Genomic DNA, 104,347 nt, shown 5'->3' on the forward strand with positions numbered 1-104,347 from the left:
CCAGCTGGCGGCGGTGCGTAACCGCTACGTGGGCTTTATATTCCAGAACTTCCAGCTATTACCTACCCTCACGGCGCTCGAAAATGTAATGGTACCTCTGGAGCTACGGGGCGAAAAGAACATCAGGCCCCGGGCCCTGGACCTGCTAGATAAGGTGGGTCTGGCCGACCGCAGTCATCATTATCCTACCCAGCTCAGTGGAGGAGAGCAGCAACGGGTATCTCTGGCCCGGGCTTTCTCCAACCAGCCCCAGATCCTGTTTGCCGACGAGCCTACCGGTAATCTCGACGCCGAAACCAGCGAGAAGGTAGTACACCTGCTTTTTGACCTGAACCGGGATGCCGGTACTACCCTGGTACTGGTCACGCACGACTTGGACCTGGCCGCGAAGACACAGCGTATCATAAGAATAAAAGGAGGCCGGATCAGTTCGGATGAGAGAGTCGGGATGCAAGACTCGAATTAAATCTATAAAGAAAGAATGAACTTTCCCTGGCTCTTACAAATGGCCTGGCGCGATAGTCGCCGTAACCGGGCCCGCCTGCTGCTGTTTATCTCGTCGGTGGTGCTGGGTATCGCGGCACTGGTGGCGATCTATTCCCTTGGTGATAACCTCCGGCAGAATATCGACAACCAGGCCGCTGAATTACTGGGTGCGGACCTAGAAATATCCGGGAGCCGTCCCGCCGGTACCCGTATGCAAAAGCTGATCGACTCGCTGGGTACACAGCGGTCGGAGGAGCGGAGCTTTGCCTCCATGATCTACTTCCCGAAGAATGGGGGATCACGTCTGGCGCAAGTCCGGGCGCTAAAGGGGGAATTTCCCTACTACGGCGAGCTGGAAACCCAGCCCGCTACGGCCGCTCAGGCCTTCCGTGATCAGCGGCAGGCCCTGGTGGACCAGACCCTGATGCTGCAGTACGGAGCGCAGGTAGGTGACTCCATCAGGCTCGGAGAGATTACCTTTGCCATTGCGGGAGTACTGCTCAAAGCCCCCGGTCAGACGGGTATCTCTACTACGGTGGCTCCCTCGGTGTACATTCCCCTCCGCTACCTCGAGCAGACCGGCCTCGCCCAAAAGGGGAGCCGTATCAACTACCGCTACTACTTCCAACTAGCTCCGAAGACAGACGCGGGCGGGTTGGTCAAGCTGATTAAGCCGCGCCTTGACGTGGAAGGCTTACGCTACGAAACCATCGAAAGTCAGAAGGAGGATACAGGACGCTCGTTCCGTGACCTGACCCGCTTCCTGGCATTGGTAGGCTTTATCGCGCTGCTGCTGGGTTGTATAGGAGTGGCCAGTGCTATCCACATCTATGTACGCGAAAAGCTCAATTCCATCGCGGTACTGCGTTGTCTGGGTGTCAAGGCGTCGCAGGCCTTCCTCATTTACCTGATACAGATTACGGGCATCGGCATCATCGGGTCGGTAATCGGGGCGGTGTTGGGTACAGTCATCCAGCAATTTCTGCCGCTGGTGATTGAAGATTTTCTTCCCATTGAAGTCACTACCGATATTTCGTGGTCAGCCATCGGGCAGGGACTGGTTCTGGGGGTACTGATCTCCATCCTGTTTGCCCTGTTGCCTCTGCTGTCTATCCGCAAGATATCGCCGCTCAATGTACTTCGGGCCTCCTATGAGCCTACCGGACGTGCCACAGACCCGGTGGCGTGGGTAGTGTATGCCCTGATCGTACTATTTATCTTCGGCTTTACGCTACTCCAGATGAAAGACTGGCGGGAGGCCGCAGTATTCACCGGTAGTGTACTGGGTGCTTTCTTCGTACTGATCGGGATGGCTATGCTACTGATGTGGCTCGTGCGCCGGTTCTTCCCGGCCTCGTGGAGCTATCTGTGGCGGCAGGGACTGGCTAACCTGTACCGTCCCAACAACCAGACGGCAATCCTGATGGTAGCTATTGGCCTGGGTACCGCATTTATCTGTACGCTCTACTTTGTACAAGGCATCCTGCTCAGTCGGGTCACGCTATCCAGCAGTGGCAATCAACCCAATATAGTACTCTTTGACATTCAGTCGGCGCAGCGCGATGAAGTTGTGGCGCTGGCCCGGCAGCAGGGGCTGCCCGTCAACCAGACGGTACCTATCGTAAACATGCGCCTGGAGGAAGTGAACGGAAATACAGCTCTGGAAGCGCAGAAAGACACTACCATCGAGGTCCCCCGCTGGCTCTTTGGCCGGGAGTACCGGGTTACCTTCCGCGATTCTCTTACCGCTTCCGAAAAAGTTACCGAAGGTGCATGGCAGGGTGTGGCTCCGGCTACAGGCTTGGCACCCGTTTCGCTGGAGCAGGGCTTTGCGCGGCGTAGCAATATTGAAATTGGCGACACGCTATCGTTCAATGTACAAGGTACCCTCATCCCGACCGTCGTAAGCAGCTTCCGCGAGGTGGACTGGAACCGCCTCCAGACCAACTTTGTGGTAGTATTCCCGACCGGAGTACTTGAGCAGGCCCCCCAGTTCCATGTACTGCTGACTCATGTACCTTCGCAGGAGGTATCGGCGCGTTTTCAGCAGGCGGTAGTGCGTCAGTTTCCGAATATTTCCATCATAGACCTTGGACTCATCCTGAAGGTACTTGACGACTTGTTCGAGAAGATTGGCTTTGTAATACGCTTCATGGCGGGCTTCAGTATCCTGACGGGGCTGGTGGTGCTGGTGGCTTCGGTCCTGATCAGTAAGTACCAACGTATACAGGAGAGTGTACTCCTGCGTACCCTGGGCGCTAGTCGCCGGCAGATCTTTGTCATTACGGCTCTGGAGTACTTCTTTCTGGGGGCGTTGGCGGCGGCTACGGGTATCCTGCTGGCGCTGGCCGGTAGCTGGGCTCTGGCCCGGTATAACTTCGAAACCGAGTTCCAGCCTCAGTTTCTGCCGGTACTGATCATCTTTGTCCTGGTGTCCCTGATTACAGTTATTATTGGCCTGGTCAATAGTCGCGGTATCCTGTCACGGCCTCCGCTGGAAGTACTGAGACAGGATGTATAAGAGGGACCGTAGCGGCCTTTACATTATGTGGTTGTAAATATGTACCTTGCACTTATTGAATAAAAGAGCAAAATGTCTGCTGGATTAGAACATTTTTTGATCCAGTAGTTATAAGCATACTCCGATTCGATAAGCCTTCTACATAGTATATAAATGATCAGCGACGAAACGCCATTGGAATATCAAGCCTCTGCCAAAGAGATAAGTAAAGTACTTGCTCAGGTCCCCCAGGATGCTATCTGGGACTGGGATATTGCGTCTGGTCGGATCTGGTGGAATGAAGGATTTAATAATCTGTTTGGGTATCGGACTGATGAAATGAAACCCAGCTCGGAGCAGTGGTATAGCTGCATCCATCCGGGGGACATAGAGCGGGTACGGAAGAGTATCATGGGTGCCGTGGAACAGGGCGGGGCTGAGTGGTCAGAAGAGTACCGCTTTCGCCGGGCCGATGGCTCGTATGCCTATGTATTTGACCGCGGATTTACAATCAGAATAGATGAGAAGCCGGTCAGGATGGTAGGTTCCATATCGGATATCTCCGGGAGGGTACAGTTGTGGAGGGCACAGCAGGAAAGCGAAGACTGGATGCGGATCGCGCTGGATGCGGCCGAAATGGGTACCTGGACCTACGACCCCCGGACTGGAGTAGAAGTATGGGATGATCGCTGCCGGGAAATATTTGGAGTTCCCAAAAGCAGCGGAAATATCCAGTACGGCGAAACTATGAAGCAGGTACATCCGGATGATGCTGACTCTTTGTGGAAAGCCGTACAGACTGCAATGGACCCCATCCTTGGAGGTAGTTACCACTCTGATCACCGCATTATCGATGCTACTACTGGCCAAGTCAAATGGGTACGTAGCAAGGGTAAAGCTTTTTTTACTCCCGAAGGCATACCTTATCGCTTTGCGGGTACCATTATGGATATCACCGAGGAGAAGCGTAAGGAGGTGGCTTTAATGAACATAGAGAAGCGGTTTCAGGCAGGCTTCGACAATGCATCCCTTGGGATTGTTATCTCGGACGTAGAAGGTAGATTTATCCTGGTTAATAAGGCCTTTAGTGAGATGGTGGGCTACAGCCGCGAGGAGCTATACAAAGGCTGGTTTACTGAAATTACGCATTCGGATGACCTGGCGACTAGCCATGAGCAGTTAAACAGGTTGATGACTGGTCAGGCTGACTCCTTTTCTATGGAGAAGCGCTATATGCATAAGGATGGGCGGATAATATGGGCGAATATTCATAATACACTTGTCTATAATGAGCAGGGTAATAAGGATAGCTTCTTTGCAATTGTGCAGGATATCACGGCCGAGGTAGCTATGCGGGAAGAGCAGCGGAAGCTGCTGGCTCTTGTAGAAAACAGTGTTGAGCTGATGTCTGTGCTGGAACTGGACGGGCGAAACTCCTACCTCAATAAAGCTGGTAGGGATATGCTGGGATTCGAAACCGAAGAGCAGGTCCTGCAGACTCCTATCTCAGAACTACACGCGCCGGAGCATTTTGAACTGGTCGAGCGGGAGGTACTGCCCTCTCTGATGAATAACGGTCGGTGGTCAGGTCAGATGCTGGTGCGTAACCTCAAGACGGGGGACATATTTCCGGTCTATAATAATACCGTTCGCATTGACGACCCTATAACCGGCCAGCCTCTGGCCGTGGGGGCCGTTATGCGCGATATGAGGCCGGAGCTGGCAACTCAGGAGGCCCTGATTAAGAGTGAGGAGCGCTTCCGGAATATTGTTGCCCAGGCTCCCGTGGCGATTGGGCTTCTGCGGGGTGAAGATATGGTGATCGAAACGGCCAATGAGCCCATTCTGGAACTTTGGGGCAAAGGGAGCGAAATCATAGGCCAGCCTCTGCTGCAGGCTCTGCCCGAAATCAAAGGGCAGGGATTTATGGAACTCCTGCAGGGAGTATATAAATCCGGTACAGCGTATTATGGCTATGAAACGCTGGCCCGGCTGAACCGGAATAACGAGCTGGAAGACTGCTATTTTAACTTTGTATATGCCCCCCTGCGGGAGTCCGGTGAAAGTGTGAGCGGAGTGACCGTTATCGCCTCTGACGTAACTCAGCAGGTAAAGGCCAAGCGGGAACTGGAAGAAAGCGAGCTGCGATTCCGTAGCCTGATTCTGAACGCCCCCGTAGCCACCGCCATTTATGTTGGGCCGGATATGGTAATTCAGCTGGCTAATGATGCTATGCTGAACCTGTGGGGCAAGGACGAGTCGGCTATTGGAAAAAATCTGGAAGATGCCGTACCAGAGCTGGAGGGGCAGGCTTTTATGAGGCTGCTGACGCAGGTGTATGAAACTGGTATACCCTACCACGGTACTGAAGACCGGGCCGACCTGATCATAGATGGCAAGCTGCAGACGTTTTATTTCAACTATACCTATAAACCTCTGCATGATGCCGATGGTAAGGTATATGCTATCCTGAATATGGCCGTAGATATTACCTATCAGGTAATAGCCAAAAAACAGTTGAAGGATGTGGAGGAAAGCCTGCGCGAAGCCATTGATCTGGCCGAGCTGGGTACCTGGAGTATCTATCCGCTAACAGGTAAAGTAGAGTGTTCGGATCGGGTAAAAGAATGGATCGGCATACCCCTGGATCAGCCGGTGACTTTGGAAGATATATCGCTTAGTACCCACGAACGGGACCAGCAGCGTACCAGTGAGGCTACCCAACGGGAGCTAAGTCCGACGGGTAGTGGTAAATTGGATATAGAATACACTATTGTAAACCGATTGACGGGGCAGGAACGGATCGTTCATACGCAGGCCCGGGCTTACTTAAATGAGCAGGGCGAAATATACCTGCTGCGTGGTACTACCCAGGATATTACGGTACAGCGCTCCATCCAGCAGGAGCTGGAACGACAGGTGCAGCTACGTACGGAGCAGCTTCAGAAGTCGAACGCTTACCTGCTACAGTCCAACCTGGAGCTGGAGCAATATGCTTACATAGCTTCGCATGACCTGCAGGAGCCTCTTCGCAAGATCCGTATCTTCTCGGATATGCTCAGTAATATGCAGGGGCTTCCGGACGAAGCAAAACAGATTCTGGTGAAGGTGATCAACTCGTCGGAGCGGATGTCGCTGCTGATCAAGGACCTGCTCGAGTACTCAAGACTGCTTAAGTCAGAGATAAAGGTACTTCCTACCCAGCTGAGAGAGGTGCTGGATAAAGTGGTGGTTGACTTTGAGTTGACTATCGAAGAGAAAAAGGCCCGGATTACAATCGGAGAACTCCCTACCATAGAAGCGGTGCCGTTGCAGATCAATCAGCTGTTTTATAACCTGCTTAACAACGCGCTCAAGTTTTCTAAAGAAGACGTACCACCGGCTATCACTATCCAAAGCAGAAGATTGACCACCCAGGAGGTACAGCAGTATCAGCTGCCTCATGCACAGGTAGTCTACTATGATATTACCTTCGCTGATAATGGTATTGGCTTTAATACCGAGTACGCCGACCGTATTTTTGAAGTATTTAAGCGGCTGCACACCCGTACTATTTATCCCGGCTCGGGTATTGGACTGGCGCTGTGTCGCCGGATTGTTCAGAACCACCAGGGGCACCTGTACGCCGAATCAGAAGAAAATGAGGGATCTGTATTCCATGTGATACTGCCGGTCAGGCAGGTGCAGCCCATATAATACAGTTGGTAGCCTAAGGGCTACCATCCTCCTTCCAGACCTTGTTCCAGTGCCTGCTGGTACTTCTCCAGATTGAACCGGTACAGGTAGGGCGCTTTGTGCGCTACGCCGCTGCGGCGTTCATCCAACCGCTCCAGAATATCATAAGCCAGTATCTTCCGCTGAAAATTCCGGCGATCCAGCTGTTTGCCTAGTATGGTCTCATACAGCTTCTGCAGTTCAGGCATTGTAAATTTCTCCGCCAGCAGATTATATCCAATGGGCTGGTAGGCCAGCTGCAGCCGCAGGGCTTCCAGCGCCTTTTCCAGGATCTGGCTGTGGTCCTGCATAAGAGCAGGTATCTGCTGCAGGTCCCACCATTCGCAGGCTTCGGAGTTGGAATCGGGGCGGGGGGTCACGCTGGAGTAGTCTACCAGGGCATAAAAACCAAGTGTGATAAACCGCTGCAGAAACCAGTGGTTTTCATCGTATGGAATCTGACGTTGTTTCAGAAGCTTCGCGTTGAAGCTAGTTTTGGATCGGTCGGGTTTGCCAAACAAATGAAACTGTCGCAGGAAAATATTATCCAGGCCCGTCCTTGACTTAAGTACCCGAATAGCGGCTTCCTCTACATCTTCATCCTTAAAAACAAATCCGCCCGGCAGCGCCCACAGGTCATCGCCTTTCACCTTCAGCAGGAGTACCCTGAGCTGATTAGCATGAAATCCAAATATCACACAGTCTACGGAAAAGCCAGGATGAAATGTGCCCTGTCCGTACTGGAGTATGTCTTCTTTTTCTTGATTCACGATATTCTGAGAAGTGTATAAATTAAATCCTGTCCAATTTTAACTACTTATAATTAAAATTGCTACTTTGTGTCTTGGTTACGCAATGGGGCTGCAAGTTATTCAACTTTCACGGCTACTATAATAACCAGTTCAAGACCAGTTTTTACTTTACCTTTTGTTGATCATGCAAAATAGAAGAGATTTTCTCAGAAATGCGGGAGCATTTGCTCTCGGCGGTCTGACTTTGCCTCATTTCTCCCAGGCGACTGATATTTTAGGGATTACGGCTCCCAAGCCTATCGGTATTCAGCTGTTCACGTTGTTCCGTCCCATGAACGAAGACCCTAAAGGTACGTTGGAAAAGGTAGCAGCGGTAGGTTATAAGGAAATAGAATCAGCTTTCAGTACCCGTGGAGGGTACTATGGGTATAAGCCTAAGGAATTTAAAGCATTAGTGGAAGATCTGGGAATGACCTGGCGGGCGCATCACGCGGGTGGAGCGCCCTTCCGTAGGCCTCAGGCACCACCCCCGGCAGGCAATCAGCCAGCAGGAGCAGCGGCTCCCGGAGCGGCGGCGCCCGGAGCAGCGGCGCCAGCCAATACCAACCAGCAGCGCCCTGCAAACATGCCGCCCATGCTCAACCTGCGTGACAACTACCAGCAACTTATAGATGAAGCGGCGGAAGCCGGGCTGTCGTACCTGGTATGCGCCAGTACACCGGTAGGTACCTTAGAGGAAATTAATAAATCCATTGAGGTATTTCAAAAAACGGGTGAGGCGGCCAAGAAAGCGGGTATTGGTTTTGCCTACCACAACCACGCCACAGAATTTGACGGCGTAGAAAGTGCCGGTGGCAAGACGCCTTACGAGCTGATCCTGTCGCAGACGGACAAGGATCTGGTAAAGATGGAGCTGGACCTGGCCTGGGCTACTAAGGCGGGTAAAGATCCGGTGGAGCTATTCAAGCAGCAGCCCGGCCGCTTCCCCCTTTGGCACGTCAAGGATATTAAGCAGGATCTCAAAACAATCACCGAAGTAGGTACGGGTGTGGTGGACTTCAAGCGCATATTTGCCGCCGCCGATATAGCCGGTATGAAGTACTTCTTTGTGGAGCAGGATATGGCGCCCCAGCCTGTTGAGAACATTACTACCAGCTACCAAAACTTAAGGAAAGTAGTGGCGTAGGGGGCTAGAAGCTGTTAGCTATTAGGTGTTAGCTGTTAGTTTGTGTCTGCATCATAAAGCTGTCACCCTAACCCGTGTCCGACGGGGCCTGCTAACGTTCTGTAACCCTAGCCCGTGTCTCCACAGGCCTTACTAGCAGTCCAATCCTGCAGCTACAACTGATCAGTACTTACTATTTGTGATATTTATGAAAAAAATAATTATTCCTCTAGCCCTGGGTAGTCTGCTGACGGCGGGGCAGGTACACGCCCAGAAATGGACTGAAACCAGAGCAGGTACTATTGCAACCGTCACCAATAGGGGCGGCCAGACCCTTGGCTACTCAACTACCTCCGGCGTTAAGCTCCTGACCGTAGATGGCTTTGCTTTCAAAGACCTGAACAAGAACGGCAAGCTCGACAAGTACGAAGACTGGCGCTTACCCGCCGACGTACGGGCCAAAGATCTGGCTTCGCAGCTATCCGTGGAGCAGATAGCGGGTCTGATGCTGTACAGCCGCCACCAACCTATACCGGCCGCCGCCGGTGGACCTTTCGCAGGTACCTACGGGGGAAAAGTATTTGCCCAGAGCGGCGTGCAGCCCTTCGACCTGTCGGATCAGCAAAAGGAATTTCTGACCAAGGATAACCTGCGGCACATCCTGGTAACGTCGGTACAAAGCCCTGAGATTGCCGCGCAATGGAACAACAACGTACAAGCCCTGGTGGAAAGTACCGGACTCGGGATTCCGGCCAATACCAGCTCGGACCCCCGCCACGGTACCCGCGCTGATGCCGAGTACAACGCCGGAGCGGGTGGGGCCATCTCCATGTGGCCCGGTTCACTGGGTCTGGCGGCTACATTTAATCCGGAGCTGGTACGTCAGTTTGGTCAGATTGCGGCTACCGAGTACCGGGCACTGGGTATTGCTACGGCTCTGTCACCCCAGGTAGACCTGGCTACGGATCCCCGCTGGAACCGCGCGAGTGGCACTTTTGGCGAAGATCCGCTGCTGGCTACCGATATGGCCCGCACCTACATTGACGGTTTCCAAACCTCCACCGGGGCGAAGGAAATCCGCAACGGCTGGGGCTTCAATAGTGTAAACGCGATGGTGAAGCACTGGCCGGGCGGTGGCTCCGGTGAGGGCGGACGCGATGCGCACTACGGCTACGGCAAGTATGCCGTGTACCCCGGCAAAAATTTCAAGTCGCACTTCCTGCCATTTATCAACGGAGCTTTTAAACTAAATGGTAAGACAGGCATGGCCTCGGCGGTGATGCCTTACTATACCATCTCCCAGGGACAGGATGCAAAGTACGGCGAGAACGTAGGTAACAGCTACAACAAGTACATCATCGGCGACCTGCTGCGCGGCAAGTACGGCTACGACGGCGTCGTATGTACCGACTGGCTCGTAACAGGCGACGAAACCGCCGTGGACGTATTCTTGACGGGTAAATCGTGGGGCGTGGAGAAGCTGTCGGTAGGAGAGCGGCACTACAAGGCCCTGATGGCGGGAGTAGATCAGTACGGCGGCAACAACGAAATGGGCCCGGTCCTAGAAGCCTACCAACTGGGGGTAAAGGAGCAGGGCGAGGCAAAAATCAGGGCGCGTTTTGAACAGTCGGCGGTGCGCCTTCTGAAAAATATTTTCCGGGTAGGCTTGTTTGAGAATCCTTATCTTGATCCAGCCGAGACCAAAGCCACCGTAGGTAAGGCCGAGTACATGCAGGCAGGCTACCAGGCGCAGCTGAAGTCGGTAGTGATGCTGAAAAACAAGGCGAATGTACTGCCACTGACTAAAAATAAGACGGTGTATGTACCTAAGCGCTTCACTCCGGCCGGACGTAACTTCCTGGGAATGGCTATACCTGAGAAGCTGGACTACCCAGTGAATATGGAGATCGTGAAGAAGTACTTCAAGGTAACGGACAATCCTTACGAGGCCGACTACGCACTGGTATTTATCCAGAGCCCCAACTCTAATGGTGGCTACAACAGCGAAGAGGCTAAGGCGGGTGGTACTGGCTACGTACCCATCAGCCTCCAGTACGGCGATTATACCGCCCAGGGTACCCGCGACCCCAGTATAGGAGGTGGTGACCCGCTGGAAACGTTTACCAACCGTACCTATAGGGGTAAGTCTACGAAGACGATCAACAGCAGCGACCTGACCATGGTCACCGAAACGGCCGCTAAGATGAAGGGCAAGCCGGTGATTGTGTCCATGAATATGGCCAATCCGGCGGTAGTGGGTGAATTTGAAAAGCAGACCAACGCGCTACTGGTGAACTTCGGTGTGCAGGATCAGGCTATGATGGATATCCTTACCGGAGCCAGTGAACCCTCGGCCCTGCTGCCCATGCAGATGCCGGCCGATATGCAAACGGTAGAAGCTCAGTTTGAAGATGTACCGCGCGATATGAAATCATATGTAGATTCGGAAGGCAATACCTACGACTTTGGATTTGGCCTCAACTGGAAGGGTATTATTAAAGATGCCCGTACTTCTAAGTACAAAAAACCGGCTTTAACCCTAAAATAACCTATGAAAACAAAAAGACTTCTTGCCGCTGCTGCCATGCTCCTGGGGCTGGTTGCAGTACCTTTTACCAGGGCTACCGCACAGGCGGGAGGCAAGCAACCTACTTACGTGCTGGTACACGGCGCCTGGGGTGGTAGCTGGTCGTTCAAGAAAGTGGACTCCATGCTTACGGCGCGCGGCTACAACGTGTACCGTCCTTCGCTGACGGGTCAGGGCGAGCGGGTACACCTGGCTTCGCAGGACATTAACCTCACTACCCACATCAACGACGTAGTAAATGCTATCCTGTATGAAGACCTGCACGACGTGATCCTGATGGGGCATAGCTATGGCGGCATGGTGGTAACCGGCGTAGCCGACCGTATTCCCGACCGGATCAAGCGGCTGGTGTACCTGGATGCCTTCGTACCCAACGATGGGGAGAGCGCGTTTACTGCGCAGGGTAGCCCTGCTCAGAGTGAGGGGATACGGCGTATGGAGAAAGATGGCTTTCTGGTACCGGCCTGGGTAAAGGCTGATCAGAAACCACCCAAAGATGTACCGCATCCGGTGAAGACGCTGACCGAACCCATCTCGCTGAAAAATGCGGCGGCCCGTCAGCTACCCGCCACCTACATCCTAACCGTAGATCCCGGCAAGAAGCCCGAAGAGGATGGGTTCTTTAAGTTTTCGGAGCGCGCCAAGCAGCGCGGCTGGAACTATGTCGAGATGAGCGCCGATCATAATCCTCAGTGGTCCAAGCCCCAGGAACTGGTAGAGTTACTGGATAAAGCCAAGTAAAGTGCTCTTTACCTAAAACAGAAAGCCCCGAACGTACTGATGCGTTCGGGGCTTTCTGCTTTTCTTATTTATAGGCTTTATCCTGGCTTTTCTGGGTGATGCAATCTTTCGCCCTCCTCCGCCGGGCGGGCGGCGCTCTCCCCACGCCTCTGTACCCTGCGTGCCTGCGCAAAGCCAGCCGCACATAGGCCCGCAGGCTAAGGTCGGCTTAGGGGAGAGCTGAGAAATTTGACAGAGTGCATTATAAGAAAAGAGATACATATTTAAAAAACCATAAGTACTATCTCTACTTAACATGAACTATGCAATCACTAACAGCCCTCTCATAAGCCGCCTATATTTATGGCCAGTGTGCGGCTGGCAAGCGCAGGGTCATAAATATGCTAGCGGTGTTGAGAGGGCGGGGCCCGCCCGGCCGTGAGGGCGAAAGTGGGCAGTACCCAAAGGATTTAGATTTTATCTTAAAACTCCATAAGCTTGTCTGAAAGCCATTAAGGAATAACACTACCATTCGCCTTAAGTACCTTGTGAAAGAACAGGACGTGGTAGGGGAGTGAGTTTTCCCAATAATCCCAGGTATGGCCGCCGGGGCGCTCGATGTAGTCGTGAGGCGTCTTGTTGTACACCAGTCGACGGTGCAGCTCGCGGTTGGGCTCAATCAGGAAGTCATCTACACCGCAGTCAATGATCAGCCTTACGTCGTTAGTCTTCAACTTCTCCGCCATGTATACAACTGAATGTGCGGCATACTGGTCGGGTGTGGCTCCCTTAGGACCCAGGATGCGCTCAAAGCCTGGGGAAATCCGTTTGATCGTTTCCGGATCTAATTTCCAGGTATCTACATTCAGGTCAAGGGCTCCGCTCATACTACCCGCCGCGCAGTACAGCTCCGGGTGCCGTCCCGACAGGAACAGCGCACCGTGGCCCCCCATGCTGAGGCCCGTGATGACGCGCCCCTTGCGGTCGCGGATGGTACGGTAGGTCTTATCAATCTTCTCTACGACTTCCTGAGTAATGTACGTTTCAAATTTATTGTCTTTCTGAATTGGGCTGTCCAGGTAGCCACCGAGGCGTTCGCCCTCGGGTGTCACGATAATAAGGTTGTACTGATCCGCCAGCTTGTGAAGCAGCATCTTGTCAGGCGTCTTGGATAGCCAATCGCTGAATTGTCCCCCACCTCCGTGTAGCAGGTACAGCACCGGGTAAGGCTGCTTGCTGTTAGCATAAGAGCTGGGAAGTACTACGGCGGCCTTATAGGTTTTGCCCATGGCAGCACTAGGTATATCCAGGGAATCCACCTTGGCTCCGAAGGAGAAGTTAGAAAAGCCCAGCAGGCACGCGACGAAAAGAATCTGTACGAATTTCATTTAAAAATAGTAATTGAATAATATAAGTAATTAAGAAATCCTACTTGAAGAGTACCTGAGCGTACTCATTGAGGTACTGCCGCCAGTTGATCCAGGTGTGGCCGCCTTCGGTTTCCTTGTACTGGTACTTGATCTGGTTCTTGTCCAGCAGGGCTTTGGTCTTGTTGCTGGCATCCATCAGGAAGTCGTCTTTGCCGATCTGCAGCAGGAACAGCTTCTTGTTCTTGTTGAAGTTCGGATCTTTTAGCGCCTTGGCGTACTTGTTTTCGGCTACATCAATGGTAGGACCAAAGAATCCCGAGCTCCACACACCTACATAGTTGAATAAGTCAGGATTGGAAAGGGCTACATCCAGCGTCTGCAGGCCACCCATAGAAAGGCCAGCAATGGCGCGGTTCTCACGGCCGGGCAGGACACGGTAGGTTTTTTCTACGTAAGGCATTACCGCTTTGAGCAGTTCGGCTGAGTACAGGTCTGTCATCTTGTTCATACGCTCATTCTGAGGGGTACCAGCCGGGAAAGCTGAGGCAGGCATACTTCCGTTGGGCATCACCACAATCATGGGCTTCGCCTTACCGGAAGCAATCAGATTGTCCAGAATAAAGCTGGCGCGGCCAATGGAGTTCCAGCCCGAGTCGTCGTCGCCACCACCATGCAACAGGTAGAATACGGGGTACTTCGTAGTACCTTTTTCATAGCCGGGAGGCGTGTACACGTGCATGCGCCGCATCATGTCCAGATTGTCTGACTGGTACCATACCTGCCTTACCTCGCCATGCGGTACATTTTTATTTTCCTGAAAGGCATTCTCAGCCCCCGGTACTATCATGACATTTTCCAGACTATTGATTCCCTGCTTAATGACCGGGTTCTTAGGATCAACGGTACGTACGCCGTCTACCATCAGGGTGTAGGTGTAGTAGTCGGGCCGGAGAGGACCGGTGGTCACAGTCCACACACCACTTGCGCCTTTGGTGAGGGGGAGGGGCTTACCTGGCGAGAAATCACCGGATACTGTTACTTCACTGGCTTTGGGTGCATAGATACTAATGGTCGCTTTTTTGTCAGCCGATACCCGGGGGGACTGTAGGGTATCATTAGGAGTTGGCTGGCGTTGCTGGGCCTGAGCTAAGGCTTCAGGAGCGGTTATCAAAGCCACGGCTGAAAAACCAATGGCGAAAGCTAATTTTCTTGTCAGGTTCATATGGGATAGGTTTGAAAAGGTTAGCTACTCATTCAATCATAAACTTTAAACTCATACACTACTTTGCGCTACTCCGCCACAGGTTGGGCAGGAACTGGTAGTAGAGCAGGTGACGCCAGGTACCCCAGTCGTGCGAGCCGTCACCTCCAACGTAGTACTGGTGCTTTACGCCGTGTTTTTGTAGAGCCTCGCGCAGAGCTACTGCTCGCTTACCAATAGTCTCTACTTCACCCGTACCCTGGCCCACGAACAGGTAGTCCACTTTTTTGTTCACATCGGGATCGTTCAGAAAGGCCGCACTGGTTTTCTCAGTATCCATATCACCCGCACTCAGCACACCGAATGAGCTGAATAGGTCCAGATTCTTAAAGCCTACGAACTGGGTGTGCCGACCACCCATGGAAAGTCCGGCCAGAGCCCGTCCCTTGCGGTCGGCGCGGGTACTGTACGTTTTGCCTACAAAGGGTACGATGTGCTTTTTGAGCTCTTCTTCGAACAGGTCAAACGTAAGCTCGGTATGCTTCGGATCGTTGCGGTGAAGTACCTGGTTGTTGGGCATGGCGATGATCATAGGTATCGCTTTGCCCTCGGCCAGCAGGTTGTCCATGATAAAGTTAGCCCGTCCGTCGAGGCTCCAGCCGGAGGCCAGCTCGCCGCTGCCTCCCACCAGGTACAGCACCGGATACTTCTTCTTCGGATCATAGCCGGGTGGGGTATACACGTACATTTCTCGCTCGCCTTTTAGTACATCGGAGTGGTAGATGTGGCGGGTTACGGCACCGTGGGGTACCGGTTTGGCATCGTAGTAAGCCGGACCAGTACCGTGTACCACCAGATTGCTCCAGCCGGGCTGGTCGGCGAAGCCGGTGAGGGTATTGTTAGGATCCGGTACTGTAACGCCGTCAACAATAAGTTTGTATACATAGATGTCTGGCTTGATAGGACCCACTTTTAGCGTCCAGATACCGTCATCGCCCCGCTTAAAAGGGACAGGATCTTTTACACCAAGTGCCAGTAGCATGGGACCACCCGTGAGAGCTACTTCGCGTGCGTCGGGTGCTTTCAGCCGGAAGGTTACCGTCTGGTCGTCGTGTACCTCGGGTGAAATAACACTGGCTCCGAAGGGAAGCAGGTTCCGGTCGTTCTTCTGCGGATTCCAGTCCAGATTGACGTGGGCCTGCTGGGCCTGTACCTGGTAAGTACCAGCTAGTATCAGTAGAGCAGGAAGTACTTTGCGAATAGATCTTTTCATAGGTCTGGGTATAAATCTATCTTTGTGTTAAATTTACAAAAAGATTTGGGCTGCAATAGCTGCCAGTATTATTTTATGAAAATATTTTGAATGAATATAACTTAATAGCAATTGTAGATCATTGATCTGGCTCAATCAATTAGTAATAGGGCCATCCCTGATAAAAAGAAAAGCCTGCTCACATTTTAATGAGCAGGCTCTGGTGTTGTTAGTAATAGGTACTTACTGTTGCTGGCCGTTGGCGGCTTTCTTCAGGGCCTGCGTAGTAGTATAGTACTTGGTAAGCATATTAGGTACCTCCCACGCGGGCAGCTTACCTTCTTTCAGATACTCCATGTACTTCTGTGCTACCTGTGAGAAATGGGCCTCGTGGCCGGTGTCATACTTCTGAGGTACTGTTATTTCCCAACCTGCCTGTGTTTTTTTCAGTTCTATACCGGGGTACTCCTCAGCTGCTTTTGCAAAGGCCGTTTTCAGATTCTGCTCGTAGCTGGCATCGGAGCCTACTGGCTCGATGTACAGCACCGGCTTGTAGTTCTGCTCCTTGCCCTGGCGGATGATGAGGTTGGCTTTGGAACCACGCATGATGGAGTAGTGGGTGTCGCCGGTACCTTCGGGAGCCTCAAAGTCCCACTTAACCAGTACCTTGGCGTGTACGCCTTTGAGTGTATAGTTCATTTCTCCGTTGGAGTACACTTGTAGAATACTGTCCTTCGTATCTTTATTCAGATACTCCGGATATTCGTTGAGCTTAGTGACTTTCTTGAACTGGCTGGGTGTCATGGCAGTAGGCCAGCGACGGGCAGACAGGATCTGAACGTCTTTCTGGTAGTCCAGCGGCGTTTCGGGGAAGCTCGCCCACTGTACCAGGTCTACGAGGTGAGTGGTCACGTCGACTATACCTTCGCCCTGCTGCGTTACGTCAAAGAACCAGGCCGGACGTACGATGGGATCGCCCGAAATGTACTTGAAAATATGGTGTACGCTCTCCTTCACTACGGCCGGCTCCTGAGGGGTGCCCTTCTGCAGCTCACCGAATATCTCCGGCATGTTTGCCAGCTCCCGCTGCAGCGTATTGGTAATCTCGTACCGCTCGGTCATAATATCGTAAAGCAGTACGTTGTTCTTCTCCGCGCTGGCGAAAGCCTGCTTCAGGAGTTCAAAGCCCTCGGCATTGATGGCCATGGGTTTATCAGCCAGCACATGCAGACCCGCGTCTACGGCTTGTTTGATATAGCTGGTTTTCTTCTGGTTGTTTCCGGCCAGTACTACAATATTACCCGGCTTCTGCGCCAGCATTTTTTCGAGGTAGTCGGTGCCGGTATAGGTCTTCTCCTCCCACTTGGTTGGGTCTTCGGGCCGGGCATTGTACTTTTCGATCTTATCCAGATAGGATTTTACATCGGGACCTTCGGGAGCGTATACGTGTACCACCGGACTCATGTTATCGTACATGTACTTCTGAACCAGTGCGGCGTGGAAGTGGCCGGGATCTACCACCATGAGCCCAAGCTGTTGGTCGGTACTTTCGGTTGATTTCATGGTCTGGCATCCCTGTCCTGCCACAAGAGCGGTAGCGAGGAGCGAGGGCAATAGTTTTTTGACTTTCATGAAAAGTAGCTTTTAGGAATTAGGTTGTTAGCTGCTAGCAAATGTAAGGTACTACATGCTAGTTAGCTTTACCTACATGTAGTTCTTAGTTTAAATCTGATTCTAATGAAAAAGCCGCTCCCTTAGTCAGAAGTTTGGCGCTGTCATTGTCAATGAACAGCGTAGCGTCCGGGTGCTTTCTCAGAATGGTAGACGGAAACTCGGCACTGATTCCCCCACAAAGCGTATTGAAAATAGCGTCGGCCTTGCTGGGGCCGGGTACCATGCAGTACACATGGCTGGCCGCCATCAGGGCGGGTACCGTGAGCGTCAGGGCGTAGTGAGGTACCTGATCCAGACTCTCAAAGCAGCCGTCATTCACCTGCTGTTGCCGGCAGGCCAGGTCCAGATCTACCACCTTCACCCAGTGCGGATCCTCAAAATCGGCTACGTGCGGATCGTTGAAGGCGATGTGACAGTTTTCGCCGATTCCCATGCATACGATATCGACGGGGTGCTGCTTCAGCAACTCGGTATAGCGGAGGCACTCCGCTTCGGGACTTTCGGTATTGCCGTTGAGGTAATGTACCGCCCGGAAGGGTACCTTGTCAAACAGCCGGGTACGCAGGAACTGCCCAAAACCCTGGGGAGCATCGGACGGTAAGCCTATGTACTCATCCATATGAAAGGCGGTGATCCTGCTCCAGTCGATGTCTTCTTCGGATAGAGCGGCCAGGAATTCATTCTGTGAGGGAGCCGCGGCAAAAATCATATTCACCGATGGGCGGGTCCGGAGTAGTTCCCGTATTTTTTCTCCTGTCAGTTGGGCGGCATTCTGCCCCATCTGGAGTCGGGTTTCAAAACTTTTTACATTAAGTGTATCTACTAGTGCCTGATTCATTAGGGATGTTATTTTCGGGTGGGTGCTAAGGTTTGGGGTATTCAGTTATCGGTAAGTACGTCTTTGGGTACGTCAGCCCGGTGGTAGACGACCTTACCCATAACCATAGTAGTATCTATGTTAATATTCTCATCAAAAATGACCAGGTCGGCGTCCTTACCTTTCAATAAAGATCCTTTTCGACTATCAACACCCATAATACGGGCGGGGGTAGCCGTGATCATCCGGATGGCATCCAGCAGCGGTACGTCGGCCAGCTGCACCATGGTACGCACCAGCCGGTCGGCGGTAGCTACACTGCCGGCAAAGGCGGTGCGGTCGGGAAGCTTGGCTACGCCATCTTCCACAATGACTTTAAGTCCATTCTGCAGGGAACCCAGGGTACTTTCGCCGGGAGGCATACCGGCCGCACGCATGGCATCGGTGATGAGTGCCGTACGCTCCGGGCCTTTGATCTTGTAAACCAGCTTCAGTAGAGGTGGTGGCAGGTGTACACCATCGGCTATGATCTCTACATCCATTTCCTCAATCAAAAAGGCTGCTTCTACCGCGCCCGCATACCGAAAAGCATTACGACGCGTAACCCCCAGCATCGCCGAATACAGGTGCGTAGCCAGGTTGTACCCCTGCTCAAAGGCCTCCAGTACCTCGTCGTACACCGCATCCGTATGGGCCAGTGCCGCGAGTACTCCCTGAGAGCGGAGGTACCTGCCAAACTCAATGGCACCCGGTCGCTCGGGCGCGGCACTCCAGCGCAGAATGGACGAGGAATGGCTGAGTACTTCGCGGTACTCGACCGGGTCCGGGTCGCGAATGTAGCGCGGGTCCTGCGCGCCTCGCTGGTTCATGGCGAAGTAAGGGCCTTCCAGGTGCATACCCAGTAGCTGGGCTCCGGTAGTATTCGCTTTTTTTGCCTGTTCAAAAAGATCCAGTGTACGCAGCAGGTCTTCTTTTTCGCTGGTCAGGGTGGTAGGTACCATGGCGGTCGTACCGTACTGGGCGTGCAGTTCAGCTATCTTCAGGAAGGCCTCCTGGCTACCATCCATGAAGTCATACCCGCCACCACCGTGAATATGTATATCTATGAAGCCCGGTGCCACATACTTGCCTGCCGCGTCGATCTCAATAGCATCCGGTATGTCTATGTCCCGGTCGCTTATGTCGGTGATAGTACCATCGGTAACCACTACTGTTCCTCCGCGAATGGTGCGGTAGGGGGTGAGTAGGGTACCGTTTACTATTTTTACTGGTTTCATTAAAGGTCTGTTTACTCTGCTTCGGCAGTCACGATATCAGAAAGAAGACTGGCCGAGGCTTGATCCAGAAAGAGTGAGCAATTAGGATGGGTACGCAGGATGCTGGCCGGATGCAGGTTGCTTACCGGCTGTTCGAGGCAGTTCTGTACCGCTACGGCCTTCCGGGCATCGGGTACGGAACAAATGATGTGCTTCGACTTCATGATCTGCCTGATGGACATACTGATGGCTTGGGTAGGTACATCATCCAGTGAAGCAAACCAGCCTTCGCCCAGCTGTTGCCGACGGCAGGGCTCATCCAGATCCACTACAATGTACGGCTGCTCAGTATTGAAGTCAGCCGGAGGATCATTGAAGGCCAGGTGGCCATTCTCACCGATACCTACCAGCGCTACATCAATAGGATGTTGCTCAATAAGCTCGCCCAAACGGACGCATTCGGCTGTGGCATCGGCTTCGCCATTGATCAGGTAGACCTCTTTTAGAGGAGGTACCTGTTCCAGGAAGCGCTCCCTGAGGTACTTGCGGAAGCTGGCCGGATGTGTAATGGGCAAATCCAGATATTCATCCAGATGAAACATCACTACTTTGCTCCAGTCGATATCGCTGGCGGCTACGAGCTGCTTTAGGGTTTCGAACTGGCTGGTGCCCGTAGCGAGGATAATGTTGGCTCTGCCTCTTTGAGCGATGGTAGTACGGATCAGGTCAGCAGTAAGCGAGCCGGCTGCTTCACCCAGCCCCTGTGGGGCATCGGATATATTGATCTTCATATTGTAATGCGGATTCGGAAACTACTTAGTACTTACACTAACTCCTCCCGGCGACCACCGCCTGAGCTGATGTCCCACAAAGGCATAGAATACCAGGTAGAGGTAACACGGGAAAAGTACCCAGTAAGCAGTACGTACATCATAGAGATCGGCGAAATAGCCGTAGAAAAGAGGCATGATGGCGTTGCCGCACAGTCCCATGATCAGAATGGAAGCGCCCAACTTGGTGAAACGTCCCAGTCCGTCCAGCGCCAGGGGCCAGATACCCGCCCATACCAGCGAATTGGCCAGGCCCAGCAGCACCACAAACCAGATGGAAAGGTCTGCCTCGTGGCCAAGGAAGCCAACGGTGCCGCGGGCAAAGATAATCAGCAGCGTAAATAGGGCTCCCAGCAGGGTACAGACGCGCAGTGCCGTAACCTGACTGAAAAGTTTAGGAATGGCCGAGATACCCAGCAGGTATCCGCAGATAGTTACAGCCAGCGTATAGGACGGGAACACCTTTGCCTCCAGCAGGCTAATACCCATGGAGTTGGCGTACGGAATAATAGTGTCAATGGCAATGACCTGAGTACCTACGTGCAGGAAAATAGCAAGAGCTCCCAGGATCAGGTGAGGAAACTGAAATATGCTCGTCTTGGTAGCATTAGCGGTAGCCAGCTCCGGACTTTCCTGTTCCGTATTGATCTCCGGTAGGGGAGAGTAACGTACAAACAGACCTAGTGCGACCAGTACCGTACCTACCGTAGCGTAAGGCACGATCACCCGACGTATGAGTTCGTCCAGAGCCGCGTTGCGCTCGACATCACTCATTTGCGATAGCTGGGCAAAGAGGGCGCTGTCGGTAGGACGCAGGATCACGGCCGCAAACAGGATAGGTGCCAGGATACCCGCGCCTTTGTTGCAGATACCCATGATACTGATCCGCTGGGCGGCCCGCTCCTTTGGCCCCAGAATAGTGATGTAAGGATTAGCCGCCGTCTGCAGAATAGCCAGTCCCAAACCAATCGTAAATAGTCCCAGCAGGAATATCTCGTAGGTCCGGGTCATGGCCGCCGGAACGAATATGAACGCTCCTACGGCCATTGTCCAGAATCCTACCATCATGCCCTTCTTGAAGCCCACCGCCTTCAGCAGATAGGAGGCCGGAACCGACATGACAAAGTAGGAGATATAAAAGGCAAACGCCACCAGGTATGACTGAAAGCTGGTGAGCTCGCAGGCTATCTTAAAATAGGGGATCAGGATGGCGTTGACCCAGGACACAAAGCCGAAGATAAAGAACATCAGCCCTATGATAAAGATGGATATCACGGTATCCCGCTTGCTCAGTGAGCTTACATCCACCGCTACGGGTTGCTGCCTTGCGGAGGCCGTTTTAGTGCTTATCATAGCTTAGGCTTATACAGTAGGTTCCCATCCACGCTGATACTCCCTTTTCCAGAGCTTCATGGCCTCCGGATTATTCTTGATGTGTCCGTTGGTCGGATCAGTATGCAGGGTACTGCCTGAGCGAAGGGCTATATTGCCCAACTGGCAGAGGAGTGTACTCTGGTGCCCGCCCACAATGTCGGAGGTTTGGGGGGTACCTTTGCGGATGCCGTCAAAGAAGTTCTGGATATGAATGGCATCCAGCTTCTGCGAGGGATTCATGCGGTCGCGGGCATCAATGGCTATGTCATTCTTGACGTCCTTCACCAGCTTATTGTTCAGGTCGTATACCTTGTAGGAGTTACCGCCTTCTATATATACAGATCCGGTGTCGCCGTAGAAAATCACGCCTACGCTGCCGTCTTCGATGTGCTTGCCGTTACAGCTGCGGCCTTCCCAGGTCATGCTGGTTTTATTGGCAAAATCCATCGTAATGACCTGTGTGTCAGGCGTTTGCCAATCGTCCTGGTAGCGGTAGCGGCCCCCGGCGGAGGTAACGAGGGTTGGGTACTCCACACCCAGGCCCCAGCGCATGAGGTCCACCATATGGGTACCGTTGTTGAGGGCTTCGCCGGTGCCCCAGTTCCAGAACCAGTGCCAGTTATAGTGAAGAATATTGTCCCGGTAGGCCTGGCGTGGTGCCGGTCCCTGCCACAGTTCATAGTTCAGCCAGGAGGGTACGGCTACTTCTTTGCCAATACCGATGGAAGGGCGGTTGTTGGTATACCAGCCCTTGGCAAAGTAAGGACGACCGATGATGCCGTTTTGTACTTCGGCAATGGCCTCGGCTACTTTGGGCCACGAGCGGCGCTGGTTGCCCATCTGGATCACGTTTTTGTACTTCTTCGCTGCCGCTACCAATAGCTCCCCTTCGTGGGGATTGTGGCTGCAGGGCTTTTCGAGGTATACGTGCTTGCCCGCTTTGGAGGCCAGGATAGCCGCCGGAGCATGCCAGTGGTCAGGCGCCGCCACCACCAGGGCATCCATGTTTTTATCTTCCAGCGTTTTCCGGAAGTCCGGCTGGGCCTTGGGCCGGGAGCCCTGAATCTTATCAACCGCATCGATACACTTATCGGCGGCCCGGGAGTCTACATCTGAAATATACACTACCTCACAGTTGGGCTGTAGGGCATAATTGCTGGCTAGGGCAAAGCCGCGGCTGTTGACACCCATTACCGCGACTTTGACGCGCTCATTGGCACCGAGTATGCTGGCGTAGCTCCTGGCGCTAAAACCGGGCAGAGCGCCACCTACGGATAGGGCAGCAGCTCCGGTTACCGTCTTTTTAATAAACTCCCGGCGCGATTCATTAACTTTTTTCATAAAAGAGTAAAAAGGAAAGGGTTAGGAACTAGGTATATGGTATGTAAGGGTTAGGAATAAGTCTTTAGCAAGAATATTATACTGTATATAAGGTTATTAGATCAGGCCGGACTACTACGATTTACGGGCTCTGGTCATCACACTTTCCAGACTTACGGTAGCTCCATTCTGACGCTTGCTTTCGTCGGCGGCTTCCATGAACGCGAATATCTCTATGGTCTCTTCGGGCGTTACAGGTACCACGCCTGTCTCAAAGTACTTCACGATGTCCAGGAGTAAGGGCTGGTAGCCGTTGTAAGGACCCAGGGTTACGTTGCCTTTGGTGGTATAGACAGTGCCGCCGTAGTCGTGCTTGCCGGTGCGGGTACCTCTGAAGGTACCTACGCGGCCGTCGTTCCAGATACCTACCACTATGTCGGTGTCGGGCGTGTGGATCCGTCGTAGCTCCTTACAGCCGGTGCCCATGACGGTGTAGAGCGCTTCCACCCCGTGTACTCCGTACCAGAACAGGTCGGGGTGGGTCTTCTCCAATACGGCCGGGCTGAATGTATCGGCACCTACTACCTCGCTCTTATTTACATTCTCCACCCCTTTGATGTACCGGAGTGACGAAGCTGAGAACACGGGTACTTTATATTTTTTAGAAGCTTCGTAGATAGCCACCGCATCGGACAGGGAAGCCGCTACCGGCTTGTCAATGAACATACGCTTGCCTGCCTTCAATACCGGCAGAGCCTGCTCAAGGTGCAGTCGGCCATCGTTGGTTTCCAGCAGCACTACATCTACCTTATCCAGCAGCTCTTTGACAGAACCCACTATTTCCACGCCGAGCTTCTTAATATCTTCGGTATAACCAGGTATACGCTTTACGCTGGACTCAATATCCTTGCTTCCCTGCGGATAGGCCGCTACTACCTTATAGCCTGCCAACTCCGGTCCGGCTTCGGGAGCGTTGAGCAGCTTGGTAAAGGCCATGCTGTGGGAGGTATCCAGGCCTATGATCCCCACTCGTTTGCCCTGAGCTATACCGGAAGCGTTGAGCCGGCCGGATAGACCCAGGCTGAGGCCGGTCAGGGCGGTAGCCTGTAAAAATTTTCTTCTGTTCAAAGAGGTTGACATATGATTAAAAAGCGGGTTTAGGAATAGCAATGTCTACTTGATATATTCAGCTTCGGGTACGTACCCGAAAATTCGTAAATTTTTTTGTATATCCCTAATCATGACCTGATTTTATTTACAATCTATCTATGATTAACCCAAAAGTGGTTTGTAGGCTAGTTGCGGTAGTACTCGTAGTTGCCCCGGGTCACGATATCAATGGGCATGAAATATTCCTTTTCTACGGACGCCGAAAACACCAGCGTCTGGTACAGTGCCATCACACCCCGGTACCCCTGCTCTTCGGGCTTATGACAGATCAGGAAGTCGATAGTACCTTTTTTGAGGTACTCGATGTTGTCGGGCAGGTAATCGTAGCCGATTAGCAGTGTATCATGCAGGCTCTGGCTTTCCAGAAAACGGGCGACGGAAGATACGCGGGAGTTGGTAACAAATAGTGCATCCACGTCGGGGTGCTGTTGCAGAGCTTTGGACAATTCCTCCCGTACCGATGCGTATCCCGTCTGTCTGATGTCAATCCGGACAATAGCATTAGAATCTCCCCTTTCCTGAAAAAAACTTCGGAAGCCTTCTTCGATCTGTGGGTAGTTGAAGTTATCCACCTCCTTCGAAATATTCACAATGAGCAGCTTGTGACTGTTGCCTTTGAGTCCGTAGGTCAGTAGTTGGGCACCCAGGTACCCGCTCTGAAACAGGTGAGGGCCTATGTACGACAGATTATTCTGGTGGGGAATGGTAGAGTCAATAAATACGTAGGGGATAGATTTCTGATTACAGGATTTGATAAACTCCGTGCATTCCTCTACAAAAGAAGGAGAAAGAAGTACTCCATTGACCTTTTTATCCAGAATAGCGCGCGCCTGCTTCCTGAATGACTCTTTATCATTCAGATCAAAAAAATACGTATCGATATGGACACCGTACTGCTTTATTTCGCTTTCGGCCCGGCGAATTCCCCGCAGCGGGGCCTGCCAGAACTGGGTCTCGTCCGAAGCGCTGGGAATCAGGATAGCCAGGTGGATGGTCTTCTTTGAAGCCAGTCGGCTGGCCAGTATATTGGGCTGGTAGTCCAGTTCCTGAATGATCGCATTGATCTTGTTCCGGGTTTTGACTGAAACGCCGGTCCGGTTATGGATGACTCTATCTACTGTGGCAATGGAAACGTTGGCTCTGCGGGCAATTTCTTTGACGCCGATTATCTCTTTGTCCTGATTCATAAATAGAAAGTTAGAGCGGTCCTAGTTGAGGGTTTGGATAGATTAAAGGTATAAACTTCCGATTTATATTCTATAAAAAACCATTTTTCACCCGAATCAGGCTAGATCGGTAGTATGTGCTATGTCAACAAAAAAGACTCCCGACAGCGTCGAGAGTCTTTTTATATACTTTTCTCACATATATTCTACTCATGCTACTGACGCGGACGTCCGCCGCCGGGAGCAGGGCTGGCCTGCTGTTGTGGCTGGCCTCCACCATCTCCGTCACCACCGCTCTTAACGTCATCGTTATTTACAGATTTGCGGTTACGACGGCTTGGCGCGTCAAAGCTCATTTTGCCTAACTTATACGAAAAGGTCAGGCGAACACCCCGATTGTACATCAGGTTGGTGTTGTACTGGGTAAAGGTAGGAGTAGCCAGTTCGGTTTTGGTTTTGAAAGCATCAGCCAGGAAGTTTTCAAAGGCTAAGCCAAGGCTACCTTTTTTGTCAGCAAAGTCTTTCTTGAAGCCCAGGTTATAGAAGGCAAAGCCAGTCTGATACCCCTGGAGCTGTACGTCGCGGCCCCGGATAAAGCCAAAGCCCTGAATACCCCATCCTTTGGGCAGTGTTAGGTTCGTAAAGAAACGACCGGTCATGACCAGGCCTTCGTTTTGGGCAAACAGGGTAGGATCAGGGTTATTGTTTGACAGGAACACATAGTAAGCATCCACTCCACCACCTAGCTGCCACTTCGAGAAGAGCGTCATGTTACCAAACACGTTGGTACCATAGGTCTGCTTGTGGCCGATGTTGCCATAGGTAGTCGTAATGACTCCACGCTCATCAGTAGTACGGATGCTCTCGATGGAGTTGTCGGTGTTACGGGCGTATACTGAGAAGTTGATGAATACCGACTTCTTGAACCAGCTGGTACCGGCCTCCAGCTGATCGGTCAGCTCGGGTGACAGGTTGGGATTACCCACAGTAATGTTCTGAGGGTTGGCTGCATTTATGTTAGGGTTTAGGAATTGAATACCGGGGCGCTGCAGGCGGCGGTTGTAGGCCAGTTTGATGGTCTTGCCACCTTTCAGCGTTTTGGATACGTTAAGACTAGGTACCAGGTTACCGTAGCTTGGGATGTTCAACGTGGCTTCTCCCTGATTGGCGTCGATGGTTGTATACTCGTAGCGTGTACCTACTTTGAACGAGTACTTGTTCTTGGTATTGAGGGTGTACGAGAAGTACGAAGCGGCTACATTCTGATCATAGTTCAGTTCGCTGGACGGACGTGGCATACTTCCAGGAATATTACTGTAGTAGGAAAAGTCGCTCAGTACCTGGCGCAGAATAGCCTTTCCACCTATTTCGAACATCTGATTCTTCTTGATAGGCGTCTGGTAGTCTACCTGTACGGTACTTTCCTGATTGTAGCTGCTGTTACGGTTGCCTTCCTGACCAAGTAGTTCTTTCAACGTATTGTTGTCAGAGAAAATATCTGCGTCGAAGTTGTTGGTGCGGTTGTTCCGGCTGAACTGCGTCAGTACACTTACTTCCTGCTGTGGTTTCTTAAGGGTTTTGGTATAGTCAACATTTACGTCTACGGTCCCGGACAGGTCTTTTACATCCACATCACGGTATGAAGTAGAGGTAACGGGAATCACACCCAGAGATCTGAACGTAGAAATATTCTGGCTTGAAATCTGGTTACGGGTACCGTAGCGGATACTGGCGGTCAGGAAGGAGGTCTTGCTGATGTCGTAGTCCCAGCCCAGTTGGTATGATCCAAACATACCGCCGTTACGTGAGTCGGTCGTTTGACGAATTGAGAAAGGATTCAGAGGACTAAGACCTATCTGAAGGTTTTCTGACTCGCCTTTTACGTTATAGTTGGCCCGGCCAAAACCACTCAGGTTAAAGCCCATCTTGCCGGCGCGGTAGCTACCCCGCAGACCCAGCATGGCACCGCGGTTACCGGCTCCACCGTTTATATCCAGCGTTGCTCCCTGTAAGGTATTTTTCTTGGTAATGATATTGATGATACCGGCGGTACCTTCGGCATCGTAGCGGGCCGAGGGAGAAGTAATTACTTCTACCGACTTGATCATGTCAGCCGGGATCTGCTTCAGGGCATCCCCGACGCTGCTGGCTATGATGGTAGAAGGTTTGTTGTTGATCAGTACCCGTACGTTGGAGCTACCACGGAGTGATACATTACCGTCCAGATCCACGGAGAGCATAGGTACCTTACGCATTACGTCGGCGGCATCACCACCCTTGCTGGTTACGTCCTTTTCGGCGTTGTACACCAGTCTGTCTACCTTCTCTTCGATCATAGCGGCCTGACCTACTACCTCTACCTCTTTCAGCTGAACGATATCGGGAGTAAGTACTACATTGCCCAATTCTATATCGGTACGGCGATCAATGGATATATTCTTAACCTCTTTTCCTTTATAACCTATAAAAGAGATTAATAGCTTGTAGCTGCCGGGAGCTATTTTGTTAAGTGTAAATTTACCTTTATCGTCAGTAGTAGTACCGTCAATAGGCTTATTAGTTTTAGTGTCAATGAGTGATATTGCTGCAAATTCAACAGGCTGGTTTGAAACGGAGTCTACCAGTACACCGGTAATTTTACCGTTGCCGCGTGGAGAATTGTCGTCGGCTGTTCCGGGAATAGTAGTAGTGGGTTGTTGCTGGGGGCGATTGCCGGGAAAGGACGGAGCTTCCTGCGCGTACGCAGAAAAGGCCAGACCGGTCGACAGCATCAAAGAAAAGCAAAGCTTATTCATGGCTTAAACTATTATGATTTGTGAGAATTAGTTAAGCAAAACAACAATCGGATCGCTTATAAAAAAAATACAATAGATAGGCTGTAATAATAAGACGACCAATGGCCCTATTTGGCCGACAGATGCGTAATTAGTGTCTGATGTACCGAAAAGATCCAATTGGTAGACTTTTATGACTTATTAATCGACATTCTATCTATACTGGTCGATTGGAGTAGTTGCTGTGAAAAGTCCTACGTAAGATTGTGTATATTATTCATGTTAATTAGACATTAACTAACACCCTAATACATGGCGTCCTTCTCGCTTTTTCGTAACTTCTCAGTACTGATCCATATTCTGGTATGGGGAGTACTGGGGCTATCACTGCTTCTTTTTCAGCCACTTACCTGGCGGGTAGAGTTACCGGACGAGTTCTGGTTTAAGCAGGGCGTCCTCTTCCTGCTACTGGTTACGGCGTTTTATCTCAACGCCCTTCTGTGGGTACCCAAGCTGCTGTTCCGTAATAAGTACACCTTATTTATAGCCCTTAATATTGCTACAGTATTTCTGGTAGCTTATGTGATTCAGCGATTTGAAGTATGGATCAATCTGCGTGAGTTGCTGGAGAAGGCGTATCAGGTACGTAAGGCCAGCGGCGTCGTCAGAAGTGAGAAGTGGATAGATTTCTTTTCGTTGATCCTGACCCTGATGGTACTGGGTATCAGTACCAGTGTCACGGCCGTGCAGAACTGGCACCGGGATAAGCAGCTCCGCCAGAGCCTGGAACGGGATAAGGTTAAATCAGAGCTGTCGTTCCTGAAGGCTCAGATCAACCCACACTTTTTCTTTAACACCCTCAATAACATCTATGCTCTGACCGTAGTCGATGGTGAGGCGGCCCGGGAGGCGTTGCATAAGCTCTCGCGTATGATGCGGTACGTGCTGTACGAAACCCAGCAAACGACCGTTATGCTGAGCCACGAAATAGCCTTTGTGCAGGACTACATCCAGCTGATGAAGCTTCGGCTTACCGATAAAGTATCTGTCCGGTTTGAGCAGCCGTCGCCGCTGAATGACGTACCTATTGCCCCGATGCTGCTGCTGCCCTTTATCGAAAATGCTTTTAAACACGGAGTGAGTGCGATAGAGCCTAGCTGTATTGTAATCAGCATCAAGCAGCAGGGAAGACAGCTGCACCTGGAAGTACAGAATACGATTTTTGCCGAAAAGAAGGTTGCCTTAGACGACAGTAACGGTATAGGGCTAGCTAATACCCGCCGCCGGCTGGACCTGCTCTACTCGGACCGGTACAACCTTACCGTTAATGAAAATACCTCTGACAACAAATACGAGGTTGACCTGAAACTGGAAGTTGCATGACTCTACGTTGTATAGCTGTGGATGACGAGCCACTGGCTCTGGGGCTGGTATGTGCCTTTATCGAGAAAACGCCCTTTCTTAAACTGGTGGGGCGGTACTCCAGCGCGGTCGAGGCTTTACAGGGGCTGCATCAGCACGAGATCGATCTGATCTTCCTGGATATTCAGATGCCTGATCTGACGGGTATAGAACTGGCGCGGGTACTGGATAAATCAGGGGAGCGGGGGCCGCGTATCGTATTCACAACGGCTTATAATCATTTTGCGCTGGAAGGCTTCCGGGTCGATGCGCTGGACTACCTGCTCAAGCCGTTCAATTATGAAGAGTTTCTGAGGGCGGCCAGTAAGGGGAAAGCTTATTTTGAACTACTACATCGTGCCCAGCCTGTAGCCGTAGCGCCACCAGTACCCGACATGCGGGAAGAGTACCTGTTTCTGAAAGTCGAATACCAACTGGTGCGGGTGGCGTTTGATGATATCCTGTACATTGAGGGACTCAAGGACTACGTAAAGGTACACCTCAAGAGCGACAGCAAGCCTCTGCTGTCGCTGACCAGCCTTAAAGCTCTGGAAGAAAAACTGCCCGCCAGCCGCTTCATGCGGATACATCGCTCCTTTATCGTAAATCTGGATCAAATCGGAGCCGTGACCCGCAATTCCATCCAGATCGGCGACTCTACCATCCCCGTCAGCGACCAGTACAAGGAAGTCTTCAACCAGTTTTTGAGCCGCTGGATCTGAGAGCCTGCTCCTGACTCCCGGACTGGCGTCCGGGGCAACAGGATCGGCCGAACCTACGATCCTACCAGGACGGTTGTGTCTACGGTACTGCTGCCTAGGTCTACTGCATTCGGCGTGCACTACAGAATGGTTCGTGCCGCCAGCACTGCCCTACAAGATTGGCTGTGTCTACTGTACACCTACTCCTTTCTCTTTATAGCGTTTATCTCGATACGCTGATTATCTACCATAAAATCAAACTGAATATAGATGCGCTCCAGGGGCTGGTTGATCCCGCTGAGATAATAGTACCAGTGTCTGATTTTGGCAATTTCTATCTGGTTCTCCGTGTTGATGATGCGGGCGAAGTGCTGGTACTTATTGCCGCTGGTATCAATGGGCAGCACGCGGCAACGCTCGAAGGTGCGGGTACGGCCCACATTCTCGAGGATGCGGATGGAGATCAACCCCTCCGGTGCTTCCTTAACGTGTACCCGGCCGTAACCGGGAGGGAAGTTGCCTTCCGGGTCAGGACCGGATATACCACTGCCACCCATGTAGTAGTCGTAGTGCCCAAAGTAGGGTTGGTTAGGCGATACCTTCGGGCGGGAGCAGGCCACCCAAACCAGGGCAGCTACCAGAGCCAGTAGTAGGGGTGATAGGTGTTTCATAGCTTTGGGAACAGCAGAGCAGCAGGCAAAAGTGGAATGGCTTTGTGGACCTCTTATAGGCTAAAGTAGAGAAATAGGTGGTAAAAGCAAAAGAGCCAGGCGGTAGGCCTGGCTCAGTGGTTAGTTACGGAGGTACCGTGGCGATATACTATCCGTTCAGCTCTTCCTTCAGAAACTTACCGGTAAAGCTTTCCTTAGCCTTGGCTACCTTCTCAGGGGTACCTTCGGCGACTACGCGGCCGCCCTGGGCGCCACCTTCCGGGCCAATGTCAACAATGTAGTCGGCGACCTTAATAATGTCCATGTTGTGCTCGATGATCAGTACCGTATTTCCTTTTTCGACGAGCTTGTTAAGTACATCCAGCAGGTGACGGATATCCTGGAAATGGAGTCCCGTAGTAGGCTCATCGAGGATATACAGTGTCTTACCGGTATCGCGCTTGGAAAGCTCTTCGGCCAGCTTTACCCGCTGGGCTTCTCCACCCGAAAGGGTAGTGGCGTGCTGTCCGAGGGTGATATAGCCAAGTCCAACGTCGTTCAGCGTCTGTACCTTGCGGAGGATACGCGGCTGATTCTCGAAGAATTCCAGCGACTGCTCTACGGTCATGTCCAGTACATCCGCGATGGACTTGCCCTTGAAGCGTACTTCCAGCGTTTCGCGATTAAAGCGCTTGCCTTTGCAGGTCTCGCAGGCAATGTGTACGTCGGGCAGGAAGTCCATTTCGATCTTCTTCATGCCCGCTCCTTCGCAGTCCTCGCAGCGGCCCCCCTTCACGTTGAAAGAGAAACGCCCGGGCTTGTAGCCCCGGATCTTGGCTTCGGGCAGCTCGGCAAAGAGCGTACGAATATCCGTAAAAAGATTGGTATAGGTAGCCGGATTGGAGCGTGGGGTACGTCCGATGGGCGACTGATCTACTTCTATAACTTTATCAATATGCTCCAGCCCCTCGATGCTCTTGTACGGAAGCGGCTCGCGGCGTGAGCGGTAGAAGTGCTGGTTCAGGATCGGGAACAGCGTCTCGTGGATCAGCGATGACTTGCCGCTGCCACTTACCCCCGTCACGCATATCATGGTACCCAGGGGCAGCTTGATCGTCACGTTCTTGAGGTTATGACCAGTACAGCCTTTCAGTATCAGCGTATTACCATTGCCTTTACGGCGCTCGGCGGGTACTTCTATACCCCGGCGTCCGCTCAGGTACTCAGCCGTAACAGAGCCATTTTGAAGGAATTCGTCGGGAGTACCCCGGCCGACAATCTGTCCGCCGTGGCGGCCGGCACCCGGGCCCACATCCACGATGTAGTCTGAGGCCAGCATCATATCCTTATCGTGCTCTACCACCAGTACCGTATTGCCCAGGTCGCGCAGGTTCTTGAGCGACTGGATCAGACGAACGTTGTCGCGCTGGTGCAGACCGATGCTCGGCTCATCCATAATATACAGTACGCCGGTAAGCTGGGTACCGATCTGGGTAGCCAGCCGTATCCGCTGCGCTTCACCACCCGAGAGGGTACGCAGGGCGCGGTTAAGGGTCAGGTACTCCAGTCCCACGTCCAGCAGAAAGCCGATCCGCTTGCGGATTTCTTTGAGTACCTCATGGCCTATGACCCGCTGACGATCAGTGAGGCGATCTTCCAGGCCTACCATCCAGTCGGCCAGTTCGCGGATATCTACCTGGGCCAGCTCGGCGATGTTCTTGTTATCGATCTTAAAGTGCAGCGACTCCTGGCGTAGCCGGGCGCCGTTACACTCGGGGCAGGTACGAATAACCATGAAGTCCTTGAGCCAGTCCTGTATCTTATCAGTACCGGTTTCCTGCTGGCGCTTCAGGAAGTTAATAATCCCGTCAAACTTCGTGTCCCACTCCGTACCGGGGTACTTCTTGGAAGGCAGGGGGACGGGCTCGTCGCTGCCGTACAGGATCACCTCCATCGCCTCGGGAGGCAGTTTTTCCAGAGGTGTACTCAGGCTGACTTTATGCTTCTTGAGCAGTGTTTCCAGCTGCTTGAATATCCAGGCATCACGGTACTCACCCAGGGGCGCTATTCCTCCCCGGCTGATACTGAGCGAGCGGTCCGGCATGATGGAGTCTTCGGTGATTTCTTCCACTACACCCAATCCCTGGCAGGTAGGGCACCAGCCGTAGGGGGAGTTGAAGGAAAAACTGTTAGGAGCCGGATCGTCGTAGCTGATACCCGACTCAGGGTCCATCAGGTTTTGGGAGAAGTAGTGCACCTCGCCATTGGTGTCCAGTACCATCATGGCTCCTTTGCCCTGCTTGATGGCCGTTGCTACGGACTGGCTCAGGCGGTAGCGATCTTCGGCTTTGGGGATAACGCGGTCTACTACTATCTCTATATCGTGTACCTTGTAGCGGTCCAGCTGCATCTTAGGTACTATATCCTGTACCTCGCCATCCACCCGTACCTTAGTATAACCCAGGCGGGCGATCTGTACGAACAGTTCGCGGTAGTGGCCTTTGCGGCCTTTTACTACCGGGGCCAGAAGGGTAGTCTTCTGTCCGCCAAATTGGGCCAGCAACTGATCAATAATCTGATCCTGCGACTGTTTCACCATGCGGCGTCCCGTCACGTACGAGAAAGCCTCACCCGCGCGGGCGTATAGCAGACGCAGGAAGTCGTAGATCTCGGTGACAGTACCTACGGTAGAGCGGGGGTTACGCGAAGTAGTCTTCTGCTCGATGCTGATCACCGGCGACAGACCGCTGATCTTGTCCACGTCAGGCCGCTCCATTTCGCCAATAAAGCCCCGGGCGTAGGCTGAGAAGCTTTCCATGTAGCGGCGCTGCCCTTCGGCATAGATCGTATCAAAGGCCAGTGACGATTTACCACTCCCGCTAATACCCGTTACCACTACCAGCTTATTGCGGGGAAAACTTACGTCAATGTTTTTAAGATTATGCTCACGGGCGCCCTGCACTTCTATCTGGTCGTAGCCCGTAAGGTCAATATCATTCAGCTGTTTCAAAGCGTCTAATCAGTAGGTTCAAAAAAGAGGAAGACCAGTGTCTCCATCTGAAGGTAAACGTTAAATATACTAGATGGGTTCGTATTTGCGGCTGCCGGAAAGAGAATGTTTGTCTGCCTTCCCTGCACAAGCTCAGACAAATATCCACAGGCTTTTCCACATAGCCTACTCCTGTATAGTATAACCTTCTTTTGCCTGTTCTGAGGAGGTGCTGATGAGCTTCAATTTCTCCCTTTTATCAGTAGTAGCTTTTATAGCTGTATCTGTTCAATTTGTACAAGCCCTAATCAGGCGCCGGATGATCAAGTACATCTATGTTTATTTAAGACCTGATGTAGCGATTCAGAGATAGTGTTTTGATACATAAAAACTTACCGTTGTACATAGATTTTTGTCTAGTAACCGTAGGTATCGTATCGTGTACTTAGTGTGTTACTTTTACACTATGAACATTTGGAGAAAAAATAAGATTAAAACTTTATTAATTTTTTCAAATGTATAGTTAGAATCAGGGGTTTCTGCTACTTTCACACCTCAGTTTAGTATGCTTTTCTCTTATAACCATTTACTCACTACCAATCATCATTTATGAAGAAAGATCTACGATCAGCAGTCCGATGGGCTGTACTAATGCTGCTCGTGCTAAGCAGTGTATTAGCACAGGCGCAGGAGCGCCGAGTCACTGGTAAGATCACCACCTCAGACAACCAGGGCTTGCCAGGAGCCAACGTACAAGTAAAAGGTACCACCGTTGGTACAGTCACAGATGCGGATGGACAGTTTACAGTAGCGGTGCGTGGTAACGATGCCGTTCTGGTAATTTCGTCAATCGGCTATGTTAAGAAAGAAGTACCTGTTGGCAATCAGAGTACTATCAGTGTATCGCTGGATGATGACGTAAAGAGCCTGAGCGAAGTAGTAGTAACCGGTTACGGTACACAGTCCAAGCGGGACATTACCGGAGCGGTGGCTTCTATTGACGTAAAGCAGGCGCTGGCAGTACCCGCTTCTAACCTGGCGCAGGCCATGCAGGGACGTGTAGCCGGTGTGAACGTATCCAACGACAACTCACCCGGTGGTGGTGTGATGGTACGTATACGGGGGTTCGGTACCATCAATGACAACTCTCCTCTGTACATCATTGACGGTACGCCTACCAAAGGTAACCTCAGCTCACTCAACCTGAACGATATCGAATCGATGCAGGTACTTAAGGATGCTTCGGCGGCTTCTATCTACGGTTCGCGGGCCGGTAACGGGGTAGTAATCATTACGACCAAGAAAGGAAAAGCCGGAAAGCCTACCCTTTCGTATGATACCTACTACGGTACCCAAAGCGCCTGGAAAGGCCTGGACCTGACCAACACCCAGGAGCACGCTGATATACTATGGAAGTCACGCATTAATGCGCTCAATACGCTTAATAATGGTATCGCTACTCCTAACGCGGGCCAGAGCGGACTTATTTACCCCAGCAACGCTCAGTTTGGCAAGGGAGCTACTCCGGTTATTCCTGATTATATTATACCGGGAGGCGCAATGGAAGGCGATCCCCGTACCGATCCAAGCCGCTATGTATATGATCCGTTCAACCCCAGTTCGCGCTATCTGATTACCAAAGCGAATAAGGAAGGTACCGACTGGTTCGATGAAATGTTCAATCCGGCTCCCATCCAGAACCACCAGTTGGGCGTATCGGGTGGAAACGAAAATGGTCGCTATGCCATGTCGCTGAACTACTTTGATCAGAAAGGGATCATGCAGTATACCTACTACAAGCGGTACTCCATCCGGGCTAATACCGAGTTTAATGTGACTAAGCGGATACGGGCAGGGGAGAACTTCCAGATAGCCCTGGACGAGCGCGTAGGACAGACCAACGGAAACCAGAGCGAATCGAATCCTATTTCGTTTGCGTACCGTATCCAACCTATTATACCGGTTCGTGATATCAAAGGTAACTACGCCGGTACCTCCGGACCTGACCTGGACAACTCACGTAACCCTATCGCTGAACTTTGGCGCAACAAAGACAACGTAGGCCGCAACGTACGCCTGTTTGGTAATGCCTTTGCTGAGGTTGACATCCTCAAAAACCTGACCGCCCGTACGCAGTTTGGTCTGGATTATAACCTGTTTAACCATCGTGTATACCGCGCTGTGGATCTGGAATCTTCCGAAAACGCCGGAGCTAACCAACTCGACCAGACCAATAACTACGAGTGGACCTGGACCTGGTACAACACCCTGACCTACAAGACCAGCTTCATGGATGATCGTCTGAGCTTTAACGTGGTGGCAGGTACTGAGTCAATTAAGAGCTTCTTCGAACAATTTACGGCCCGTCGTCAGCGCTTTGCTTCGGATGATCTGGAAAACCGCTACCTGGATGCCGGTAACCCTGGTACTTCGGTAAACGCAGGTTTTGCCTCTGACTGGCGCATCGCTTCGGAGTTTGCCAAAGCCAACTTCTCGCTGGATGATAAGTACCTGCTGGATGTAACCATCCGTCGTGACCGCTCCTCACGCTTCGCCGAAAAATACCGGGTTGCTTACTTCCCGGCGGTATCGGTAGGCTGGCGTTTGTCTAATGAGGAATTCATGAAAGGACTGACCTGGCTGGATGACTTCAAGCTACGTGCAGCCTGGGGACAAACCGGTAACCAGGAAATTGGTAACTACAACCGCTTCGGCATATTTGGTACTAACGCGGCTCAGAACTTCTACGACCTGAATGGAAACAGAACATCGGCAGTACAAGGCTACGACCGTACCCAGTTTGCTAACCCTAACGCCCGTTGGGAAACTACTACTTCGACGGATATAGGCTTTGATGCAGTATTCCTTAAAGGCAAGCTCGATGTTAATTTTGACTGGTACGACCGCCTCACTACCGACATGCTGTTCCGTCCGGATGTACAGCGTACGCAGGGGGTAGCTACTGTACCTTTCCAAAACATTGGTTCTATGCAGAACAAAGGGGTTGAGCTTGGACTAAACTATAACGGAACCGCTTCAAACGGAGACTTCCGTTACTCTATCGGGGCTAATATCTCTACTTATCGTAACAAAGTAATCACACTGACCGGCGATCCGGCTACGCAGTACTTCGGTTTCACGACGCGTCTTCCACCCATGAGTGTAACCCAGGCAGGCTATCCGATCGGTTCTTTCTTCGGCTACACCATTGATGGATTCATCAACACTGACGAAGAAGGCAAATCGTTGCCGGTTCAGTTTGGGGGTGGAGTAAACAACAAAGCCGGTAACTTCCGTTTCCGTGATATCAACAACGATGGTATCATCAATGCTTCTGACCGGAGCATCATCGGCAGCCCGCACCCTGACTTTACGTACGGTATCAACATCAGCACCAGCTACAAGAACTTCCGTCTTGACATATTCGGACAAGGTGTACAGGGCAACCAGATCTTTAACTACGTACGCTACTGGACCGACTTCCCCACCTTTGGCGGAAACCGCAGCAAGCGGATGGCTTATGAGTCGTGGGAGCCGGGCAAAACCGACGCCAAGCTGCCAATCCTGCGCTCGAATGACGTAATCTCAAGCCAGCCTTCAACTTACTACCTCGAAGATGGCTCGTACCTGCGTCTGAAGAACGTTCAGCTTACTTACGACATACCTGCTACACTACTGTCGAAGCTGGGACTTAGCAGAGCTTCAGTATACATACAGGGACAAAACTGGCTAACCTTCACCAAGTACACCGGCCTGGATCCTGAGATTAACCTGCGCAGCTCGAGTGGAACTGACCAGGATCGCCAGATTGGGGTGGACGAGGGCGCCTATCCGTCCTATCGTGCTACACTGCTTGGCTTAAACCTCAGTTTCTAATAGTTGAGAAAAATTTTAAAGAGAAACGACAATGAAAAAAATAACCTACCTGACAAGTTTCCTCTTGCTGGGATTAGCTACCTCCTGTAGTGATGAATTTCTAGAAACGCGCCCTAAGGCCGCGCTTTCTATCGAGACGCTGAAGAACCGGGCTGGCGTTAACTACCTTCTTACCGGAGCCTATTCTTTATTGGATGGTGTAGGGGCAGGTACCACAACCTGGCACGGATCGGCCGATAACTGGATATACGGAAGCGTAGCCGCTGACGATGCCTACAAAGGTACAATCGCAGGGGACCAACCCGAGATATCTCTGATTGAACAAAAACTTATTCAACCGGATAATACCCATTTCAGGGGCAAGTGGCAGGCTGTTTATGACGGCGTAGCAAGGGCCAATGATGTGTTGCTGCTAGTGGACCAGGTGGAAGAGCTTACTGACGCAGAGAAGACGCAGATCAAGGCGCAGGCTCATTTCCTGCGGGGCCACTACCACTTTGAGGCCAAGAAGATGTGGAACAACGTCCCGTACATTGACGAAAAGGCCTATAACCCTGATGACCTGAACAGCACCCGCCTGACAAACGATAAAGATATCTGGCCGAATATCGAAGCGGATTTCAAATTTGCTCTGGATAATCTGCCCGAGACCCAGACTCAGAAAGGACGTGCTACCAAATGGGCTGCTGCCGCTATGCTGGGTAAGGCGTATCTGTTCCAGCGTAAGTGGGCAGAGGCCAAGGCTCAGTTTGATGCTATCGTGAACAGCGGTCGTTACAAACTGGTGGATCGCTACAACGATAACTTCCGCGCTTCGACCAATAACAATGCAGAGTCTATTTTTGAAGTACAGCACTCTGTAAACGATGGAGCGCCGGGTGGTGAAAACGGAAATCAGGGAGCTACGCTCAACTACCCTTACGGGGGAGGCGGTGTTACTACCTGCTGCGGATTTTATCAGCCTACTCAGAACCTGGTGAACTCGTTCAAGACCCAGAACGGACTACCTCTGTTCGACACTTACAACAATTCTGATGTGAAGAATGATCAGAATATTGAGGTAACCCAGGCTTTTACACCTGAAGAAGGAGAATTAGATCCACGGCTTGACCATACCGTAGGTCGTCGTGGTATACCATTCCTGGATTGGGGGGTACACCCGGGCAAGGCTTATATCCGTGATCAGGCGTACGGTGGGCCTTACTCTCCCCGCAAGCACCTGATGTACCGCTCTGATGTGGGTACCAATACTTTCTCGGGTAACCCGCGTCTTAACGCCAACAACTACCGCATGATCCGCTATGCGCACGTGCTGCTGATGCTGGCCGAAGCTGAGGTAGAACTGGGTAATCTGTCACGGGCTCGCGAACTGGTAAACATGGTACGGAGTCGGGCTGCCAATCCGGATGGATTTGTAAAAACAGCTGATGGCAAGCCTGCCGCTAACTATGTTATCAAAGAGTACGCTGCTGGTGATCCGGCCTTCAGTACCGCCGCCAATGCCCGTACCGCCGTTCGTTTTGAAACACGCCTCGAGCTGGGTATGGAAGGACACCGCTTCTTTGATTTGGTTCGGTGGGGTATCGCTGATCAGGTACTGAACGCGTACTATGCTGTTGAGAAAAACAAGCGTACGTACTTCAACGGAGTTAGCTTCACCAAGGGCAAGCACGAGTACTACCCGATTCCCCTGCAGGAAATCGTAAACTCACAGATGGATGGTAAAGCTACTTTAAAGCAGAATCCCGGCTATTAATACACTATCATCCTTATAGTAACGACTCGGGCCGCTCCCAAAGGAGCGGCCCGAGTGCGTTTTTATCTAACAAAAAGTGCTAGTAAGGGTTATATAAGCCTACGTAAAACAGGATACTTATGCTGAAAAGTCCCCGCTTCGCGCTATGGTTTGTGAGTCTGTTCCTGCTGGTGTATACCGTAGGAGCGTCGGCTGGTATGTCATCTGGTATTGTTACCTGTATGTTCCTGCTGTCGCCCTTCCTGGTACTATGGCTGGTATATTCGGTGCTGCGCTACGGCGAGCCTTCAGGCCGTACCTTTGATGAGTACTTCTACGACGATGCCGACATCCGGGCTGATAAGCTGCGGGAGTAGGTACTTAGAGAGCCAGGTACTTACAAGCCACTCCTTCAATCTTTCCGGCGCGCTCCACGAAGCGTTCTACCTGCGTTTTGCGTACCTCTACCTGTAGACGACAGCTTATCTCAAATTGCTGCTCGAGTACCGTCAGGTCCATCTCCTTTACTAGCTGCATCACCCCATTCATACTTTCGTATCCAAAGGTAAGCTCGTACCGATCATAGAGGTGCCGCGTCGCTACCGTTGCCTGTTCCAAAGCAGCCAGCGTGGCCGACTTATAGGCGTTGATGAGGCCCGGTACTCCCAGCAGGGTACCTCCGAAGTACCTGACGACTACCACCAGTATATTAGTAAGGTCCTGTGAGTACAGCGTGTTCAAGATAGGGCGCCCGGCCGAGCCAGCCGGTTCACCGTCGTCGTTGGCGCGGTAGTGGTTGCGGTCCAGGCCCAGCCGGTAGGCGTAGCAGTGGTGGTTGGCTTTGGGGTGTACTTCCCGTAGTTGGGCCAGGTAGTCCTTAGCCTCCTGCTCCGACCGGATAGGGTAGGCAAAGGCCAGAAACTTGCTGCCGCGATCTTTGAATAAACCTTCGGTAGCTTCCTCAATAGTACGGTACGAATCATCGAATAACACGGGATGAAGATTTTTTCAGGTAAACAAGAACAACTGCATAGATAAGAGCCGCCCCCGCGAGTGCCGCCGATAGCAGGAAAGCGGTCGTTAGGTTTTCGTAGCGGTTGGCAAAGATTTCGGCCGAAATATAGGCTCCTATTCCAATGCCCGCTTCCATAGAAATATACATAGTACCAAAGGCCCGTCCCCGGTTTTGGTCATGGCTGAGGTCGGCCGTCCAGGCTGATAGTATAGGGGAGAGAATACCTGTAGCGATTCCGAAGAATACCGCTCCGCCCAGAAAGATAAATGAACTGCTGGCGTAGGCGGTAAGTACCAGCGCTATAATAAGATTGATACAACCCACGATGACGACAGGTACCCGTCCGTGCCGGTCAGATACCTTACCGGCTGCCAGCCGGATGAGCAGCGACGTAAGGGTATAGACCAGAAAGTAGAGGCCGTGGTTGCTCAGGCCCAGGTAGTCGCTGTAATCAGGTACCAGGGTCAGTACCGCTCCGTAGCTGAAGTAAGTCAGAAAAATAACCAATGCCGGACTGAATACCGTAGGGTCAAATATATCACGGCCTGTGATCCTGAATGCCTCAGTCGACAGCTTCTCCCGGTTCGGCAACGTTTCTTGCATGTTAAAAAGGATAGCTATGGAGAGCAACGCTACGAAGGAGGAGGTGTAGAACAGAGCATTAATGGAAAAAATCTGAGCAATATAGCTCCCCAACGCCGGCCCCAGCGCGGTGCCCATACTGGCGCACATCCCGTGTATACCCAGTGCCTCGCCCCGACGCGTAGCCGGTATAATATCCGCAATATAGGCGGCCGTACCTGTAGGCTTGAAGCCCGTGGAGAAGCCATGCACGAGCCGGAGCAGCAGGAAAGGCATCACGGAGGTGAATATCGGATATAGAAAGCCGCATATAAAGCAGACAATGGAGCCAAACGCCATGACGGGTATCCGTCCTACCCGGTCGGTGAGGCGGCCGCTGAACGGGCGTGATAGCCCGGCCGTAAGGGTAAACAGGCTGATGATAAACCCTTTGTACTCGGCTCCTCCCAGGCTGGTGAGGTAGCTGGGTAGCTCAGGAATAAGCATGTTGAAGCTGGCAAAAAACAGGAATGAACTCAGACTCAACAACCAGAACTGCAGCGTAAATATACTAGTAGGGGTAGGTGCGGTGGTTTGCATCGCACAAAGGTAAACAGTTTCGGAGGAGAAAAAGTAGTACTTTCAGGCCGGAATATCAGATTACCCTCTCTCATTTAGTAACTAGCAGTATGAAAAAATTTAGCTATCTGTTCGCTGCGCTACTCCTGTTTATTTTCATCAATTATGGCTTCTACCAATGGCTGCAATCCGGGCATACAATAGTTGATACCTGGGAGGTACTGGGGCAGGACTGGCTGCTGGCTATTACTTTCATTGATGCCTGCACGTTCAGCCTTCTCTGTATTTTCTGGTTAGTCAGAGATATGAAAAAGAGGGGCCTCCCCCTTGCAAAAAGAATCGCTGTACTGACAGCGGTGATCATTACCGGCTCGGTGGCTCTGCTGGTGTACCTGGCTTTCCGGGACTCATCCGACCTCACTGCCGTACCCCCGGCTTTACCACAAAAGTAAACTGCCGGCTACCCGCAGTACCGGACTCAGTCAGCCCCTGCACTACTACCTGGTAGGTACCCGTCTGGTCGGAGGTGAAGAAGTCAACTACCTGTTTTCCCTCAGCGTCAGTAGTAAGCATGGGTGCCCAGTGCAGCAGGTTCCGGAAGTCGGGCAGGCGGCTCTCCCGGCTGGTGGCGCTGTCGTAGCGGGGGGCGTAGAACTCTCTTCGGGACTGGGCAAAGGAATAGGAGAGTACCAACGCGCGCGGATCGAGCTGGAAACCGGCCATATCACCTTTATACGTAGTATAGCTGACAATGCCGGGGAAAGACAGCTTGCCCAGGTAGTACTGCCCGTTCATTACTTCCAGTTTTTTTATCTGCAAAGGGTCTATTGCCATCATTTTGTCTGTATCGAACACCGGCACGCCATCCAGCAGAATAAGCGGGTCTTCGTTGAAGGTACCTCCCTGCGGAAGCAATTTGTTTACAACGTAAAAGTGGAACTTCCCGCGTTGTTTCCTTACAAATACCCCCGGTACGTACTCCCGCATGACTTCTTCAAGGGTAGGAAAGCGGGTGAAGGCATCCAGAAAGTACTTCTCGTCGGGTTTACCATAAAAGGCCAGACTATCAGTTCCTTCGGCTGTGGGCCGAGCTGCCGGTGTCGGGTAGTAGGCATTCTGGGTTTGCATGTTAATGCTGCGCGTCAGCAGTTGTGGGGCTTTACTCTGCAAAAAGGAGGGCCAGCGCCGCGAAGAAACCTGGTCGGAATAGGGGCTGAATAGTTCAATGCGATAGGTACTGTCGCGGCGGGTGTTGGTCTGTACAATCACGTCGTGAGCATCGTAAAGCTTCTTTATCTCAAAACGGATGGTACCCTGCGGGTCGCTCAGGCTTACAAACAGCCGGGGGTGTGGAGAGGGCGCGGCCAGGTAGGTACTAATCAGTCTGGCGGGTTGTCCGGTAAGGGTATTGACTACTTTTCCCTCTATAAAATGACCGCCGTGTTCGGGCAGGTACCTGTACGTTGGTGGGGTATCGGCAAGTACTTCATCCCAGCTAAACCGGCTCCAGCCGTGGGTCAGCATCAGGTTGTCCAGTGCCTGGTTTACCTCCGGCCCTGATCTCTGAAAATAGTACGAGGGTGACTCTACCGTTCCTTTCAGATCTGATGTAAGTAGCAGGTAGCTGTCGAGGGTAGGCGGCTCAGGATGCGGAAGAGAGTCCAGCAAATACACCGATACCGAAAGTTGAGCAGGTTCTATCAACGATGCCTCGGTTCGGGCCGACAGGTTCAGGTACACCCGCTCACGGGTGGTAAATTCAGCCTTATTCAAACTCTCCCGGATGACCAGCGGCTGAGCCGGGCGTGTGAAGTACAGGCGTTCGCACACGGGCCGGGTAGTGTGGTCAAAAAGAGTTATATGGGTAATTCCGCCCTTCAGGGAGGCGTCACTCATCCTGTTTTTATTCAGTACGAAAACTGCCTTTCCATTCTTCAAAGTACCCGCCTGAGACTGCACAGCACCCTGTCGGGTATGCACCAGCAGGTACACATCGGGGGATGGTACTTCCCGGGCCGATACCGTAACCTGCACCAGTCCATCCGTCGAATCCCTCACCTGCATCACGTAGCCCCGTGGCTGGACCTCCGGTAGCGGGAAAATAAGGGTATTATCCTGTATATCCCGGACAATGGCGCGGTACTTATCAGTAGTACCAGGGGTAAAGGTGAACTGGCCCATGCCAAAGCGGAGCGGCTGGAAACGTACCAGCGTGTCGTTATTCTGGTTAACAATAACGCCCCGACAGGCTATGCCTTTTCCATCTTTGCCAACGGCCCGAAAAGCAACCTTACTTTCCAGTTGACTGACCAGATGCCCGCCCTCCGGGAAAAACTGTACTTCATAGGCCGGTTCTTCCCGCCCCGCCAGGGGCTCAGCTTCTGGCCGCTCAAAAGGATTCAGGATGGTGATGGCGGCTTCAAAGAACAAATCCGGACTGAAGTTTTTCATCCAGTTGGTATAGCTGCGTACGGTATAGGTACCGGCGGGTAAGGTGGCGGGTATCCGTACGGAGCCATCGCCCCGCCCCTTGTCAAGCGCTATCTTGATTTGCACCACCGGATTGGATTCTTTATCAAGTACCTCCAGGTAGGCGATTTTGCTTACATCCAGCGGGCGGTGGGTGCTTGCGTCGATGCAGTAGGTTTTGAACCAGAGGGTTTCGCCCACCACGTACAGCGGGCGGTCGAGGTGGACAAAGAGTTTTTCCTGTAAGGTAGAACCGGTATACCGCGAAAGCCGTTCCTGTACCGCCGCCTGTCCCCTTACCACCACCGGTAGCAACAGCAGGAGTACCCACAGTACATTTCCTGGCTTGTACGCAACAACTGGTTTCATTCGTCCTGAGTCTGGTTAGGGGTAAATTCTATTTAGGGAGCGGTGCCACGGTTTAAAACCGTGGCACCGCTGATTGGCTTACCGCCAGTATTCCGGTTTTGTGGTGGTACCTCCTTCCAGGCGGCAGTCTGCACAGGAGGCGGTACCTGTAATGTACAGCGGCTGGGAAGAACCGGGAACCGGGAACTCAACTAGAATCAGGTCCAACGTCTGAAGGGCTTGTGCCAGCGCTAAGGTGTCGGTAGGTTCGCAGGCACTGACGTACCTGCCCAGGTATTCGGTAATAAACAGGCGCTGCTCCTGCTGCTTTGAAGCGCTGAAAAAGCCAAAAACCAGCTCTTTGGGATCGCTGACGCAACGGATGTTGCCGGTAACCTGAGCGGGCTGCGGGTCAAAGAGGCTCCCGGTACTCTCGGTGGTCTTGGCCAAGGCGGTCCAGTATTCGTACTCTTCCTGTGAAAGTCCGTACTGCTTCACCAGAATACTATACTTCACCCGGAGCTTACCGCTGGAGGCCGGTACGTAGGTAACCGACGCATCCTGAATAATGTCTTCACTAAGCTTGATAGAGGAGCCCACCAGGATGCGCGAGGCACTTCGGTGGCTCCAGCAGGTACTTATGTCCTCGGTACGGAGCTTCATTTCGTTGTTCACTACCTCAAAAGCCGAATAGAGGGGCATCTGGTACATCCAGGTTTCATCGAAACTCCATCGGTAAAAACGGGTAGTGTTGAGTGGATCGTGGGTACTGACGTAAATCTGTACCCCCGACTGGTCCGGCTGTACCCGGTACGTAACACTGTCAATGGGCGGCGTTTGGATGGCAGGTACATAGTCCGATAGGTACTCCTTCCCATCACTCGTCCGGATATGTAGCCGGTACTTTTCCCCTTCGCGGTACGCGATGGGCTCCAGTTTATAGGTACCTGGCTGGGCTTCTGTAAAGGCAAGCTGGCTTCCCTTATCGCCTTCTACACGGATCTGAGCCCGCGGCTCCACCTGGGGAGCTGTGAGGTCGGTCACATTCTGGGTGCGGCTCAATTTGATCTGACTACTGCCCGAGGAGCTGGTGTTCAGGAAACCATCTACCACCAGGTAGCTGCTGGCCGAGGTGATTTCCGGCGGAGAGAACGATTCAATGCAGCCATGCAGCAGCAACGACATCAGCAACAAGCCTGGGACGTATAGGAGTTTGGGTAGTTTCTTCACGGCTTTTTACAATCTGAAATTGTAGGTAATGGTAGGAATGGGCTGACCAAATATTGACAGCTTATAGCCACTGACTACGCCGTTCTGGGTCTGGAAATAAACCGACGACGGGTTTTTGCGCCCCAGCAGGTTATACACAGCTAGTGTCCAGGAGCTGTGGGCCAGCTTTCTTATTTTATGATTCCCCTCAATGTTCATGGATAAGTCTACCCGGTAGTAGTCAGGAATGCGGTACTGATTGCGCGACGCGTAGTATACCCGCTGCGCTCCGTCCAGTATGTACTTGCCAATGGGCGGCGTGTAGGGGCGGCCGGTGCTATAGGTAAAGTTAAAAGAAACACTAAACCGGTGGCTGAGCTTGTAGTTGCTGATGGCGATGAAGTCGTGCGGCTTATCGTAGTTGCTGGGGTAGTAGTCGCCGGCGTTAGGTGCATCGGGCGACTCCCGGTCAACGGCCCGGAGCAGCGAGCGGGAGTAGGTGTAGCCTACCCAGCCGTTGAGCTTGCCCGCCCCCTTTTTGACCATCAATTCAACCCCGTAGGCTTTGCCGGTAGTTGTAATCACCGCCGTTTCAATCTGGTGATTCATAATGAGCGAGTCACCACCTTTGTAGTCCAGAAAATTCCGGATGTTTTTGTAATACCCTTCCACCGACAGCTCTATCTGGTTGCCACGCAGGTTTCGGTACAGCCCTAGGGCCAGTTGATCGCCCACCTGCGGCTTTATGTAGGTATCACTTAATTTCCAGATATCAGTAGGTGAAGCTACCATCGTATTAGAAAGCAGGTGAATGTACTGCCGCAGGGTATTGTAGCCCACTTTCAGCGACAGGTCGCCCGTAAGCATGTAGCGGGCCGAAAGGCGGTACTCGGGGCCACCGTAGTTTTTAATGAGTTTTTTGGGCGCGTAGGCTTCGGTACCTAGAGTATAAATACTTTCAATGGGCAGGCCTGGCACGTACGTATAAATTGTCTTGGGGCCTAAATAGTTGAATACCGAAAAGCGGAGGCCAGCCGTCACGAGCAGTTTGGGATTAACCTCAAACCGGTCTTCGATGTACAGGGCACTTTCCAGGCCCTGCTCCGGCTCCAGTGCGTCCGGGACAATAAGTGACTCGCTGCTGCGGGGGGTAAAGGTACCCGGCGAAAGGGTGTAGTAAATAGAGCTGAGGCCAAAGTCAAGGGTATGCCTGGGGTGAATCAGGTAGTTGAACTCGGCCTTGAAACTGGACTGACGTACCCCAAAACGCAGGTCGAATGAATGAATCGGTACCCGCTCGCTGGCCACCGCGTAGTTGTAGCTGCTGTGGGCGGCGGTAAAGGTACTGTATAGCCTGGTGTGGAAGGTGTGTTTCCATTTTAGCGAAGCAAACTGGTTCTGGTAGGCGTAGGTGGTGTCAGCCAGGAGCCGAAAATAGTCGTTGCTCAGGTACCCGGTCGCGTAGACACTGTTTTTCTCGTTGATTTCGTGGCTGATATGGGCGTTAAAGTCGTAAAAGGAAGCGGTACTGTTGTTGTAGGTTTCGTTTTTCAGGCTTTTCAGGAGCCAGTTGGAGTAGGTAGAGCGGCCGCCAATCAGGAACGAAGACTTGTCTTTAACAATAGGCCCTTCCAGCGTGAGGCGGCCCGTAACGAGACCGATACCACCCGAGGCCACCATTTTTTTCTTGTTCCCGTCGCGGCTGCTGATATCCAGCACCGATGACAGCCGACCGCCAAACCTGGCCGGAATGGTACTTTTGTATAGCTCCACGTCTTTCAGCATATCCGGATTGAAAGCCGAGAAAAAGCCGAAGAGGTGGGAAGGGTTGTAGATGGTGGCATCGTTAAAAAGAATCAGGTTCTGGTCGGCTGAGCCGCCGCGAACATTCAGTCCCACGCTGCTTTCTCCCACCGATTTGATACCCGGCAGAGTAAGTACCGTCCGCAGCAAATCGGTTTCACCCATGACCGTGGGTATTTGTTTCAGGGTTTTGATAGACAGCTTTATCTGTCCCATCTTGGTCTCGCTGACGTTGGCGTCCTGACCGGCCTTGATATTGATTTCTTTGAGAGCGGTCACACTTTCCAGTACTTCTATGTCCAGCTTGCCATCGGCGTACAGCATTACCTGCCGGTAGGTATCCCGCATACCGATACTCTTGATCCGGACACGCTGGCGGCCCCGTGGGATCGTGAGCGAATAGTACCCGAGGGCATCGGTAGTAGTACCTATCTGCGGAGATTCTATGTACACCGCCGCCCCAATCACCGGCTCCCCCGTTACGGCATTGCGTACATAACCCGACATGGTAGAGTTACCAGGGGTAATCCGGAGTCTTTTCGGACCTACCTCGTGTAGTTTACTCTCGGTGGTGGAGAGCAGTTGCTCCTGTTCGTCGGTACCGGGGGGAGCGTACACCACCCGCTCCTGTGTGGGGGCATCGGAGGGAAGTTCGGTAATGATGGGCGTTACTTTGGTGATATACACCCGCCTTTGCTGATCAATGGCGTAGGTGAATTCCGTGTCTTTGAATACCTGCCCCAGCACCACCCGCAGAGGTTCGTCTTTGACCTGTAAGTTTATGGGCAGGCTGTCCAGTTGGGCGGCATCGTAGTAGAAGTAGTAGTCGGACTGGGCTTCAACAAGCCGTACAAATTCCTGAAATCGAATGTCGCTGAATGAGCCGCTGATCCGTTTTTCGGCGGTTGTCTGAGCCAAGAGCCCCTGCCCCTGAAAGATAAAGAAGATGGATAATAACAGGATCCGGAAGGCGCTCATGGGTGAGTTAGTTGATCATAGTAAGCAGCCAGGGCTGTAATAGCCGCTTCCCGGTCTCCTTTAAAGCTCAGATTTTTATCCCGCAGGTACTTTTTTATTGGTCTTTTCTGATCTTCCATCAGCGACAGCACCGACCGCCTGGAATAGACCGCATGATATGTGCCATTTTTATGGAAATAAAAAAAGTCTTTGCTGGGGAATGTAACGGTTACTTTGGTCGAGTTAATCTCCTCGAGCCGCTCTTTGACCCGACGGGCCAGTACTTGTGAAGCTCCGTCATAAAGTACCTCATAAAAGCCTGTACGTATGCCTGAGCCTTTGTACTTGGGTGCCTCCACCCGGATAAAGCGGTGGCTTTCGGCAGGACTGGTGCCCAAAGTGCTGAAGTACTTTACTTTATCACTTTGCAGGCTTACATTTCCCAGCCCTTCTACGTACTTAATAACTACCTGATCTTTGACTGTATCGTACAGCAGAGGTACCTGTTGAAATAGTTGGCCATCGTAAAAGACTGAACCCGTTGCCCACTCTTTTGATCTATAAAAAGGATGCTCCTTGGACTGGCTATCGTAGAAATAGTACTGTGGTCCATTATACAGATGCTGCGATTCGGTAGTAGCCGAATCATACAGGGCGAGTGCGTACTCCGGACCTGGCGATTGAGTGATCGTAGTAAGTACCTGGGCCGACGCATGGAAGAAGCCTCCCCAAAAAATACAGATACAGAGTACAAGGGTTTTCATGCACAGGTGACAGGCTGGTATAGGAAGAGGACAATACAGAAAAAGCCCAAAGGAAGATATATTTACGCGTACTTCCGGGAATAAATTTCAGTACCGGGTGAGGAATGTGACGACTCGATTACCGGACGGCCAGCATTCCGTAATTTTCCCGAAGAAAAGTTTCTCTCTATCTTTGAAACTATGGTACGTATTTTCTACAAAGAAGGACGCATATTAAAACGGGAAACCGATGTGCGTGAGCTGGGCAACCTATCCAATGTACTTTGGGTAGATCTGCAATCGCCCTCACAGGAAGAGGAAGAGTGGGTGGAGACCAAGTGTGATGTCAGCTTTCAGACCCCGCAGGAAATTGTGGAGATTGAGAGCAGTTCGCGGTTTTTTGAGCAGAATAATACTATTAATGCCAACTCCAACTTCCTCCGGATTCACAATGATGGGTACGAAACCTATCCTGTTTCCTTCATTCTGCACAACGATGTGCTGTTTACCTACCGCCAGGGTGACTCCAAGACCTTTGCCGATACAGTAAAGAAAATGAAGGTAAGCCAGGATACCTTCCAGTCGGGGGTAGATATCATGCTGCTCATCCTGGAAACCCGTATCGAGACCGACGCGGATTCGCTGGAGAATATCTCGCGGGATATTTCGGCCATCAGTAAGGACCTGAGCCACGAGCAGAAGGCCCGGCAGGAGGTACTGATCCGGATTAGTGAGCTGCAGGAGGTAACCATGATGCTTCGTGAGACGAGTATAGATAAGCAGCGGGTACTATCGGGCATCCTGCGGAGTCAGCAATTTCCCGAGAACCGGAAGGAACACCTGCGTATTATCCTGAAAGACATCAATTCCCTGCTCGAGTATACCACCTTCAACTTTGAGCGCCTCGAGTACCTTCAGAATACATTTATGGGTCTGATCAACCTCGAGCAGAGCCAGGTGATCAAGATCTTCACCGTAGTAACGATCATCTTCATGCCGCCAACCCTGATAGCGGGTATCTTTGGTATGAACTTCGAAGAAATGCCCAGTCTGGACCAGCCCTGGGGCTTTGGCCTGTCGCTGTTTCTGATGCTGTTATCCTCTCTGGTAGTACTCTTGTTCTTCCGCCGGAAGCGCTGGATCTAATCTGGTTTATAGTTTTACATCAAGTACATGCAGCCCAATACCCTCCTTACCTACGCCCAGACAGACGAAGACCTGCAGCAGATCCTGGACTTGCAGCGGAAGAATCTGAAAGCAAATATTTCAGAACAGACCAAGCGGGAGCAGGGCTTTGTGACGGTGAGCCACGAGTGGGAACAGTTGCAACTGATGCAGTCGCTGACGCCGCAGGTGGTGGCCAAGTCGGAGGGGAAGGTAGTGGCCTATGCCCTAGCTATGCTGCCCCAGATGGGTACCCTAATTCCGGACCTGCAACCCATGTTCGAGATCATTGATGAGGTAGAGTGGGAGGGAAGGTACCTGCGCGACTGCCGCTACTACGTGATGGGGCAGATATGTGTAGACGAAGCTTACCGGGGGCAGGGACTCTTCGATGCGCTATACCGGAAGCACAGCGAGCTATATAGCGCCGATTACGAGCTACTCGTCACCGAGATATCTACCTCCAACCACCGCTCCCAGCGAGCCCACGAGCGGGTCGGCTTCCGTACTATTCATACCCATGTAGACCACGTGGATAATTGGAACATCGTAGCCTGGGACCTGAGATAGCGGCTGGTTTATTTTAGGGCCGCACTTGTTCTCCGCAGTAGATTTTTTAATTTGATCTTAGTAGGAATGGAAGGCTCGGCCAGAGGTCCATCAAAGGGTTCGCCCCGGCGCAGGTAGAATTTGGAAAGGGTACTTGACGTCATTTCCCACTTGCGGATGAAGGTATAGTACCCCTTGTTCTTCTTGACCCTTTTTACCGACACAGATCCAAAGTGATACACCCGGCTCTTGCCTAACCCCTTAAATAGCCGTACGCCAGCCTGCCAGAGCTTCATCGAAAAATCGGGATCAGAGTACATGCCGGGTGAAAATTCGGTACTGTAGCCGCCTACCAGATTCCACATGTCTTTGTGTACAACGTTGGGAGGCCAGGTAGCCCCCTGCCAGTCTTCCATAGGTAGGGTAGTATATTCTTTCAGTAGGCGATCTTCCTCAAAATCAGCAGGACTGCTACCGTAGTTGCCTTTGATGGAACATGAACTTTGCGGCTCACGCTCAATGGCTGTACCCGAAAGGAAAAATAGATTATGGCCGATGGCCTGGATTTCATTCAGTAGCGCTTCGTCCCAGCCTGGACATACATACATGTCATCATTGATGTACAGTATATAATCAGTTGTAGCCAGCGAAGCACAACCGTTCAGGGCATAGCAGACCCCAATATTGGTGTCACTATAGGTATAGCTCAGATCGGGCTGCTGAGTGACCCACTCGTAGGTACCGTCTTTGCCTTCATTGATGTGGACGATGATCTGATGCCGGTACGTAGAGTTCCGTCGGATGCTTTCAACACAAAGCTTGAGGTAGGACAAATTATTCCAGGAAGGTATTAGGATAGAGAACTTAGCCTCTGCAACTTCGCGTTGTTTTTTGGTTTCCGTAATCATTTATCATTGCTGCCAATTATACGTAAAGAAGATCACCCTCTTTGGCTATAATCTGGCTTTGTTAGGTGGATAAGCTCAGTGAGTAAGCGACACTAGCTGGCAAATTTCACGATATTTATCATATAATGAAGCATACATCAGGAAGAAGTAAAGTTTCGCTCGTAGTAGCCTACTATAAGAATATCCCGGTCCTGGATTTAATATTCAAGGCTCTGGCAGATCAGAGCTGTGGTGATTTTGAAGTAATTGTTGCGGAGGATGACTGCTCAGTTGAGACCAAAGCGTTTATTCAGGCCCGGACGAGTCAGCTACCATTTCCGGTAAAGCACATCTATCAGCAGAAGGATGACGGGTTCAGAAAGAATGAAATGCTTAACCGATCTATCTCAGTCGCCGAGGCTGATCTGATGGTATTTCTGGATGGAGACTGCATACCTCATCGGCACTTCATCAAAGAGTACCTGAAAAACGCTACTGAGGGAGTAGCTCTGTTCGGGCGCCGGGTTATGCTGAGCCAGCCCCTGACCCAAAAGCTCATTCAGACCAAAGACCTTAACCTCCTGTCGATGTCGAGCCTGCTGTTCAGCGGCACGGGCCGTCTTAGGGACGCTCTCTATCTTCCATTCGTTAATCGTAAGAAGAAGGAGGGAATCTGGGGGTGTAATTGGGGGATACTTCGTAAGCACCTGGTAGAGGTCAATGGCTTTGATGAGGATTACATCCGTGCCGGTGTAGGCGAAGATGTGGATATAGAATGGAGACTGCTAAGCAAGGGATTGAAAGTACAATCCATGAAGCACAAGGCTATAGTGTACCATACGTACCACAAGCCCAACTATTCGCAGGATGAGGTAAATATCAACTATCGGCTGATGGAAGAAAAGCAACGCGCCGGAAACCTGTACTGCCTGAATGGCCTGGAGAAGCAGCAATGATATTGGAGGTCGTTCAGGAGGGATCAGGTACCCCGACATTTGCAGTTGATTAACAGCTATCTAACTTTCTGAAGGCGAGGCTATACGCTGCTTTTCACTTTCAAAAGTTTTTGATTTTCGAAGAGGTTGAATGCTACACCGTTAGCTCTTTAGAAATAGAATTTTTCTAAATAAGCAGCTGCAGGCGGCCTCACCTCTGTTGAATTTCCCGACATTCCGATGTAGATTTGTCTTACTTGAATTGAGGGCTGACTAGTCTGTTCAGTCTTTCCAAAAGCTTTTAAATAGTCTAATAATCAAATAGTAATAGTTATGTCACAAGTAGATACCCAACAAGAGCCCCTGCTGGTGGAAGACCCGATGCGCTTTGTGCTGTTCCCTATCAAACATTCTGATATTTGGGAAATGTATAAACGGCACGAAGCCTCATTCTGGACGGCCGAAGAGATTGATTTGTCGCAGGATCAGAAAGATTGGGAGAACCTTAGTGATGGTGAGCGTCACTTTATATCGCACGTGCTGGCCTTCTTTGCGGCTTCGGATGGTATCGTGAACGAGAACCTGGCTATCAACTTCCTGAGTGAAGTGCAGTACGCAGAGGCAAAGTGTTTCTACGGATTCCAGATTGCGATGGAAAACATCCACTCTGAGACCTACTCGCTTCTGATTGACACCTACATCAAAGATTCTGTTGAGAAGGACCGTCTGCTACGCGCTATCGATACTGTACCTTGTGTACAGAAGAAAGCCGAGTGGGCACTGAAGTGGATCAACAGTCCTAACTTCACCGAGCGGATCATTGCCTTCGCGGCGGTAGAAGGTATCTTCTTCTCCGGATCGTTCTGTTCAATATACTGGCTGAAAAAGCGCGGCCTGATGCCGGGTCTGTCGTTCTCGAACGAGCTGATCTCACGTGACGAAGGTCTGCACTGTGAGTTTGCCTGTCTGCTCTACACGCAGCACATCAAGAACCAGCTTCCCGAGTCGCGTGTGAAGGAGATCATCCTGGATGCCGTTGAGATCGAGAAGGAGTTCATCACCGAAGCCCTGCCCGTATCCCTGATCGGTATGAATGCCGAGCTGATGAAGCAGTACATCGAGTACGTAGCCGACTTCTGGTTGGAGCGTCTGGGCTGCTCGAAGCACTTCAATTCATCCAATCCATTCGACTTCATGGAGCTGATCTCACTGCCCGGCAAGACCAACTTCTTCGAAAAGCGCGTAGGAGAGTATCAGAAAGCCGGTGTAATGTCCGGTATGAACGACAAAGACTCAGGCCACAAGATCGCCTTCGACGAAGACTTCTGAGCTAGTAGCTGGTAGGCGTTAGCTTTTAGACTTTCGATATACTAAATAAAGAAACCCCGCCATATAGCTGGGTTTCTTTATTTAGCCAGTAGCTTCTCAATGGTTCGCCACACCAGGTCGCTCTCGTAGCCTTTGCCTAGTGCGAAGCGTACCAGCTTCTGTTTTAGCTTCAGCGGATCGGTTTCAGTACGTCGCAGGGCGGTAAGTTTTTTGCTGAGCAGCTCGTCAAGAGCTTTGGCATACGCTTCATCATTGATCTCGGCCATGCCCTGCCGGATGTTGTAGTCGGTCAGGCCGCGTCGGCTTAGCTCCTGTTTGATCTTAAGTCGCCCCCAGTTCTTGACCCTGAACTTACCTCCGGCGTAGGTCTTGGCGAAGCGCTCTTCGCTGAGGTATTTCATGGAAATAAGCTCCGCAATGATCTCATCGGCTTCATCTCCCCATACGCCCCATTTCTGCAGGCGCTTCCGTACCTCGTCCTGCGTGCGTTCCTGATAGGCGCAGTAGCTGGCTGCTTTCTGTAAGATCAGACGGTCCATGCAGTAGTTAGGTAATAGCTGATAGTTGTGGTTACCAGCAAAGATACCCCGGTCCCTTTTACTTTAAAAAGCGGTTGCCGAAGGTATAGGATACCCCCACGTGTACCGTCGGAAACCGGGCAGAATTTTCCAGATCAAACTGGGTACTACCGGCCAGATTTTTAGGGAAGCCGATGTTATAGAGGAATTCACCCGTTAAGGCAAAATTCTCCGTTATATCGTAGCCAATACCTACTTTGGGGGCAAATCCGAAGCTGCTGTCGCCCATGGTATCGTTGAATATTCTTCGGTCATTGTAGTCAATCCGGGCATTAACCACCGTCCGGATAATTCCGACCTCCATGCCTATGTACGGGTGTAGATCCCACTCGGTGGGGTAGTATTGGACAGAAGCCATGATCGGAATGGTAGCAGCCGTAAGGGTACTACTACCCAGAGCGGCTGTTTGTCTGATGGTTTCGGAGTAGGCACGAATACGGCCTCCTACCGATAGCTTAGAAGAAAAATAATGCTTGACACCTATTCCACCCCCCCAAATTCCTTTGCTCCCCGATTCGGTAGGGAGCCCGTAGCCCGCAGTGGCATCAATACTAAGTTGGGCGTGTGCCGGTAGCTGGCTGGCCAGCACTACCAGGAGTCCCAGGAGTAAGGTATGAAGTGTTTTGGTCATGCGTGTACTAGTCCGTTTCTGTCTTTATAGTTAAAATACAAAATTGTTTGGTCTGTTATACTACTATCAGTTATTAATCCTGTACCAGCGCCTCAACTTAGGTTGCCTGGCTACGTATACAAACGAGTTTTACAGGATGATGTTATGACGGATTAGTTTACGGTATGATTAGGAATATCCTATATACGATGCAGACGCGCAGCGGGATGAAGAGGGCAGAAAGATCTTATCTTTATTTGAAAGATGGAACAGAAAGCCGTAAGATATAACTTTGGACATCGTTATACCAGTACCGTGAACCTATAATACTGCCTCTATGCCCTTTGCCCGACGTGACTTCCTGAAGGTTTTTCCTGCACTTTCTCTGTTTTCTATACCATTCGGTAAGCCTGAACCACCCCGAACAGTACTACGCTTTGCCGTAGCCTCGGACGGGCACTACGGACAGCCCGATACGGATTTTGAGAGTACACACAACGATATTATCAGGTGGCTGAATCAGGAAAAGCTGCAGAAGGGGCTTGAGTTTGTGGTATTCAACGGCGATCTTATTCATGATGAACCTACGCTGCTTTACGACCTGAAGACTACGCTGAAGCGCCTGACGTTTCCCTTCTACGTGACCAGGGGCAACCACGACCGCGTAGGCAATGACGTATGGCGTGATACCTGGGGGTACCCTACCAACCATAGCTTTGCCCGCGGCGATTACGCCTTCCTGTTGGGTGATACTTCCAACGAAAAGGGCGAGTACCTGTGTCCTGATGCGAGCTGGCTGCGTGGTGAGCTAGCGAAGTACAGTAACAAGAAAGGTATCTTTGTGTTCCTGCACATCACGCCAGCCAAGTGGACGGCCAATGGGGTAGACTGTCCGGAAGTACGCGAACTACTCGAAAAAATGCCCAATGTACTGGGGATTTTCCACGGCCATGACCACGATGAGGACGGTCAGAAAATCAGCGGCGGCAAGCCCTACCTTTTTGACGGACACTTTGGTGGTAGCTGGGGGACCGTCTACAAAGGCTACCGGATCGTGGAGGTGTATGAGGATGGTACCTGGCAGTCGTACCAGTACAACCCGTCGGCTTCACCGGTTATCAATGCCTACTCAGGAAAAGTGAAGTCCTGAAGTACCCGTGCCACGGCTCAAAGCCGTGGCACGGGTGGAGATTTTATAGGCTGAAAGATTCCTAAAAACGCTTACCAATGGATACTCCAGCCCAGGGAGTAAAGGCAGTGTTGTTAATTACGGGTCCTACACTAATCCGCCACATAAGGTTGTTTGCAGCATGGCGCCGGTAGCCAACGCTTGGTATAATGTTGAAAAAGCTTTCAGTTGAAGCTCTATCTTTTGTAGAAAGGCGCCCCTCATCAATTGCCCAGGTGGCTCCTAATCCAGCATCGACAAAAGACCGCTTATCATTTAGGGGAAAAAGGTAATTGATACCTACCGGAACCGTCAGATATAATCCCTTCTCACTGTAAAACCCTACCCCTGCCCGCACCTGCAGGCCAGGTGTAGTGGTCAGCTGCCGTTCATAATTAATAGAGGAGAATAAGCCATTTCCACCTAGTTCGAAGTAAAGGTTATTCCTGGGCTGCTCTTGTGCAATAGCTGCACTGGTACCTACTGCCAGGAGTAGCGCAGCAGGTAAAAATCTGGAAGGGTACATTAAGGAAATAGATTGATGTGGTTAGAAAACAGTTGTGGCACCGCTCAGAGCGGTGCCACAAATATAAAATTACCCGGCAATGGACTTAATTAGTGAACTAGTTATTTAGCGAAAGGTAGGTTCTAGAGTATCTGTGGCACTGTTTAAAACAGTGCCACAGGTGGAAATGATATAGGAGCAGGCAGGTTTAGCTAACCTTCACCAGGTGGTTCTTTTTTCCCTTAGATACCAGGATGAAACGGTCCTGAAGCAGATCAAACTCACTCAGAGGCTGCTCGGGACCCGATACCTTCACCTTATTTATGCTAACCGCATTCTGCTGAATAGCGCGGCGGGTTTCTCCTTTGGAGGCATATACCTCTCCGCGCGTAGCGGTGGCCAGTAGCTCCGTTATATTAGGGCAAGAGTTCCAGTCTTCGCGGCTGATCTCGGTCTGTGGTACCCCTTCAAATATAGTTTCGAACTCATCGGCGGCTATACTACGGAGCGTGTCCAGCGTGGCTTTACCGTATAGTACCTCTGAGGCCTTCACGGCCAGATCATAGTCGCGGGCCGAGTGGATGCGGGTAGTTACGTCCTGAGCCAGGGCCTTCTGCATGATGCGCAGGTGCGGGGCCTCGGCGTGCTGGCGCTCCAGGTCTTCAATCTGCTCTTTCGACAGCAGCGTAAACACGCGCAGCAGGCGGTGACAATCTTCGTCGGACTGGTTGATCCAGAACTGGTAGAACTGGTAAGGAGTCGTGCGGGTAGGATCGAGCCATATATTGCCGCCTTCGCTCTTACCAAACTTGGTACCGTCGGATTTGGTGATCAGTGGCGTCGTGAGGGCAAACGCTTTGTAGAAGTCTTCCTCATCACCCTCTTTCCGGCGGATCAGCTCCGTACCCGTTGTGATGTTACCCCACTGGTCAGAACCGCCCATCTGCAGGCGCATGTTGTGGTGCTTGTAGAGGTGGTAGAAATCATAGCCTTGCAGAAGCTGGTACGAGAATTCAGTGAAGGAGATACCCGTTTCCAGACGCTTCCGTACCGAATCTTTTGACATCATGTAGTTAACGCTGATGAACTTCCCGGCCTCGCGCAGGAACTGCAGAAAGCCTATGCCCTTAAACCAGTCGTAGTTGTTGACGATCTGGGCGGAATTGTCGCCGCAGTCAAAGTCCAGAAACTTCTCCAGCTGACCTTTGATCCCCTCCTGATTGATACGCAGGGTCTCTTCGTTCAGAAACTGTCGCTCGGCAGCTTTAAAGGAAGGGTCACCGATCATACCCGTAGCGCCACCTACCAGGGCGAATGGCTTATGGCCCGCCCGCTGGAAGTGCACCAGCAGCATGATCGTAGCCAGGTTACCTATATGGAGGGAGGAAGCCGTAGGGTCAAAGCCGATATAGCCGGCTGTCATTTCTTTATTGAGTTGTTCTTCAGTACCGGGCATCATGTCGTGCAGCATGCCACGCCAGCGCAATTCTTCTATGAAGTTCAGTTTCATTCGTTAATCGGTCTGTGTCAAAAAATGGTGCGCAAAGTTACAGTGATTTTTTGGAAGTACCTGACTCGTATGAGTACGACCCGGCAGGAGATGCAGCAGGGACGCAGCCACTTTATTCATATAATAAAAAAATAATAGAAAAAAACCATGTGAGAATAGTACTACTGTACCATGGAAGTATAGTAGGAGGGTTATGTGTAAAGTGCAAAAATAGGTATGCATACACCTGATGGCGATTGAAAGAATTGAAAATCTGAATGATCCAGGGCGGGATTTGATGCGTAAGTATTGATAATTCACCTCCCGAGGGACGGGAGTGACAAAACCTTTACTACTATGAAGAGAATGAAAGATGCATTGAAAAACTCCGAATTTTCGGAAAATCAGATGCTTACCCAAGTGGGTAGACGCTTTTTCCTCAGATCAGCCGGATTGACCGCCGTGACCGGAGCATTTATACTAGGTGCCTGTCAGGATCATGACATGGAACCTGATGCCACAGTTGATTTAGGTTCGGGAGATATCGGAATACTAAATTATGCTTATGCGCTGGAGCAACTGGAAGCGGCTTTCTATACTCAGGTAATAGATATGCCATATCAGGGCATGACTGATATGGAAAAAAGATTCCTAACAGATATCCGTGATCATGAGATTATCCACCGCGAGTTCTTTAAGGCGGCACTGGGTAGCGCTGCCATCCAGGGACTGGAAGTAAACTTCTCTTCAGTTAACTTCATGGATCGTGCTAGTGTACTGGGTACTGCCCGTGTATTAGAAGACACCGGAGTCGCTGCCTACAATGGTGCTGGAAAATATATAGAAGATGTTCAGTATCTGTTAGTAGCGGGTAAAATCGTATCGGTAGAGGCGCGTCATGCTGCCATTATCCGTAATCTTCTGCAGCCAATGACAAGATACTTCGCCGGGGATGACATAGTAGATCCAATGACTGGTCTTGATGTGGCCAAAGAGCCTGCCATGATTCTGGCTGATGCTCAACCGCTGATCGAGACACGGATCACTGCTAACAACCTGCCTAAATAAGTATCCACCTGTTAACATCCTAGAAGACTATGAACTTATTCAAAATAATAGATGATCTCCAGCAAATTGACGGTGAAGCTATTGACCGGCTGGAACACGCTTCAAGACGTAGCTTTATCAGCAACCTCGGAAGTTTAAGTAAAAAGGCGGCATTGGCTGCTGCTCCGGTGGCCGTAGCCTCTATGTTCAATAAAGCTACTGCTCAATCAGCAATGGCGGTTGAAGTATTGCAATTTGCACTTACGCTCGAGTACCTTGAGGCTGAGTTTTATACCATGGGTGTAAATAAAGCCGGACTTATACCGGCGGAAACAATGGATGTGTTTGATCAGATCAGAAAGCATGAGGTAGCTCACGTGAAGCTGCTGGAAAATGCGCTGGGCCTGACCCCTAATCAGAACAAGCCGAACTTCAACTTCAACGTAATGGGACTTGATCCATTTAATAATTACGCTGATTTTGTGTTCCTGGCGCATGCATTTGAAGATCTTGGGGTTCGTGCTTACAAAGGACAAGCCGGAAATCTGATCAACGATGATGCTATTCTGCAGGTAGCGCTTCAGATTCACTCAGTAGAGGCACGCCATGCCGCGGAAGTACGTCACATCCTGAGCATGATGAGAAACAACCCGAATATTGAGCCATGGATTACCCTGGCTCAGGGAGAGCCGGCACCTGTTTACGCAGGTGAAGATAATACTACGCATGCTGGTCTTGATGTTATGACGGTTACCAGTAAGTCAAAAGAGGCAGTAACGGAGGCTTTTGATGAGCCTTTATCGAAACAAGCAGTACTGGATATTGCTAAGCCTTTCATTGTAATGTAGAAAGTGGGGTTTTGGAATAGGTAGTGTTTAGAGCGGACTTGCAGTAGCAGGTCCGCTCTTTTCCTATGCTTGAGTTCAACACCAGACTGTAAAGCTGAGTCCATTAGTAGCGGTAGCCGTAATGTTGCTTTAGATAGCACATAACTCGTGCACCTATCAGCTTATGATTACTATGTTACGTACCACCTACTACTTCAAGTACCTACTGCTATTTCTGATCTGTATGGGGGCAGCCACCGTGGCTCAAAGCCAGTCGGCCACACAGCGCACCTACTGCAACCCCATGGACATTGACTACAAGTACAACTTTGAGCAGTTGAATGAGCGCATTTCCTACCGCTCAGCCGCTGATCCGGTCATTGTTAATCATAAAGGGGAGTACTACCTCTTCGCTACCATTTCGGGTGGGTACTGGCACTCCAAGGATATGGTCAACTGGAAGTACATTGTACCCAATCGATGGCCTTTTGAGGATATGTGTGCCCCGGCGGCACTGTCAGTGCGGGACACGCTGTTCCTGTTTCAGTCTACCTTTGAATCGCGGCCTATCCTGTATTCGGTAGCGCCTAAGGAGGGGAAGCTGGAATTCTACAACCGCTGGATGCCGCGGCTGCCCAAGGACATAGGCCCCTGGGACCCGGCCATATTTCATGATCCGGATACCGACCGCTGGTTTATGTACTGGGGCTCATCCAATGTATACCCCATTTTCGGTGCTGAGCTGGACCACAGCAAGTGGCTGGCTTACAAGGGGGAGTACAAGGCCATGTTCTGGCTGGACCAGTACCAGCACGGCTGGGAACGCTTCGGCCTTAATCACTCAGATCCCTTCAAACCTTTCATGGAAGGAGCCTGGATGACCAAGCACAACGGCAAGTACTACCTGCAGTACGGGGCACCCGGAACAGAATACAACGTCTACGCCAATGGTACCTACGTAGGAAAGGACCCGCTCGGTCCCTTTGAGTATGCACCTTACAACCCATTCTCCTACAAGCCCGGTGGCTTTGTACAGGGTGCGGGCCACGGCAATACCTTCCAGGACAACTTCGGCAACTACTGGAATACCGGCACACCCTGGATCGCCGTCAACTGGAATTTTGAGCGCCGGATAGCCCTATTCCCGGCGGGTTTTGATAAGGACGATCAGCTGTACGCCAATACACGGTTTGGGGATTTACCCCACTACCTCCCCACCAAAAAGTGGCAGGACCGCAATGAACTGTTTACAGGCTGGATGTTGCTCTCGTACCGCAAGCCAGTCACGGCCTCGTCGGTGCAGGATACTATGCAGGCTAGCCATGTAACGGACGAAAACCCGCGGACCTTTTGGGTAGCAAAGCAAAACAAGCCGGGTGAAACGCTCACCATGGACCTGCAGAGCGAGTACGAGGTAAGCGCCATCCAGATCAACTATACCGATTACAAGTCGGATATCTTCGATAATGATCCCAATAAGGTCTACACACAGTTTAAGCTGTATACTTCCCGTGACGGTAAAAAGTGGGATCTGGTTGCGGACCTGACCAAAGAACCCCGCCGCGACCGGCCCTGCGCGTATGTTGAATTGCCGCAGGCAGTGCGGGCCCGGTATATCCGCTATGAACATGTACATGTGGGAGCTCCTAAGCTGGCCATTAGTGATATGAGGGTATTTGGCAAAGGAGCAGGTAAGGTACCGGTTACACCCGCCGGAATCACGGTAATACGTCAGAAGGATGAGCGTAACGCTGACATAAGCTGGGAGCGGGTACCCGGTGCGGTGGGCTACAACATCCTATGGGGAATCGGACCGGACAAACTGTACCAGGCGTACCAGATCTGGGACGACCAGCCCAACAGGCTGGAGCTGCGCGCGCTCAACGTGGGAGTGCCCTACTACTTTGCCATTGAGGCTTTTAATGAAAATGGTGTGTCTAAAGTGAGCGAGGTAGTTGGAAAAAAGTAGTGGCTGAAAACTAGATGGCACGTTATTTTATGAGTAGTTGCATGCACCTGATAAGTGCGGCAAGGGGATGGGACAAACCATGTAAAAAAGTGATGAAATAACAGTTGACACAACCGCTATATGATTGTAACCGAAGAGCAGAGAGAACAGTCTCAAGCCTTTTACCGCGAAGCATTGACCATGCTGAATGAGTGTGGTACCCGATACATGCTGGGAGGCGCTTTTGCCATGTTTCACTACACGGGCATCTACCGTGACACCAAAGACCTGGATATATTCTGCAAACCAAGCGAGTATCCTAAGATCCTAAAGCATTTTTCTGAAAGGGGCTTTGAAACCCAGTTGACCGATGTACGGTGGCTGGCTAAGGTATTCAATGGAGAGTACTTTATTGACATCATCTTTGATACCGTCAATAATATATGTACTGTCGATGATAGCTGGTACGAACATGCATCCAGAGCCCAGTTTGCCGGAGTGGATGTACTCTTTCTACCTCCCGAAGAGCTGATCTGGTGTAAGATGTACGTTCAGAACCGCGAACGCTACGATGGAGCCGATGTCAATCATATCATACTCCGCTACGGTAAGAACATGGACTGGAAGCGTGTCCTTTTTCGTATGGACCCCCACTGGCACTTGCTGCTGATTCAGATACTGCTTTTTCAGTTTGTGTACCCATCCGACTACCACGAGATTATTCCCCGTTGGCTTTTTGAGGAGTTAATGGCACGCGCCCATGAGCAGTACGACCTGCCATCGTCCCTGGAAAAGGTGTGCCGTGGTCCTGTGATAGACCAGACCCAGTACATGGTTGACATCAAAGAATGGGACTATAAAGTATCCACCATCAAAACTACCTAACTATGGAAGAAACGCCGAAAGTAAGAATAGCTGCAGTTGGAGATATACATGTCCGGGAGACGGATAAAGGCAAGTGGGCGGAGTGTTTCAAACTGGTATCTGAGCAGGCCGATGTGCTCCTGCTCTGTGGAGACCTGACCGATACCGGTGACGAAATGGAGGCCGAAGTACTGGTCGAGGAACTTAAACATTGTAAGATACCGGTAGTGGCCGTACTGGGAAACCATGACTACGAGAAAAACCGACATAAGCTCATCCGTCAAATCGTACAAAGTGAGAATGTACACGTGCTGGATGGTGAAGCTGTGGTCATCAAAGGAGTAGGATTTGCCGGAGTAAAGGGCTTTGGCGGCGGATTTGATAATCACATGCTCTCGATGTTTGGGGAGGGAGCCATGAAAGCCTTTGTACAGGAAGCCGTAGATGAAGCCCTGCACCTGGACCGCGCTCTGGCTCGCCTTGACTCCGATCATGAGGATATCAAAAAAATAGCTGTCCTGCATTACTCCCCCATCAAGGAGACGATAGTGGGAGAGCCGGAAGTGATTTTTCCATTTATGGGTTCATCCCGTCTGGCTGAACCACTTCGTCGGCGCAATGTAATAGCGGCCTTCCATGGCCATGCCCACGTGGGTACCCTTGAAGGAGAGATCAGCGGAGGTGGCACCAAGGTATTCAACGTAGCTAAGCAAATTCTGAACAAGGCTGGTTATAATCCGCCTTTCTATCTATTCGAAGTATAGTAGCTACGCCTGTACCTGTTCAGCCCCTTTGAACAGGTACCCTACACCTTTCAGAGTAACTATTTCAACCGTCGGGTCTTCGCGGAAGTAGTCGCGGAGGCGGGTGATGTACACATCCAGATTGCGCGAATTAAAGAAGGAGTCATCGCTCCAGACCCGCATCAGGATGTCACGTCGCTGTACCTTGAAGTTGCGGTTTTCGACCAGTATACTGAGTAGTTCGGTCTCCCGGTGCGATAGTTTGCGTACCTGCCCGTCCAGATGTAGCTCGTATAGGTGTGGATAAAATGTGTATCGTCCCAAGCGAATGCAATCTAATGTAGCAGGGGTGGTAGGCTCGGCCGAATGCTGCCCGGCCAGCTGATACAGATTTTTTATCCGGATAATCAATTCTTCCATACTGAAAGGCTTCCGGATGTAGTCATTACCACCCGACTGAAATCCTTTAAGTACATCATCTGTCTGGGTTTTAGCGGTCAGAAACAGGATAGGCATCCTGGGGTTTAGACTCCGGATTTCCCGCGCCAGCTCGTAGCCATCGCGCTGCGGTAGCATCACGTCCAGTACGCACAGGTCTGGCCCAAAGACAAGGTACTGAGGCATTACTTCACCGCCATCCGTCACCATACATACCTCAAAGTCGCGGCTTTCCAGACTTTCCTTCACGATCTTGCCCAGAAAAGGCTCGTCCTCAACGTACAGTAGTTTGATGCGTGTCATTAGTACTTGTGGTAGTTAAAGTAGAGTTAGGTCGGCTCAAGCTACGGGGCAGGAGTAGGGTAAAGCGGCTGCCCTGACCCGGCTCACTTTCTACATCTATACGCCCCCCGTGCGCTTTTACCACGCTGGCTACGTAGCTAAGGCCCAGGCCATACCCTTTTACGTTATGTATATTACCGGAAGGTACCCGGAAGAACTTATCAAATATTTTATGACGGTACTCTTCCGGAATGCCTATTCCCTTATCCATTACTTCCAGCTTGATTGATTCATCCGTAGCCCCTAGTTTGACCGTAATGTTAGGGGTACCTTCGCTGTACTTCAGAGCATTGTCGAGCAGGTTGTACAGGACGTTGGTCAGGTGTACACGATCTGCGAGTAGTAGATGATTATTGCCCTGCGGCTCGTAGGTACAGCGGGCACCGTATTTTTCCAGTTGCGGCTTCATTGTACTTAGTACCTGCCGGACCAGCTCGTCGGCATCCAACTGCTCAGGCGTGAGCGCCAGGTCCTGCTGTTCAAAGAGAGCCATCTTCAGTACCTTGTCTACCAGCATGGCCAGGCGGTCCAGCTCCTTCCGGGAAATGTCGAGGTACTCTCGCGTCTGCTCAGGGTTCTGCGTTACGCCGAAGTTTTGTAAAGCCTCCAGCGCTACGCCTACGGTGGCAATGGGCGTCTTGAGCTCGTGGGTTACGTTACTTATAAAATCATTTTTTATCTGAATAAGCCGCTGCTGCCGCTGCAGGTTCAGGTGAATCACGGCAAAAGCCAACCCGGTCATGGCCAGCAGGAACACCGAGAACAGGAGCTGCGGAATAATTTTCCGGAAAAGAAAACCCTGGTGCCAGGTGAAGATCGCAGAATACCTGGAATCCATTGGCATACTACTAGGTGTCGGTAACGTACGCAGGGCCGAGGTAAAGACTGCCGAGTATCTCGAAATTAGGGACCTGCTACCGGGTGTCGGCAAAGCGGGCGGTACCCTGGGAGCCTGGTCGCCGCGAGCCTCAGGAGTACGTATGACGGTAAAGGACAGGTCAATGCCTGCCTTCTGAAGACGTTGCGCATAGGCCACCTCCAGATTTTTAATAGGTAAGGTGTCATTCCCCAGATGGACCAGAAACCGGTCATGCTGGAGCGGTGGGGGGCCGGGGACGCCACCGTTACTACCTGGACCATTTTTGCGGAGATTAATTCGACGCTGCACCGGCCTGAGTACCCGACTGATCATCTGTTTCAGGGAATCACCTTCGGCCGATGTACCCATGATTCGGATTTCTATATTGGATACCTGACCGGAGTCCCGTATTGGATTTCCTTCTGCGTCCTGACCCGGTGCGGTGTGGCGAGGCCCGGCCTGGCGAGGCCCGGCCTGGCGAGGCCCGGTGTGGCTCTGGTAGAACACCAGTGTATCGGCTTGTAAGCTGCCTTGTTTAGACTCCCTCTTCCAAACGACCTTATCTGTTTTTTGACCTTGAAACGAAACTGCTACTTTTTGCTGAATTACGGAGTCTTCCAGCGCCTGTACAGTATTGGCAAACAGCAGGTTTGTTTCTCTCAGCAGCAGGTCTCTTTGTTCAGCGTACTCCTGGCGCAGCCAGAACGCCTGGAAGGCCGCCAGCAGTAGTAAACTGGCGACCATCAGGGTGGCAGGTAGTATATTTCTGTTCAATCGCTGCATGAGCTGCCTACTGTCTGTATTTTTTGGATTATCCGGTAAAGGCCAGGTACCCATTACCCACCAATACGTATTATACCGCCTCTTTCCTTCATGAAGTCATCGCGGATTTTATTGAACTGGGCTTCCGTAACCTTCTTACCTCCCGAAGGTACCTTCAGGTCGGCGTCGGTTAGTTTTTTAAAGTCCAGCTTTGTGGCGGTATACACTAGTTCGCCGTCATTTACGTCCATTTCCAGAATCAGCCCCGGCAGGCCACCGTACCCGGCCGGACCACTGGACACAGGAATAGCTTCCGTAAACCAGGCCACCACCGGCTGGTTGCGCTCGGGCTGGGTATAGGTAGCCTGCATGCAGTCATAGCCGTTGATCTTCTTCGTTTCGCCGGTCAGCTTCCAGGGCGTCTGCTTCAGCTCATCCCGGATCAGGAACTTCTGCCCGGCCAGTTCCCGCAGCTCCACGCCCTTCTTCTCCTCAAAGTTACGATAGATTTCGTTCTGCGGTCCCCGCCTTACCATCCGCATGGCGTTGCCGTTCTGATCAGTTGTTTCCTCATCGATATCATTGACCTCCACATTCTTGTACAAAGACTCCACCCCCCGCACAGCCAGTTGCATTTTGTCCGTATGGAACTCCGGCATCATCGCTTTCATGGACTCGTCGGGCAGGCGGCGGTGCATGTTAATCTTCTGGTCGTAAAGGACGATGCCTTCGTTGGTTTGGGCGGTGGCGTTCCAGCCGTAGCACAGGGTCATTAATACTCCTAAAATACGCTTTTTCATGGATGTAATAGATTAAATAGTGAATGAATGCAATGAGTTAAGATTAGCTGACTATCCGCCGAACCCTCTCATCTGAGGCCTGGGCTTGATCCCTAGCGAGTAGGTAAAGCTCAACAGGAAGTACCGCTGCAGGGACCGGATCTGCTCGTCCTGCACAAAGTTGGCTTGGGCTACGCGGTTGATGACTACGTTGCGGTTGAGCAGGTCCACAGCCGATAGCTTCAGCTCACCCCGCTTGTTCTTGAGGAACGCATGGGCCACCGACGCATTCCAGATTGGTACCTTCTGACTAAAATCCGAGTCGGGGAAATTATAAATCGCGTAGTCGAGCGTGGTGCTCAGACGGGCGATCTTGCCTAGTTGCCAGTTGGCTTCTACGTCGTAGTTCTGATTAGTAAAGCGCTGGTTCAGCGACGTATTAAGCGAGTAGGCGGTCTGGTTGTAGGTCAGGCGGGCGCTGGCCGATATGTTAAACGACTCCTTGTAGCGGTACTCCAGGCGCAGGGTACTGCGGCTCACCAGGCGGCGCGTCTGGTTGTCAATCCCATTAACCGGTGTGATGGAGCGGTTGTACAGCAGATTGGTGCTCATATTTACACGGGTACCGAGGGACCGGATACGGAAACCCTTCGACAGGTCGCCGTTAAAGGTGTAGTCATTGCGCACATTGACGGGACGGAAGGTACGTACCAGCCGCTCGTCGATCTGCTGACTGTCGGTAATGCGGTTGGCGGTGTAGGTAAAGTTCAGGAAGCCGAACAGGTTGCTGGACTGCAGGGCGTTGAAGTTAAAGTACCGTAGCGTAAGGCGGTGGTTGTACTCAGGCCGCAGGCTAGGGGTACCCTCATAGATGTTGAGCGGGTCAGTATTATCCACCACGGGCGACAACTGCTGGATGCCCGGCTCACGTACGTCGGTGTCGTAGGTCAGGTTGAGGTTACGGGTGTCGGCAAAGTTGTACTGGAGGCGGGCGTTGGGCAGGATGTTTACAAAGCTGCGGTTGATGTCCACCCCCTGCCGGAGCAGTTCCCCCCGCAGCGACGACTGCTGTACACTCATCCCTACAGAGGCATTATACTGCTTCTGATTGGTCTGGAAGTTGACGCCCCCGCGCTGGTAGGTAAAATCGTTACGGAACTGATTGCTGAGCTGCTGGTTCAGGCGTCGGCTGAGGCCTTCGCTACCCATATCATATACCCGGCGGTCCACATCGTTCAGGGCCTTTTGCCAGGAATAGTTCAGCTCAAGGTACTTGCGTTTTGCGATAGGCTCAGTGTAGGAGAGGGTAATGCCATAGTTTTGCCGGTCGTTATTCTGCTCGTTCACCTGGCGCAGGGTATCTATTCGGGTAGGTACTGCGCTACCTCCATCAAAGAACCGATTGGTGGCATTAAGGGTACCGTTACGGTCGTTCTGGTCGAGGCCAAAGGTAAGGGTACTGCTTAGGCTACGGCCTTTCTTCCGGAAGCGGTGGCGCAGCAGCAGCTCCGAGTTGAGCCGAATGCCGTCACTCTGCGAAGAGGTAGTCCGGATACCCTGATTCTCCAGCTCTCCGTTGGCGGCAAAGGCTCGACTTTCACCAGTTATGGCAGCGTTGTTCTGGCGGTAATCGAAGCGGTTGGTCCAGCGGAAGGAGTTGGACGAATCTATTTTCTGGTCCAGTACCAGGTTGCCGCGGTGGGTGGTGTTGCCGGTATGCTGGTCGGTGTTCTGAGCACTGGTAAAAGTACGGTTGGGCAGAAATGTCTGGCGGTTAACCAACTGGTCAATATCCTGCCCGAGCTGGTTGTAGAAGTAGCTGCCGTTGACCTCAGTTTTGGGTGTAATCTGATTGTTGAAACTGACACCCCCGGCCCAGTTGGTGAGGTACCCGTTGGTGCGTCCGCCAAAGTTGAGCGGTATTTCGGTTTCCTCGTCGCCGTTGATCTGGATAAGTACCCTTTGCCCCGACATCATTCGCTGCGCAGCGCCGGTGAAGTTCATGTAGTCATCCATCGAAAAGCCCTGCTGATTCACGTTGTTTCCCATTCCCAGAAGGGACAGTTGCTTGGTCTTGGAGAAGCGGTTGAGGTTCCCGCGGACCGAGTAGCGGTTGTCGGGTCCGGCGCCAGCGGTGAGGTTGCCGAAGGTCATGTTTTTCTTCTCCTCCTTCAGCGTGAGGTTAATGGTCTTCTCGCGCTGCCCGTCATCAATGCCCGTAAACTGTGCCTGGTCCGACTTGCGGTCCAGTACCTGTACCTTATCAATGGCGTCGGCGGGCAAGTTGCGGGTGGCTATCTTGGGGTCACGGCCAAAGAACTCCTTGCCGTCTACCGTCACGCGCTGTACCTGCTGGCCCTGCGCCCGCACAGTACCATCGCGCTCCACCTCCACGCCCGGCAGGCGTTTGAGCAGGTCTTCCACCACGGCATTGGGCTGTACTTTGAAGGAACCGGCGTTGTACTCGATAGTATCCTGCTTAATCTGTACCGGCGCCCGCTCTCCCCGGATGAGTACCTCACTCAGGTCTTTCGGAACCGGCAGCAGGTGCAGGGTACCCAGGTCCAGCGTCGCCGTCGACTGTACGTCCAGCGGCTGCGTGTACTTCTGCAGACCTACGTAGGTGATCTGGAGCAGGTAAGCTTTGTTGTCTACGTTTTTGAATTCAAATCTGCCGTTGCTTTGCGAGCGACCAAAGGAGACCAGCGACGAATCCTGGCCGCTGAGGAGTAGGATGGTAGCACCGTCGAGTGGGCGGCTGGCGGAATCTACCACCGCTCCCCAGATGCTGATTTTGGCGGGTGTCTGTGCCAAGGCCGGAAGACAAAGCCAGTACAGAAGCAGGGGTAAAAGATAGGAAAGTGTTTTCATGGCTAACAGGTGCTTTTGTTGTGTCGAATGATCGATGCACCAAAAGTACCCTGGCCCTCCAAGGAACTAGGTTAATAGTCCTTGCAACAATGTTAAATAAGGTTAATGGGGGAGAGGAGGAGCAAATTCTGAGTTATGAATTCTGAATGATGAATAAGCTGTTTAACCACAGAGTGAATGGAGGGAGGCACAGAGGAGCGCAGAGTTTTTTATCTCTGTAACGTACTTCTGTACCACTACTTCTGCTTATGAGTTCAGTAACTCTTTACCAATTTGAATTGGTCGTTGGAGATCCATCGCTGTGGTCATTGATTAGTGGTCACTGGTCACTGCTCCGCCACAGTAGCGACGAGTCGCCGTAGCTTAAGAAGCGGTAGTCGTTGGTGAAGGCTTCGTTGTATATCTTCTTCCAGTCTTCACCCACGAAGGCGGCTACCAGTAAGATAAGGGTAGAGCCGGGCTGGTGGTAGTTGGTGATGAGGCCCCGACACAGCCGGAAGGGGTAACCTGGGAAAATAAATATTTCCGTTTCGCCTATGAGTTGTGCCAAGCCCTTTTGGCCCATATAATCCAGAATGGCCATTAAGGCTTCCTGCGCCGAAGGAAGGTCGGCGGGGGCGAAAGGGTAAGGGTACAGCTTCTCGACCCAGAACTCCGTCGTTTCCTGACGCAGTAGTTTTACCCCGTACCAGTACAAGCTTTCCAGCGAGCGCAGAGAGGTAGTACCTACTGCGATGATGGTATCTATTCGTTGAAGTAGTTGCTCGATCAGTTCACGGGTGTATACCACCTGCTCGGCGTGCATGTGGTGCTCCACCACGTTACTAGCCTTGATGGGCTGAAAGGTACCCGCGCCCACGTGTAGTGTCAGGAAGCTGCGCCGGATGCCTTTGGCATCCAGTTGCTCAAACACCTTGTCTGTAAAGTGCAGACCCGCTGTCGGAGCGGCCACGGCACCTTCCTGCCGGGCGTATACCGTCTGGTAAGTTTGCTTGTCGCTCTCCTCAGTGTCGCGCTTGAGGTAGGGAGGCAGGGGTATTTCACCCAGCGCCTGTACTACCTCCAGAAATGTCAGGTCTGCGTCCCACTGAAGCCGTACCCGGTTGGGTTCGTAGTCAGCGTAGGACGCTTTAAGTACTACTTCTTGTCCGGCTACGGTGAGGGTAGTGGAGAGGGTTTCTGCTGGCTTCCACCTTTTCTTATTCCCGATCATACATTCCCATACACACTCGTTACGCACCAGCATCGCGTCGTTGATGATGCGGGTAGGCTCTTCGGGGTGCAGCAACAGTACCTCTATGGTAGCACCGGTAGGCTTCTGAAAGTACGCCCGCGCGGGTATCACCCGGGTATCATTAAATACCAGGAGCGCGTCAGCGGGTAAGTGCTCGGGGAGGTTATAAAAATGGTGATGCGCTATATCGCCCTGCCGGTATACCAGTAGCCTGGAGCTATCCCGTGGGCTCAGCGGATAGCGGGCTATGGAGGCGTCGGGCAGAGTATATTCGTACTCTTCAAGCCGGATCGCTTCGGCCCGTTGCAGCCATTCACTGTTCATACTACTTACAGTTCTTCTTTGGGAACGGGAGGACGCATCAGACGTATAGGCAGTGATATCAGTATGATCAGCAGCATACCTATGCCCAGGTAAAATAGCCAGGCAAAGTCAAATACGTCATTTTTATAGTCGCTGCTGTTGACGGTAGCCAGGGAGAAAAAGCTCAGACCCAGAATGGTATTGATAGCAGCCACCAGACAGTAGACCCAGTTGGTCAGGTGCTCATTCAGCTCATCCCGTTGCAGACGCCATTCGTTTCGCTTCGGAATGGGGAGTAGCTGTGAAGGTATTTTAGGGATCTGACGGGCTATGGCCATAATCACTACATTATTAAACAGGATAAGCCCCATCGCAATATAGAAAACGGTTTCCTTTCCCAGATAATTTTTGGGCATACCCGCTTCGTTAAAATCTACTGCTACAAATTCGGGATACACGGAATAAGTCCATACCAGGGCGCCAACGACCAATAACACGGAAAGCGCACGCCAGATCTTAATTCCGAATGTTGTTACTTTCATGTATACTTACAATAGAAGGAGATAAAATGCATTAACTAATAATATTGCTGCAAAATTAGGTGGAGCGGCTTCCAAAACCTAATCCTGTGGAAGAAGTTGTCAGGTATGAAACCATATCTTCTGATTCCTTACCTTGCAGCGTCAGTTGTTCTACTAATCCTATGAAAATATATACCAAAACCGGCGATCAGGGTACTACGTCCCTTGTTGGAGGTACCCGCCTGAGCAAAGCGCACGTACGCATAGAAGCCTACGGCACCGTGGATGAATTAAATGCTTATATAGGTATGCTGCGCGACCAGCCCGTCAACGAGGCGCGTCGTGACTTACTGAAGGAAGTTCAGGACCGGCTCTTCACCATCGGGTCGCATCTGGCCTCCGAGCCTGATCAGACCCGCAAGCGCCTGCCCGACCTGCACGAGGAGGACATCCAGCTCCTGGAGCGGGAAATGGATGCCTTGGATGCGCAGCTCCCCCCCCTGTGGGCGTTCGTCCTGCCTGGTGGCCACCCCTCTGTTTCGTTCGGCCACGTAGCCCGTACCGTGTGCCGACGTGCCGAGCGGATGGTTATCAACCTGCACGAGCAGGAGCCCGTAGAGGACATTGTGATCCGCTACCTTAACCGCCTGTCAGACTACCTCTTCATGCTCTGCCGTATCATGACGCAGGAGCTGGGAGCTGAGGAGGTAAAGTGGAAGCCACGGGTGTAGAAGAATCATGTCTGTTTAGCCCATAAACTATAAAGTAGCCCCTCCACATGCCGCCTCAGCAACTACTAGCCAAGGCCGACCCGGTACTGGCTACCCTCATCGCTACCCTTCCGGAGCCCACCGTCACGAGTACCGGAGAGGTATTTCACGATCTGGTAAGCTGCGTGGTGGAGCAGCAGATTCACTACCGCAGCACAAAGGGTACCTTCTGGAAGTTGCTCCGTCTGGCAGAGGTGGATACCCTCACGCCCGACAATTTTCCGCTGTTTGAAGAGAAAGCCCTGCCAACTATCAAGCTGTCGGCCAGCAAGTACGAAACCCTCGGGCATATCCTGGACTTTTGTCACCAGAAAAACCTGGACTGGACCGCGCTAACCGATGAAGAGGCGGTGGCCCAACTGGCTTCCATCAAAGGCATCGGCCCCTGGACCATTGACATGATTCGGCTGTACACGCTGCAGCGGCCTGATGTTTTTCCCGCCGATGATTTTCACTTAAAGCAGGTTATGGTGAATCTGTATGGCCTGAACGCTGCTGCACGTCTGCGGGGCCAGATGCTGGAAGTCGCAAACAATTGGGGTGAACAAAGATCTTTAGCTGTACGGTACTTATTAACCTGGAAAGAACATACCAAGAAACTATCCCGCTCCTGAGATGTGCAACGTGCTGGATCCGCTGACTTAGCCCTTATGGGAGGACAAATCCCAAGCTGGCTGTTTGAACGAATGACCCGCCTGAGCCTGCCCCTGGTGGAGGCTATTCTGATTGAGTACGGCCAGCAGGAGTTCCTCCGGCGGCTGGCCGATCCTTTCTGGTTTCAGAGCTTTGGGGCTGTGATCGGGACGGACTGGAACTCTTCGGGCGTCACCACGGCCGTCATGGGTGCCCTGAAGAAGGCGTTGAACCCACAGGCCCGGGAGCTGGGACTCTACGTGTGCGGGGGCAAAGGCAAGCACTCCCTGCAGACGCCCGCTGAACTGGTGACGGTGGGCGAGTGCACCGGTCTGGATGGTCACTACCTGGCCCAGTGCAGTAAGCTGAGTGCCAAAGTGGATAACACGGCGGTACAGGATGGCTTCCAGCTGTACCTGCATAGCTTTGTGGTGAGCGACAAGGGCGACTGGTCGGTGGTACAGCAGGGAATGCAGCCCGGTAGCTCCACTGCCCGTCGCTATCATTGGCACTCAGGACACATTCAGTCATTCGTAAAGGAACCACATACAGCCATTTGTGGTGATAATCAGGGTGATATTCTGAACCTGGTGGACCGGGAAGCCACGCCCACGCAGCAAGGTATTCTTGCCATTACCCGGGAAGACCCGGCTAAGATCCTCATGGAAATCCCGCGGATGACGCTGCCGACGCACCACGAGGTGCGGGAGAGCGACGTGGATCTGAAGAGGCTGGGCAGCATCCTGTGGCTGGCGCAGGAGCAAGGCTCCTCTACCTTTGAAGACCTGCTGCTTCTGAAAAGCCTGGGGCCGTGGACGCTGCAGTCGCTCACGCTGGTCATTGAGGTAATTCATGGTACTCCGTCGCGCTTTACCGACCCGGCCCGCTTTGCCTTCGCGCACGGGAGCAAGGGCGGCAAGCCTTTTCTGGTACCTACCCATGTGTACGACGAAACCATCGCTACCCTGAAAACATCGGTGGAGATAGCAAAGCTGGGCCAGACGGACAAGCACGAGGCTATAAAGAAACTGACTAAAATGGCACAGGCCGCCGAAAAGAACTTTCAGCCCAGCGACAGCTTTGACGACCTGCTCCGCAAAGAGAATAGGGATGCCTGGAAGCACGGTGGCCGGACCATCCACGGGTATTCGAAGCCACCGGAAAAGGAGTAGTACAGTACCGTGACTTCCGGAGAAACTTTACTCTATCCGGTAGCAAATTTTAATTAAAGCTACTCCTTCACCGCCGCCAGTACCCGTTTAATCAGGCCGTTCTGGTCGCCGTTTTGCCAGCGCCATACTATGACTATATCGTGTTCGGGATCGATCCAGATGGTATTTGAACCGGCTCCGATGGCCGCGTAGCTGGTAGTGGGGGCGTCGGGCCAGGCTTTGCCGTCGGTGTTGAGCCACCACAGGTACCCATAGTCCGGGCCTACGGGACCGCGTTTGGTAGTAGCCTCTTGTACCCATTTATCGGATACAAGCTGCTTGTTTTTCCAGCGGCCGTTGCGGAGGAAGAGGTACCCGAAGCGGGCTTCGTCGCGGGTGTTGATCCAGAGACCGCCGCCCCATCGGGTACCTCCGCTCACCGAAGGCATTGGTTTACCGTTGATCTCGACGATGGAGTTGCGGTAGGGTACCCAGCGCCAGGTATCCGACGCACCGATCGGGTCCATGATCTCGTCCTTCAGTACCTCTGGCAGGGGCTTCTGCCACAGGCGCAGCAGCGACAGGGCCAGGCGGTTGATACGGGTATCGTTGTACTCGTAGTAGGTACCCGGCTCCTGCAGGGTGCGTGGTTTACGCTCGCCTTTACCGTAGGCTTCCTTGCCCACAAAGTCATGCTTCTTCCCCCATAACTTGCCTTCCCATTCGCTGTTCTGACGGGCGTGGTGTTCCCAGGTAATTTTGCGGTTCTGCTCCGAATCGTAGCCGCCGTCTTTGATATAAGTCGCAACCGGATCAGTGATGTCTTTAATCATCCCGCGGTCGATGGTAAGGCCGAGAATGGTGGACAGGAAGCTCTTGGCTACGCTGTACGTAGGATCTACGGCTTTGGTGTCGCTCCACTCGGCTACGATGTAGCCATCCTTGATGATAATCCCGTTGGTACTGGCCCGTGTGGGAGGCAGAGGACCGAGCGGTTCTCCGAATATCTCTTTCTGCGTCGAAAAATCTTTGGGCATCTGCTGTGTCTCCTGCGTCTGGGCCCAGGCTATTGCTTCTTGTAACAGTGCCGCGTCCATGCCTGCTTCCTCGGGCTTCCGCTGCTTCCAGTCTCCTTTACCAGGGTAGTAGTAGCTATGTGTAGTGGGCTGTGAAGTACCTGCGTGGGCGGCCTGGCGAGGTTGTGGCTGGCAGGCGAGGAGGCTGGCTGTAAAGGCTAGTGCAAAAAGAATATATCTGATCATTTCACTGGGTTGATATCTCTGGCTAAACTACGAAAAAAGGCAGAGGGAACTACTTGCTGGAAAAAATGAAAATGATGAACAGTAAGAGGAACCAAAATAATTTTTATATTTGTTGCGTATTCAACAATTACAAATGGCAATATACGAATATGATAAGTCGTACGGACGCACCTTGGGTATAGCGTATACGCAGGTGTACCGACGGCTGGCGAAGTACCTGAAGGAACGGGACATACCAGTGACGCCCGATCAGTTTAGGGTACTGACCCACCTGTGGCAGAATGACAGCTGTTCACAGCAGCACCTGGCCGAAGGTACTAACCGCGATCGGGCCAACGTGACCCGAATAATCGATATTCTGGAGCGGGAGGGGATCGTGGAGCGGCAGCCGCACGAGAGTGACCGCCGGGCTTTTCGGATCGTCCTTACCGAAAAGGGTAAGGCCATTGAAGCCGAGGCTGCTGAGTGCGGTCGGCAGGCCATTCAGGACTCGCTAGAGGGGGTAACTCCCGAGGAGCTGGAGGTGTGTATGCGTGTGCTGCGAAAAACAATCCAAAATTTAACCTAAGTTTTTTTTGACCATATAATTGCGCATTTAACAATTGAATATTTAACATAAACTTTTACAAATACTATGACAACCAAACTCTCTTTCGGACAAGCGATCAAGACCGGCCTATCCGCTGGCGTAGTCGCTGCTGCTATCAACTCTGTCCTTTTCCTGCTCTTTAGATCGCTGGGCCTCATTACTGACGATGTATTTGTACAGCCTGACATGCCCATGACGGTAGTGCCCGTCATAATTTCTAGTCTGGTACCTTCGGTACTTGCCGGTATGGTATACTACCTGCTGGACCGGTTCACGGCTAACGGGTACCGAAATTTCCTCATCCTGAGTATCGTGCTGTTGCTGCTGTCGTTTGCTAATCCGTTCATGATGATCCCGAACGTACCGGTTAGCTATGGTATAGCTTTGGACCTGATGCACGTTACAGTGGTGGTATCGCTGCTTTATTTCCTGCGGCGGGCTACAACTCCTACCGGAAAAGTAGTGCTATAACTAAATCTTAGCGGCGTTAGTCACGCCCAACTGGCTATGGAACAGCTATTGTTCGAATACCAGGCACCCGAGCCGGATGCCAAAGTACTGGTCCTCTTTGGCGGTAGCCCTGTGCGCCGCGATGGCGTTATCCGCTCGTTGCGCCGCATTGGGAGTGTGAGTATCTACGGTACCCTGAGCCAGGAAGAGGGACTCCGAAAGGTAGAGGAGCTCGGGAATGTGGACCTGGTACTTATTGGCGGCCGCTACACCCAGGAGCAGCGCCTCCGGATCAGGGAGTACCTGCGGGACCACTGGCCGACGGTGCAGGTTACGGAGCCGGGACTGGATTATCCTTACGACGATACTATCATTGCAGAGCGCATCAAAGAGCTCCTGTACAGACAGGAATAGGCGCAGGAAGCATAAAAGAGCAGGGACAACAGGAGGATTTGTTTAACAATAGGGTTATTTTGTTTAGCTTTGGTTAAACAAAATAACCCGCAGCCGGTTCAACGTATATTCTTGTGAACCAATCCTCTTTTGATACTATGCGATCATTCTTACTTTTTTATTCAACCTTACTAGTACATACTGTTTTCCAACTTTTTCCTACCGCCTACGCCCAGAAGCAGGGGGCAGTGTTGGGAACGGTCAAGGATAGCAGAACCCGCGAACCGCTCGTAGGCGTCACTATACAAGCGGAAGGTACTTCGCTGGGTACCACCACTGATGCTGAAGGCGCGTACCGACTCGAAATTCCTACCGGCAGCTACAACCTCAAAGCCACCTTTGTGGGCTATAGCCCCTTTACCAAGTTCAACGTAGTAGTGACGTCAGGTAACGCGCAGCAGATTAACTTTGAGCTTGTTGAGGAAACAGTACAGCTGGAAGCAGCCACGGTGGTACTAAACCGTTCTATCTCGGTGGCCACAGCCGAAACACCCAACTCGGTGCAGAAGCTCACAACTGAGGAAATCAAGAACAACCCCGGTGGCAACTTCGATATTTCACGGGTGATTCAGGTACTTCCCGGGGTAGGCGGTACGGCAGGATCGGTGGGAGGCTTCCGAAATGACCTTATTATTCGGGGAGGTGGACCTAATGAAAACGTCTTTTATCTGGATGGGATCGAAATTCCGGTCATCAACCACTTTGCTACGCAGGGCAGTTCCGGCGGTCCCACGGGTATCCTGAACGTATCATTTATTGAAGATGCTACACTAAGCTCGAGTAGTTTCAACGCCCGCTACGACAATGCCCTGTCGTCGGTGCTGCAGTTTAAGCAGCGGACCGGTAATCCCGACCGCTTCCAGGGCAACGTGCGAGTTAGCTCTACGGAGGTAGCGGGTACTGTAGAGGGGCCTATTACCGAAAAGACCACCTACCTGGCCTCGGTGCGGCGGTCGTACCTACAGCTCTTGTTCCAGGCCATTGACCTACCCATCCGGCCCAACTACTGGGATTTTCAGTACAAGATTACCTCGAAGCTCAACAAGAAAACAACCCTGACGGCGCTGGGTGTAGGGGCCATTGATGAGTTTTCGTTTGCGGTACCCAAGGAGTCGTCGCCGGAGAAGGAGTATATCCTGCGCTCCAACCCAAACATCAACCAGTGGAACTACACGGTAGGCTTTTCGCTGCAGCGCCTGCTCGAAAACGGCTTTATGAATATCTCGGCCAGCCGCAACATGTTCGACAACCGGCTGGATAAGTTTGAGGATAAGCAGGAGGGAAACGAGGCGGCACGCACGCTGAAGAGCCAGTCGCAGGAGATCGAAAACAAGTTCCGGCTGGACGTGAACAAGTCGCTGGGGGCGTGGGAGTGGAGCTACGGAGCCATGCTACAATACGTGAAGTACAACAACGACTTCTTCAACCTGCTGCGCCGCCAGATCCTCAGCGAGCAGGGACAAGTGGTACAGCCGGAGGTAGCCATCCGATTCAACACAGCCATTGATTTCTTTAAGTATGGAGCCTTTGTGCAGGTAAACCGCAAGCTGGCTGATAACCGGCTGAACCTGTCGGCGGGACTGCGCACAGACATGAACTCTTTTACTACCACCGGCACTAATCCACTGCGGACGCTGAGTCCGCGGGCGTCGGTGAGTTACCAGCTGAGTGACCAGTGGCGGGTAAGCGGCTCATTGGGGCGGTACTTCAAGGTACCTATCTATACCGTACTAGGCTACAAGCAGCCCGTCGGCGGCTCCGATCCCAGCTATGTATTCCCTAACCGTTCCAGCGACTATATCCGCTCCGACCACGCTGTGGCGGGGCTGGAGTGGATACCCACGCCCAGTACCCGCGTCACCGTAGAGGGCTTCCTGAAGCAGTACGCCAACTACCCGGTATCGGTGCGCGACGGGCTATCACTGGCCAACCAGGGTGGTGAATTTGGTGCCATTGGCAACGAAGCTGTGACCAGTACGGGCGAGGGGCGGAGCCGGGGTGTAGAGTTTTTTGTGCAGCAGAAGCTGATCGGCAGCTTTTTCGGGGTGCTGAGCTATACCTACTTCCGTTCGGAGTTTACAGGGCGCGATGGAGTGTATAAGCCTTCCGCCTGGGATACGCGCCACCTGGTGTCTACGCAGGTGGGGTACAAGTTTAAAAAGGGCTGGGAGATTGGCGGAAAGTACCTGTTGCAGGGCGGAGCACCCTATACGCCCTTTGACCTGGCTGCTTCCCAGCGCAATTACGCTTCGGTGGGGGTTGGTATTCTGGACTATACCCGCCTCAATACCCAGCGCCTGCGCCCATTCAGCCGCTTCGACCTCCGTATAGATAAGAAGTGGAACGCCCGCCGGTACTCAGTGGATGCTTTCATTGATATCCAGAACCTGTTCCTGACCAACAACCCGGCCTTTCCGCAGTATACCTTCGAGCGTAATGACGATAACACCGGCTTCCGTACCAATGATAACCTAGCCCTGCGGCCCGACGGCAGCAATGCTGTTCCGCTGATTCTACGGAACGAAGACGCTACTGTGACCCCGGCGCTGGGGCTGGTTGTGGAGTTTTAGAAGGCGGGTACTTATGCTGATACCTGTGACACGGTCCCCGTGCCACGGGTAAGTAGCTTCACCAACTATTCCAGAGGCTGTGCAGACACAGCCCCTTTTGCGTTTTAGAGGTACCTATTCTACCGTAAAGAAAAAAAAAGAGGTAGATCGTCTGCTTCAAAGTTCAATTTTTTATATTGTCAGACCAGCCGACGTATTGACACACTCATCCTCTAACCACCCCATGAAGCACTATATCTTCGAGTACACTAATCAGAAAGCCCTTTCCCTACTGATAGGTGCCTGCTTTGCTTTGTTACTAATCATTCCACTAGGTTTGTATTACCTGATCCCATTCGTTGGCAATACGTTAAAAGTTATACTAGCGATAGGTATCCCTTTTCTCGTTTTCTTTCTCTGCAGGAAGAGAATAAATGAAGAGGGAGAAGCCCAGCTGGAGGATTCGTCGATTACCTTTATCCTTGCCAACCAGACTCACTCTATTCAGTTTAGCGAGATTAAATCCTATAAAGTAGAGCACTATAATGGTACCAGACTGATCTGTACCTTTAAGGATAATACCAAATTCAAACTACTGGCCAATAGTTACTTCTGTAAGGCAGAAGTGTTTGAATCGCTATGTGATGATCTGGAACATACCATCAATCAGTACATCCTCGAAACCAATACCGAACTGGTTCGTAAGCCTTCTATTTTTGAGCAAAAGTGGATGCCGGTGTTTCTGGTGATCATGACATTAGGGATTGTTTGGGTATTCTTCCGAACTTATACGGAAGGAAAAACCCCTCCTACCTCTATCTATACCTCTATTGCCATTTTTGCGGGCTTATGGGTTGCCTACTTTAAGGCGCGTGAAAAAAGTAAGGGTAAAGTGCCTCAAATCTAGCACAGGGAACTATGAAGCGCTTTATACTGCTAGTAAGCTTTTTGTGGATAGTGAGCAGGCCTGTGGTAGCGCAGGAGGTTATCTATGCCACACAGGATACTGTTTATATCAATGCCGTGGAAGCAGCGCTGAAAGCCTTGAAGGAGGGAGACTGTACTAGCTGTCTGGCCCAGTACAAACGCGCTTTTTCGGTTAATCACACCAGTGCCATGAGTGCCCTACGAGCGTCGGTTTGTGCCTATCAGTGTCAGCAGCAGGAGCAAGCGCTGATATATATGAAAAAAGCCATCGCATTGGACTGGGAACTTAGCGAGGAGATCTGGGAAGATCAACAGGAGCGTCCGGAGCTAGCTCCTCTGCGAGCCAGCGCCCTGGCGGCTGATTTTCAGCGGTACCTCGACGAGAAGAAGATAGCCGCAGGACGTAACCCGGACCTTGAACGCGAGTTAGCAGCTATTCGTGAAGCTGACCAGAAGCCCCGGCTGAAGATGGATACCGTCGGCCGGGAGTATGGATTTAATTCTCCGCAGGCAAAACCCGTGTGGGAAGAGATGGTGCGGGCCGATTCTGTCAATCTTCCTAAAATAGAGCGGATCTTGCAACAGTACGGCTACCCTGGTAAAAGTCTGGTTGGCGAAGAGCAGTCTATGACGGCCTGGTTAGTGATCCAGCACGCTCCACTGGCAGTGCAGGAAAAGTACTTCCCCCTGATTCAAAAAGCGGCTCAACAGGGCGAACTGGAGAAATCACACCTTGCTTTACTGGTAGATCGTATCCGTGTATTTAAAGGGCAAAAGCAGCTATACGGATCTCAGGTAAAGAATGGCCCGGATGGTAAGCCTGCCGGATTTGAACCTATCGAAGATGAGCCCAATGTGAACAAACGACGAGCAGAGATGGGGCTTGGCCCGCTCGAGGACTACGCCAGATACTTTGGCTTTGAGTATGTATTACCTAAGGAGTAGGGGGAGGGGGTCGTCAGATCTGAGGGGCCTCACCACCCTCTGCACAACGTATAGAAAAGGTTGGTGGATGCAGGTCAGGAAAATTAGGGCTGACGTACCCCAGTTACAAACTATGGCATGGGCAAGTTTATCTTCCGTAACAAGGATTCCCTACCTGATATCCTCGAACCGTCCCTGGCTGAGGTCGCCGGTCTGAAAGCCTTTCTTAAACCAGTACATGCGCTGCTGTGAGGTACCATGGGTAAAGGCATCCGGTACTACGTAGCCCTGGGATTCTTTCTGGAGCTTGTCGTCGCCAATGGCATTGGCGGCCGTAAGAGCGGCTTCCAGGTCACCGGCTTCCAGGATATTATCCATTTGGTTCGCCCGGTTGGCCCACACTCCCGCCAGGAAGTCCGCCTGTAGTTCCAGTTGTACCGAGAGCTTGTTGTACTCAGCCTTACTCAGGCGTCCCCGTTGCTGCTGTACCTGGTCTGAAATGCCCATCAGGTTCTGTACGTGGTGACCTACCTCGTGCGCCACTACATAGGCCACGGCAAACTCGCCCGGTGCCTGAAAGCGGTCCCTGAGCTGATCACAAAACGATAGGTCAATGTATACCTTCTGGTCGGCCGGGCAGTAGAAGGGACCCATGGCCGCCGAAGCGCCACCGCAGGCGCTTTGGGTAGCATCAGTGAACATCTGCAGGGTAGGGGGCTGGTACTGGGCATTGTTTTCGGCGTAGATCCGGCCCCAAACATCTTCGGTACTTCCTAGTACTGCCGTTACAAAATCGGCCATTTGATCGTCAGGCCGTGGACCTGCGGGGCGCGTTTCAGACTGTTGCGCTGTAGGATCACCTCCTTGCAGGTTACCCAATATCTCAGTCGGGTCCTGACCCATTAACAGACCCAGCACCACTAAAACAATGACGCCCAGTCCGCCGCCTACCGCTGCCTTACCTCCGCCCGACATACCACGTCGGTCTTCCACGTTTCTGCTTCTTCGTAAATCCTGCCAGCGCATAGTATACCTGTTTTTGATTCTTTTGATAGTTTCAAACTACCCTGTTTGAGCTGTAGTAGTTACCTGTATCAGGAACATCAATGTGGGTAGTGCTGTGTAGATAAACCTCAAAAACTGATAAGTGTTTTTCTTTGAATGAGGACTCTTTCAAGATTGCAGACTATATACGTTCTTCTAGCTTAAAGGAGGTTTTACCTGCGCCACGGTTTCGAACCGTGTCACGGGGACAAGAAAATGACTAGAGGGTAATTTTGTAGATACAAAACATAAAACGGTTACTATTCTTAGCATGCTGTTTAACAAAGGCTCGGGCAGCGCGCTCCTCCTGTTAAACATCTGTCAACTAATAATAATGCTGTGTCTAAGTGAAGCCGAGTTGATACTTCCTGTTCATTGCTCCAATGCCCGGCTCTGCTATCGCAAGCACTTTTGTTATGCGCCATTTTATTTGTCTTGTTTATAAAACGCTTGTAGTGCTTTAGTAAATGTAACTGTGGCAATGTCCATGTGCGCTAAGTCACTATATACTTTGTATTGGAATTCTATGTCCTTGATATCAGCACTCAAAATGCTATTTCCTAACTCTCTAACTGGTGCAATATTCCATGTCGAATCTTCTAAGCCTCCAACAGCCATGAATATGTTCAGCGTGTCGCGGTTGTTTCTGTTAGTTAGCTTGTCTGTCAGCTGGTTTAGATAAAAATCATTATACCATAAGGAAGGACTTGCAGAAGCGAAATTTTTGAAAACAGATTTACTACTGTCTATTTGATTAAGTAAAGCATAAAGAGAGAAATAACCACCAAATGAATGCCCCAGTAAAGAGCGGTTGTTCTTTTGTGTATTATAGTTAGTGTCAATATATGCGACTAACTGGTTGGCAATGAAGTCATGAAAGCTTTTTCCTCCGCCAACTGCATTCATTTCGTCGGAAGGTAATGAGGCAGGATACATATAATCTCGTACTCTTAATGAATCCATTTGCCTTAGAGATTTATATCCAATGCCAACAAGTATTATCGGTGGAAGCATTTCGGCTTTTTCGTATTGCTTTATCACGGAAGCCAGCATAGGGAAATGAAAGTTTGCATCAAGTACATAAACGGTGGGATAATTAGCCGTAGAATCTCGGTAATAGTTTTCGGGTAATTGAACCGATACATAAAATGAGTCCTTAACCGCACTTGAATAGATAGAAAATTCCTGGTTGAGTGATTTTGTATCGATGCCTTTTTTATCAGAATTAGAACATGCTGTGATAGAGATAGCTAGTAAAATGAGGTGAATCGTTTTCATGTTTTACGTCTAAGAAGTAAGAGTACGTTTGGACATTTCCTCTGGTAAGGAGTTCTAGAATGGAGTTCACACCTGTGGCACAGTTTGGAACTGTGCCACAGGTGCATACGGTTAGCTAGATCTGATTCAATTCTAAAACCCAATCGTGAACCGCAGACCGGGGCTCAGGTTTTTGAAGGTGCCATTGAAGTACACTTCGGGCTCGATCCTTAAGGTAGGAGTAAGGTTGAGGCCCCCCGAAACCTTCCAGGTATTAGGCTCGTAGTAGTTGCCCGTGCGGTGAACCAAGTACCCTACCATCAGTTGCCCCGTCTGCTTCACTTCTTTGTTCCCGATGCGTACGCCGTCCTTGGTTTTTTGGAAAAAGGAAAGCCCGGCCATGACAAAGCCATTCTGGTAGATGCGCGTCTGGCCCTCCGGGCTGCGGTTAAAGAAGTACTGCTGCTGGTATCCTATGCGCGGTTTCAGGGGTGACTTTTCCATAAATAGAGTGAACTCCCCATTAAGCGAGGTCATCCAGTTGCCGCGGATGTACCCCAGGCTGGCACTCGGTGAGATAATGAGCATATCCGAACCGAAGTTAGCTACCTGTACCTTGCGGTCGCCCAGGTACCGGCCGTATACTTCAGGGGAGCGTTCGAGTATCTTCGGGTCCGTTTTCTTTTCCAGGCTCTGGATGAGGTAGGCTGTTTTCTCCCGGATCTCCTCATGGAGCATCGGTATGTTTCGCAGGTCGTTGACCAACAGGTACAGCTCCGCCTGCCGGTTATCATCTTTCCTGACGCTGATATGCAGCGTATCCTGTATTGACTTGACCTGTACCAGTTCATTATTCAGGACCGAGAACTCCGAGGCGGGCTGTGGGTACTTCTTCCAACGGAGCTGAGGGGCTCCATTTTCTTCCAGTATGTAATGGACCGAAGTACCTTGAGTGTCGTCCGGCATTTGTTCAATAAAGCGACCGTACTCGTTCCAGAACTGGCGCACCAGTGAGTCGGGGCGCTGTACCAGCCGCGTACCGGAGTACTTTCGGCTCATCAGGAGCAGGCGGTTGCCTTTGGAGAGTTGTACTTCAAAAGAGGCCGTGTTGAGAAAGTTGGGGTACTCGTCCCGGAAGGCGTGCGCATCCAACCGGGAGTCAAAGGCGTAGTTGACATTGCCAAGTTGAGCCAATAGGGGAGTGGTGGCACTCCCCAGCAGGAGAGTGACCCAGATGATCAGTTTTTGCATGGAAAAAGATGTTAGAAAAAAGTGAGTAGGTAAAACAGGCTTAGTTAAATATAGGTATAGCTAAGGGTTTACGGGAGGATGACTGGTCTGGTTCGGTGGCGGCAGGTAACCCAACCCTGAATACCACCTGCGTACGAGCTTTATTTTCATGCTTCTCCTGTTGCATCAGCTCGTTCCGGTGCACGATGCGATAAGTAGGCTCTGGAGCTGCCGGAGTAGTACTTTGCAGCGGATCAGATGGCTCATTAACCTGTTCCTCTAGGGCTGGGGGAGTACTGGCTACCAGTGGTGCCTCCGGTCTATACTCCTGAGCGGGAGCAGGGGTAGCCGGCACTGATTCTTTTGTAAGTACCTCCTTGGGGCTCTCGGGTTTTACCTGAGTGGCTACTCGTTCCGGAGATTCCTCGGTAGTAGGTACTTCGCTTCTGGTGGATGCCTCAGTGTCTGGTGCAGCCTGGTGCTGCGCGGGTACTTGTTGCACTAGTGTCTCTTTATCCTCTTGGGGAGTCACCGTTTCCCTCATCCAGCCAATACTGATCCCAACCGCCAGTAGTACCGCGGCGGCAGTAGCCCAGTACCACCACGCTACTCGCTTGGGTCGGGTAGCCTGTTGAGGGAGTTCGGGCCGGAGTTGCTGCCAGAATAGGTCCGCGTTGAAGTCGCGGTGGGGCTGGTCAGCCAGGTACTCCGCATTGGACCTGAACAGGTCATCTATATTATCTTCTTTCATAGCTGTATCCGTTTTTGGTCAGCAGCGCCTGCAGGGCTGCCCGCGCTTTACTTAGTTGTGACTTGGAGGTATTCTCGCTGATGTTCAGTAAGGTACCAATCTCCTTGTGCGAATAGCCTTCGAGAGCGTACAGGCAGAACACCGTCCGGTACCCATCCGGCAGGCTCAGGATCAACTCGTGGATGCCTTCGGCGTGCAGGTCTGCTTCGGCGCTTGATCCGGTTGAGTAGGGTACCTCCTCCGCGGGCGTATCGTCCCACACCCACTCTGTGTTTTTAGTCCGGCGCAGGTGCATGAGGCTTTCGTTCACGGCTATGCGCTTCATCCATACTTCCAGTTCATCATCGCTGCGGTACTCAAAGCCCCCAACGGACCGGAATATTTTCAGGAACGCATTCATCAGTACCTCCTCCGTTTCGAGCGGGTTCCTGACGTAGCGGCGGCACAGGCGGTACAGGCGATTGGCAAAATGGTCGTACAGACGCCTTTGGGCGAAGGGATTTTCCCGTTGGCACTGCCGGACAATCTCCTGTAACATGCTGCGCTGATTTGGTTCTTTAATGATAGAAATGCAGAAAGTCTCCCGGGGGTTGCCCGGGAGACTTTAATTTAGAAATAAAAAAATTGAGATTGCTATAAGCGTACAAGTGTGGATATGGCTAGTCCCTGACTAACAGCCTTCTACCGTAGGTAGTTGACTTACTAAAAGGACATGCTGATCTTTCCGCTGTTCCCTAGTACCATCTGCGCATTTTCTTCTAGTTTGATGCCCAGTACGTTACCGACGTCATCCAGTTGTACCGTATGCCCTGCCTGAATGGTGACGTTATCTAGCGAGGTAGGTACAGTACCGCAGGCCCAGGTCGTGCCGGACTGCCAGTTGCCGCTCTGGATGCTTCTTACAACCCGGCTGATGGAGGGAGTAAAGAGTTGCTCTGTATAACAGTTGCCGGCCAGGGTGATGGCTACGGTATAGGTGCCGGGCTGGGTGGCCGTATAGGTACTTTGGGTGGCATTGGCAATAGGTGTATTATTAAGCTTCCACTGGTACTCAAGGTGCTGGCCTGTGTACGTATACAGCTGAGCCGGCTGCTCACAGGTAATGGTAGGAGTAACGCCACCACCATACCGTATGTAGTTGCCCAGGTTCGGTACGTGCTGGTCCATCCATGTGAGGCGCTGGTTCAGCCAGTCCTTCAGATAGGCGATCTCGGTAGGGAAGTCACCGCGTTCGCCCATTACGTTCCAGCGCTGATAGTCGCGGGGCTGCGCTTCGGACACAGTAGCGATAAACTGGTCAATGATGCCGTTGATCGTGGCGGTCTGGAGTACTCCGGCGCGCAAGTTTAGCCAGCGGGCCTGTAGATCCGCCACAAAGACCGGGTCAGCCATGAATCGCTTCCACCAGAAAGGCTGCTTGCGATCTATACGACAAAGGCGCTGACTCTGGTACTGCCAGCCTTCAGTGTCGTTGGCATCACAGAAGTTCCAGGCCGTATTTCCCATGGAAGCGTTATAGTCCCACATAGGGCCCATGGAGAGTTTCCCTCCCCGGCTGTCGCGCTGCTTGTACATGTAGGTACTTTGACTGAATGCATCCGCGGAGCGTACCAACTCTGACAATAAAAAGTAATCAATAAAAGTAGTAACGTTCGTATAGGCCCTGTATCCCAGAATGGGGTCTCTGAATGTCTCGGCATGTAGTGCCGTCTCAAACTGGTGCAGGTAGTTCTTAATGTACGTCAGATGATTGGGATGAATAGCTTCATCTTCCGGATAGTGTAGCTCAAAGTCTGTACGAAAATCATTGCATTCGTTTGGAAATTGTGAGTCCCAATAAGGACCTATATTACCGGTATGGTGATCAATCTTGACTATGTACCCCCCGGTCAGGGCATTGCCGGTACTATCTTTGTATTCAAGTTCTGAAATAGCTACCCGGTTTCCATCTCTTTTTATCTTTTCCATCAGAACATAAATGCCACGGTACTCATTATACGAGTTGACTACACCGTCGGTTGTTAGGAACAGTTCCACAAAAACTATTCGGGAGGAGTAGTGCCCCATATTTCTAAATAAAGTATGGGTTAGAGCATCGCGTGAGTAGGTTTCATCATCAAATGCGCCAAAAAGAATCCAGTCGTTTTCGGAGGGCATTCCAAGCAAGGATACATTTAGGTTTGAACCATCCGCGTTTCTGGTTTCTAAACCATAAGGCTTTTTTTCATGAGGAACCTGCTGAGAGTAGTTTCCACGGAGCTCGATGCCAATTTTGCCGTTGTAATGATTGAATGGATCCGTCAGATTGTTTCTTACTCCAGCCCCATTATAAATAATTCCCATATCAGCCATGATTTTGGGATCATCTACTATAGTCTGGCCATGCGTATTGATTACGACAATAGGTAGATTGGAAGAAGAAGGGAGTGATTGGGCAGCTACATGTATATACATAAGCGTAGCAGACACCAGCAAAGCGGTGGACTTCATAAATGTGATGTAGATTAAGTGTGTGTAGATATAGATTGTTAAAATAAAGATCCTATTTTTTCTTGAAAAAAGAAAGTAATAGGTCTGTGTTTTAATAGGTTGAGTACAAGGGTATTGTAAGTTTAGCCTACACTATTTTGTTACTTATTTTTTGGGCTCCTGCTGGTATGGCAAAAGAAAGAAACAGAAATACCTATTTCGATACTTGTTACACTAAATACTTTTATTCTATTAATAAAAAATAACTAAATTGCGGCACTACACTCATCAACAGACTTTCGTTACTTGCTTGTTAGATCAGAAATCATTCTAAGCCTTATGACAGCCGATACATTGCCCATCGAAATCCAGCAGACGACCAGTCCCCGCCTGAGCGAAGTAGACTTCACCAATCTGGTGTTTGGTCGTAATATATCAGACCACATGTTCGTGGCGGAGTACCGCGACGGCCAGTGGCAGAACCTCCGCATCATTCCCTACGCTGACATGGCGTTGAGTCCGGCTACGGCCGCCCTGCACTACGGTCAGGCGATCTTTGAAGGAATGAAGGCTTATAAGAATGAAGCAGGCGAGGTACTGACCTTCCGGCCCCGCGACAACTGGGCACGCTTTAACCGTTCGGCTGAGCGTATGTGTATGCCTACAGTACCCGAAGAGATATTCATGAGCGGCCTCAACGAGCTGCTGCGTCTGGATGCCGGCTGGGTTCCTTCGCAGCCTGGTAGCTCACTGTACATCCGCCCGTATATGTTTGCGTCGGACGCCTACCTGGGGGTACGTCCTTCAGATAGCTATATATTTATCATATTTACCGGTCCGGTAGGTAACTATTACGCCAATCCTCCTAAGGTAAAGGTAGAAACGGAGTACATCCGGGCTGCCGAGGGTGGAGTAGGGGCCGCCAAGTGTGCCGGTAACTACGCGGCATCACTGTACCCTACGCGCCTGGCTCAGCAGCAGGGCTACGATCAGCTGATCTGGACCGATGCCCGTGACCATGCCTTTATAGAGGAGTCGGGTACTATGAACGTAATGTTCGTAATTGATGGCAAGCTGATTACCCCTGCCGTATCAGATACCATTCTGGATGGTATTACCCGTCGGAGCATCGTCGAGATCGCCCGTCACTGGGGAGTACCTGTAGAGGAGCGACGGGTAGCGATCAAAGAGGTAATTGACGCCATTAAAGAAGGTCGTCTGGAAGCCGCTTTCGGAGCCGGTACGGCCGTAGTAGTGTCACCTTTTGCCGTGATTGGCTACGAAGGTACTAACTATGAGCTGCCTGCCATCAAAGAAGATTCCTTCGTTTCAAGAGTGAAAGATTTCCTGACCGACATCCGTACCGGCAAGACGGAGGATGTATTTGGCTGGACTCAAAAAATACAGTAGTTTAAAATATAGATTACTACGTTAGTCTCGTAATAGCCGGAAGCTTAGCAGCTTTCGGCTATTTTTGTTAGGGCTACTGTTGAGTGGCCACGGGGAATTTCAAACCAACAAATACATTCGAGTGATTTACTGGATTGGTATTTTGTTCCGTTCAGTAAGTTTTGAGCGGCAGGCGGATAGGTTTAAGCTATCATTTTCAAATACTACTCTTTTTTAAATTACTTTTAAGCCTGATTATTTACCTATAAACCTCTACTTGGTAGTACGTATGTTAGAATCATTATCCGCCACCTCTGACAAGACCGAAGTATTTGAGCAGGTACAGCAGTACCTCGATTCCCTTGGCTTTACCGTTGTAAGCAAGGATCATAACCGTCCGTGGGGGGGCTTCTTTGTATTGGAAGAGGCTCAGGCTCCCGAGTTTATCAAGGAGTTCTTCCCGCACCTTTCGGTAGCTGATTTTGCCGGATTCGATAAGTTGAGCCCCAAGATTCTGGTCGTAGCGCCCGGTAAGCGTCTGTCGTGGCAGTACCACCACCGCCGAGCCGAGATCTGGAAAGTAATAGGTGGCAAAGCCGGCGTAGTGACCAGCGAAACTGACGAGCAAACCGATCTGCAGGAACTGCCTCTCAACGCTGTGATCAGCCTCAATCAAGGGCAGCGTCACCGTCTGGTAGGGGTAGATCAGTATGGGATCATCGCTGAGATCTGGCAACATACCGACGCCTCCAATCCTTCCGACGAAGACGATATCGTTCGGGTGCAGGATGACTTTGGAAGATAATCTTCTTACTATACTACATCATGACAAAAGGAGTGGCATCAGCCACTCCTTTTGTCGTTATAAGATTTTCCTGTAATTACCTTTTTCGTATACCGAACAGGCTATCTAAGTACACTTATCAATCATGTACTTAGCTAAGTTTAAAAATATATACGTATAAGTATATCCGTGTTTAAGTAATATTAAGAAATTTCTTTTAGATTTATCCTATTATTAAGAAATTTTAATGTCCTGGTATGTGCGTATGAATGTGGCTTAATCTGTACATCTATTCATCTTTAACAAATCTAATTTGTTATGAAGCATTTCTATCCATCTCCACCGCCATTACTTCGCTGTTTTGGCGTTTTTTTGTTTTCAATACTGTGTATCAGTATGACCCAGGTTTACGGGCAAAGTACAAATTCGGTATTGGCTCGTAATGCACAGTCGACTACTGATTTAGCAGCTGGTAAGAAGGGAGGCAAAGCAGTAGAAATAACTGTGAATGGCCGCGTAACGGATGCTACTACCAATGAACCGCTGGTAGGATGTACAGTAGTATTGAAGGGAACCCAGCGCGGTACTAACACCGATGCCAGTGGTAATTATACTCTGACTGTACCTGACGCAGGAGCGGTACTAGTGTTTGGCTACATTGGCTACGAAAAGCAGGAAGTACCTGTAAATGGCAGAAGTACCATCAATGTACAGATGAATGCAGAGGCTTCCAACCTGTCGCAGGTGGTGGTGATTGGCTACGGTAGTACTACCAAAAAGGACATGACCGGTGCGGTGAAGTCCCTCAAGCCCGCTGACTTTAACCAGGGAATCATCAACTCGCCGGAGCAGCTCCTGCAGGGTAAGGTTGCGGGGGTGAATGTGGTATCAGCCAGTGGTGAGCCGGGCGCCAGTCAGAATATCAGCATCCGCGGTCCGGGGGGAGTTCGTACAGGTAGTACGCCTCTGTTTGTACTGGATGGTATGGCGCTGGACAACTCAAGTACCGGTGGCGCTATTAACCCGCTCAACTTCCTTAACCCACAGGATATTGAGTCTATTGATGTACTGAAAGACGCATCGGCTACTGCCATATACGGTTCACGCGGTGCCAACGGCGTTATCCTGATCACAACCAAGAAAGGGAAAGCCGGTGTTTCTACCTTTAACTACAACGGAAGTCTGGGTATATCTACCCTGGCGCGGGCCCTGCCGGTATTCACAGCGGATGAGTTCCGCCAGCAGGTAACTGCCTTGGGAGGTACACTCGAAGACAGGGGAGCTGATACCGACTGGCAGAAGGAAGTAACCCGCACTGCCTACACCCAGAATCACAACCTGTCGTTTGGTGGCGGAGCTGATAAGCTGACCTACTATGGCTCTGTGGGTATCCAGAAACAGCAGGGTATCTTGAAAAGCAATGACCTCAATCGCTACACAGGTCGTATCAACGTGAGTCAGAAGTTCCTGGAGGACCGTCTCAACCTGGACCTGAACCTGAATGCCACCTATACCCAAAACCAGCGTCCTCCAATCCAAAGCCTGGTGGGTGGAGCCATCTCGGCTAACCCTACGTTCCCGGCTTATGATGACCAGGGCGAGCCTTTTCAGTACCAGGGAGGTACCAATCCGCTGATTCCGTTGAAGCTCGAAAAGGATATTACTACTATTAACCGCGTCATTGCCAATATTTCTCCCTCATTCAAAATCACCAAAGACCTGGTGTATAAGCTGAATATTGGGATAGATAATTCTAATTCGGTACGTGATATCCAGTCGCTCGCCAACGCGGTACCGCAGCAGGATGGACGTCTTGATACCTACAATACCTACAACCGCAATACCCTGGTAGAAAACTATTTTACGTACACCTTGACCAGGGACAAAAGCAACCTTACCGCCTTGCTAGGACATTCGTACCAAAAGATATTTGTGCAAGGCCGTAACACCAGCATTAACAAGTTCCCGCTCGGGAGCATTGAGCCTATTTATAACCCGGGGATTGGTCAGGAGCTGACCCTGGCTAACAACCGTCCTGGAGGTTATGCTCTGGAAAATGAGCTGCAGTCGTTCTTCTCCCGTATTAACTATCAATATAATGATAAGTACCTGCTGACAGCTACCGTACGCGCTGATGGTTCGTCGAAGTTTGGAGCTAATAATAAGTACGGGATCTTCCCGTCTATCTCGGCAGGTTGGAGACTATCTGAAGAGGAGTTCCTGAAGTCAGGACCCTTTACAGACCTGAAACTACGCGCGGGCTGGGGGCAAACGGGTAACCAAGAGATTCCTTCCAAAATCACCCAAGCGCTGTTTACTTCGCAGGTGTCTTCTTCTACCAGCTATCCTTTGTCACCAACGGATCCCTACCCGGCCGGTACTTCCTACTCACGCTTAGCCAATCCTAATATCCAGTGGGAAGTATCGACTCAAACGGACATCGGACTTGACTTTGGCTTATTCAACGGAGCCCTGTCCGGTACCATTGACTACTTCAACAAGGTATCCAACAACATCCTGCTGGAAGTAATCCCGGCCGACCCCGTTCAGCCGGCGGGTACTTTCTGGACCAATGTACCGGATATGACCATTACCAACCGGGGTCTGGAATTTGAGCTGAACTACCGCTATACCAATACCGGCGGTTTCCGGTTTGACATTGGCGGAAACATGACCTTTATTCATAACCGGGTCGAAAACTCCCCCTATACTGTTATTCCTTCGGGAGCGGCTTCGGGATCAGGACTTACCTCAGCTACCATCAATGGGTACATCAATAACCAGCCTATCGGTACTTTCTTCCTGAAAGAGTTCACGGGCTTTGACGAGAACGGGATCAGTAACTTCCGCGATGTAGATGGTGATGGCATCATTACCGACAAAGACCGTGTACCCGTAGGCAGTGCCCTGCCTACCCGCCAGTACAACATCAACAGTAGCCTGGCTTACAAAGGGTTCGACCTGGTGATCAACTTCAACGGTGTAGCGGGTAACAAGGTGTATGACAACACGGCAAACGCTAGCTTCTATAAGCTGCGACTCTCGAAAGGTCTGAATACAACACCGGAGGCTATTGCTTTTCCCGAAGAGTCTGTCAACAATTCAGCGCCGGTATCTTCAAGGTACCTGAAGGATGGCTCCTTCTTCCGACTTAATAACCTTTCGCTGGGATACAACCTCAACACCAAAGCGCTGGGTGTTAACCGCTGGATCTCGGGCATCCGGGTATCCGTTACGGGCCAGAACCTGTTCGTAATTACCAACTACGACGGCTACGATCCGGAAGTAAATACCGATCGTACGGTCAATGGTATCCTGTCGTATGGTATCGATTACCTCAGCTATCCCAAAGCCAGAAACCTCATCTTTGGCCTGAACTTTACTTTTTAATCAGAGACCCCATGAAGAAGAAATATATCGCTATCGCAGCCCTAAGTGGCATGTTAGTACTGAATAGCTGTACCAACCTGATGGAAAACGTGCTGGACGAGACCTCCGCAACGGGGCTATCGGATCGGCAGGCGGCTGATGGGATCATTGCCCCGGTATACGCTCTGCTACCTAACCTCTTTCAGCACACCAACTACTTTGCTATACAGGAGATTTCGACCGATGAGGCTATCCTGCCTTACCGGGGTGGTACCGACTGGGGGGACAATGGTATCTACCTGGCCATGCACCAGCATACGTACACCAGTACCGATCCTAACCTGCGCAATACCTGGAATCTGCTGCTGCAAAGTATATCCCGGGCGATTACCGCTATTAATACTCTGCCAACACTCGATGATCCTGTAAGCCGGATGTACCTGGCCGAAGCGCGGGGTATGCGGGCGTACTACTCTATGCTGACGCTGGATCTTTTCGGATTGGTGTTTGTCAAAGATGACCTGAGTGCTACTTCTACCATACTGCGGGGCGAGCAGGCTGTCGAATATATCAAGAGCGAATTTCTGGCTGCTGAGCCCAATCTGGAAACTAATGTAGGGCCTGGTCGCCTGACCAAAGGAGCCGTATGGGGCCTGTTGGCGCGGCTACACCTCAATGCTGCCGTGTACCGTGATCCCTACGCGGCTACCTTCAATTTCAAGCCGGAGGATATGGATAAGGTAATAGAGTATACGGATAAGATTATCTCGTCGGGACAGTACCAGCTGGCCAGGGAGTACTTCTCGATCTTTGATGACAACAACCACGATAATAAGGAGCTCATTTTTGCGGTAGATCAGCGGGCTGATCTCAATGGTCATAACCGCATGGCTTACTTCTCCCTGTCGGGCGATCAGTTCCCGCTGCCAGCCTTCCCGGCTGCCAACGGTACCGACGGACCGGGTATTACCTCTGACTACTACCAGACCTGGGTCAATGCCTACGCTCCCCTGGACCCATCGGTGGACCCTCGCTTCCACAAGCAGAACCTGGAAATCTATACAAACCCCGAAGCCACCTGCGTAGCGGCCGAAAACTTCCACATCAACCGAGGTATTTTGCGTGGTCAGCAGTATGGTTTGATCCGGAAAAACGGTGCTTTCCTGAAGTGCCCGGATGGACGTATGCTGGTAGGCCCGCTCTTTAACGATACCCGCAACCGTCCTACGTTGCCTGTTAACTTCACAGAGAAGATTGATTTTACCGTAGAAGGAAGCGACTACAACACAGGTTATCGGGTGGAAAAGTATGAGTTCAGCCGGAAGTCTGCCAGTGGACGTAACTTCGGCGAGGCTGATATCGTTATTCTGCGGCTGGCTGATGTATACCTGATGCGGGCCGAAGCTAAGCTCCGCAAAGGAGGTGACGCTGCCAGCGCCCTGGCTGATGTAAATACCGTGCGGGCTGCCCGTACTGCTACTACGCCTCCACCTCCCCTGACCAGCATGTCGCTGGATCTGTTGTACCGGGAGCGGGGCTTTGAACTGTACTGGGAGCATCAGCGCCGTACGGATATGATCCGGTTTGGTAAGTACGAAGATACCTGGACCGAAAAGACCAATACGGACAAGCAAAAACGGATTTTCCCGATTCCGCAGACGGCCATTGACGGTGCCTCTAACTTACCCGGCTACCTTCAGCAGAACCCAGGCTACTAAGCAGAGCAATTAGTGTAAATAACCCTTTAACAAAAGAAAGCACGCCCATCGGGCGTGCTTTCTTTTTATATAACAATACGCAGTTCTAAGCTATAACTGCTGAATCTGCTGCGACTTGATTTCGGCCAGGATCTCACCCGCTCCGGCAGCTATCAGCTCTTCGGCCAGGGCTGTACCCAATTGCTCAGCATCAGCGTCAGGCCCCGTTTGGGTGCGGCGAAGTAGCTCACTACCATTGAGGCGAATGATTCCTCCCGTGACGGAAAGCTGGCCGTCAGTAGAAGTAGCCAGCCCGAATACCGGTACGCTACAGCCTCCCTGCAGGTACTTCAGGAATGCCCGCTCGGCCCGCAGGCACACCTCGCTGGCAGGATGGTTGAGTAGGCGACGCAGAGTATTTTTCTTTTCTTCGTCCAGCGAAGCAATACACTCGATGGCCACGCTACCCTGTCCGACGGCGGGTGTAAACTCATCCAGCGAAAGATGCTCTGCGATCATATCATCGTATTCCATGCGGTGCACACCGGCATAAGCCAGTAGCAGCGCGTCGCACTGTCCCTCTTCCAGCTTTCGTAGGCGGGTCTGCAGGTTACCGCGCATGTCCACCGTCTTGATGTGGGGGTAGAAGTGCTTCAGGACAGCCACCCGCCGGGTAGAGGAGGTACCTACCACAAAGGGCTTTCCGCTCTTCAGCGAAAGACTCTTGTCATAGCTTACCAGTACGTCGTTGGCCTGCTCGCGTTCGGTAAAGGCCAGGATCTCAAACTCTGCCGGTAGCGATGACTGCAGATCCTTGGCGCTGTGGACGGCTATATCAATGCCGCCAAAGCGTAGCTGATCTTCCAGCTCTTCCGTAAATACTCCCTTCGAGCCGATCTTTGACAGGGAGCGGTCCAGGATCTTATCACCTTTAGTTTCGATGATTACGATCTCCGTAGTAAGCCCTCCTTTCTGTAAAAGCTCCTCGACGTAGTATGCCTGCCATAGGGCCAGTTTACTACCTCGCGTTCCAATCTTTATATGCATTTTTAGTTGCTTTAGGCTGTATGCCTTAGGCTATATGCCCAAAGCAGTAAGCACTATGGAAACAAAATTAGTACAAATCCTATTTCTAAACCCTGATGAATGTCACACCGAAGAAGCGTATAGCTTATAGCATAAAGCCTACAGCAGCTAAACCCCAACAGTATCTCCTTCGTCCGCTTTGATCTTTTCTTCTATATAGCTGATGACCTCCGCGGCTACGTCGATGCCGGAGGTTTTTTCAATTCCTTTCAGTCCCGGTGAGGAGTTGACCTCCATCACCAGAGGCCCCCGCTTTGACTGTAGCATATCGACCCCCGCCACTCGTACACCCAGTGCCCGGGCTGCCGCTATGGCCGTTTCTTCTTCCTGCGGAGTCAGTTCAATGCGTTGTCCTTCGCCGCCCTGGTGCAGATTGGAGCGGAATTCACCCTCCATACCCTGGCGCTTCATGGCCGCTACTACGCGGTTGCCGATCACGAAAGCTCTGATATCAGCTCCACCGGACTCCGCTATGAACTCCTGGATCAGAAAGTTAGCCTTTAATCCATAAAAAGCCTCTATCGTCGACTTGGCCGCCTGTGCGCTCTCAGCCAGCACCACACCTACGCCCTGAGTACCTTCCAGCAATTTTATGACCACCGGCGGTCCCCCCACGATCTTGATGAGGTCTTTTACCTGCGTGGCATTCTTGGCAAAAACGGTCTTCGGAATATCGACCCCGGCTTTGGTCAGGATCTGCATACTTCGCAGCTTATCGCGTGATCGCGTAATCGCCTGGGACTTCACCGTCGAAAACACCTTCATCAACTCAAATTGACGCACAACCGAGCAGCCAAAGGCCGTTACTGAGCTACCAATGCGAGGTATGATGGCATCAATATCCGTTATTAGTTCATTTTTATATATAACAGAAGGTTTCCCTCCCTCTACAATCAGGAAGCATTTAGTATGGTCAATGACCACAGCCTCATGACCTTTAGTCTTAATAGCCTCCACCAGCCTTCGTGTAGAGTAAAGGTCGGGATTGGTGGATAAAACGGCAATTTTCATATATGAGTTTTAAGCGATTGTTGAAGCAGAGGCATCCGGTTTTTCGGATGTACTGGATTTTTTTGTTTGTGATGAAAGGTTCTTCTGGGAAACGTCAACAATGAATCGTCCATTAAGAAGTTTACGGCCTATAAGTACCGGATATGTCATTTTCTGGCGATCGGCCAATGAGAACTCCGTTCGGATCTTTCGCCCAAACAGCGTAATCTGTGTTTTGATTATATAACGGCGTTCTTCCTGACCAAATGAATTTTTTATGGTTCTTTCTTTAAAATCACTCACCGAAAAGCGCTGTCTGGGAGCTCCCTTCTGTACGTCCAGATAAAAGCTGAGCCGGGTTTGTTCGCCCTGCCTGACCAGACGTACCCGTGAGCAGTGAATAGCGGAGGTAGCGGCTCCCGTATCAACACGGGCCTGTACATCGTGCCAACCCAATTCAGGGAAGTCTACGATCTCCGTTGCTCCGATAACATCTTTACTTTGTTTTTTGGACGACTTCTTCGGCTTTTTTTTCATTTTTTAAAAAGCTGTGCCACCGTAAGGGACAGGTCCAGGAATACCATTTTGGCCCGCACATTACGCTCTACGTGGTAGTAAGCCTCGTTGACTTCACCAACCATGCCTTCCAGTGCGTTAATAGAAACCGCTTTCGAAAAGTTCTGTACGAAAGACAGCTCCTCGCCCGGTACACGTAGTAGTTCACCCGCTCCCTGGGTCCATACGAGCATATCACGGAATAACCGTAATGAATACTCAAAAAGCCCCTTCTGTGTTTCTTTGTTCATGGCATCAAAGGCGTCAGCCAGTTTGACCAGGTGCACCACATCATTCCTGTAGCAGGAGCGCATCCAGTCGGCAAACCAGGTCTGGCGGTCATCGGGGCTCTCTTTGGCCATGCGTTTGGCTTCGGCCAGGTTACCGTCGCAAAGGTAGGCGATCTGTCGGGCACGGCTTTCCTCTACCTGATGATGCTTTTGTAAAAAATCACTGACCTCGTCGTCGTCAAAAGCCGGAACAGCGACCCGTTGTGTACGTGACAGGATGGTAGTAAGCAGGCGGTCAGACTGATCGCTTACCAGTATAAAAAGTGTCTTGGCCGGAGGTTCTTCCAGGATTTTGAGCAGGGCGTTGGCCGAGGCAATATTCATCAGCTCCGGCTTCCAGATAATCAGGATCTTGTATTCGCCTTCGTATGATGTAAGAGCCAGCTTACGCAGTACATTCCGGGCTTCTTCTACCGAAATATTTCCCTGCTTATTTTCGGCATTAATAAAGTCCAGCCACTCAGGCAGCACCCTGTAGGGACTTTCTAGGACAAATTCGCGCCAAAGGGGCAGAAAAGCCTCACTCGTGTTGCCGCCTACTTTTTTGGAACTGGCAATCGGAAAAATAGAGTGAAGGTCGGGGTGAACCAGCTTGTTCATTTTGACGCAGGAGGCACAGTGTCCGCAGGCATCGTCATTCAGTCGCTCCTCACAGTTGATGTAGGTAGCAAACGCGAGCGCCAGCGCCAGGGTACCTCCGCCGGCGGGACCGTCAAAGAGCTGTGCGTGTGCTACGTGGTTGTGGTGAACCGACCGTATAAGCGCCTGCTTTACGTAGTCCTGGCCGGGTATATCTTTGAATAGCACGGTATATCAGAAAGAACGTATATCTTGTTTCATGCGTACGGCCTGCGTACGCTCAAATACTTCCCATAGCAGGGTTTCTTCCGCTTCTCCAAACGGTACCTCACGACGGATTACCGTTTCGCGGTCTACGGCCATGGCTTTCTCGAAGCGGTAGGTACTAAAGCCCTCGGCTTGTCCTCCCCACGTAAACGACGGGATGAACTTTGGCTGAAAGCCTGCTCCGAATATATTCACATTAACACCTACCACCGTACCCGTATTGAACATGGTACTAATGCCGGCTTTGGTGTAGTCGCCCATGAAGAGTCCGCAGAACAACCGTCCGGTATCTACCAGTTCGCCCTTCGCGTAGCTGTATAGCTTTACGTTGGTATAGTCATTCTTGAGGTTCGAGTTGTTGGTATTAGCGCCCAGGTTACACCATTCACCCAGTACTGAGTTGCCCAGGTAGCCCGAGTGCGCTTTATTGCTGTACCCGAATAGGACTGAGTTATTGACTTCGCCGCCTACTTTACAATAGGGACCCAGGGTAGTGTTGGGGCGGATAGTAGCTCCCAGATTAAGTACGGATTCTTCTCCCATGGCAAAAGGCCCCTGCACTACCGATCCCTCGCTGATCACGGCATTCTTACCAATATAGATAGGACCGTTCTCAGCGTTCAGAATAGCCGCTTTGATACTAGCTCCCTCCTCTATAAAGATAGCCTCCGGATTATAGCAGCGCGTAAAGGGGTCAGTCACTCCGGCTGAAGTACGCCCCTTTGTAATCTGTTTGAAGTCGGCTTTGATCTGTGCGCCATTCTCTCCGAATATATCCCACAGTTGCCGGATCATGACGATAGGCTGGGTATACTGTTGAACGTTGGAGACAGTAATATCTGAATCAGGACGCCAGTTGGAAGTAGTCCGTATAGACAGTAGTTCATTTTGCTCCGATACCAGGGCCGTTTCGGAGGGCAGCGCTTTTAGGGCAGAGACCACCGACTCGTCCGGACAGAGAGAACCATTTATGTACAGATTATCTTCGGCAGTTACTAGCGGAAACCTGTTCTGCAGATAGGGCTCAGTCAGGTACGATGGGAGAGTATCCAGTACATCAGTCCATTTTTCGGCTAGGGTTCTGATGCCGCAACGAATACCCGCAACAGGTCGTGTAAAGGTAAACGGAAGTAATTGAATGCGTAAGGCTGGATCGTCGAACAGGACTACGTTAATCATGCCAATGGGATATGGTATGGTACGTTCAAATTTCGCCCAATTTATTGGATCGGGCAAAAAAAAGAGGCAGTCTCTTTGCTGCTGCAATGGGAGACTGCCTCACTAGTACTTATGTTCCTTATATGCGGGCTATTACTTGCCGTAACGCTTTCTGAACTTGTCAACACGACCGGCTGTATCAACCAGTACGTTCTTACCTGTGTAGAAAGGGTGTGACTTAGAAGAAACTTCTACCTTGTAAACAGGGTACTCTTTACCATCTTCCCACTGAATAGTTTCGCTGGTTTGGATAGTCGAACGGGTAATAAACTTGTCGTCGCTTGACAAATCCCAAAAAACTACGTCTCTGTAAGTAGGATGAATATCTTTTTTCATCGTTATCTATTGTTAATGTGTTATTTACGTTTCTGCGAAAAGGACTGCAAAAATAGGAACTTATTCTTATCTCCCCAAACACTGCAGGTTATATTTTTTATTTTCAGTCATTGACGAAGTTTATGGCCTAAACTCAAATCATTTTCTTGACCAACTGAGTTATAGTAGTTAAATTATAGAGCACGCGTACATAGTAACTGTTTGATTAACAAGTAACTACCAGCCTTTTTGTGGGGTAAATTTTTTTGTGGTATTATTTTGATAGGATAGGTTAGGTAGTGAATTCTATAAGCGGCTTGAAATAAGAATCTTAACAATTCATTAACATTCAAAACCGATTAGATTTTTCCCTGAGGCCCGAAAAAGCCCGTTGTTTTTTCACCGCTAAAGCCGTTACTTCAAGGAAAAATTTTGAGGCGCTACGTCTGAGTGAGTATTAAAATCAATCTATAACTTCTTGAAAACCAACTCTATACCATGCCAATGTACGTAATCAAACGCGATGGTCGAAGAGAGTCTGTGAAATTCGACAAAATCACAGCTCGAATTGAAAAGCTCTGCTATGGTCTCGATGGGAACTATATTCAGCCCATTGAGGTAGCTAAGAAAGTGGTGGCCGGTATTTATGACGGTGTGACTACGGCTGAGCTTGACAACCTGGCTGCGGAGACTGCTGCTTCCATGACTACCAAGCACCCTGATTACGCTATTCTGGCAGCGCGTATTGCTATTTCTAATTTACATAAGAATACGTTGAAGTCCTTCTCGGCAACGATGAAGCGCTTGTATACGTACGTGGACCCCAAAACGGGGGAGAATGCTTCTTTGATCTCTAAGGAAGTATACGACGTGATCCGCCGCAACGCTGCGGTACTGGACTCTACTATTATATATGACCGCGACTACGCGTATGACTACTTTGGGTACAAGACCCTCGAGAAGTCATACCTGTTAAAGGTAGACGGAAAAATCGCTGAGCGTCCGCAGCACATGCTCATGCGTGTGGCTATCGGTATTCACCAGACTGATGTTCAGGCGGCTGTCGAAACTTATAATCTGCTATCAGAGAAGTGGTTTACGCATGCTACGCCTACCTTATTTAACGCAGGTACTCCTAAGCCGCAGATGTCGTCGTGCTTCCTGCTTACCATGCAGGAGGATAGCATCAACGGTATATATGATACCTTGAAGCAGTGTGCGCTTATCTCGCAGTCGGCGGGGGGTATTGGTTTGAGCATCCACAATGTCCGTGCTACCGGGTCCTATATCAAAGGTACCAATGGTACTTCCAATGGTATAGTACCTATGCTGCGTGTATTTAACGATACCGCTCGCTACGTAGACCAGGGAGGTGGAAAGCGCAAAGGCTCGTTTGCTATCTATATGGAGCCGTGGCATGCCGATATCTTTGACTTCCTGGATCTAAAAAAGAACCACGGTAAGGAAGAGCGCCGGGCCCGTGACCTGTTCTACGCCATGTGGATTCCGGACCTGTTCATGAAGCGTGTAGAGGCCAATGACACCTGGTCGTTGTTCTGCCCGCACGAGTGTCCGGGACTGGCCGATACCCACAGCGAAGAATTCGAAAAACTGTATGAGCAATACGAACTTGAAGGCAAGGCTCGCAAGACCATCAAGGCACAGGACCTTTGGTTCGCAATTCTGGAGTCACAGATCGAGACAGGTACACCTTATATGTTGTACAAGGACCACGCCAATGGCAAGTCCAACCAGAAGAACCTGGGTACTATCAAATCATCGAACCTCTGTACTGAGATCATGGAGTACACCGCTGCCGACGAGGTAGCCGTGTGTAACCTGGCTTCGATCGCACTGCCTAAGTTCGTGACCAAAGGGGCCGACGGCTTTGTGCGTTTCGACCACAAGCAGCTCTTTGATATCACTAAGGTCGTAACACGTAACCTTAACAAGATCATTGACCTGAACTACTACCCCGTACCCGAGGCTGAGCGCAGCAACAAGCGTCACCGTCCTATAGGTATAGGTATTCAGGGATTGGCAGATGCTTTCTGTCTCATGCGTATGCCGTTTGACTCGGACGAAGCTCGTCAGCTAAATAAAGATATATTCGAGACCATCTATTACGGTGCTATGGAAGCTTCTATGGAGCTGGCCCGTAAAGAAGGACCTTACGAGACCTGGGCTGGTAGTCCTATCTCACAAGGTATATTCCAGTTTGATATGTGGGGAGTGAAGCCCGACAGCAACCGCTGGGATTGGGAGAAGCTGCGTAAAGAAGTGATGAAGTACGGTGTACGCAACTCACTGCTTATGGCACCTATGCCAACCGCTTCAACCAGCCAGATCCTCGGTAACAACGAGTGCTTCGAGCCATTCACTTCCAATATCTACGTACGCCGCGTACTTTCCGGAGAGTTTGTTGTAGTTAACAAGTTCCTTCTGAAAGACCTCGTGAAGCTCGGACTCTGGAATGAGGACATGAAGAATAAGCTGATCATGGCCAATGGCTCGGTTCAGCCTATTCCTGAGATTCCTCAGAACATCAAAGACCTGTACAAAACGGCCTGGGAGATCAAGCAGCGTGCTATTATGGATATGTCGGCTGATCGTGGGGCCTTTATATGCCAGTCACAGTCGCTCAACATCTTCATGGAAGATCCTAACTTTGGTAAGCTGACCTCTATGCACTTCTACGCCTGGAAGAAAGGCCTCAAGACTGGTATGTACTACCTGCGTACCCGTGCCGCCGCCGATCCGGTCAAGTTCACGGTGCAGAAGCAGGCCGAAGCCCAGATCGAACCCGCCGTGGTAAGTGTGGAAGAGAAAGAGCTCAACTACGCTCAGTACGCGGAAGAGCACAAGAAGCCAGTCACTCGTGACAGCCGCTCCGATATGCAGTGTTCTCTCGACGATCCCGAAGGCTGTGAGGCTTGCGGTGCATAAGGCTACGTTTGAGAAACCTTCATAAGATGAAGAACTAGAAGCCCCTTAGCGGCGCTACTATATTACACCTTAAAGGCCCCTGTCCAACAAAGACAGGGGCCTTTTTTTATGATAAAATAAGCTGCTATCCTATATATAGGCAGTGGTAAGGAACAACTAAAAGCAACACTGGGAGTATCTTTCTTCTATAATAGAATGTTCTACAAAACTCCCGTCCAAAGGAACAACCAGAGCTACCACGAAGTTATATCTAAGGCTTCGGATCGGAAGCATCAGCCAATCAGCTCCTTAGCAGAAACCTGAAAAATATTTCCTAAAGTACTTGCAGAACAGGTAGTGTGTATACTACTTTTGCACTCCCAATCAACGGGAAGAAAGGCACAGCAGACGGCTGACCTGGGGCCGCAAGAAGCCCCTGAGTAGTGAAGCAAAAAGTTCTCTCCTTTGTGAGGAACTAACAAGACTCCCGGTGCCGTTATAACCAGGT

Annotated in this window: 81 protein-coding genes (1 of these 81 running past the window's edge); 36 read left to right on the forward strand and 45 right to left on the reverse strand. The window is 51.3% G+C overall.

Features of this window, described 5'->3' with window-relative positions:
• The 3 genes from JUB14_RS25030 to JUB14_RS25040 all read left to right on the forward strand — a co-directional run.
• Positions 1 to 466, forward strand: the 3' portion of a protein-coding gene (locus JUB14_RS25030) for an ABC transporter ATP-binding protein (protein ID WP_207509607.1). Its footprint begins 233 nt before the window's first position; only the last 466 of its 699 coding nucleotides appear in the window; the start codon falls outside the window, past its left edge; its stop codon occupies positions 464 to 466.
• A gap of 15 nt (positions 467 to 481) precedes the next feature.
• A complete protein-coding gene (locus tag JUB14_RS25035; RefSeq protein WP_229368275.1) occupies positions 482 to 3,007 on the forward strand; it encodes an ABC transporter permease in 2,526 nt (841 codons plus the stop codon).
• A 153-nt stretch (positions 3,008 to 3,160) separates the two neighbouring features.
• The gene (locus JUB14_RS25040; RefSeq protein ID WP_207509608.1) at positions 3,161 to 6,682 is read left to right on the forward strand and encodes a PAS domain S-box protein; all 3,522 of its coding nucleotides are present in this window, start codon (positions 3,161 to 3,163) and stop codon (positions 6,680 to 6,682) included.
• 20 nt (positions 6,683 to 6,702) lie between these two features.
• Here JUB14_RS25040 and JUB14_RS25045 read toward each other — a convergent pair whose 3' ends face one another.
• Positions 6,703 to 7,470, reverse strand: coding sequence for an NUDIX hydrolase (locus tag JUB14_RS25045; protein WP_207509609.1), 768 nt, complete (start codon positions 7,468 to 7,470; stop codon positions 6,703 to 6,705).
• Positions 7,471 to 7,636: 166 nt separating this feature from the next.
• Between JUB14_RS25045 and JUB14_RS25050 the strand changes: the two genes are divergently transcribed.
• From JUB14_RS25050 to JUB14_RS25060, 3 genes are all read left to right on the forward strand, one after another.
• On the forward strand, positions 7,637 to 8,638 hold the full coding sequence (locus JUB14_RS25050) for a sugar phosphate isomerase/epimerase family protein (protein ID WP_207509610.1): 1,002 nt from the start codon (positions 7,637 to 7,639) through the stop codon (positions 8,636 to 8,638).
• A 187-nt stretch (positions 8,639 to 8,825) separates the two neighbouring features.
• Positions 8,826 to 11,165 carry a glycoside hydrolase family 3 protein gene (locus tag JUB14_RS25055; RefSeq protein WP_207509611.1) on the forward strand — a complete coding sequence of 780 codons (2,340 nt, stop codon included), beginning with the start codon at positions 8,826 to 8,828 and terminating at the stop codon, positions 11,163 to 11,165.
• A gap of 3 nt (positions 11,166 to 11,168) precedes the next feature.
• Positions 11,169 to 11,945, forward strand: a complete 777-nt coding sequence (locus JUB14_RS25060) for an alpha/beta fold hydrolase (protein ID WP_207509612.1) — start codon at positions 11,169 to 11,171, stop codon at positions 11,943 to 11,945.
• 491 nt (positions 11,946 to 12,436) lie between these two features.
• Here the strand turns inward: JUB14_RS25060 and JUB14_RS25065 are convergent, their stop codons facing one another.
• From JUB14_RS25065 to JUB14_RS25120, 12 genes are all read right to left on the reverse strand, one after another.
• Positions 12,437 to 13,312 carry an alpha/beta hydrolase gene (locus tag JUB14_RS25065; protein WP_207509613.1) on the reverse strand — a complete coding sequence of 292 codons (876 nt, stop codon included), beginning with the start codon at positions 13,310 to 13,312 and terminating at the stop codon, positions 12,437 to 12,439.
• A gap of 40 nt (positions 13,313 to 13,352) precedes the next feature.
• Complete coding sequence (locus JUB14_RS25070) at positions 13,353 to 14,516, reverse strand: esterase (protein WP_207509614.1); 1,164 nt, start codon at positions 14,514 to 14,516, stop codon at positions 13,353 to 13,355.
• Between the two features lie 58 nt (positions 14,517 to 14,574).
• Positions 14,575 to 15,768 carry an esterase gene (locus JUB14_RS25075; protein ID WP_207509615.1) on the reverse strand — a complete coding sequence of 398 codons (1,194 nt, stop codon included), beginning with the start codon at positions 15,766 to 15,768 and terminating at the stop codon, positions 14,575 to 14,577.
• Positions 15,769 to 15,990: 222 nt separating this feature from the next.
• The gene (locus JUB14_RS25080) at positions 15,991 to 17,379 is read right to left on the reverse strand and encodes a putative oxidoreductase C-terminal domain-containing protein (RefSeq protein WP_207509616.1); all 1,389 of its coding nucleotides are present in this window, start codon (positions 17,377 to 17,379) and stop codon (positions 15,991 to 15,993) included.
• Positions 17,380 to 17,464: 85 nt separating this feature from the next.
• Complete coding sequence (locus tag JUB14_RS25085) at positions 17,465 to 18,259, reverse strand: glucosamine-6-phosphate deaminase (protein ID WP_229368277.1); 795 nt, start codon at positions 18,257 to 18,259, stop codon at positions 17,465 to 17,467.
• Positions 18,260 to 18,300: 41 nt separating this feature from the next.
• Entirely contained in the window at positions 18,301 to 19,515 is a 1,215-nt protein-coding gene (nagA, locus tag JUB14_RS25090) for an N-acetylglucosamine-6-phosphate deacetylase (protein WP_207509617.1), read from the reverse strand.
• An 11-nt stretch (positions 19,516 to 19,526) separates the two neighbouring features.
• The gene (locus JUB14_RS25095; protein ID WP_207509618.1) at positions 19,527 to 20,285 is read right to left on the reverse strand and encodes a glucosamine-6-phosphate deaminase; all 759 of its coding nucleotides are present in this window, start codon (positions 20,283 to 20,285) and stop codon (positions 19,527 to 19,529) included.
• A gap of 21 nt (positions 20,286 to 20,306) precedes the next feature.
• Positions 20,307 to 21,677: a sugar MFS transporter gene (locus tag JUB14_RS25100; RefSeq protein ID WP_207509619.1), complete on the reverse strand. Its 1,371-nt coding sequence runs from the start codon at positions 21,675 to 21,677 to the stop codon at positions 20,307 to 20,309.
• A 9-nt stretch (positions 21,678 to 21,686) separates the two neighbouring features.
• Positions 21,687 to 23,039, reverse strand: a complete 1,353-nt coding sequence (locus tag JUB14_RS25105; RefSeq protein WP_207509620.1) for a Gfo/Idh/MocA family protein — start codon at positions 23,037 to 23,039, stop codon at positions 21,687 to 21,689.
• Positions 23,040 to 23,153: 114 nt separating this feature from the next.
• On the reverse strand, positions 23,154 to 24,158 hold the full coding sequence (locus JUB14_RS25110; RefSeq protein WP_207509621.1) for a Gfo/Idh/MocA family protein: 1,005 nt from the start codon (positions 24,156 to 24,158) through the stop codon (positions 23,154 to 23,156).
• A 155-nt stretch (positions 24,159 to 24,313) separates the two neighbouring features.
• Complete coding sequence (locus tag JUB14_RS25115) at positions 24,314 to 25,375, reverse strand: LacI family DNA-binding transcriptional regulator (protein ID WP_207509622.1); 1,062 nt, start codon at positions 25,373 to 25,375, stop codon at positions 24,314 to 24,316.
• Between the two features lie 194 nt (positions 25,376 to 25,569).
• A complete protein-coding gene (locus JUB14_RS25120; protein ID WP_207509623.1) occupies positions 25,570 to 28,149 on the reverse strand; it encodes a TonB-dependent receptor domain-containing protein in 2,580 nt (859 codons plus the stop codon).
• 291 nt (positions 28,150 to 28,440) lie between these two features.
• On the opposite strand from JUB14_RS25120, the gene JUB14_RS25125 reads away from it, so the two are divergent.
• Positions 28,441 to 29,511: a sensor histidine kinase gene (locus JUB14_RS25125; protein ID WP_207509624.1), complete on the forward strand. Its 1,071-nt coding sequence runs from the start codon at positions 28,441 to 28,443 to the stop codon at positions 29,509 to 29,511.
• Positions 29,508 to 30,251 carry a LytR/AlgR family response regulator transcription factor gene (locus JUB14_RS25130; protein ID WP_207509625.1) on the forward strand — a complete coding sequence of 248 codons (744 nt, stop codon included), beginning with the start codon at positions 29,508 to 29,510 and terminating at the stop codon, positions 30,249 to 30,251. The genes JUB14_RS25125 and JUB14_RS25130 overlap by 4 nt, the downstream gene beginning before the upstream one ends.
• 179 nt (positions 30,252 to 30,430) lie before the next feature.
• Here JUB14_RS25130 and JUB14_RS25135 read toward each other — a convergent pair whose 3' ends face one another.
• Together JUB14_RS25135 and uvrA are read right to left on the reverse strand one after the other, a co-directional pair.
• Complete coding sequence (locus JUB14_RS25135; RefSeq protein ID WP_207509626.1) at positions 30,431 to 30,901, reverse strand: hypothetical protein; 471 nt, start codon at positions 30,899 to 30,901, stop codon at positions 30,431 to 30,433.
• 148 nt (positions 30,902 to 31,049) lie between these two features.
• Positions 31,050 to 33,890 carry an excinuclease ABC subunit UvrA gene (gene uvrA, locus JUB14_RS25140; protein ID WP_207509627.1) on the reverse strand — a complete coding sequence of 947 codons (2,841 nt, stop codon included), beginning with the start codon at positions 33,888 to 33,890 and terminating at the stop codon, positions 31,050 to 31,052.
• A gap of 588 nt (positions 33,891 to 34,478) precedes the next feature.
• On the opposite strand from uvrA, the gene JUB14_RS25145 reads away from it, so the two are divergent.
• The 3 genes from JUB14_RS25145 (at position 34,479) to JUB14_RS25155 (ending at position 39,857) form a co-directional block, all read left to right on the forward strand.
• Positions 34,479 to 37,745, forward strand: coding sequence for a SusC/RagA family TonB-linked outer membrane protein (locus JUB14_RS25145; protein ID WP_207509628.1), 3,267 nt, complete (start codon positions 34,479 to 34,481; stop codon positions 37,743 to 37,745).
• Positions 37,746 to 37,776: 31 nt separating this feature from the next.
• On the forward strand, positions 37,777 to 39,501 hold the full coding sequence (locus JUB14_RS25150; RefSeq protein WP_207509629.1) for a RagB/SusD family nutrient uptake outer membrane protein: 1,725 nt from the start codon (positions 37,777 to 37,779) through the stop codon (positions 39,499 to 39,501).
• 119 nt (positions 39,502 to 39,620) lie between these two features.
• Positions 39,621 to 39,857, forward strand: coding sequence for a hypothetical protein (locus tag JUB14_RS25155; RefSeq protein ID WP_207509630.1), 237 nt, complete (start codon positions 39,621 to 39,623; stop codon positions 39,855 to 39,857).
• 4 nt (positions 39,858 to 39,861) lie between these two features.
• Here the strand turns inward: JUB14_RS25155 and JUB14_RS25160 are convergent, their stop codons facing one another.
• Both JUB14_RS25160 and JUB14_RS25165 read right to left on the reverse strand, forming a co-directional pair.
• The gene (locus tag JUB14_RS25160) at positions 39,862 to 40,473 is read right to left on the reverse strand and encodes an IMPACT family protein (RefSeq protein ID WP_207509631.1); all 612 of its coding nucleotides are present in this window, start codon (positions 40,471 to 40,473) and stop codon (positions 39,862 to 39,864) included.
• A complete protein-coding gene (locus JUB14_RS25165) occupies positions 40,460 to 41,656 on the reverse strand; it encodes an MFS transporter (RefSeq protein ID WP_207509632.1) in 1,197 nt (398 codons plus the stop codon). The genes JUB14_RS25160 and JUB14_RS25165 overlap by 14 nt, the downstream gene beginning before the upstream one ends.
• Positions 41,657 to 41,745: 89 nt before the next feature.
• Between JUB14_RS25165 and JUB14_RS25170 the strand changes: the two genes are divergently transcribed.
• Positions 41,746 to 42,087: a hypothetical protein gene (locus tag JUB14_RS25170; protein WP_207509633.1), complete on the forward strand. Its 342-nt coding sequence runs from the start codon at positions 41,746 to 41,748 to the stop codon at positions 42,085 to 42,087.
• Here JUB14_RS25170 and JUB14_RS25175 read toward each other — a convergent pair.
• The 4 genes from JUB14_RS25175 to JUB14_RS25190 form a co-directional block, all read right to left on the reverse strand.
• Positions 42,053 to 44,473 (reverse strand): MG2 domain-containing protein, encoded by a 2,421-nt coding sequence (locus tag JUB14_RS25175; protein WP_207509634.1) that lies wholly within the window; start codon positions 44,471 to 44,473, stop codon positions 42,053 to 42,055. The genes JUB14_RS25170 and JUB14_RS25175 overlap by 35 nt on opposite strands.
• Positions 44,474 to 44,551: 78 nt before the next feature.
• On the reverse strand, positions 44,552 to 45,682 hold the full coding sequence (locus JUB14_RS25180) for a DUF4249 domain-containing protein (RefSeq protein ID WP_207509635.1): 1,131 nt from the start codon (positions 45,680 to 45,682) through the stop codon (positions 44,552 to 44,554).
• Positions 45,683 to 45,688: 6 nt separating this feature from the next.
• On the reverse strand, positions 45,689 to 48,442 hold the full coding sequence (locus JUB14_RS25185; RefSeq protein ID WP_207509636.1) for a TonB-dependent receptor: 2,754 nt from the start codon (positions 48,440 to 48,442) through the stop codon (positions 45,689 to 45,691).
• Entirely contained in the window at positions 48,439 to 49,185 is a 747-nt protein-coding gene (locus JUB14_RS25190) for a hypothetical protein (protein WP_207509637.1), read from the reverse strand. The genes JUB14_RS25185 and JUB14_RS25190 overlap by 4 nt, the downstream gene beginning before the upstream one ends.
• A 180-nt stretch (positions 49,186 to 49,365) precedes the next feature.
• On the opposite strand from JUB14_RS25190, the gene corA reads away from it, so the two are divergent.
• Positions 49,366 to 50,310 (forward strand): magnesium/cobalt transporter CorA, encoded by a 945-nt coding sequence (corA, locus tag JUB14_RS25195; RefSeq protein ID WP_207509638.1) that lies wholly within the window; start codon positions 49,366 to 49,368, stop codon positions 50,308 to 50,310.
• A 27-nt stretch (positions 50,311 to 50,337) separates the two neighbouring features.
• Entirely contained in the window at positions 50,338 to 50,898 is a 561-nt protein-coding gene (locus tag JUB14_RS25200; protein ID WP_207509639.1) for a GNAT family N-acetyltransferase, read from the forward strand.
• 8 nt (positions 50,899 to 50,906) lie between these two features.
• Here JUB14_RS25200 and JUB14_RS25205 read toward each other — a convergent pair whose 3' ends face one another.
• Positions 50,907 to 51,785, reverse strand: coding sequence for a glycosyltransferase family 2 protein (locus JUB14_RS25205; protein ID WP_207509640.1), 879 nt, complete (start codon positions 51,783 to 51,785; stop codon positions 50,907 to 50,909).
• Between the two features lie 125 nt (positions 51,786 to 51,910).
• On the opposite strand from JUB14_RS25205, the gene JUB14_RS25210 reads away from it, so the two are divergent.
• Together JUB14_RS25210 and JUB14_RS25215 are read left to right on the forward strand one after the other, a co-directional pair.
• Positions 51,911 to 52,720: a glycosyltransferase gene (locus JUB14_RS25210; protein ID WP_207509641.1), complete on the forward strand. Its 810-nt coding sequence runs from the start codon at positions 51,911 to 51,913 to the stop codon at positions 52,718 to 52,720.
• Between the two features lie 312 nt (positions 52,721 to 53,032).
• Complete coding sequence (locus JUB14_RS25215) at positions 53,033 to 54,028, forward strand: ribonucleoside-diphosphate reductase small subunit (protein ID WP_207509642.1); 996 nt, start codon at positions 53,033 to 53,035, stop codon at positions 54,026 to 54,028.
• Positions 54,029 to 54,105: 77 nt separating this feature from the next.
• Here the strand turns inward: JUB14_RS25215 and JUB14_RS25220 are convergent, their stop codons facing one another.
• Positions 54,106 to 54,567, reverse strand: a complete 462-nt coding sequence (locus JUB14_RS25220; RefSeq protein WP_207509643.1) for a regulatory protein RecX — start codon at positions 54,565 to 54,567, stop codon at positions 54,106 to 54,108.
• Between the two features lie 58 nt (positions 54,568 to 54,625).
• A complete protein-coding gene (locus JUB14_RS25225; protein ID WP_207509644.1) occupies positions 54,626 to 55,237 on the reverse strand; it encodes an outer membrane beta-barrel protein in 612 nt (203 codons plus the stop codon).
• A gap of 316 nt (positions 55,238 to 55,553) precedes the next feature.
• On the opposite strand from JUB14_RS25225, the gene JUB14_RS25230 reads away from it, so the two are divergent.
• Positions 55,554 to 56,366 carry a metallophosphoesterase family protein gene (locus JUB14_RS25230; protein ID WP_207509645.1) on the forward strand — a complete coding sequence of 271 codons (813 nt, stop codon included), beginning with the start codon at positions 55,554 to 55,556 and terminating at the stop codon, positions 56,364 to 56,366.
• 61 nt (positions 56,367 to 56,427) lie between these two features.
• Here JUB14_RS25230 and JUB14_RS25235 read toward each other — a convergent pair whose 3' ends face one another.
• Positions 56,428 to 56,910 carry a hypothetical protein gene (locus JUB14_RS25235; protein ID WP_207509646.1) on the reverse strand — a complete coding sequence of 161 codons (483 nt, stop codon included), beginning with the start codon at positions 56,908 to 56,910 and terminating at the stop codon, positions 56,428 to 56,430.
• A gap of 187 nt (positions 56,911 to 57,097) precedes the next feature.
• Positions 57,098 to 58,393: a tyrosine--tRNA ligase gene (tyrS, locus tag JUB14_RS25240; RefSeq protein WP_207509689.1), complete on the reverse strand. Its 1,296-nt coding sequence runs from the start codon at positions 58,391 to 58,393 to the stop codon at positions 57,098 to 57,100.
• Between the two features lie 351 nt (positions 58,394 to 58,744).
• Between tyrS and JUB14_RS25245 the strand changes: the two genes are divergently transcribed.
• From JUB14_RS25245 to JUB14_RS25265, 5 genes are all read left to right on the forward strand, one after another.
• Positions 58,745 to 59,446 (forward strand): ferritin-like domain-containing protein, encoded by a 702-nt coding sequence (locus tag JUB14_RS25245; protein WP_229368296.1) that lies wholly within the window; start codon positions 58,745 to 58,747, stop codon positions 59,444 to 59,446.
• Positions 59,447 to 59,475: 29 nt separating this feature from the next.
• Positions 59,476 to 60,273: a ferritin-like domain-containing protein gene (locus tag JUB14_RS25250; protein ID WP_207509648.1), complete on the forward strand. Its 798-nt coding sequence runs from the start codon at positions 59,476 to 59,478 to the stop codon at positions 60,271 to 60,273.
• Between the two features lie 172 nt (positions 60,274 to 60,445).
• Positions 60,446 to 62,221: a family 43 glycosylhydrolase gene (locus tag JUB14_RS25255; protein WP_207509649.1), complete on the forward strand. Its 1,776-nt coding sequence runs from the start codon at positions 60,446 to 60,448 to the stop codon at positions 62,219 to 62,221.
• Positions 62,222 to 62,341: 120 nt separating this feature from the next.
• Positions 62,342 to 63,085: a nucleotidyltransferase gene (locus tag JUB14_RS25260; RefSeq protein WP_207509650.1), complete on the forward strand. Its 744-nt coding sequence runs from the start codon at positions 62,342 to 62,344 to the stop codon at positions 63,083 to 63,085.
• A 2-nt stretch (positions 63,086 to 63,087) separates the two neighbouring features.
• Positions 63,088 to 63,828 (forward strand): metallophosphoesterase family protein, encoded by a 741-nt coding sequence (locus JUB14_RS25265; protein ID WP_207509651.1) that lies wholly within the window; start codon positions 63,088 to 63,090, stop codon positions 63,826 to 63,828.
• A gap of 3 nt (positions 63,829 to 63,831) precedes the next feature.
• On the opposite strand, the gene JUB14_RS25270 is transcribed toward JUB14_RS25265, so the two are convergent.
• The 6 genes from JUB14_RS25270 to JUB14_RS25295 form a co-directional block, all read right to left on the reverse strand.
• Complete coding sequence (locus JUB14_RS25270) at positions 63,832 to 64,548, reverse strand: response regulator transcription factor (protein ID WP_207509652.1); 717 nt, start codon at positions 64,546 to 64,548, stop codon at positions 63,832 to 63,834.
• The gene (locus tag JUB14_RS25275) at positions 64,520 to 66,229 is read right to left on the reverse strand and encodes a sensor histidine kinase (RefSeq protein WP_207509653.1); all 1,710 of its coding nucleotides are present in this window, start codon (positions 66,227 to 66,229) and stop codon (positions 64,520 to 64,522) included. The genes JUB14_RS25270 and JUB14_RS25275 overlap by 29 nt, the downstream gene beginning before the upstream one ends.
• Before the next feature lie 53 nt (positions 66,230 to 66,282).
• Positions 66,283 to 67,008, reverse strand: coding sequence for a GLPGLI family protein (locus JUB14_RS25280; RefSeq protein WP_207509654.1), 726 nt, complete (start codon positions 67,006 to 67,008; stop codon positions 66,283 to 66,285).
• Between the two features lie 51 nt (positions 67,009 to 67,059).
• Positions 67,060 to 69,858 (reverse strand): outer membrane beta-barrel family protein, encoded by a 2,799-nt coding sequence (locus JUB14_RS25285; RefSeq protein ID WP_207509655.1) that lies wholly within the window; start codon positions 69,856 to 69,858, stop codon positions 67,060 to 67,062.
• A 319-nt stretch (positions 69,859 to 70,177) separates the two neighbouring features.
• A complete protein-coding gene (locus JUB14_RS25290) occupies positions 70,178 to 71,416 on the reverse strand; it encodes an S-adenosylmethionine:tRNA ribosyltransferase-isomerase (RefSeq protein ID WP_207509656.1) in 1,239 nt (412 codons plus the stop codon).
• Positions 71,417 to 71,421: 5 nt separating this feature from the next.
• Positions 71,422 to 71,937: a hypothetical protein gene (locus JUB14_RS25295; protein WP_207509657.1), complete on the reverse strand. Its 516-nt coding sequence runs from the start codon at positions 71,935 to 71,937 to the stop codon at positions 71,422 to 71,424.
• A 161-nt stretch (positions 71,938 to 72,098) separates the two neighbouring features.
• On the opposite strand from JUB14_RS25295, the gene JUB14_RS25300 reads away from it, so the two are divergent.
• The 3 genes from JUB14_RS25300 to JUB14_RS25310 are packed head-to-tail and all read left to right on the forward strand — an operon-like array spanning position 72,099 to position 74,491.
• A complete protein-coding gene (locus tag JUB14_RS25300; RefSeq protein WP_207509658.1) occupies positions 72,099 to 72,647 on the forward strand; it encodes a cob(I)yrinic acid a,c-diamide adenosyltransferase in 549 nt (182 codons plus the stop codon).
• A gap of 47 nt (positions 72,648 to 72,694) precedes the next feature.
• Positions 72,695 to 73,300: a DNA-3-methyladenine glycosylase family protein gene (locus tag JUB14_RS25305; RefSeq protein ID WP_207509659.1), complete on the forward strand. Its 606-nt coding sequence runs from the start codon at positions 72,695 to 72,697 to the stop codon at positions 73,298 to 73,300.
• Positions 73,301 to 73,303: 3 nt separating this feature from the next.
• Complete coding sequence (locus tag JUB14_RS25310; protein ID WP_207509660.1) at positions 73,304 to 74,491, forward strand: DUF763 domain-containing protein; 1,188 nt, start codon at positions 73,304 to 73,306, stop codon at positions 74,489 to 74,491.
• A gap of 59 nt (positions 74,492 to 74,550) precedes the next feature.
• Here the strand turns inward: JUB14_RS25310 and JUB14_RS25315 are convergent, their stop codons facing one another.
• The gene (locus tag JUB14_RS25315) at positions 74,551 to 75,732 is read right to left on the reverse strand and encodes a serine hydrolase domain-containing protein (protein ID WP_207509661.1); all 1,182 of its coding nucleotides are present in this window, start codon (positions 75,730 to 75,732) and stop codon (positions 74,551 to 74,553) included.
• 133 nt (positions 75,733 to 75,865) lie between these two features.
• Between JUB14_RS25315 and JUB14_RS25320 the strand changes: the two genes are divergently transcribed.
• The 6 genes from JUB14_RS25320 (at position 75,866) to JUB14_RS25345 (ending at position 81,645) form a co-directional block, all read left to right on the forward strand.
• Positions 75,866 to 76,300, forward strand: coding sequence for a MarR family winged helix-turn-helix transcriptional regulator (locus tag JUB14_RS25320; RefSeq protein ID WP_207509662.1), 435 nt, complete (start codon positions 75,866 to 75,868; stop codon positions 76,298 to 76,300).
• Between the two features lie 66 nt (positions 76,301 to 76,366).
• Positions 76,367 to 76,792, forward strand: coding sequence for a DUF6069 family protein (locus tag JUB14_RS25325; protein ID WP_207509663.1), 426 nt, complete (start codon positions 76,367 to 76,369; stop codon positions 76,790 to 76,792).
• A 36-nt stretch (positions 76,793 to 76,828) separates the two neighbouring features.
• Complete coding sequence (locus tag JUB14_RS25330; protein ID WP_207509664.1) at positions 76,829 to 77,185, forward strand: hypothetical protein; 357 nt, start codon at positions 76,829 to 76,831, stop codon at positions 77,183 to 77,185.
• Between the two features lie 137 nt (positions 77,186 to 77,322).
• On the forward strand, positions 77,323 to 79,794 hold the full coding sequence (locus JUB14_RS25335; RefSeq protein WP_207509665.1) for a TonB-dependent receptor: 2,472 nt from the start codon (positions 77,323 to 77,325) through the stop codon (positions 79,792 to 79,794).
• A 223-nt stretch (positions 79,795 to 80,017) separates the two neighbouring features.
• Positions 80,018 to 80,680, forward strand: coding sequence for a hypothetical protein (locus JUB14_RS25340; RefSeq protein WP_207509666.1), 663 nt, complete (start codon positions 80,018 to 80,020; stop codon positions 80,678 to 80,680).
• Between the two features lie 11 nt (positions 80,681 to 80,691).
• Positions 80,692 to 81,645 carry a DUF6624 domain-containing protein gene (locus JUB14_RS25345; RefSeq protein WP_207509667.1) on the forward strand — a complete coding sequence of 318 codons (954 nt, stop codon included), beginning with the start codon at positions 80,692 to 80,694 and terminating at the stop codon, positions 81,643 to 81,645.
• A 150-nt stretch (positions 81,646 to 81,795) separates the two neighbouring features.
• On the opposite strand, the gene ypfJ is transcribed toward JUB14_RS25345, so the two are convergent.
• The 6 genes from ypfJ to JUB14_RS25375 all read right to left on the reverse strand — a co-directional run bounded on the left by ypfJ (position 81,796) and on the right by JUB14_RS25375 (position 88,396).
• On the reverse strand, positions 81,796 to 82,650 hold the full coding sequence (gene ypfJ / locus JUB14_RS25350; RefSeq protein WP_207509668.1) for a KPN_02809 family neutral zinc metallopeptidase: 855 nt from the start codon (positions 82,648 to 82,650) through the stop codon (positions 81,796 to 81,798).
• 444 nt (positions 82,651 to 83,094) lie between these two features.
• Positions 83,095 to 83,946, reverse strand: a complete 852-nt coding sequence (locus JUB14_RS25355; RefSeq protein ID WP_207509669.1) for an alpha/beta hydrolase — start codon at positions 83,944 to 83,946, stop codon at positions 83,095 to 83,097.
• 132 nt (positions 83,947 to 84,078) lie between these two features.
• Complete coding sequence (locus JUB14_RS25360; RefSeq protein ID WP_207509670.1) at positions 84,079 to 85,176, reverse strand: hypothetical protein; 1,098 nt, start codon at positions 85,174 to 85,176, stop codon at positions 84,079 to 84,081.
• Between the two features lie 40 nt (positions 85,177 to 85,216).
• Entirely contained in the window at positions 85,217 to 85,906 is a 690-nt protein-coding gene (locus tag JUB14_RS25365; protein WP_207509671.1) for a hypothetical protein, read from the reverse strand.
• Entirely contained in the window at positions 85,893 to 86,444 is a 552-nt protein-coding gene (locus tag JUB14_RS25370) for an RNA polymerase sigma factor (RefSeq protein ID WP_207509672.1), read from the reverse strand. Before JUB14_RS25370 ends, JUB14_RS25365 begins: the two co-directional genes overlap by 14 nt.
• Before the next feature lie 164 nt (positions 86,445 to 86,608).
• The gene (locus tag JUB14_RS25375; protein ID WP_207509673.1) at positions 86,609 to 88,396 is read right to left on the reverse strand and encodes a CotH kinase family protein; all 1,788 of its coding nucleotides are present in this window, start codon (positions 88,394 to 88,396) and stop codon (positions 86,609 to 86,611) included.
• A 318-nt stretch (positions 88,397 to 88,714) separates the two neighbouring features.
• Between JUB14_RS25375 and JUB14_RS25380 the strand changes: the two genes are divergently transcribed.
• The 4 genes from JUB14_RS25380 (at position 88,715) to JUB14_RS25395 (ending at position 95,635) form a co-directional block, all read left to right on the forward strand.
• The gene (locus JUB14_RS25380) at positions 88,715 to 89,785 is read left to right on the forward strand and encodes a branched-chain amino acid aminotransferase (protein WP_207509674.1); all 1,071 of its coding nucleotides are present in this window, start codon (positions 88,715 to 88,717) and stop codon (positions 89,783 to 89,785) included.
• Positions 89,786 to 90,053: 268 nt separating this feature from the next.
• Positions 90,054 to 90,569: a cupin domain-containing protein gene (locus JUB14_RS25385; protein ID WP_207509675.1), complete on the forward strand. Its 516-nt coding sequence runs from the start codon at positions 90,054 to 90,056 to the stop codon at positions 90,567 to 90,569.
• A 375-nt stretch (positions 90,570 to 90,944) separates the two neighbouring features.
• A complete protein-coding gene (locus JUB14_RS25390) occupies positions 90,945 to 93,938 on the forward strand; it encodes a SusC/RagA family TonB-linked outer membrane protein (protein ID WP_229368283.1) in 2,994 nt (997 codons plus the stop codon).
• A gap of 11 nt (positions 93,939 to 93,949) precedes the next feature.
• A complete protein-coding gene (locus JUB14_RS25395) occupies positions 93,950 to 95,635 on the forward strand; it encodes a RagB/SusD family nutrient uptake outer membrane protein (protein WP_207509677.1) in 1,686 nt (561 codons plus the stop codon).
• 90 nt (positions 95,636 to 95,725) lie between these two features.
• Here JUB14_RS25395 and hemC read toward each other — a convergent pair whose 3' ends face one another.
• From hemC to JUB14_RS25425, 6 genes are all read right to left on the reverse strand, one after another.
• A complete protein-coding gene (gene hemC / locus JUB14_RS25400; protein ID WP_207509678.1) occupies positions 95,726 to 96,661 on the reverse strand; it encodes a hydroxymethylbilane synthase in 936 nt (311 codons plus the stop codon).
• Positions 96,662 to 96,808: 147 nt separating this feature from the next.
• A complete protein-coding gene (gene rimK / locus JUB14_RS25405; protein WP_207509679.1) occupies positions 96,809 to 97,711 on the reverse strand; it encodes a 30S ribosomal protein S6--L-glutamate ligase in 903 nt (300 codons plus the stop codon).
• Positions 97,712 to 97,720: 9 nt separating this feature from the next.
• A complete protein-coding gene (locus tag JUB14_RS25410) occupies positions 97,721 to 98,227 on the reverse strand; it encodes an ATP-dependent zinc protease family protein (RefSeq protein WP_207509680.1) in 507 nt (168 codons plus the stop codon).
• The gene (holB, locus tag JUB14_RS25415; protein WP_207509681.1) at positions 98,224 to 99,342 is read right to left on the reverse strand and encodes a DNA polymerase III subunit delta'; all 1,119 of its coding nucleotides are present in this window, start codon (positions 99,340 to 99,342) and stop codon (positions 98,224 to 98,226) included. The genes JUB14_RS25410 and holB overlap by 4 nt, the downstream gene beginning before the upstream one ends.
• A gap of 6 nt (positions 99,343 to 99,348) precedes the next feature.
• Positions 99,349 to 100,560: a GlmU family protein gene (locus JUB14_RS25420; protein WP_207509682.1), complete on the reverse strand. Its 1,212-nt coding sequence runs from the start codon at positions 100,558 to 100,560 to the stop codon at positions 99,349 to 99,351.
• 132 nt (positions 100,561 to 100,692) lie between these two features.
• Positions 100,693 to 100,935 (reverse strand): type B 50S ribosomal protein L31, encoded by a 243-nt coding sequence (locus tag JUB14_RS25425; protein WP_207509683.1) that lies wholly within the window; start codon positions 100,933 to 100,935, stop codon positions 100,693 to 100,695.
• A 483-nt stretch (positions 100,936 to 101,418) separates the two neighbouring features.
• On the opposite strand from JUB14_RS25425, the gene JUB14_RS25430 reads away from it, so the two are divergent.
• Positions 101,419 to 103,860: a ribonucleoside-diphosphate reductase subunit alpha gene (locus JUB14_RS25430; RefSeq protein ID WP_207509690.1), complete on the forward strand. Its 2,442-nt coding sequence runs from the start codon at positions 101,419 to 101,421 to the stop codon at positions 103,858 to 103,860.
• Positions 103,861 to 104,347: the final 487 nt, after the last annotated feature.

The sequence above is a fragment of the Telluribacter humicola genome (genome assembly GCF_017355935.1).
GTDB lineage: Bacteria > Bacteroidota > Bacteroidia > Cytophagales > Spirosomataceae > Telluribacter > Telluribacter humicola.

Coding starts and splice junctions, on each gene's coding strand:
- JUB14_RS25035 (WP_229368275.1), top strand. CDS start 482: ATGAACTTTCCCTGGCTCTTACAAATGGCCTGGCGCGATAGTCGCCGT.
- JUB14_RS25040 (WP_207509608.1), top strand. CDS start 3,161: ATGATCAGCGACGAAACGCCATTGGAATATCAAGCCTCTGCCAAAGAG.
- JUB14_RS25050 (WP_207509610.1), top strand. CDS start 7,637: ATGCAAAATAGAAGAGATTTTCTCAGAAATGCGGGAGCATTTGCTCTC.
- JUB14_RS25055 (WP_207509611.1), top strand. CDS start 8,826: ATGAAAAAAATAATTATTCCTCTAGCCCTGGGTAGTCTGCTGACGGCG.
- JUB14_RS25060 (WP_207509612.1), top strand. CDS start 11,169: ATGAAAACAAAAAGACTTCTTGCCGCTGCTGCCATGCTCCTGGGGCTG.
- JUB14_RS25065 (WP_207509613.1), bottom strand. CDS start 13,312: ATGAAATTCGTACAGATTCTTTTCGTCGCGTGCCTGCTGGGCTTTTCT.
- JUB14_RS25070 (WP_207509614.1), bottom strand. CDS start 14,516: ATGAACCTGACAAGAAAATTAGCTTTCGCCATTGGTTTTTCAGCCGTG.
- JUB14_RS25075 (WP_207509615.1), bottom strand. CDS start 15,768: ATGAAAAGATCTATTCGCAAAGTACTTCCTGCTCTACTGATACTAGCT.
- JUB14_RS25080 (WP_207509616.1), bottom strand. CDS start 17,379: ATGAAAGTCAAAAAACTATTGCCCTCGCTCCTCGCTACCGCTCTTGTG.
- JUB14_RS25085 (WP_229368277.1), bottom strand. CDS start 18,259: ATGAATCAGGCACTAGTAGATACACTTAATGTAAAAAGTTTTGAAACC.
- nagA (WP_207509617.1), bottom strand. CDS start 19,515: ATGAAACCAGTAAAAATAGTAAACGGTACCCTACTCACCCCCTACCGC.
- JUB14_RS25095 (WP_207509618.1), bottom strand. CDS start 20,285: ATGAAGATCAATATATCCGATGCCCCACAGGGGCTGGGTGAAGCAGCC.
- JUB14_RS25100 (WP_207509619.1), bottom strand. CDS start 21,677: ATGATAAGCACTAAAACGGCCTCCGCAAGGCAGCAACCCGTAGCGGTG.
- JUB14_RS25105 (WP_207509620.1), bottom strand. CDS start 23,039: ATGAAAAAAGTTAATGAATCGCGCCGGGAGTTTATTAAAAAGACGGTA.
- JUB14_RS25110 (WP_207509621.1), bottom strand. CDS start 24,158: ATGTCAACCTCTTTGAACAGAAGAAAATTTTTACAGGCTACCGCCCTG.
- JUB14_RS25115 (WP_207509622.1), bottom strand. CDS start 25,375: ATGAATCAGGACAAAGAGATAATCGGCGTCAAAGAAATTGCCCGCAGA.
- JUB14_RS25120 (WP_207509623.1), bottom strand. CDS start 28,149: ATGAATAAGCTTTGCTTTTCTTTGATGCTGTCGACCGGTCTGGCCTTT.
- JUB14_RS25125 (WP_207509624.1), top strand. CDS start 28,441: ATGGCGTCCTTCTCGCTTTTTCGTAACTTCTCAGTACTGATCCATATT.
- JUB14_RS25130 (WP_207509625.1), top strand. CDS start 29,508: ATGACTCTACGTTGTATAGCTGTGGATGACGAGCCACTGGCTCTGGGG.
- JUB14_RS25135 (WP_207509626.1), bottom strand. CDS start 30,901: ATGAAACACCTATCACCCCTACTACTGGCTCTGGTAGCTGCCCTGGTT.
- JUB14_RS25145 (WP_207509628.1), top strand. CDS start 34,479: ATGAAGAAAGATCTACGATCAGCAGTCCGATGGGCTGTACTAATGCTG.
- JUB14_RS25150 (WP_207509629.1), top strand. CDS start 37,777: ATGAAAAAAATAACCTACCTGACAAGTTTCCTCTTGCTGGGATTAGCT.
- JUB14_RS25155 (WP_207509630.1), top strand. CDS start 39,621: ATGCTGAAAAGTCCCCGCTTCGCGCTATGGTTTGTGAGTCTGTTCCTG.
- JUB14_RS25165 (WP_207509632.1), bottom strand. CDS start 41,656: ATGCAAACCACCGCACCTACCCCTACTAGTATATTTACGCTGCAGTTC.
- JUB14_RS25170 (WP_207509633.1), top strand. CDS start 41,746: ATGAAAAAATTTAGCTATCTGTTCGCTGCGCTACTCCTGTTTATTTTC.
- JUB14_RS25175 (WP_207509634.1), bottom strand. CDS start 44,473: ATGAAACCAGTTGTTGCGTACAAGCCAGGAAATGTACTGTGGGTACTC.
- JUB14_RS25185 (WP_207509636.1), bottom strand. CDS start 48,442: ATGAGCGCCTTCCGGATCCTGTTATTATCCATCTTCTTTATCTTTCAG.
- JUB14_RS25190 (WP_207509637.1), bottom strand. CDS start 49,185: ATGAAAACCCTTGTACTCTGTATCTGTATTTTTTGGGGAGGCTTCTTC.
- corA (WP_207509638.1), top strand. CDS start 49,366: ATGGTACGTATTTTCTACAAAGAAGGACGCATATTAAAACGGGAAACC.
- JUB14_RS25200 (WP_207509639.1), top strand. CDS start 50,338: ATGCAGCCCAATACCCTCCTTACCTACGCCCAGACAGACGAAGACCTG.
- JUB14_RS25205 (WP_207509640.1), bottom strand. CDS start 51,785: ATGATTACGGAAACCAAAAAACAACGCGAAGTTGCAGAGGCTAAGTTC.
- JUB14_RS25210 (WP_207509641.1), top strand. CDS start 51,911: ATGAAGCATACATCAGGAAGAAGTAAAGTTTCGCTCGTAGTAGCCTAC.
- JUB14_RS25215 (WP_207509642.1), top strand. CDS start 53,033: ATGTCACAAGTAGATACCCAACAAGAGCCCCTGCTGGTGGAAGACCCG.
- JUB14_RS25220 (WP_207509643.1), bottom strand. CDS start 54,567: ATGGACCGTCTGATCTTACAGAAAGCAGCCAGCTACTGCGCCTATCAG.
- JUB14_RS25225 (WP_207509644.1), bottom strand. CDS start 55,237: ATGACCAAAACACTTCATACCTTACTCCTGGGACTCCTGGTAGTGCTG.
- JUB14_RS25230 (WP_207509645.1), top strand. CDS start 55,554: ATGCCCTTTGCCCGACGTGACTTCCTGAAGGTTTTTCCTGCACTTTCT.
- JUB14_RS25235 (WP_207509646.1), bottom strand. CDS start 56,910: ATGTACCCTTCCAGATTTTTACCTGCTGCGCTACTCCTGGCAGTAGGT.
- JUB14_RS25245 (WP_229368296.1), top strand. CDS start 58,745: ATGAAAGATGCATTGAAAAACTCCGAATTTTCGGAAAATCAGATGCTT.
- JUB14_RS25250 (WP_207509648.1), top strand. CDS start 59,476: ATGAACTTATTCAAAATAATAGATGATCTCCAGCAAATTGACGGTGAA.
- JUB14_RS25255 (WP_207509649.1), top strand. CDS start 60,446: ATGTTACGTACCACCTACTACTTCAAGTACCTACTGCTATTTCTGATC.
- JUB14_RS25260 (WP_207509650.1), top strand. CDS start 62,342: ATGATTGTAACCGAAGAGCAGAGAGAACAGTCTCAAGCCTTTTACCGC.
- JUB14_RS25265 (WP_207509651.1), top strand. CDS start 63,088: ATGGAAGAAACGCCGAAAGTAAGAATAGCTGCAGTTGGAGATATACAT.
- JUB14_RS25270 (WP_207509652.1), bottom strand. CDS start 64,548: ATGACACGCATCAAACTACTGTACGTTGAGGACGAGCCTTTTCTGGGC.
- JUB14_RS25275 (WP_207509653.1), bottom strand. CDS start 66,229: ATGCAGCGATTGAACAGAAATATACTACCTGCCACCCTGATGGTCGCC.
- JUB14_RS25280 (WP_207509654.1), bottom strand. CDS start 67,008: ATGAAAAAGCGTATTTTAGGAGTATTAATGACCCTGTGCTACGGCTGG.
- JUB14_RS25285 (WP_207509655.1), bottom strand. CDS start 69,858: ATGAAAACACTTTCCTATCTTTTACCCCTGCTTCTGTACTGGCTTTGT.
- JUB14_RS25290 (WP_207509656.1), bottom strand. CDS start 71,416: ATGAACAGTGAATGGCTGCAACGGGCCGAAGCGATCCGGCTTGAAGAG.
- JUB14_RS25295 (WP_207509657.1), bottom strand. CDS start 71,937: ATGAAAGTAACAACATTCGGAATTAAGATCTGGCGTGCGCTTTCCGTG.
- JUB14_RS25300 (WP_207509658.1), top strand. CDS start 72,099: ATGAAAATATATACCAAAACCGGCGATCAGGGTACTACGTCCCTTGTT.
- JUB14_RS25305 (WP_207509659.1), top strand. CDS start 72,695: ATGCCGCCTCAGCAACTACTAGCCAAGGCCGACCCGGTACTGGCTACC.
- JUB14_RS25315 (WP_207509661.1), bottom strand. CDS start 75,732: ATGATCAGATATATTCTTTTTGCACTAGCCTTTACAGCCAGCCTCCTC.
- JUB14_RS25320 (WP_207509662.1), top strand. CDS start 75,866: ATGGCAATATACGAATATGATAAGTCGTACGGACGCACCTTGGGTATA.
- JUB14_RS25325 (WP_207509663.1), top strand. CDS start 76,367: ATGACAACCAAACTCTCTTTCGGACAAGCGATCAAGACCGGCCTATCC.
- JUB14_RS25330 (WP_207509664.1), top strand. CDS start 76,829: ATGGAACAGCTATTGTTCGAATACCAGGCACCCGAGCCGGATGCCAAA.
- JUB14_RS25335 (WP_207509665.1), top strand. CDS start 77,323: ATGCGATCATTCTTACTTTTTTATTCAACCTTACTAGTACATACTGTT.
- JUB14_RS25340 (WP_207509666.1), top strand. CDS start 80,018: ATGAAGCACTATATCTTCGAGTACACTAATCAGAAAGCCCTTTCCCTA.
- JUB14_RS25345 (WP_207509667.1), top strand. CDS start 80,692: ATGAAGCGCTTTATACTGCTAGTAAGCTTTTTGTGGATAGTGAGCAGG.
- ypfJ (WP_207509668.1), bottom strand. CDS start 82,650: ATGCGCTGGCAGGATTTACGAAGAAGCAGAAACGTGGAAGACCGACGT.
- JUB14_RS25355 (WP_207509669.1), bottom strand. CDS start 83,946: ATGAAAACGATTCACCTCATTTTACTAGCTATCTCTATCACAGCATGT.
- JUB14_RS25360 (WP_207509670.1), bottom strand. CDS start 85,176: ATGCAAAAACTGATCATCTGGGTCACTCTCCTGCTGGGGAGTGCCACC.
- JUB14_RS25365 (WP_207509671.1), bottom strand. CDS start 85,906: ATGAAAGAAGATAATATAGATGACCTGTTCAGGTCCAATGCGGAGTAC.
- JUB14_RS25370 (WP_207509672.1), bottom strand. CDS start 86,444: ATGTTACAGGAGATTGTCCGGCAGTGCCAACGGGAAAATCCCTTCGCC.
- JUB14_RS25375 (WP_207509673.1), bottom strand. CDS start 88,396: ATGAAGTCCACCGCTTTGCTGGTGTCTGCTACGCTTATGTATATACAT.
- JUB14_RS25380 (WP_207509674.1), top strand. CDS start 88,715: ATGACAGCCGATACATTGCCCATCGAAATCCAGCAGACGACCAGTCCC.
- JUB14_RS25385 (WP_207509675.1), top strand. CDS start 90,054: ATGTTAGAATCATTATCCGCCACCTCTGACAAGACCGAAGTATTTGAG.
- JUB14_RS25390 (WP_229368283.1), top strand. CDS start 90,945: ATGACCCAGGTTTACGGGCAAAGTACAAATTCGGTATTGGCTCGTAAT.
- JUB14_RS25395 (WP_207509677.1), top strand. CDS start 93,950: ATGAAGAAGAAATATATCGCTATCGCAGCCCTAAGTGGCATGTTAGTA.
- hemC (WP_207509678.1), bottom strand. CDS start 96,661: ATGCATATAAAGATTGGAACGCGAGGTAGTAAACTGGCCCTATGGCAG.
- rimK (WP_207509679.1), bottom strand. CDS start 97,711: ATGAAAATTGCCGTTTTATCCACCAATCCCGACCTTTACTCTACACGA.
- JUB14_RS25410 (WP_207509680.1), bottom strand. CDS start 98,227: ATGAAAAAAAAGCCGAAGAAGTCGTCCAAAAAACAAAGTAAAGATGTT.
- JUB14_RS25420 (WP_207509682.1), bottom strand. CDS start 100,560: ATGATTAACGTAGTCCTGTTCGACGATCCAGCCTTACGCATTCAATTA.
- JUB14_RS25425 (WP_207509683.1), bottom strand. CDS start 100,935: ATGAAAAAAGATATTCATCCTACTTACAGAGACGTAGTTTTTTGGGAT.
- JUB14_RS25430 (WP_207509690.1), top strand. CDS start 101,419: ATGTACGTAATCAAACGCGATGGTCGAAGAGAGTCTGTGAAATTCGAC.